At 64.0% G+C, this 113,864-nt stretch carries 103 protein-coding genes and 1 tRNA gene (1 of these 104 running past the window's edge); 65 read left to right on the forward strand and 39 right to left on the reverse strand.

Annotated elements, in window-relative coordinates:
• Positions 1–73: 73 nt before the first annotated feature.
• Together JJ959_RS01915 and JJ959_RS01920 are read right to left on the reverse strand one after the other, a co-directional pair.
• Positions 74–2,248, reverse strand: coding sequence for a PAS domain-containing sensor histidine kinase (locus JJ959_RS01915; RefSeq protein ID WP_292879577.1), 2,175 nt, complete (start codon positions 2,246–2,248; stop codon positions 74–76).
• Positions 2,249–2,611: 363 nt separating this feature from the next.
• Positions 2,612–4,048, reverse strand: coding sequence for a short-chain fatty acyl-CoA regulator family protein (locus tag JJ959_RS01920; protein ID WP_292879578.1), 1,437 nt, complete (start codon positions 4,046–4,048; stop codon positions 2,612–2,614).
• Between the two features lie 263 nt (positions 4,049–4,311).
• On the opposite strand from JJ959_RS01920, the gene aceA reads away from it, so the two are divergent.
• From aceA to JJ959_RS01935, 3 genes are all read left to right on the forward strand, one after another.
• Entirely contained in the window at positions 4,312–5,616 is a 1,305-nt protein-coding gene (gene aceA / locus JJ959_RS01925) for an isocitrate lyase (RefSeq protein WP_292879579.1), read from the forward strand.
• A gap of 108 nt (positions 5,617–5,724) precedes the next feature.
• Positions 5,725–5,922 carry a hypothetical protein gene (locus JJ959_RS01930; RefSeq protein WP_193183644.1) on the forward strand — a complete coding sequence of 66 codons (198 nt, stop codon included), beginning with the start codon at positions 5,725–5,727 and terminating at the stop codon, positions 5,920–5,922.
• Positions 5,923–6,134: 212 nt separating this feature from the next.
• A tRNA-Ile gene (locus JJ959_RS01935) sits at positions 6,135–6,210 on the forward strand.
• 21 nt (positions 6,211–6,231) lie between these two features.
• Here the strand turns inward: JJ959_RS01935 and JJ959_RS01940 are convergent.
• Positions 6,232–8,922, reverse strand: coding sequence for a 2-oxoglutarate dehydrogenase E1 component (locus tag JJ959_RS01940; protein WP_292879580.1), 2,691 nt, complete (start codon positions 8,920–8,922; stop codon positions 6,232–6,234).
• A 298-nt stretch (positions 8,923–9,220) separates the two neighbouring features.
• Between JJ959_RS01940 and JJ959_RS01945 the strand changes: the two genes are divergently transcribed.
• The 3 genes from JJ959_RS01945 to JJ959_RS01955 are packed head-to-tail and all read left to right on the forward strand — an operon-like array spanning position 9,221 to position 13,537.
• Entirely contained in the window at positions 9,221–10,396 is a 1,176-nt protein-coding gene (locus JJ959_RS01945; protein WP_292879581.1) for an HAD-IC family P-type ATPase, read from the forward strand.
• Positions 10,397–10,408: 12 nt separating this feature from the next.
• Positions 10,409–11,908 carry an HAD-IC family P-type ATPase gene (locus JJ959_RS01950; protein ID WP_292879816.1) on the forward strand — a complete coding sequence of 500 codons (1,500 nt, stop codon included), beginning with the start codon at positions 10,409–10,411 and terminating at the stop codon, positions 11,906–11,908.
• Between the two features lie 39 nt (positions 11,909–11,947).
• Complete coding sequence (locus JJ959_RS01955; protein ID WP_292879582.1) at positions 11,948–13,537, forward strand: MBL fold metallo-hydrolase; 1,590 nt, start codon at positions 11,948–11,950, stop codon at positions 13,535–13,537.
• A gap of 9 nt (positions 13,538–13,546) precedes the next feature.
• On the opposite strand, the gene JJ959_RS01960 is transcribed toward JJ959_RS01955, so the two are convergent.
• Together JJ959_RS01960 and JJ959_RS01965 are read right to left on the reverse strand one after the other, a co-directional pair.
• Complete coding sequence (locus JJ959_RS01960; RefSeq protein WP_292879583.1) at positions 13,547–14,392, reverse strand: hypothetical protein; 846 nt, start codon at positions 14,390–14,392, stop codon at positions 13,547–13,549.
• Positions 14,392–15,987 (reverse strand): acyl-CoA synthetase, encoded by a 1,596-nt coding sequence (locus JJ959_RS01965; protein WP_292879584.1) that lies wholly within the window; start codon positions 15,985–15,987, stop codon positions 14,392–14,394. Before JJ959_RS01965 ends, JJ959_RS01960 begins: the two co-directional genes overlap by 1 nt.
• A 345-nt stretch (positions 15,988–16,332) precedes the next feature.
• On the opposite strand from JJ959_RS01965, the gene JJ959_RS01970 reads away from it, so the two are divergent.
• From JJ959_RS01970 to JJ959_RS01980, 3 genes are read left to right on the forward strand one after another with little or no spacing between them, the layout of a single operon-like run.
• Positions 16,333–17,535: a DNA adenine methylase gene (locus tag JJ959_RS01970; RefSeq protein ID WP_292879585.1), complete on the forward strand. Its 1,203-nt coding sequence runs from the start codon at positions 16,333–16,335 to the stop codon at positions 17,533–17,535.
• Positions 17,532–18,515 (forward strand): ParB/RepB/Spo0J family partition protein, encoded by a 984-nt coding sequence (locus JJ959_RS01975; RefSeq protein ID WP_292879586.1) that lies wholly within the window; start codon positions 17,532–17,534, stop codon positions 18,513–18,515. The genes JJ959_RS01970 and JJ959_RS01975 overlap by 4 nt, the downstream gene beginning before the upstream one ends.
• Complete coding sequence (locus JJ959_RS01980) at positions 18,505–19,359, forward strand: hypothetical protein (RefSeq protein ID WP_292879587.1); 855 nt, start codon at positions 18,505–18,507, stop codon at positions 19,357–19,359. The genes JJ959_RS01975 and JJ959_RS01980 overlap by 11 nt, the downstream gene beginning before the upstream one ends.
• A 77-nt stretch (positions 19,360–19,436) precedes the next feature.
• On the opposite strand, the gene JJ959_RS01985 is transcribed toward JJ959_RS01980, so the two are convergent.
• The gene (locus JJ959_RS01985; RefSeq protein WP_292879588.1) at positions 19,437–20,990 is read right to left on the reverse strand and encodes an adenosine deaminase; all 1,554 of its coding nucleotides are present in this window, start codon (positions 20,988–20,990) and stop codon (positions 19,437–19,439) included.
• 89 nt (positions 20,991–21,079) lie between these two features.
• Entirely contained in the window at positions 21,080–21,904 is an 825-nt protein-coding gene (locus JJ959_RS01990; protein ID WP_292879589.1) for a sulfite exporter TauE/SafE family protein, read from the reverse strand.
• A gap of 244 nt (positions 21,905–22,148) precedes the next feature.
• On the opposite strand from JJ959_RS01990, the gene JJ959_RS01995 reads away from it, so the two are divergent.
• Together JJ959_RS01995 and JJ959_RS02000 are read left to right on the forward strand one after the other, a co-directional pair.
• Positions 22,149–22,733 carry a YitT family protein gene (locus JJ959_RS01995; RefSeq protein WP_292879590.1) on the forward strand — a complete coding sequence of 195 codons (585 nt, stop codon included), beginning with the start codon at positions 22,149–22,151 and terminating at the stop codon, positions 22,731–22,733.
• A 71-nt stretch (positions 22,734–22,804) separates the two neighbouring features.
• A complete protein-coding gene (locus JJ959_RS02000) occupies positions 22,805–24,016 on the forward strand; it encodes a M20/M25/M40 family metallo-hydrolase (protein ID WP_292879591.1) in 1,212 nt (403 codons plus the stop codon).
• Between the two features lie 9 nt (positions 24,017–24,025).
• Here the strand turns inward: JJ959_RS02000 and JJ959_RS02005 are convergent, their stop codons facing one another.
• Positions 24,026–24,733, reverse strand: a complete 708-nt coding sequence (locus JJ959_RS02005) for a response regulator transcription factor (RefSeq protein WP_292879592.1) — start codon at positions 24,731–24,733, stop codon at positions 24,026–24,028.
• Between the two features lie 125 nt (positions 24,734–24,858).
• On the opposite strand from JJ959_RS02005, the gene JJ959_RS02010 reads away from it, so the two are divergent.
• The gene (locus JJ959_RS02010; RefSeq protein WP_292879593.1) at positions 24,859–26,439 is read left to right on the forward strand and encodes an Ig-like domain-containing protein; all 1,581 of its coding nucleotides are present in this window, start codon (positions 24,859–24,861) and stop codon (positions 26,437–26,439) included.
• Positions 26,440–26,494: 55 nt separating this feature from the next.
• Here the strand turns inward: JJ959_RS02010 and JJ959_RS02015 are convergent, their stop codons facing one another.
• Together JJ959_RS02015 and JJ959_RS02020 are read right to left on the reverse strand one after the other, a co-directional pair.
• Positions 26,495–27,079 carry a GNAT family protein gene (locus tag JJ959_RS02015; protein WP_292879594.1) on the reverse strand — a complete coding sequence of 195 codons (585 nt, stop codon included), beginning with the start codon at positions 27,077–27,079 and terminating at the stop codon, positions 26,495–26,497.
• 61 nt (positions 27,080–27,140) lie between these two features.
• A complete protein-coding gene (locus tag JJ959_RS02020; protein ID WP_292879595.1) occupies positions 27,141–28,541 on the reverse strand; it encodes a PLP-dependent aminotransferase family protein in 1,401 nt (466 codons plus the stop codon).
• Between the two features lie 195 nt (positions 28,542–28,736).
• Here JJ959_RS02020 and JJ959_RS02025 point away from each other — a divergent pair, with 195 nt between their 5' ends.
• From JJ959_RS02025 to JJ959_RS02045, 5 genes are all read left to right on the forward strand, one after another.
• On the forward strand, positions 28,737–29,726 hold the full coding sequence (locus tag JJ959_RS02025; protein ID WP_292879596.1) for a threonine dehydratase: 990 nt from the start codon (positions 28,737–28,739) through the stop codon (positions 29,724–29,726).
• On the forward strand, positions 29,723–30,424 hold the full coding sequence (locus JJ959_RS02030; protein WP_292879597.1) for an alanyl-tRNA editing protein: 702 nt from the start codon (positions 29,723–29,725) through the stop codon (positions 30,422–30,424). The genes JJ959_RS02025 and JJ959_RS02030 overlap by 4 nt, the downstream gene beginning before the upstream one ends.
• A gap of 27 nt (positions 30,425–30,451) precedes the next feature.
• On the forward strand, positions 30,452–31,258 hold the full coding sequence (locus JJ959_RS02035) for a PhzF family phenazine biosynthesis protein (protein ID WP_292879598.1): 807 nt from the start codon (positions 30,452–30,454) through the stop codon (positions 31,256–31,258).
• 152 nt (positions 31,259–31,410) lie between these two features.
• A complete protein-coding gene (locus JJ959_RS02040) occupies positions 31,411–32,526 on the forward strand; it encodes a bifunctional transcriptional activator/DNA repair enzyme AdaA (protein WP_292879599.1) in 1,116 nt (371 codons plus the stop codon).
• Positions 32,480–33,247 carry an isocitrate lyase/phosphoenolpyruvate mutase family protein gene (locus JJ959_RS02045; protein ID WP_292879600.1) on the forward strand — a complete coding sequence of 256 codons (768 nt, stop codon included), beginning with the start codon at positions 32,480–32,482 and terminating at the stop codon, positions 33,245–33,247. Before JJ959_RS02040 ends, JJ959_RS02045 begins: the two co-directional genes overlap by 47 nt.
• A 25-nt stretch (positions 33,248–33,272) precedes the next feature.
• Here the strand turns inward: JJ959_RS02045 and JJ959_RS02050 are convergent, their stop codons facing one another.
• From JJ959_RS02050 to JJ959_RS02060, 3 genes are all read right to left on the reverse strand, one after another.
• Positions 33,273–34,442 (reverse strand): putative sulfate/molybdate transporter, encoded by a 1,170-nt coding sequence (locus JJ959_RS02050; protein WP_292879601.1) that lies wholly within the window; start codon positions 34,440–34,442, stop codon positions 33,273–33,275.
• Positions 34,443–34,529: 87 nt separating this feature from the next.
• On the reverse strand, positions 34,530–35,702 hold the full coding sequence (locus JJ959_RS02055) for an amidohydrolase (protein ID WP_292879602.1): 1,173 nt from the start codon (positions 35,700–35,702) through the stop codon (positions 34,530–34,532).
• Positions 35,703–35,706: 4 nt separating this feature from the next.
• Positions 35,707–35,997: a cupin domain-containing protein gene (locus tag JJ959_RS02060; protein WP_292879603.1), complete on the reverse strand. Its 291-nt coding sequence runs from the start codon at positions 35,995–35,997 to the stop codon at positions 35,707–35,709.
• A gap of 217 nt (positions 35,998–36,214) precedes the next feature.
• Between JJ959_RS02060 and JJ959_RS02065 the strand changes: the two genes are divergently transcribed.
• Positions 36,215–37,840: an acyl-CoA synthetase gene (locus JJ959_RS02065; RefSeq protein ID WP_292879604.1), complete on the forward strand. Its 1,626-nt coding sequence runs from the start codon at positions 36,215–36,217 to the stop codon at positions 37,838–37,840.
• 16 nt (positions 37,841–37,856) lie between these two features.
• On the opposite strand, the gene JJ959_RS02070 is transcribed toward JJ959_RS02065, so the two are convergent.
• The 4 genes from JJ959_RS02070 to fabI all read right to left on the reverse strand — a co-directional run bounded on the left by JJ959_RS02070 (position 37,857) and on the right by fabI (position 42,163).
• A complete protein-coding gene (locus JJ959_RS02070; protein ID WP_292879605.1) occupies positions 37,857–38,339 on the reverse strand; it encodes a hypothetical protein in 483 nt (160 codons plus the stop codon).
• An 11-nt stretch (positions 38,340–38,350) separates the two neighbouring features.
• A complete protein-coding gene (gene sppA, locus JJ959_RS02075; RefSeq protein ID WP_292879606.1) occupies positions 38,351–40,117 on the reverse strand; it encodes a signal peptide peptidase SppA in 1,767 nt (588 codons plus the stop codon).
• A 127-nt stretch (positions 40,118–40,244) separates the two neighbouring features.
• Complete coding sequence (gene aroC / locus JJ959_RS02080; protein ID WP_292879607.1) at positions 40,245–41,330, reverse strand: chorismate synthase; 1,086 nt, start codon at positions 41,328–41,330, stop codon at positions 40,245–40,247.
• A gap of 20 nt (positions 41,331–41,350) precedes the next feature.
• Positions 41,351–42,163 carry an enoyl-ACP reductase FabI gene (gene fabI, locus JJ959_RS02085; protein WP_292879608.1) on the reverse strand — a complete coding sequence of 271 codons (813 nt, stop codon included), beginning with the start codon at positions 42,161–42,163 and terminating at the stop codon, positions 41,351–41,353.
• A 170-nt stretch (positions 42,164–42,333) separates the two neighbouring features.
• On the opposite strand from fabI, the gene JJ959_RS02090 reads away from it, so the two are divergent.
• Positions 42,334–43,668: a YihY family inner membrane protein gene (locus tag JJ959_RS02090; RefSeq protein WP_292879609.1), complete on the forward strand. Its 1,335-nt coding sequence runs from the start codon at positions 42,334–42,336 to the stop codon at positions 43,666–43,668.
• A 14-nt stretch (positions 43,669–43,682) separates the two neighbouring features.
• Here JJ959_RS02090 and JJ959_RS02095 read toward each other — a convergent pair whose 3' ends face one another.
• On the reverse strand, positions 43,683–44,624 hold the full coding sequence (locus JJ959_RS02095; RefSeq protein ID WP_292879610.1) for a J domain-containing protein: 942 nt from the start codon (positions 44,622–44,624) through the stop codon (positions 43,683–43,685).
• A gap of 86 nt (positions 44,625–44,710) precedes the next feature.
• Positions 44,711–45,184: an RT0821/Lpp0805 family surface protein gene (locus tag JJ959_RS02100; protein WP_292879611.1), complete on the reverse strand. Its 474-nt coding sequence runs from the start codon at positions 45,182–45,184 to the stop codon at positions 44,711–44,713.
• 266 nt (positions 45,185–45,450) lie between these two features.
• Between JJ959_RS02100 and pdxH the strand changes: the two genes are divergently transcribed.
• From pdxH to JJ959_RS02125, 5 genes are all read left to right on the forward strand, one after another.
• A complete protein-coding gene (pdxH, locus tag JJ959_RS02105) occupies positions 45,451–46,047 on the forward strand; it encodes a pyridoxamine 5'-phosphate oxidase (RefSeq protein ID WP_193183588.1) in 597 nt (198 codons plus the stop codon).
• 113 nt (positions 46,048–46,160) lie between these two features.
• Positions 46,161–47,030, forward strand: a complete 870-nt coding sequence (locus tag JJ959_RS02110; protein ID WP_292879612.1) for a universal stress protein — start codon at positions 46,161–46,163, stop codon at positions 47,028–47,030.
• Between the two features lie 46 nt (positions 47,031–47,076).
• A complete protein-coding gene (locus tag JJ959_RS02115; RefSeq protein WP_292879817.1) occupies positions 47,077–47,430 on the forward strand; it encodes a hypothetical protein in 354 nt (117 codons plus the stop codon).
• A 79-nt stretch (positions 47,431–47,509) separates the two neighbouring features.
• Positions 47,510–48,250 carry an SDR family oxidoreductase gene (locus tag JJ959_RS02120; protein WP_292879613.1) on the forward strand — a complete coding sequence of 247 codons (741 nt, stop codon included), beginning with the start codon at positions 47,510–47,512 and terminating at the stop codon, positions 48,248–48,250.
• Positions 48,251–48,294: 44 nt separating this feature from the next.
• Positions 48,295–49,128, forward strand: a complete 834-nt coding sequence (locus tag JJ959_RS02125; protein WP_292879614.1) for a VOC family protein — start codon at positions 48,295–48,297, stop codon at positions 49,126–49,128.
• A gap of 28 nt (positions 49,129–49,156) precedes the next feature.
• Here the strand turns inward: JJ959_RS02125 and JJ959_RS02130 are convergent, their stop codons facing one another.
• The 5 genes from JJ959_RS02130 to JJ959_RS02150 form a co-directional block, all read right to left on the reverse strand.
• Complete coding sequence (locus JJ959_RS02130; RefSeq protein ID WP_292879615.1) at positions 49,157–49,696, reverse strand: hypothetical protein; 540 nt, start codon at positions 49,694–49,696, stop codon at positions 49,157–49,159.
• A gap of 77 nt (positions 49,697–49,773) precedes the next feature.
• Positions 49,774–50,952, reverse strand: coding sequence for an ABC transporter permease (locus tag JJ959_RS02135; protein WP_292879616.1), 1,179 nt, complete (start codon positions 50,950–50,952; stop codon positions 49,774–49,776).
• Between the two features lie 3 nt (positions 50,953–50,955).
• A complete protein-coding gene (locus JJ959_RS02140) occupies positions 50,956–52,641 on the reverse strand; it encodes an ABC transporter permease (RefSeq protein WP_292879617.1) in 1,686 nt (561 codons plus the stop codon).
• Positions 52,642–52,722: 81 nt separating this feature from the next.
• A complete protein-coding gene (locus JJ959_RS02145) occupies positions 52,723–53,829 on the reverse strand; it encodes an extracellular solute-binding protein (RefSeq protein ID WP_292879618.1) in 1,107 nt (368 codons plus the stop codon).
• A gap of 103 nt (positions 53,830–53,932) precedes the next feature.
• Entirely contained in the window at positions 53,933–55,027 is a 1,095-nt protein-coding gene (locus JJ959_RS02150; protein ID WP_292879619.1) for an ABC transporter ATP-binding protein, read from the reverse strand.
• 280 nt (positions 55,028–55,307) lie between these two features.
• Here JJ959_RS02150 and JJ959_RS02155 point away from each other — a divergent pair, with 280 nt between their 5' ends.
• The 10 genes from JJ959_RS02155 to purH all read left to right on the forward strand — a co-directional run bounded on the left by JJ959_RS02155 (position 55,308) and on the right by purH (position 70,067).
• Positions 55,308–57,749, forward strand: coding sequence for an FAD-dependent oxidoreductase (locus JJ959_RS02155; RefSeq protein WP_292879620.1), 2,442 nt, complete (start codon positions 55,308–55,310; stop codon positions 57,747–57,749).
• Positions 57,750–57,934: 185 nt separating this feature from the next.
• Positions 57,935–59,503, forward strand: a complete 1,569-nt coding sequence (locus tag JJ959_RS02160) for an ABC transporter substrate-binding protein (protein ID WP_292879621.1) — start codon at positions 57,935–57,937, stop codon at positions 59,501–59,503.
• 85 nt (positions 59,504–59,588) lie between these two features.
• Positions 59,589–60,563 (forward strand): ABC transporter permease, encoded by a 975-nt coding sequence (locus JJ959_RS02165; protein WP_292879622.1) that lies wholly within the window; start codon positions 59,589–59,591, stop codon positions 60,561–60,563.
• A 3-nt stretch (positions 60,564–60,566) separates the two neighbouring features.
• The gene (locus tag JJ959_RS02170; protein WP_292879623.1) at positions 60,567–61,505 is read left to right on the forward strand and encodes an ABC transporter permease; all 939 of its coding nucleotides are present in this window, start codon (positions 60,567–60,569) and stop codon (positions 61,503–61,505) included.
• A 7-nt stretch (positions 61,506–61,512) separates the two neighbouring features.
• On the forward strand, positions 61,513–63,246 hold the full coding sequence (locus JJ959_RS02175; RefSeq protein ID WP_292879624.1) for an ABC transporter ATP-binding protein: 1,734 nt from the start codon (positions 61,513–61,515) through the stop codon (positions 63,244–63,246).
• Positions 63,247–63,421: 175 nt separating this feature from the next.
• Positions 63,422–63,742: a hypothetical protein gene (locus tag JJ959_RS02180; RefSeq protein ID WP_193183561.1), complete on the forward strand. Its 321-nt coding sequence runs from the start codon at positions 63,422–63,424 to the stop codon at positions 63,740–63,742.
• 139 nt (positions 63,743–63,881) lie between these two features.
• Positions 63,882–66,383 carry an ATP-binding protein gene (locus JJ959_RS02185; protein ID WP_292879625.1) on the forward strand — a complete coding sequence of 834 codons (2,502 nt, stop codon included), beginning with the start codon at positions 63,882–63,884 and terminating at the stop codon, positions 66,381–66,383.
• A 116-nt stretch (positions 66,384–66,499) separates the two neighbouring features.
• Entirely contained in the window at positions 66,500–67,390 is an 891-nt protein-coding gene (locus tag JJ959_RS02190; protein WP_292879626.1) for a folate-binding protein, read from the forward strand.
• A gap of 101 nt (positions 67,391–67,491) precedes the next feature.
• A complete protein-coding gene (locus JJ959_RS02195; protein ID WP_292879627.1) occupies positions 67,492–68,394 on the forward strand; it encodes a DMT family transporter in 903 nt (300 codons plus the stop codon).
• Between the two features lie 86 nt (positions 68,395–68,480).
• Positions 68,481–70,067 carry a bifunctional phosphoribosylaminoimidazolecarboxamide formyltransferase/IMP cyclohydrolase gene (gene purH / locus JJ959_RS02200; RefSeq protein ID WP_292879628.1) on the forward strand — a complete coding sequence of 529 codons (1,587 nt, stop codon included), beginning with the start codon at positions 68,481–68,483 and terminating at the stop codon, positions 70,065–70,067.
• Positions 70,068–70,080: 13 nt separating this feature from the next.
• Here the strand turns inward: purH and mutY are convergent, their stop codons facing one another.
• Positions 70,081–71,133, reverse strand: a complete 1,053-nt coding sequence (mutY, locus tag JJ959_RS02205; RefSeq protein WP_292879629.1) for an A/G-specific adenine glycosylase — start codon at positions 71,131–71,133, stop codon at positions 70,081–70,083.
• 65 nt (positions 71,134–71,198) lie between these two features.
• On the opposite strand from mutY, the gene JJ959_RS02210 reads away from it, so the two are divergent.
• The 8 genes from JJ959_RS02210 (at position 71,199) to JJ959_RS02245 (ending at position 78,731) form a co-directional block, all read left to right on the forward strand.
• Positions 71,199–71,753: a DciA family protein gene (locus JJ959_RS02210; RefSeq protein WP_292879630.1), complete on the forward strand. Its 555-nt coding sequence runs from the start codon at positions 71,199–71,201 to the stop codon at positions 71,751–71,753.
• A 113-nt stretch (positions 71,754–71,866) separates the two neighbouring features.
• Positions 71,867–72,484: a DsbA family protein gene (locus JJ959_RS02215; RefSeq protein WP_292879631.1), complete on the forward strand. Its 618-nt coding sequence runs from the start codon at positions 71,867–71,869 to the stop codon at positions 72,482–72,484.
• A 38-nt stretch (positions 72,485–72,522) separates the two neighbouring features.
• Positions 72,523–75,996, forward strand: a complete 3,474-nt coding sequence (smc, locus tag JJ959_RS02220; RefSeq protein ID WP_292879632.1) for a chromosome segregation protein SMC — start codon at positions 72,523–72,525, stop codon at positions 75,994–75,996.
• A gap of 180 nt (positions 75,997–76,176) precedes the next feature.
• Entirely contained in the window at positions 76,177–76,548 is a 372-nt protein-coding gene (locus tag JJ959_RS02225) for an AtpZ/AtpI family protein (protein WP_292879633.1), read from the forward strand.
• A 12-nt stretch (positions 76,549–76,560) separates the two neighbouring features.
• A complete protein-coding gene (locus JJ959_RS02230; RefSeq protein WP_193183542.1) occupies positions 76,561–77,283 on the forward strand; it encodes a F0F1 ATP synthase subunit A in 723 nt (240 codons plus the stop codon).
• 77 nt (positions 77,284–77,360) lie between these two features.
• Positions 77,361–77,585 carry an ATP synthase subunit C family protein gene (locus tag JJ959_RS02235; protein ID WP_193183540.1) on the forward strand — a complete coding sequence of 75 codons (225 nt, stop codon included), beginning with the start codon at positions 77,361–77,363 and terminating at the stop codon, positions 77,583–77,585.
• Positions 77,586–77,661: 76 nt separating this feature from the next.
• Positions 77,662–78,249 (forward strand): F0F1 ATP synthase subunit B', encoded by a 588-nt coding sequence (locus tag JJ959_RS02240; protein ID WP_292879634.1) that lies wholly within the window; start codon positions 77,662–77,664, stop codon positions 78,247–78,249.
• The gene (locus tag JJ959_RS02245) at positions 78,249–78,731 is read left to right on the forward strand and encodes a F0F1 ATP synthase subunit B (protein WP_292879635.1); all 483 of its coding nucleotides are present in this window, start codon (positions 78,249–78,251) and stop codon (positions 78,729–78,731) included. Before JJ959_RS02240 ends, JJ959_RS02245 begins: the two co-directional genes overlap by 1 nt.
• Before the next feature lie 57 nt (positions 78,732–78,788).
• Here JJ959_RS02245 and JJ959_RS02250 read toward each other — a convergent pair whose 3' ends face one another.
• The 5 genes from JJ959_RS02250 to JJ959_RS02270 are packed head-to-tail and all read right to left on the reverse strand — an operon-like array spanning position 78,789 to position 85,890.
• A complete protein-coding gene (locus JJ959_RS02250; RefSeq protein ID WP_292879636.1) occupies positions 78,789–80,804 on the reverse strand; it encodes a CocE/NonD family hydrolase in 2,016 nt (671 codons plus the stop codon).
• 16 nt (positions 80,805–80,820) lie between these two features.
• Positions 80,821–82,485 carry an ABC transporter ATP-binding protein gene (locus tag JJ959_RS02255; RefSeq protein WP_292879637.1) on the reverse strand — a complete coding sequence of 555 codons (1,665 nt, stop codon included), beginning with the start codon at positions 82,483–82,485 and terminating at the stop codon, positions 80,821–80,823.
• On the reverse strand, positions 82,482–83,309 hold the full coding sequence (locus JJ959_RS02260) for an ABC transporter permease (protein WP_292879638.1): 828 nt from the start codon (positions 83,307–83,309) through the stop codon (positions 82,482–82,484). Before JJ959_RS02260 ends, JJ959_RS02255 begins: the two co-directional genes overlap by 4 nt.
• 13 nt (positions 83,310–83,322) lie before the next feature.
• Complete coding sequence (locus tag JJ959_RS02265) at positions 83,323–84,279, reverse strand: ABC transporter permease (protein WP_292879639.1); 957 nt, start codon at positions 84,277–84,279, stop codon at positions 83,323–83,325.
• A gap of 27 nt (positions 84,280–84,306) precedes the next feature.
• Entirely contained in the window at positions 84,307–85,890 is a 1,584-nt protein-coding gene (locus JJ959_RS02270) for an ABC transporter substrate-binding protein (RefSeq protein WP_292879640.1), read from the reverse strand.
• A 242-nt stretch (positions 85,891–86,132) separates the two neighbouring features.
• Between JJ959_RS02270 and JJ959_RS02275 the strand changes: the two genes are divergently transcribed.
• On the forward strand, positions 86,133–87,950 hold the full coding sequence (locus JJ959_RS02275; RefSeq protein ID WP_292879641.1) for an ABC transporter transmembrane domain-containing protein: 1,818 nt from the start codon (positions 86,133–86,135) through the stop codon (positions 87,948–87,950).
• Positions 87,951–87,960: 10 nt separating this feature from the next.
• Here the strand turns inward: JJ959_RS02275 and JJ959_RS02280 are convergent, their stop codons facing one another.
• The 4 genes from JJ959_RS02280 to JJ959_RS02295 all read right to left on the reverse strand — a co-directional run bounded on the left by JJ959_RS02280 (position 87,961) and on the right by JJ959_RS02295 (position 90,941).
• Positions 87,961–88,830: a lauroyl acyltransferase gene (locus JJ959_RS02280; protein ID WP_292879642.1), complete on the reverse strand. Its 870-nt coding sequence runs from the start codon at positions 88,828–88,830 to the stop codon at positions 87,961–87,963.
• 115 nt (positions 88,831–88,945) lie between these two features.
• Positions 88,946–89,512 (reverse strand): peroxiredoxin-like family protein, encoded by a 567-nt coding sequence (locus JJ959_RS02285; protein WP_292879643.1) that lies wholly within the window; start codon positions 89,510–89,512, stop codon positions 88,946–88,948.
• A gap of 136 nt (positions 89,513–89,648) precedes the next feature.
• Positions 89,649–90,263, reverse strand: coding sequence for a TetR/AcrR family transcriptional regulator (locus JJ959_RS02290; protein ID WP_292879644.1), 615 nt, complete (start codon positions 90,261–90,263; stop codon positions 89,649–89,651).
• Positions 90,264–90,479: 216 nt separating this feature from the next.
• A complete protein-coding gene (locus JJ959_RS02295; protein WP_292879645.1) occupies positions 90,480–90,941 on the reverse strand; it encodes a tRNA (cytidine(34)-2'-O)-methyltransferase in 462 nt (153 codons plus the stop codon).
• 197 nt (positions 90,942–91,138) lie between these two features.
• On the opposite strand from JJ959_RS02295, the gene petA reads away from it, so the two are divergent.
• From petA to JJ959_RS02320, 5 genes are all read left to right on the forward strand, one after another.
• Entirely contained in the window at positions 91,139–91,669 is a 531-nt protein-coding gene (petA, locus tag JJ959_RS02300) for a ubiquinol-cytochrome c reductase iron-sulfur subunit (RefSeq protein ID WP_292879646.1), read from the forward strand.
• 12 nt (positions 91,670–91,681) lie between these two features.
• Positions 91,682–92,938: a cytochrome b/b6 gene (locus tag JJ959_RS02305; RefSeq protein ID WP_292879647.1), complete on the forward strand. Its 1,257-nt coding sequence runs from the start codon at positions 91,682–91,684 to the stop codon at positions 92,936–92,938.
• Positions 92,938–93,711 carry a cytochrome c1 gene (locus JJ959_RS02310; protein ID WP_292879648.1) on the forward strand — a complete coding sequence of 258 codons (774 nt, stop codon included), beginning with the start codon at positions 92,938–92,940 and terminating at the stop codon, positions 93,709–93,711. The genes JJ959_RS02305 and JJ959_RS02310 overlap by 1 nt, the downstream gene beginning before the upstream one ends.
• 121 nt (positions 93,712–93,832) lie before the next feature.
• Positions 93,833–94,720 carry an S-methyl-5'-thioadenosine phosphorylase gene (locus tag JJ959_RS02315; protein WP_292879649.1) on the forward strand — a complete coding sequence of 296 codons (888 nt, stop codon included), beginning with the start codon at positions 93,833–93,835 and terminating at the stop codon, positions 94,718–94,720.
• A gap of 62 nt (positions 94,721–94,782) precedes the next feature.
• On the forward strand, positions 94,783–95,241 hold the full coding sequence (locus JJ959_RS02320; protein WP_292879650.1) for a tetratricopeptide repeat protein: 459 nt from the start codon (positions 94,783–94,785) through the stop codon (positions 95,239–95,241).
• A 65-nt stretch (positions 95,242–95,306) separates the two neighbouring features.
• On the opposite strand, the gene JJ959_RS02325 is transcribed toward JJ959_RS02320, so the two are convergent.
• Together JJ959_RS02325 and JJ959_RS02330 are read right to left on the reverse strand one after the other, a co-directional pair.
• Positions 95,307–95,969 (reverse strand): HAD family phosphatase, encoded by a 663-nt coding sequence (locus JJ959_RS02325; protein WP_292879651.1) that lies wholly within the window; start codon positions 95,967–95,969, stop codon positions 95,307–95,309.
• Between the two features lie 191 nt (positions 95,970–96,160).
• Complete coding sequence (locus JJ959_RS02330; RefSeq protein WP_292879652.1) at positions 96,161–97,591, reverse strand: amidase; 1,431 nt, start codon at positions 97,589–97,591, stop codon at positions 96,161–96,163.
• Between the two features lie 53 nt (positions 97,592–97,644).
• On the opposite strand from JJ959_RS02330, the gene JJ959_RS02335 reads away from it, so the two are divergent.
• Both JJ959_RS02335 and JJ959_RS02340 read left to right on the forward strand, forming a co-directional pair.
• Positions 97,645–97,866 carry a hypothetical protein gene (locus tag JJ959_RS02335; RefSeq protein ID WP_292879653.1) on the forward strand — a complete coding sequence of 74 codons (222 nt, stop codon included), beginning with the start codon at positions 97,645–97,647 and terminating at the stop codon, positions 97,864–97,866.
• 495 nt (positions 97,867–98,361) lie between these two features.
• Positions 98,362–98,802: a hypothetical protein gene (locus JJ959_RS02340; RefSeq protein WP_292879654.1), complete on the forward strand. Its 441-nt coding sequence runs from the start codon at positions 98,362–98,364 to the stop codon at positions 98,800–98,802.
• 63 nt (positions 98,803–98,865) lie between these two features.
• Here the strand turns inward: JJ959_RS02340 and JJ959_RS02345 are convergent, their stop codons facing one another.
• From JJ959_RS02345 to JJ959_RS02355, 3 genes are all read right to left on the reverse strand, one after another.
• Positions 98,866–99,723, reverse strand: a complete 858-nt coding sequence (locus JJ959_RS02345) for a sulfotransferase (RefSeq protein WP_292879655.1) — start codon at positions 99,721–99,723, stop codon at positions 98,866–98,868.
• An 86-nt stretch (positions 99,724–99,809) separates the two neighbouring features.
• Complete coding sequence (locus tag JJ959_RS02350) at positions 99,810–100,607, reverse strand: enoyl-CoA hydratase (protein WP_292879656.1); 798 nt, start codon at positions 100,605–100,607, stop codon at positions 99,810–99,812.
• Between the two features lie 22 nt (positions 100,608–100,629).
• The gene (locus JJ959_RS02355) at positions 100,630–101,823 is read right to left on the reverse strand and encodes a CaiB/BaiF CoA-transferase family protein (protein ID WP_292879657.1); all 1,194 of its coding nucleotides are present in this window, start codon (positions 101,821–101,823) and stop codon (positions 100,630–100,632) included.
• 395 nt (positions 101,824–102,218) lie between these two features.
• Here JJ959_RS02355 and ccmA point away from each other — a divergent pair, with 395 nt between their 5' ends.
• The 15 genes from ccmA to JJ959_RS02430 form a co-directional block, all read left to right on the forward strand.
• The gene (ccmA, locus tag JJ959_RS02360; RefSeq protein ID WP_292879658.1) at positions 102,219–102,905 is read left to right on the forward strand and encodes a heme ABC exporter ATP-binding protein CcmA; all 687 of its coding nucleotides are present in this window, start codon (positions 102,219–102,221) and stop codon (positions 102,903–102,905) included.
• A gap of 7 nt (positions 102,906–102,912) precedes the next feature.
• On the forward strand, positions 102,913–103,578 hold the full coding sequence (gene ccmB, locus JJ959_RS02365; RefSeq protein ID WP_292879659.1) for a heme exporter protein CcmB: 666 nt from the start codon (positions 102,913–102,915) through the stop codon (positions 103,576–103,578).
• A 70-nt stretch (positions 103,579–103,648) separates the two neighbouring features.
• Positions 103,649–104,374, forward strand: a complete 726-nt coding sequence (locus tag JJ959_RS02370) for a heme ABC transporter permease (protein WP_292879660.1) — start codon at positions 103,649–103,651, stop codon at positions 104,372–104,374.
• A gap of 76 nt (positions 104,375–104,450) precedes the next feature.
• A complete protein-coding gene (ccmD, locus tag JJ959_RS02375) occupies positions 104,451–104,663 on the forward strand; it encodes a heme exporter protein CcmD (RefSeq protein WP_292879661.1) in 213 nt (70 codons plus the stop codon).
• Positions 104,653–105,099: a cytochrome c maturation protein CcmE gene (ccmE, locus tag JJ959_RS02380; RefSeq protein ID WP_292879662.1), complete on the forward strand. Its 447-nt coding sequence runs from the start codon at positions 104,653–104,655 to the stop codon at positions 105,097–105,099. The genes ccmD and ccmE overlap by 11 nt, the downstream gene beginning before the upstream one ends.
• Entirely contained in the window at positions 105,096–107,090 is a 1,995-nt protein-coding gene (locus tag JJ959_RS02385; RefSeq protein WP_292879663.1) for a heme lyase CcmF/NrfE family subunit, read from the forward strand. Before ccmE ends, JJ959_RS02385 begins: the two co-directional genes overlap by 4 nt.
• Position 107,091: 1 nt before the next feature.
• Positions 107,092–107,637, forward strand: coding sequence for a DsbE family thiol:disulfide interchange protein (locus JJ959_RS02390; protein ID WP_292879664.1), 546 nt, complete (start codon positions 107,092–107,094; stop codon positions 107,635–107,637).
• Positions 107,634–108,116 carry a cytochrome c-type biogenesis protein gene (locus JJ959_RS02395; RefSeq protein WP_292879665.1) on the forward strand — a complete coding sequence of 161 codons (483 nt, stop codon included), beginning with the start codon at positions 107,634–107,636 and terminating at the stop codon, positions 108,114–108,116. Before JJ959_RS02390 ends, JJ959_RS02395 begins: the two co-directional genes overlap by 4 nt.
• Entirely contained in the window at positions 108,116–109,600 is a 1,485-nt protein-coding gene (ccmI, locus tag JJ959_RS02400) for a c-type cytochrome biogenesis protein CcmI (RefSeq protein WP_292879666.1), read from the forward strand. The genes JJ959_RS02395 and ccmI overlap by 1 nt, the downstream gene beginning before the upstream one ends.
• Before the next feature lie 114 nt (positions 109,601–109,714).
• The gene (locus JJ959_RS02405; RefSeq protein WP_292879667.1) at positions 109,715–110,506 is read left to right on the forward strand and encodes an ABC transporter ATP-binding protein; all 792 of its coding nucleotides are present in this window, start codon (positions 109,715–109,717) and stop codon (positions 110,504–110,506) included.
• Between the two features lie 46 nt (positions 110,507–110,552).
• Positions 110,553–111,404 carry a transporter substrate-binding domain-containing protein gene (locus JJ959_RS02410; protein ID WP_292879668.1) on the forward strand — a complete coding sequence of 284 codons (852 nt, stop codon included), beginning with the start codon at positions 110,553–110,555 and terminating at the stop codon, positions 111,402–111,404.
• An 81-nt stretch (positions 111,405–111,485) separates the two neighbouring features.
• Entirely contained in the window at positions 111,486–112,199 is a 714-nt protein-coding gene (locus tag JJ959_RS02415) for an ABC transporter permease (RefSeq protein ID WP_292879669.1), read from the forward strand.
• Positions 112,200–112,202: 3 nt separating this feature from the next.
• Entirely contained in the window at positions 112,203–112,949 is a 747-nt protein-coding gene (locus JJ959_RS02420) for an ABC transporter permease (RefSeq protein ID WP_292879670.1), read from the forward strand.
• On the forward strand, positions 112,939–113,460 hold the full coding sequence (locus JJ959_RS02425; protein WP_292879671.1) for a GNAT family N-acetyltransferase: 522 nt from the start codon (positions 112,939–112,941) through the stop codon (positions 113,458–113,460). Before JJ959_RS02420 ends, JJ959_RS02425 begins: the two co-directional genes overlap by 11 nt.
• An 83-nt stretch (positions 113,461–113,543) precedes the next feature.
• Positions 113,544–113,864, forward strand: partial view of a DMT family transporter gene (locus tag JJ959_RS02430; RefSeq protein WP_292879672.1) — the 5' portion only. The gene runs 615 nt beyond the window's last position; 321 of the gene's 936 nt are visible here — the first part of the coding sequence; its start codon is at positions 113,544–113,546; its stop codon lies off the right edge, out of view.

The following is a 113,864-nucleotide window of genomic DNA, read 5'->3' on the forward strand; positions in this document are numbered from 1 at the left end:
CGACTACTAGACCGGAAGGATCGGCCAGAAATCCGATTTTAGGGAAGGCGGCGCCGAATGGTGGCCGCCTTCTTCAATCTGCAGGAGTTTCCGCCTGGATATGGGGCGGGGCCGAGACCGATCGGGACGCGGGGAAGATGATCGTCATCGTGGTCCCTTTCCCGGGCGCGCTGGTGCACTGTAGCTCCGCGTTGTGCAGTTCCGTCAGGCGCTTGACGAGTGCGAGCCCGAGTCCGGCACCTTCCGCCTTGCGCACCATGCTCGAGTTCCCCTGCATGAAGGGCTCGAAAGCGTGGGCCTGCGTTGTCCGGTCCATGCCGATACCGTCATCCGTGACCGAGAGAAGAATGCGCCGGTCCTTTCCGACCTTACAGGTCAGGACAACGTGACCGCCGGCGGGCGTGAATTTCACTGCATTGGTCAGCAGATTGATCAGGATCTGCCGGATCCTGCGCGCGTCCGCCTTGAGCGCATGGCCGCGCATATCCATTTCCGCCCGCACCTCGACGCCGGCCTCCGCGGCCTGTTCGCGGATCATGCGCAGGCAATCTTCGCCGAGTTCTTCGACGTCGAGGGCTTCCTCGCGCACGGTCTCCTTGCGCGACTCGATGACCGACAGATCGAGCACATCGCCGATCAGGCTGAGCAGGTGGGTACCGCTCGACTGGATATGCCGGGCATAGTCGACATAGTTCCGGTTCTCGATCCTGCCGAGAACCTCACTCGCAATCATTTCGGAGAAGCCGATGATGGCGTTCAGAGGTGTGCGCAATTCGTGGCTCACGCCTGCGAGGAAGCTGGTTTTTGCGGAGTTTGCAAATTCCGCCTCTTCCTTGGCGTGAAGCAGCGCGATTTCCACTTTCTTGCGGTCGGTGATGTCCGAGAGAATTGTGCAGTGCGCATAGGTGTCGCCTGCCTCGGTCCTGAGCGGGAACGACGCCCCGAGAAAGACCCGTTCGCCCGAAGGCGTGGTCAGGGTTACTTCCCGGGCGGCACCTTCGCCTCTCTCGCTGGCGGCAGTCTCGAAGGCCCTCATTTCGAGGATGACGTCTTCCGTGAACAGGTCATTGTCGGCTTTTCCGATCACCTGGTCCCGGCTGAAGTCGAATGTCGTCAGGAACTGGCTGTTCGCAATCGTGTACCGGCCGTTCAGATCCTTTGCGAAAATAAGCGCGGGCGCACGGTCGATGACCGCTTCCGCCCGGTTCTCGCTCGTCCTCAAAACGTCGAAAACCTGCTCGATCGAGCTGCCGAGATTGTTGAAATCCTCGATCGGCCCGGGCTCGAAGGCGGGGATTTCGCTGTGCTCGCCGGCTGTCGTCGCGGCCATGGTGGCGTAGTTTGCAAGTTTCGAAAGGGATCGCTTGGTGATCGTTCTGACAAAGACGCTGAGAGCGAGCGAGAGCGCCAGGATCAATCCGGCAATCACGGGAAGCAGGCCGAAATAGGTCGCCCGCAACTGGTCGGCCGGGTTGGATCTCGTGGCGACTTTCAGGACGAGTGGCGGCCCGGCGGCGGCCGAGAACGGAATGGTTAGAGAGGTCTCGCTTCCAGGTTGACCATTCTGCTTCGCGCCAGGATCGATGCTCTCGTCACGGGCCGCGTGCGCAAGTTCTGTCTCTTCGACCGTCAAGGCAGCCGAGGCAAGCTCGGTCCGTTCCAGAAGTCCCTGCAGAATGCGCGAATTGTCGTTCAGCATTATCCCGGCGATAAGCCTTGCCACGGCATTTCCCGTGTCCGGATCGATGATGCGGGTGCCTTTCACGAAAGCATAGACGGTGACGCCATGTACGGGATCCGAGCGCAGCAAGCGGACGACCCCGGGCGCGGGATGGTTTGCCGCATGAGTGACGATTGGCCCCGTCCGGCTGGGGTTCGGGCTGACATCGAGGGGAGCCTCGCTGTCTCGTGGAACCAGAAAGAGAATATCGAGATTCAATCCCTCGGGAGAGTGGAACGCCTGCCGCAAGATCGCGTCCATGCGTGCGTTATCCTCGGCCCGGATCGCTTGCAGCAGGGCGGGATCGCGCGCCAGTCCTCTGACGTAGCTCTGGAGTTGCAGAAGCTGCTTCTGAAAATGGAGTTCTACGATCAGCCGCAAATGCTGTTTCTGGCGGTTAAGTTCCTGTTCCAGAACTTTCTGTGCGAACCAGTATCCGGACCAGACGGCGATGGCCGAAACCAGGAGAAGCGCGACGAACGTGGCGGCCGCGATGATTGTCGAATATCTGAAATCGCGCGTTGCCAAATCAGACCTGGCTCATGGTTCGGCGTGACGCGGCCTGGAACTTTGGAGAGACGAGAGAATCAGGACGAATTGCCGCGGCGTGCCGGACGGTCTCGAAAACGGAACATCTCGCTTCGATCAGCTCGCGAGTTGCTCCATATGCGTATGACTTGGCGATCCTATTGCGCGACTCCGCCTCGGGCGCAGTTACGGACGCCTTACCTGTCGGCTCTTTCAATTGCCACGTCACGCATTTCTCCCAACTGTTCCCCGGTCCCAGTTGGCTTGCATCTTTAGGTTAATCGATGGCGCCCTTAAGCAGCAATAGCGCGAGTCTCGCCATGTCCTTCTATAAGGGGTTCGGTTCTTGCGCTCCGCCGACGTTCATTCCTCGAAGGAAAACGCCGACGCCTTCTTCATATGCTGATCGGCGCGGATCGTCCGGTTGAGCGGCGGATGGGCGCGCTGGCTGCAGTCGAGCCGCTCGCAGAGCCGGCAGGAGACACCGACCGGCGTGGCGCCGCTTGCCTTCGGAAGGTCGAGTCCGTCGGCATAGACCAGATGCTTCGCATCCCTGATCTCGCAGCCGAGGCCCACGGCGAACTGGGGCTGCAGCTGCTGGTGCCAGCCGCCGGCATTGTCGAGGGTGCGGGCGATGGTGAAGAAGGTGGTGTCGTCGGGCATCCGGGCGACCTGGGTGTGGACCTGACCCGGGGTCCGGAAGGCCTCGTGCACCACCCAGCGCGGGCAGGTCCCGCCGTAGCGGGCGAACTGGAAGCCACCGCCGTTCAGGCGTTTGGAAACGTTTCCGGCCGCATCGACGCGGATGAAGAAGAAGGGAATCCCACGTGCGCCCGGGCGCTGCAGGGTGGTCAGCCGGTGGCTGACCTGCTCGAAACTCGCACCGAAGCGGCGGCGGAGCAGTTCGAGGTCGTGCCTGAGTTCCTGCGCCGAGCTCCGGAACGCCTCGTAGGGCATCAGCACGGCACCGGCGAAATAGTTGCTCAGCGCGACGAAAAGCATGTTCCGGGTCTCGATATCTGCCGGTTCCAGCCGGCCGACAACGCTCTCGATCAGCTCATGATGGACCAGCGCGGCGATCTGCGCGGCAACCTGGAAACAGCGCCCTGAGGGCAGCAGGGCCTCGGACAGCAGGATGCGGCGCCCATGCGGATCGTAGCGGCGCAGCGTGTCGGTCATGACATGCACCGGCATCACCTTCACCGCGATGCCCTTCTCGCGCTCGAGATAGGCGGTCAGCCCCCGGAAGAGATCGTTGCGCTCGAGCTTCGCATCCTTCCAGAGCGCCTCGGCCGCTTCCTCCAGTTCCGGAAAATGATTGGCCTCGCGCTGGTGCAGGTCCCGCACCGCCTCGACCGGGGAGAGCGGCTGGTCCGGGTCCGGCAGAGGATCGCGTCCGTCGCCGGCCGAGCCGTGCCGCGCATTTTCCCAGACCTGGCGGTAGGCATGATAGAGCCGCAGCATGGCCTGCGCGGCATTGGGCGAGCGGACGGCGAATTCCTGCAGCTCGACCGGGCGCACCGGCTGGTCCCGGAAAAGGGGATCGCTGAAGACTTCCGCCAGTTCGGCGACGATCTTGGCGTCGTCATCCTCGGCGAACTGCTTCAGGTCGAGATCGAATGCCTGGCCGAGCTTGAACAGCAGCGGCACCGTGACCGGCCGCTGGTTGTGTTCGATCAGGTTGAGGTAGCTCGGCGAGATGCCGATCTCGCCCGCCATTTCCGTCTGGCTCATGCCGAGGTCGGTCCGGAAACGCCGGATCTTCGGCCCCAGCATCGCTTTGCGGTCAAGCGCTTCCATCGCTCTGTCCTCCCGCATCCGCAAAGGATGTCCTGTCAGCTTATGGCGCTTTCGCTATTGCACAATGATTTTCACGATTTTCAAATCCATGCCATTTAATTTTACAAGTTTGACAGATTTACTTTTTTACTTTCAATGGCTTATGGACCGTTCGGATTTTCTCCCTCAGGCTCGTTTCAGTTTTGCGGCGCACACAGACAACGACAGGTGCCGCAGCGGAGACCGACAGCCACGCGACGCGGTCGCGAAACGAGGAGAGAGACATGTCTGGTGAGTTCGAGAAACTGACGTCCACCGCTTCCGGACGCTTCGACAACGTGAAGCGGGATTACACCACGGCGGATGTCGAGCGGCTGCGCGGCACGGTCCGGATCGAGCACAGCCTCGCCCGCCGTGGTGCGGAGCGGCTCTGGAAGTCGATCCATGAGGAGGATTTCGTGCATTCCCTCGGCGCCGTGACCGGTGGCCAGGCGGTGCAGATGGCCAAGGCCGGCCTCAAGGCGATCTATCTCTCCGGCTGGCAGGTCGCGGCCGACGCGAACGTCGCCGGCGCGATGTATCCGGACCAGAGCCTTTATCCGGCCAACAGCGGCCCGGAACTGGCCCGCAAGATCAACAATTCCCTGCTGCGGACCGACCAGATCCATCACCTGGAAGGCGACGACAGCACCGACTGGATGCTGCCGATCGTGGCCGATTGCGAGGCCGGTTTCGGAGGCGCGCTGAACGCCTACGAGCTGACCCGGGCCTATATCGATGCGGGCGCCGCCGCGGTCCATTTCGAGGACCAGCTGGCTTCCGAGAAGAAGTGCGGTCACATGGGTGGCAAGGTGCTGGTCCCGACCCAGCAGCACATCAACACCCTGAACGCCGCGCGCCTCGCCGCCGATGTCGAGGGCGTGCCGACCCTGGTGATCTGCCGCACCGACGCGGAGAGCGCCAAGCTGGTCACCAGCGACGTCGACGAGCGCGACCGTCCGTTCCTCACCGGCGAGCGCACCGCCGAGGGCTTCTTCCGCCTGAAGGACGGCACCAGCTTCGAGCGCTGTGTCGCCCGCTCGCTCGCCTACGCGCCCTATTCCGACCTCCTCTGGATGGAGACCTCGACGCCGGATCTCGAGCAGTGCAAGCGCTTTGCCGAAGCGATCCGCAAAGAGTTCCCGGACCAGATGCTGGCCTATAACTGCTCGCCCTCCTTCAACTGGTCGGCGAACCTCGACAAGGACGATATCGCCCGCTTCCAGCGCGAGATCGGCGCCATGGGCTACAAGTACCAGTTCGTCACCCTGGCCGGCTTCCATTCGCTGAACTACGGCATGTTCGAGCTCGCCTCGGGTTACCGCGATCGCGGCATGGCGGCCTATTCCGAACTGCAGAACGCCGAGTTCGCCGCCGAGGCGCGCGGCTACAGCGCGACCAAGCACCAGCGCGAGGTCGGCACCGGCTACTTCGACGCGGTCGCGACCGCGATCAAGGGCGATGCCTCCTCGACCACGGCGCTGACAGGCTCGACCGAGGAAGCCCAGTTCTACGGCGAAGAGGAAGCGGCCCGCACGGCTGCGGAATAAGCAGGGCCAAGGGAGGAAACGGGTCCGGGAGAGCCGGACCGGCGGGCGCCACCACACCATTCACGCCCGTCGGCTCCCGGACAATCGGTGAAGACAAGGAGACAGGACATGAGCAAGCGTTTTTGGGTCATCGGCGGGGAATACACCGACACCCGCTTCAGCCAGCTGATCGACGGCACCGAGCAACTGTTCGGCCCGTTCGGGAACCAGAGCGAGGCGCGGGCGGTCTGGGACAAGATCGCCAGCGAGACGCGCAGCATCTGCACGGCCCGCTACACCATCGTGCAGGAGGGCGCCGCCGGTTGAGCCGGAGCGCCGTGGCCCGGGAGACCGGGCGGGACTGACTTCAATCCCTGGCGGTTCGGGCCGTCTCTTGATCTCCGGCCCGACGTAAGCCTGACTCGCCCGGCCTTTCGGCCGGGCTCTTTTTTGTGCGAAGCCGCCCTGGGGCACGCAGCCCGGTTGACGGCACCGCCGCGGGTGCGCATAACAGCGGACCGGTGCTTTCCGCCGGATCAGGGCCTGTAGTTCAGCGGTTAGAACGCACCGCTCATAACGGTGTTGTCGGGGGTTCGAATCCCTCCGGGCCCACCATTCCTTTTCCGATCAGTCGTTTCAAAGAGACAGCGCGCGCCTCAGGATCGCATCCTGTTCGCGCTCGTGGCGCTCGATCGATCCGCCGGCCGCGACCGGCAGGGGCGGGCGGGCGATGACCGGCGCTGTCCGTGAAAGCTCGATTCCGCCGGCCGCGAGCGCGTCGCGGACGAAATGCCAGGCGCCCTGGTTTTCCGCTTCCTCCTGGAGCCAGACGAACTCGGCCTTTCCGAACGGGGCGAGGGCGCGCCGCACGGCCTCGAGCGGGAACGGGCAGATCTGCTCGACACGGATCGGAAGAACGGTTTCTTCCAGTCCGGCCTCTATTCGACGCCGGTCGAAATCGTAGAAGATCTTGCCGGAACAGAGCACGACGCGCCGGACGCGCTCAGGCCGGGGGCAGGGCGCGGCGATGACCGGTTCGAAGCCGGTCTTCTCGCCCATCTCTTCGAGCGTCGAGACCGCGTCGCGCGAGCGCAGCAGCGATTTCGGGGCGATGAGGAAGAGCGGCTTGCGCCAGGGCGCCCTGATCTGCCGCCGCAGCACATGGAAGAGATTGGCCGGCGTGCTCGGGTTGGCGAGGATCAGGTTGCCGCCGGCATAGAGCTGGGCGATCCGCTCGATCTTGGCCGAGGAATGATCCGGCCCCTGGCCTTCCAGCCCGTGAGGAAGAAGGATCGCCAGGCCCGAGCGGAGCCGCCATTTCGCCTCGGCGGAGACGATGTACTGGTCGACCGCGATCTGCGCGCCGTTCATGAAGTCGCCGAACTGCGCCTCCCAGAGCGTGAGCTGCATCGGATCGAGCAGGCTGTGCCCGTATTCGAAGCCGAGCACGCCATATTCCGTCAGCGGACTGTTGATCAGCTCCAGCATTCCGGGCTTGTCCACGGCTGCGGCGAGGGGAATGCAGGTCTCGCCGGTCGCCATGTCATGCACCCGGGAATGACGCTGGGTGAAGGTGCCGCGCACCGCGTCCTGGCCGGAGAGGCGGACCCGCGAGCCCTCCCCCAGCAGACTGGCGAAGGCGAGCGCCTCGGCGGTGGCGAAATTGATGTCCGTGCCCGACCGGATGGTCTCCGCGCGCGCCTCATAGAACCTCCGGACCTTCGGATGGGCGTCGATACCATCGGGGATCCGGCTTGCGGCCAGTCCGATCTCGCGAAGCCGTTCCACCGGGACCCCGGTTGTCACGGGCTGCAGTAGGGTTTCTTCGGTGGCCGCCGTCTGCGCGGTCCACGCACCGTTCTGGATGCTTTCCTCGTTCGGCATCACGTCCGCCGCCCGATCGAAGCCGTCCTGCAGGCGGATGCGGTAGGCCTCGGCGGCGGCGTCGGCGGCGGCCAGAAGATGCGGTGCCCTGTCCCGGAACCTCTCTGCGGCGATCTGCCGGAGAGTCGGGTGGCTGTCGATCCGCTGCCACATGCCGGGCTGGGTGAAGCGCGGTTCGTCAAGTTCGTTATGGCCGTTGCGGCGGTAGCAGACGAGGTCGATCACGATGTCCCTGCCGAACCGGGCCCGCCAGTCCATCGCGAGCCCGGCGACCCGCGCCACGGCCTCCGTATCGTCGCCGTTGACGTGCAGGACCGGCGCGCCGCCGAGTTTCGCGACGTCGGTGCAGTAATGCGCGCTCCGGCCTTCCGAGGGCATCGTGGTGAAGCCGATCTGGTTGTTGACGACCAGATGGATCGAGCCGCCAGCGCTGTAGCCGTCGAGGCCGCCGAGCTGGAGCAGTTCGGCACTCAGACCCTGCCCGGCGAAGGCGGCGTCGGTATGGGCGAGGATCGGGAGGGTCGCGCCCGTTCCGCCGTCGTCCCGGCGCGTCTTCGCGCGGGCATAGCCGAGGGCAACCGGCGCGACGACCAACAGGTGGGAGGGATGAGGAAGGATGGTCAGCGCCAGGTTTTGCCCGCCGCTTTCAGAGCGGCCCACATAACCGAGATGATAGGGAACGTCCCCGGTGAAGGCGGCGCCGTCCGAAAGGTCGCGGCCCATCAGTTCGGCGGCCAGGGTAGCGGGGTTCTTGCCGAAACCGACCGCGAGCGTCGCGAGGCGCCCCCGGTGCATGCCGCCCATCACGACCTCCTTCACGCCGTGGCCGGGGGCGGTGCGCAGCAGTTCCCGCAGCAGCACGATGGAGGCCTCCGCCCCCTCGCTGCCGAAGCGCTTCTTCGCCGTGAACTTCCTGTGCATGAAGGTCTCGAACGCGTCGACGAGCGCGATGGAGTCGAGGGTTGCCGCCAGCGCCGCTTCGGTGAGCGGCGTCGAGACCGCCTTCTCGAAGGCCTCGTGGAGCCAGGCCCTTTCCGCCTCGTCCTGCAAGTGGCTGGCCTCGAGCGCGGCGGGCCCGCAATAGACCGACCGCAGCAGGGTGTCGGCCTCGGCGAGGGGACGCTGACGCGTCTCGCCGGCGAGGCTCAGCCCGGCGCTCTGCCGGCCTGCCGCTGCGATCCGGTCCCTCAGCCGCGAAAGGACCGGGTCGCGGTGCTCGTTCGGCGCAAGCGGGTCCAGGTCCGCCTCCAAATGGCCGAAGCGCCGGTAGGCATCCTGAAGATCGTGTGCCAGGGCCGAAGCGCCGGATGCGGCATTGGAGCCGCCGCCGTCGAGGCTGTCGAAATGGATCGCCAGGTCGGCGGGGACCGAGTGGCGGTCGCGCCGGTAGCGGGCATAGAGATCGAGGAAATAGGCGTTGTCTTCCCCGGAAAGGGTGCTCATTCAATGCCTCTTATGTAGGCGTTGCAGGGCGGGAGAGCGACGGGAGAGAAGATCCCGGCCATCGACGCCTCCGACTTTAGAAATCCAAGGCCGCTCCTGGCAAGAACCGGGTGAGGGTCAGCTCTTTCCAGCCGACCGGCAATCCCCGGCGGTGCGTCCTGTTGCCACGCCGGGAGAGAGATCTATCCCGCGACCTGCTAGCCTTGGAACAATGGCCGGGGAATTATCGGCCGGTAGGGAAAGCGGAGTGCAACGGGTGCAACTTGCAGAGCATGATGAAGGATCCGGTGGGTCCTCCGTGAAACCGGCCGAGGTCGTCACGGACGCGCACGCTTTGCCGGTAGAGGAAACGCTCGCCCGTCTGGACGTCGCTTCGCAGGAAGGGCTGAGCGCAGACGAGGCCGGACGCCGCAGAAGACTGTACGGCCCGAACAGGCTGGAAGAGCGCCATTCCAGGAGTGCGCTCGGCATCCTGCGCGACCAGTTTGCCAGCCTGATTGTCGCGCTCCTCAGCGTGGCGACGGCTGTTTCCTTTGCCTTCGGGCATTGGGTGGAAGGGCTGGCGATCGTCGTCGTCATCCTGCTGAACACCGCGCTCGGATTCTTCACCGAACTGAGGGCCGTGCGCTCGATGGAAGCGCTGCGCCGCCTCGGAGTCGTGCTGACCAAGGTGCGCCGCGACGGGTCGGTGGCGGAGATCCCGGCCGGCGATCTGGTCCCGGGCGACATCGTGCTGCTGGAAGGCGGCGACATCGTCAGCGCGGATCTCCGGCTAATCGAAGCCTCGAAGCTGCGCTGCGACGAGTCGGTGCTGACCGGGGAGTCGCTGCCGGTCGAGAAGGGGGTGGGTCCGGTCGCCGGTGACGCCCCGCTGCCGGAACGCTCGAACATGGCGTTCCAGGGAACGGCGGTCACCAAGGGGACGGCGGAAGGTGTCGTCGTCGCCACCGGAATGGCGAGCGAACTCGGGCGCATCGCCGCGCTCGTCGATGAGGCGGAAGATACCGCAACGCCGCTCGAAAGACGCATCGACGGTCTCAGCCGGCAGCTCGTCTGGGCAACGGTGGTCCTGACCGCGATCATCGGTCTCGCCGGGATCCTCACCGGCAAGCCCACTTTCCTGATGATAGAGACCGCCATCGCGCTTGCCGTCTCGGCAGTGCCGGAGGGACTGCCGATGGTGGCGACCCTCGCGCTCGCTCGGGGCATGTGGCGCATGGCGCGGCGCAATGCGCTGATCGAGCGTCTTGCAGCGGTGGAGACTCTGGGTGCGACGACTGTCATCCTGACCGACAAGACCGGCACCCTGACCGAGAACCGGATGACGGTCACGGTCGTGGCGCTGCCGGATGGCGATCTCGCTGTCGGCGAGCGCCTGCCCGATGCCTCGGGCAATGCGCTGCTGCGCCGGCTGCTGGAGGTCTGCGTACTGTGCAACAACGCCTCCATAGGACCTTCTGGCGACAGCGGGTAGGAGGCGAAGGCGATCGGCGATCCGATGGAGGCGGCCCTGCTCTCGCTCGCCGCGAAAGCCGGACTTGAGCGCGACGAGTTGCTCGCTGCTATGCCGGAGATGAGCGAGGAGGCTTTCGATCCGGAACTGAAGATGATGGCGACGATCCACGAGGCGGCCGGAGGCCATTTCGTCGCAGTGAAAGGGGCGCCGGAAGCGGTTCTGGAACACATCGTGAGCGTCGCGTCTCCGGACGGTGCCGCCGGTCTGTCCGAAGTGGAGCGGGCTGCGTGGCGGGAGCGAAGTGCGGAGCTTGCCGGGAGGGGCCTCCGGGTGCTCGCGCTCGCGGCCAAAAGGGCTCGTGCGGCCGGTGAGCCGGTTTACGGAGAACTGACGCTACTTGGTCTTGTCGGCCTCCAGGATCCGCCACGCCGGGATGTCGCCGGTGCCATCGCCGCCTGTCGGCAGGCGGGCATCCGGGTCATCATGGCGACCGGCGACCACGCGGTGACGGCGCAGCAGGTCGCCGAGGCGGTCGGCCTCGGCGTTCAGGACAGGGAACTGGTCGTCGACGGCCGGGATCTCCCGCCGCTCGACGCCATGTCCGCTTCTGAGCGGGAGCGTTTCCTCTCGGCCGGAATCTTCGCCCGCGTCAGCCCGAAGCAGAAACTGGACCTGATCGCGCTGCATCAGGGCGCGGGCGACGTCGTTGCGATGACCGGCGACGGGGTGAATGATGCGCCGGCCCTCACCAAGGCCGATATCGGCGTTGCCATGGGGCAGCGCGGCTCTCAGGTGGCGCGGGAAGCGGCGGACATGGTGCTGCGCGACGACGCCTTCGCCTCCATCGTCGCCGCGATCGGCCAGGGCCGGGTCATCTTCGCCAATATCCGCAAGTTCATCGTCTATCTGCTGTCCTGTAATCTGAGCGAGATCATGGTCGTCGGGCTCGCATCGCTCTCCGGCATGCCGCTGCCGATCCTGCCGCTGCAGATCCTCTATCTGAACCTTGTGACCGACGTGTTCCCCGCTTTCGCGCTCGGCGCCGGGGAGGGCGAGGCCGACGTCATGGAGCGGCCGCCGCGGAACCCGAAGGAGCCGCTGCTCGCAAGGCGGCACTGGATCACCATCGTGAGCTTCGGGGCGGCGATCACGGCGTCAACGCTGGCCGCCTTCTACCTCGCGATGACGTTGCTCGAAATGGACCCGGAGCAGGCGGTCACCATCGCTTTTCTCACGCTGGCGCTGTCCCAGCTCTGGAATGTCTTCAACATGCGGGAGCGGGGGACCGGCTTCCTGCGGAACGAGATCACCCGGAACCTCTATGTCTGGGCGGCCATCGCCTGGTGCCTCGCCCTGACGGTTGGCGCGGTCTACATGCCGGGCCTCGCCGATATCCTGAGCCTCTCGCCGCCGGACATGGAGGGCTGGATGCTGGCCGTCGGTCTCAGCCTCGTGCCGTGGCTGCTCGGCCAGCTGGCGAAGCTCGGGCCGCGCAAAAAGAGAGCGACCGGAAATGTTGCCGAAGGCTAGTTTGCCGGAACCCCGGCTCGATCAATGGAGTGACATCGGATGATCCTGACTTTCTGCGGCGCCGCCGGAACCGTGACCGGGTCCTGCTACTGGATCAGGACGGACCGGTGTCAGTTCCTCGTCGATTGCGGCATGTTCCAGGGCTCGAAGACGCTGAAAGAGCTGAACTACGGAAGCTTCCCGTTCGACCCGGAGAAGATCGACTTCGTACTGCTGACGCATGCCCATATCGACCATTCGGGCCTGATCCCGAAGCTGGTGAAACAGGGCTTTTCCGGCCCGATCTTCGCGACAAGAGGCAGCATCGATCTCCTCACCTACATGCTGGCCGACAGCGGCTCCATTCAGGAGATGGAGGTGGAGCGGCTGAACCGCCGCAACGCCCAGCGCGGCCGCCCGCCTGTGACCCCGATCTACGGCAAGGAGGATGCACAGACGGCGATGGAGCACTTCTCCGCCGTCGAGTACGACAGCTGGCGCGAGGTCGGCGACGGCGTCCGCGCCCGGTTCTGGAATGCGGGGCATATTCTCGGCTCAGCCTCGATCGAGGTCGAGGTCTCGACCGGCGAGCGTGGCGGAAGACTCTCCCGGCTGCTTTTCTCCGGCGATATCGGCCCCGACCGCAAGCTGCTCCATCCCGATCCGGAGGCGCCGGAGAACTGGGACTGGATCTGCTGCGAGGCGACCTATGGCGGACGGCAGCGCGAGGACGTCGGTCCCGAACGCCGCCGGAAGGTGCTTGCCGAGGAGGTGAACACGGCACTCGCGCGGGGCGGCAACCTGCTGATCCCGGTATTTGCCGTCGAGCGGACGCAGGAGCTGCTGCTCGATCTCGGCACGCTCTTCGACCGGGGGACGATCCCGGAGGCGCCGGTCTTCCTCGACTCGCCTCTCGCGATCCGGGCGACGGAGGTGTTCGAGAAGAACGCGGCCATGCTCGAGGACATGCCGGCCAACGGGGACGGTTTCCGGCGGCCGAACATCCGTTTCACGGAGACGGTGGACGAGAGCAAGCGCATCGCCCGGGTGCATGGCGGGGCGATCATCCTCGCCGGCAGCGGCATGTGCGAGGCGGGCCGCATCCGCCATCACCTGAAGCAGAATCTCTGGCGTTCCGACGCGACGGTCCTGCTGGTCGGCTACCAGGCGCCGGGAACGCTCGGCGCCATCCTCGCGGACGGCGCCGAGGCGGTAACGATCTTCGGTGAGGAGCTTCGCGTGAAGGCGGCGATCCGGCAGATCGACGTCTATTCCGGCCATGCCGACGGCGAAGAGCTGGTGGACTGGCTCACCGACCGGCTGCCGGTGAAGTCCGGGATCTTTCTCACCCATGGCGAGGAAGAGGCGCTCGCGGCCATGCGCGACGCGCTGGAGGCGAAGGGCGTGGAGCCCGAACGCATCCTGATCCCGAAGCTGGACGATGTGGTCGATCTCTCCGGCGGCCGTGCGGTCTTCCGGCAGAAGCAGGCGGTCCGGCGGCTCACTCCGGAAGCGGTGCGCGGTCCGGACTGGCACAACGAGCTGGCGGAGTTCTCCCTCCGTCTCAGGGCCGAGCTGGAGGCCGCGGCGGACGAGAAGTCGCGCAAGAAAATCATGCGCCGGGTGATGCGGGCTCTCGAGGGGGATTGAGCCGCCGCCTCAACAGCGCTCCAGCAACAGTTCCGCCGTGATCAGCACCGCGTTCTCGCTCCGTTTCAGCGCGCCTTCGCGGATATCTCTGCCCTCGATGCCGACGATGGCGATCTCGGGGCCGCTCCCGCTCCCGCCCTCGGCACGTGCTTCGGCATCCAGTACCAGGAACTCGGTCGGCAGGCTGCCGAGCACGGAGCCGTCCTCGAACGTCGCGCCGATCAGGCTGCCGAGGCCGTGCACCTGCGCGCCCTCCCAGCCGAGCCGGGCGCAGGTCGTGTCGAGTGCGCCCGCGAAATCCTGGTTCGGGGCGAGGCGGACGAGGGCGTAGTCGGCATCGTCTCCGCCCCGTTCCTCTCCCGAGGGCCGGAACAGCGTGAAGTTGGTTTCCGGGTCCGGACGGCGCTCGAAGCGGGCGCCGGTCAGACCGATGCCGCGCGCGACTGCTGGCGCGGCGAGCATGGTCCGCGGCGCCAGGATGTGGCCCATCGCGATCTCGCCGCCGGCAGGCGCCCAGAGCCCGTGGCCGTGCAGGAAGGAGGCGCCGTTGTCGCGCCCGACCATCATGCCGAGCCGCTCGATCCGGCCAGGGCCGCCGAAGGAGCGAATATCCGAATACCAGGCGACATGGTCCTCGTCGGGAGAGAGCGCCGGGATCACGTAGTCGAGGCTGGAGACGATCGCCTCCTCGATCTCGAGCCAGGCGCCGTCCAGCCCCTCCGCCGCCATCGCCTCGGCCACCGCGTCCTCGAAGGGAAGGCCCGCATTCAGTGTCAGCGCGACAGGGCGGCCCTCCGCGGGCAGGATCTCCTCCCGTTCCTCCGCGACCGGGCCCGGATGGGTGACGGCGCGCATCAGGCGGCGCTCTCGCCGGCGGCGAGCCGCTCTTCCAGCTCGGCGCGGATCACCCGTTTCGAGAGCTTGCCGTAGCCGGTCTTCGGCAGGCTGTCCCAGAAGAAATACTGCCGCGGCAGCTTGTAGGAGGCGATCTTCTCGCGGAGATAGGCGTCGAGTGCGGCGGCATCGAGGGAATGGCCTTCCTCCAGCACGCAGACCGCGACGCCGATCTCGCCCCATTTCGGGTCCGGCATGCCGAAGACCGCGGTCTCGGTCACCGCCGGATGCAGCAGGATCTTCTCCTCGATCTCGCGCGGATAGATGTTGGAGCCGCCGGAGATGTACATGTCCGAGGCCCGGCCGGTGATGTAGACATAGCCCTCCGCGTCCATGTGGCCGATATCGCCGGTGCGGAACCAGCCGTCGCGGAAGCTCTTGGCGTTGGCCTCGGGGTTTTCCCAGTAGCCGGCGAAGACCGCGCCGCCGGTGACGCAGATCTCCCCGGTCTCGCCGGGGCCGAGCGCGGCGCCGTCATCGCCCTGGATCTCGACCTGCATGCCGGTGCGGGGATAGCCGCAGGTGCCGACCCGCATGTCGTCGCCGGCGGAATGGTCGCGCGGCGGCAGGTAGGTGATCGCGCCCGTGACCTCGCCGAGGCCGAAATACTGCACCAGCACCGGCCCCAGCACCTGCAGCGCCTTGATCTGGTCGGAGCGGTACATCGGCGCCCCCGCATAGATCACGTAGCGCAGGCTCGAATGGTCTGCCGTCATCGCCTCGGGCGCCTCGACCAGCATCTTGAGGATGGTCGGCACGGTGAACATGTTGCTGACCCGCCAGCGCTCGATGAGCGACCAGATCTCGGCGGTGTCGAAGCGCGTCGCGGCAGGCAGGATCGTCGGCGCCCCGCGCGCCGCCATCATCAACTGATGCATCCCCGCCCCGTGGGAGAGCGGCGCCACCACGATGGAGGCGTCTTTCTCGGTGACGCCGGGAACGAGGTCTGAGAGATGGTTGTTGATGACGAAGCCGAGCTGGCCGTGTGTCAGCACCGAGGCCTTCGGTCGTCCGGAGGTGCCGGAGGTGAAGAAGAGCCAGGCCGGATCGTCCCGGTCGACCGCGGCGAGCGGCGGCACCTCGTCGGCGTAGCAGTCCATCAACCCGTCGATGTCGGGTCCGAACTCCGCCTCGCCGATGGCGAAACGCGCGGTCAGCTCCGGTCCCCCGACAGCGGCATGATCCGGGAAGGCCGCGTTGCAGATCATCGCCTTCGCGCCGGAGAGCTCCGCCATCCAGGCGAGATCGTCCGGCATGCCGCGGAAGTTGGCCGGCACCCAGACGGCGCCGAGCCGGAAGCAGGCGAACATGCTCTCGAAGAGCTGGTTGCAGTTCTGCGACTGCACCAGCACCCGGTCACCCTTGCCGATCCCGCCCTCGTTCGCGAGCACGGCGGCCATTGCCTTCACCCGCCGGTCGAAGTCGCGCCAGCTCCAGATGCGCTCGCCCCAGACGAAGGCGGGAGCATCGGGCAGCCGCCGCGCCTGCTGCTCGACCAGATGCGCGAGGTTCATGGTGCGCGTGCTGAAGGGGGGAGATGGCGATATCGTGCTCATGGTGTCATTTCGCTCATTCGATATCTTGGTTGATGCCGCTGATTTCCGAGGAACAGATAAAGATTTCTGGAAGAAACTATAGTCGTGAGCATATGCGGGGCCGTGATCTTTTTTCTTTAGTGTGATGCATGACCGGCTGACGGCGTCGAGAAAATCACGGGTTGGACGTTGGAGAAAATGGCGCCATCGCGATCGAAAAATGGGGAATGCTGATTATTTCCCCACTTGGAAATCGTAACTTTATCGCTTTAAGTCGCAATAGTGGCTTGCGTCTGCGAACTGATTGCATATCGTGCGTGTTATGGTTGCGAGCTTTGTGGAGCTTGCACGAACTCAGAGTGAAATATGAGCGTAAATATTAGTTATATGGGCACCAAGCGCGAATTCGCCCCGGCTGTAGCTGACGTGATTAGCAATGCACAAGAAGGAACTGTCCTCGACGTTTTTGCTGGGATGTGTTCAGTGGGAGAAGCGTTACAGCCATTTCGTCAGGTATGGGCGAATGATGTTCAGAAATTTGCGTTCGAAGTAGCTACGGCTGTGTTTACTGATTGCGATTTTCCTCTTTGTAGAAATGTTGTTTCAGATATTCTTTTTGATGACTATCAAGATCACAAAAATTCTCTCGAGATGGAATATGTTTTATCGATAGATTTAGAAAATAATTTGTTGGAGTGCGGTTCGTTCGAAAAATTCGAGTTGTTATATCAAAAATTTAAAAGCAAGCTTTCTGAGGAAAAAGAAACATTTTCTAAGGAAGAGTTTTTTCTTTTTACATCGCGGTATGCGGACACTTATTTCGGATTGCAGCAAGTTATTCAGATAGACTCAATATTATCGGCAATTAGGAGGGCCTACCTACGTAACGATATTAGAAGTGACCATAGAAGATGGCTCACCATCGCTCTAGGGCGCGCAATGTTGCGCACAGCCAACTCGACTGGACATTTTGCTCAATATCTAAAACCAAAAGTTGGTTCTTTTAAAACATTCCTGCGTCAGCGTAGGCGTGATTTGTGGTTCGAGTGGTTAAGCTCATTAGAAGAGATGGCGCCGGTTGGGACTGTGGAGTGGCGCGCAGAAAATAGAACATTCAATATGGACTGTTCTGATCTCATGGACGACTTGTTGTGTTCGGATATCCGTCCATCTGTAATTTATGCGGATCCACCTTATACGGATGACCAATACTCAAGATACTATCATATATTAGAGACCCTAGTAATGTATGATTATCCAGATATTGTTGGCGCTGGCTTATATCGAACAGATAGATTTCGAACACCATATTCTCTTCGGTCTAGAGTTGCCGAGAGTTTCGAGAGGCTCGTAAAAAAAATTTCAATGACTGGCGCCGATATTGTTCTCAGCTATCCTACTAATGGCTTGATGTATGAGGTTGGATGCGATCCACTCAAAATTATGAAGAAACATTTTCGCGTAGTCGAGAGATGTTATGCAATTTCTCATGATCACTCTACGTTTGGGGCTTCGAAAGGATCCGCTAAGGCGGCTGTAACAGAACAGATTTTCTTGGGTCGAGCATGACAATCGAAAAACAGCCGCATGGTAAATTGAAAGATTTGTCGCCAGATCTGATCCGGCGAAATCCTGAGAACCCGCGATTATTCTTCCGGCCAGAGGAGATGGACACGCTGATGGCGTCAATACGGCGCTACGGCATTCAGGTTCCCATTACCGTCTACGAGGAAGGTGACGAATACGTTCTTATTGATGGAGAGAGACGATGGCGGTGTTCACTGAAGTTAAATATGAAGCGTGTTCCGGCTTTGGTGCAGCCGAAGCCTACTGAACTGAACAATCTACTTCTTATGTTCAATATCCATGCTCTTAGGGAGCAGTGGGATTACCTGACGATTGCAAATAAGCTTCCATCTGTAATTAGCCTATTTTCTGATGAAAACGAAGGCCGTATCCCAAATGAACAAGAGCTCAGTGAAATAACGGGACTGACAAGGGGGCAGATTAGACGTTGTCGATTGTTGTTTGATCTTCCCGAGTCTTATCGAAAGCAACTTGAAGAAGAATTATCTCTCCCGAAGCATTTACAAAGAATTTCTGAAGATTTTTTCATTGAGATGGAGCGCGCGTTAAAAACTGTGCAGAAACGTGTTCCGAGCGCAGTCGAGAATCTCAATGTAGCAAGGGATGCATTGATACAGAAATTTCGGGATGGCGTTATAAACAACATTGCAGATTTTAGAAAGCTTTCGAAAATTGCTACATCTATTGATAATGTTGGAGTTAAGGAAAGTAAGGCGAAAAGTGCTATCGATGATATTTTTAACATGAATTTGAAGGTTAGTATTCATGATGTTTGGGTCGAGCAATTTGAGATGCGCTATGATGAGCGCAAGATTAATCTCAGTGTGGATTCAATATATGAATATCTCGATGCGGCACTTGAAAGCGATGAAGTCCGGGGAATTGGTGATGATCTAATTTTACGACTGAATAAGCTCAAGAATATTATTGATAAAATTCTTGAGGAAAATAATGCCGTTTGAAACATTAAGTGATAGACTCAAAATGGTCGCTATGTGCTCGCTTAATCATTGTAAAGCGAGGTATGGTGGTAATGGTGTAAAAGTTGAGCAAGGTCTTTCTGAGGCAATTATGTGGAGGCCGTCTTATTATTTAAAGGCGGGAAAATATAAAATTATTGCAGTTGAAGTTGAGGATAATCTTTATCCGGAGAGCTTAAAAGGAGCAGCATACGAAATTAGTCACTACGAGATGCCGGTTTCTGTATATCAAGCGTGCTCTTTAGAGTCCTACCAAGGTGATCCTAAACATAAGAAGGTTAATTTATTAAGGTCTCATGGGTTTGGTATCATAACCGTTGACGACGACGGTAATGTAGTGATTCAACATAATTGCGTGCCTCTGGCGCAGCATATTTCTCCTGATGTCCTTGAACGTGAAATACGTAGTTTGAGTAAGCAGCTCAAAGTGGCATTTCGCTCGGCACATGATGTATATCATACTAATGAAGGGCAGGGCTTACAGGATGCCGGACAAATTATAGAAGCTATGATTTCGGAGCTTGCAAAGCAGGCTCACAAAAAAAATGTGGTTTCAAACGGGACTTTGTCAAAGCCCCTAGGATCCCAAATTGACGATCTTTATGCAGCCAATGCATTCAATAATCATCGCGCAGCTTTGGGTGGGGCTCGTGATTTTATAAAAGAATTTAGAAATACAGCCAGTCATCCTCCCAAAAGTGCAAAACAAGCTGCCGAAAAAATCCGTAAATGCCGAAAAGGGTTTTTGGACGCTATTGTGATCGCCTCTAAGTTAAAAGCTGTTTCCTCTGCTCTCGGATACCAAATGAGGATTCATACAACTTGAGCTGTCGTAGGCATTAAAACTTTGCCTGTTCATTTTAAAGATCATCCATGAGGCGTTTCTTTTCTTCTAAATTTTCCTTACCACCGCCCCTCGAACGCCGCGAAGCGCTTCTCCAGCTCCACCTGTGCCCGCGCCTTGTCGCTGCGGGCAACGAACGCCTTGCAGTCCGGCGTCTCGAAGCCGTGCGCGCAGGCGCCGATCGGCTGGAAGACGCGGAAGTCGTACCAGAGCGAGGCGCCGGTGAGGAAGCTCTGCTCCAGGCTCTGCCGCGAGAGCATCTTCAGTTCCTCGTAGCCGAGGCCGTAGCGTTCGCTCGCAAGCTGGTACTGGCTCGAGAGATCGATCCGCTCGACGCCCTCGTCGTCGGTCGAGAGCATCACCGGGACGCCGGCGCGGAGATAGGTCGGGAAGGGATGGTCCCGGCCCGCGACGCCGAGGATCTGCTCGTTGCTGGAGAGGTTGATCTCGACCGCGATGCCGTCCTTCGCCATGCGCCGGATCAAATCCTCGCTGCCCTGTTCGAAACCGATGGCGACGCCGTGGCCGATGCGGTCGACATGCGCGATCTCCACCGCTTCGCGGATATGGAAGGTCATGTCCCCGAGCTCGGTGACGCCGAGCCAGAGCTCGCCCGCATGGAGCGAGAGGCCGACGCGGTCGTACTTCCGCTTGAAGTAGCCGAAGATCTTCATGTGCAGGGAATAGTCCCGGAGCGCGACGTGATAGTCCTCCGGCGCGACGAAATTGACCCCGACGCTGAGCTTTTCCCGGTCGGCGATCATGTAGTGCAGCATGATCTGGGCGAAGGCGTTTTCCGGCGGCTGGGTGCGGATGCTCTGGCCGAGCTGGCGGAGGGTGACGGCGCAGCCGGGCTCCGGCGCGCTGCCGTCGCAGCCCATCTCGGCGCGGGCGCCCGCCATGGCATCGTTCAGCACCGTCGCGCCGGCATCGACCAGCTTCCCGAAGCCGTTGTCGAGCAGCGCCTTTTCGAAGGCGGCGAGTTCGGCATCGCTGCCGCCCCTTAGCTTCTGTTTCACGCCGAGTGCTGCCGGATCGACCCAGCCGAGCGTCATCATCGGTTCGACATAGACGATATTCTGCAGCGCCGCGTTGCGGGCGAGCCAGGCGAGGCTTTCCGCCTTGCGGTCGCCGGAGATCGCGCCGAAGCGAGCGAAGGTGGCGAAGAACTGGTCATGGCCGGAGCGCTCGCCCGAGAGCGGGTTCGGCTGGAAATTGCGCATCGAGAGATTGTCGGTGATGGCGGCCCGGCAGGCATCGCTCCTGGCGGCGTCGCTCATCCGTACCTGCACGGCCTCGCGGCAATCCGGCTTCGCCACCGGCGGTACATGGGCGGCGCAGGCGACGATGGAGCGCGCGGCCGGATCGAAGCAGAGATCGAGATCCGGATCGGCGGCCCAGTCGATATAGGCCTCGGCATAGACCGCGCCGGAGAGATGGGTGTGCAGGTCCGCGCCCTTCGGCATCGCCTGCAGGAAGGCGCGGGTGAGGGTGCGGTCGGAGCGTATCGCCTCGAAATGCGCGGCGGTGCGGGAGGCCGGATCGCCGTCCGGCAGGCCGGCGCAGGCGCCGAGCCCCAGAGTGAGCACCAGAATCCAGATGGAGATGCGCATGTTCCGCTCCCGCGCTCGTTCGTTACGGCGCCAAGCATATCTGCTTGTGCCGCTCGGCGCATCCGGGATCGTGCGGGCCGTCGCTTGCGCTAGAGCGTGGTGGCGAGCATCCGTGCGGCGGTCGCCAGCAGGAAGAGGGCGAAGCAGATCTTCAGGAGGCGCGGGCTGAGCCGGTGGGCGATGGCGGCGCCGAGAGGCGCGCAGATCGCGGAAACCGGCATCAGGATCGCCGCGCCGAGGACATTGACGAAACCGAAGCTCAGCTGCGGCAGGGCCTCGATCTGCCAGCCTGCAACGACATAGCCGATGAAGCCCGGGATCGACACCACGATGCCGAGCGCCGCCGAGGTGCCGACAGCCCGGTGCACCTTCGTGCCGAGCGCCGTGAAGAGGGGCACGAAGAAGGTGCCGCCGCCGATCCCCATCAGGGCGGAGACGGTGCCGATCAGCCCTGCGAGACCTCCCGCGCCGAGCCGTCCCGGCATCCGGTTCTTCTCGACGGGCCGCGATCCGGAGAAGAACATGTAGGCCGCCACCACGAGCGCGCCGGTAACAAAGATATAGATCAGAACCTCGCTCTTCGAGCGTCCGGCGATGAGCACGCCGAGGATGCAGCCGAGGAAGGCGGCGGGCGCCCAGAGTTTCAGCACCCCGAAATCGATCGCGCCCTTCCTGTAATGTCCGTAGGAGGAGAAGACCGAGGTCGGGATCATCGCCGCGAAGGAGGTGCCGACCGTCAGATGCATGATGATCTCGGGCGAGACGTCGAGGAAGGAAAAGACCGAGAAGAGCACCGGCACGACGATGATGCCGCCGCCGACCCCGAGCAGCCCGGAGAGCAGGCCGCCCGCCGCCCCGGCGAGAATCATCCCGGCGAGGAGCGGCCAGTTCGTCAGCAGAAGGTCGATATTCATTGCGTTTTCCGGTTCTTTCGCGCGTGCGGGTTCGGTCAGGGAGCGCGGAAGATAAGTCGCGCGACGGCAATTTCCAGCGCGATCTTGTCGCAGCCAATCTTGTGCGGCGGATGGCGACGCGCGGGTAGAAGTCCGGTCCTGCCCCGGAACCGCTATCCGCTGGCCATCCGGCGGTGGTTCGGCTAACCAGTCGCGCGGTTCCCGACGAACCCCTCGCCACACCGCCGACCCCTTCCGGAACCCGATGAAATCACCGATCTCCTTCTACGATGCGCAGGGCATCCTGTTCGGCGCCTTCATGATGTCGCTGAGCGTCATTTTCCTGGAGCAGGCCGGCCTCGTGACGGGGCAGACGGCGGGGCTCTCGATCCTGCTCTCGTATCTGCTGCCCTTCGGCTTCGGTACGGTCTTCTTCGTCGTCAGCCTGCCGTTTCTCGCGCTCTCCCTGATGCGGCGCGGCATCGCCTTCACCCTGCGCACCCTCTTCGTGGTCGCCTGCATTTCCCTCGGAACGCCGGTGCTCTCGGAGTTCATCGTGATCGAGCGCGTGCATCCGCTTTTCGGTGCCGCGCTTGCGGGTGCCTGTGCCGGCGTCGGCCTGATCGCGCTGTTCCGCCACAATGCGTCGGCGGGCGGGCTCGGCGTGCTGGCGCTGGTGGTGGAGGAGAAGACCGGCTTCAAGGCCGGATGGTTCCAGATGTGTTTCGACGCGGCGATTTTCCTTGGCGCCTGTTTCGTGCTGGAGCCGGAGCAGATCCTCTATTCCTTCGTCGGCGCGGCGATCCTCAACGCCCTAATCGCCTGGAACTTCAGGATCGGGCAAAGATGATGCGCGCCGTCCCGTCTTTCGGCTAGGCTGTCCGTTCCAATCCGTCTGTCCATCTGTCCGAGACCACGCCCATGACCAACGACACCGGCCTCATCCGGTCCCATCCCCGTTTCGAGAAAGCCGAAGCCGCGCTCCGCGCCGGGCATGACCGTTTCGTCGAGGAACTCATCACCCTGACCGAGATCCCGGCCCCGCCTTTCAAGGAGGAGAAGCGGGCCGCGGCCTATGAGGAGATGTTCCGCGCGCTCGGCCTGGAAGACGTGCAGCGCGACGGGATCGGCAACGTGACCGGACTGCGGCGCGGGCGCGGCAACGGGCCGATCGTGGTCGCCGCCTCCCATCTCGACACGGTCTTCCCCGAAGGCACCGACGTGAAGGTTCGGCGCGAGGGCACCAAGCTCTTCGCCCCCGGCGTCGGCGACGACACGCGCGGCCTTGCCACCCTGCTCGCCTTCGTCCGCGCGCTGGACGCGGCGGGGATCGAGACCGAGCAGGACATCCTCTTCGTCGGCGACGTCGGCGAGGAGGGCAAGGGCGACCTCCGCGGCATCCGCTATCTCTTCACCGAGAACCCCTATCGCGAGCGCATCGCCTCCTTCTTCACCTTCGACGGCATCGAGACCCAGGACCTGGTGACCGCAGGCGTCGGCTCCTACCGCTACAAGGTCGCCTTCAAGGGGCCGGGCGGGCACAGTCTCGGCGCCTTCGGCACGGTGAACCCGGCCTATGCGCTCGGCACGTTCCTCGTCGGCATGTCGAAAATCGAGGTGCCGGGCGATCCGCGCAGCTCCTATTGCGCCAGCACCTTCTCCGGCGGCACCTCCGTCAACGCCATCCCGGAAGAGGTCTGGACCGAGATCGACTTGCGCTCCGAGTCCGCGGAAGTGCTGGACCGGGTCGATGCCGAGGTGAAGGCGCTGATCGAGGAGGCTGTGAAGGGCGAGAACGCGCGCGGCGATACGAGCAACGGTGTGATCACGGTGGAGCTGACCCAGATCGGCAACCGCCCGGCGGGCAAGACGCCGCACAATACAACCATCGTCGAGGCGAGTATCGCGGCGATCAAGGCCTACGGTTTCGAGCCCGAATTCTCCGCCTCCTCGACCGACGCCAACATCCCGATGTCGCTCGGCGTGCCCGCGGTGAAGTTCTCCCACGGCGGTGCCGGCGGCCGCGCGCATTCGCTCGAGGAATGGATCGATGTCGAGCCGGAGCTCAGCCTCCGCGGCCAGAGTGCGGGACTGCTGGCGCTGGTCGCGACGGCGGGGTTCGTGGAGGGGTGAGCCACGGCCTCACCGCCGCAGTCGGTAGCCCATCCCCCGGACGGTGATGATCAGGCTCGGCGTCCTTGCGTCGTCGCCAAGCTTCTCGCGGAGATTGCGGATATAGATATCGACGGCGCGCGTGCCCGGCGCGTCGTCCCCGTCCGCGATCGCGTCGAGCAGGCTGTCGCGAGAGACCGTGCGGCCATTGGCATTGGCCAGCGCGGAGAGGATCAGGTACTCGTTCTTGGTGAGCGGAACCTGTTCGCCCGCGCTGTCGGCGAGATAGCGCCCGCCCGGACGCAGCACGAAATTTCCGAAGGCGATCTCCGGCCTGGTGCTCCGTGCCGTGCCGTCATTCCCCGGCCGTGCCGTGCGCCGGAGCATGTTGCGGACACGGAGCTGCAGTTCCTTGACGTCAAACGGCTTGGTGATGAAATCATCGACCCCGACCTCGAGCGCGCCGTGGCGCATCTCCATGCCGTTGGATGCCGTCACGACGATGATCGGGACGTCGGTCCGCGCCCTGAGCTGGCGGGCGACGGCGATGCCGTGCTCGTCCGGCAAGTCGAGGTCGAGCAGGATCAGGTCCAGGGGACCGCGCGTCAGGAGCCTGAACAGGTCACCGGCTGTTGTTGCCCGGGACAGCCTGAAGCTGCCAATCTGGCCGATCGCCAGGGCGATGAGGTCGGCCGTAGACGGGTCGTCTTCCGCGATTGCGATATGAGGGATGTACATTCACGGTTACTTCCAAACACTATTCAAACAAAATATATATAAAATTCTAACAAATAGTTATCAGAATGCTCCTCGCGGCCGTGAGAGTGGGAAACCGGACCGTCGTCGCTTTGCTGGAGCAAGAAATGCGCAGTCTGACTTTCACCCTCGATACCCAGACCGGTTCCGACGGCATGGCGCCCGCGATGGTCACGATCACCGAGACCGCCGTCGGCAGCCTCAACTTCACGATCAGCAACGAGAACGACGCCGACGGGATGATCGGCGACATCCGTGCGCTGTTCTTCGATGTCGCCGATAACGGCCTTCTCGGCACGCTTGCGGTGAACGGCGGCGACGTCACCGAATTCAACCAGAGCGGCAGCGTCAGCAATCTCGGCGGCGGTGCGACCTCTTCGGGCGTTCCGCACGGCGCCTATGAGGTCGGCATCGAGATCGGCACCTCCGGGGCTGCGACCGACGATATCCAGACGACGAGCTTCACCCTCTCCTCTTACTGGCGGGGCCTGACCCTGGACGATATCTCGCTCGAGAATTTCACCGTCCGGCAGACCTCCGTCGGCGAGGAAGGGGGCGCACGCGGCGACTCCGACAAGCTTTATGGTGATGCGCCCTATGCGGTGAACGCGATCAACGACGCCGTCGCTCTCGCGGAAGATGAGGTCTCCACCAGCAATCTGTTCGCCAACGATATTGACCTCGACGCGGGTGACGCAGACGGCAACGGCATCGCGGACGGTCTGACCGTCACCTCGGTGAACGGCGAGGCAGGCAGTGTCGGCCAGCAGATCGTGCTCGGCGACGGGATCACGGCGACAGTCCAGGCGGACGGGACCCTCGCCGTCGATGCCTCCGGTGCCGACTATCTCTCCGCCGGCGAGAGCGTCGAGTACAAGCTCGGCTACGGCGTAAATGACGGCAACGGCGGCTCCGATATCGCCGAGGTGACCGTCACCGTGACCGGCGAGAACGACGATCCGACCGCGCGCGACGATTTCGGCAGCACGGACGAGGCGACGGCGCTGCAGGGCAACGTGCTCCTGAACGACAGCGACATCGACCGGCTGGACACTTTCTTCGTCTCGGCCGTGGAAGGCGACGACGCGGGCGTCGGCAGCACCATCACGCTTGACTCGGGCGCGAAGGTCACGCTCTCGGCGGACGGCACCTACATCTACGATCCGAACCACACCTTCGACGGGTTGAAGAGCGGCCAGAGCGCGACGGATTCCTTCACCTACACGATTTCCGACGGTAACGGCGGCTATGCCGACGCGACGGTGCATATCTCGATCGACGGCATCGGCAGTGCGATCCCCGAAGGTGACCATTTCGGCGTCTTCACGAACAAGAAGGGCATCGCTCAGGATATCTCTAACGTGGTGTTCTACCTGCGCGAGGAAGACGGCGACCTGCTCAAGGTCAAGGTTGATGGCTGGAGCGGCGTGAGCGATCTCGACTCGGTCAATTACGGCGAGTTCCTGAGCGAGCGCTTCGGCAGCGCCGACCTGCTGGCGGTCTCGATCAAGGCCGGCAACAACCACAATGCCGATCTCGGCCCGGGCGAGGGCCAGCTCTTCCTGCTCGACGGCAACAACGACATCGACTACGTGCAGGGCGGCGCGCTGCCGCTCGACTTCACGCCCGAGGATCTCGCCGCGAAGGCCGACGTCACCATCGCCTTCTCCGACGCCTGGCTCGGCTGATCCCGACTTCTCCGGCCCGGATATCCACCGGGCCGGAGCTGGTTCCCGGCGGCGCCTAGCGCGCCGCCAGCTTCGCTTCCAGCATCTCCTTCACGCCGGCCCATTCCTTGTCGAGAATGGAGAAATAGACCGAGTCGCGAAGCGTGCCGTCGGTGTGGATCATGTGCTGGCGGAGCGTGCCCTCGTAGATCGCGCCGATGCGCTTCAGGGCGTTCTGGGACTGCTCGTTGCGGTGATGGGTCTTGAACTCGACCCGGATGCAGCCGAGCGTCTCGAAGGCATGGCGAAGCATCATGTATTTCGCTTCGGTATTGATCGGCGTGCGCTGGAAGCGCGGGTTGATCCAGGTGCTGCCGATCTCCACCCGCTTGTTCTTGGTGTCGATCGTCATGTAGCGCGTCGAGCCGGCGACCTCGCCGCTCGCCACGTCCACCGTCGCGAAGGGGCAGTCCATGCCCTTTTCCTGGTTCTCCAGCGCGAGGTGGATATAGGCCTCGACCGCCTTCGGGTCGGTGCCCGGCCAGGTCCATTTCCAGATCGCCGGATCTTCGGCGGCCTTCTGGAGAGCGGGAATATGAGACTCGCTCAGGGGCTCCAGGCGGACATGCTTGCCGGTGAGGGTGACGGGTTCGACCTTCATTCTCGTGATTTCCTTGGTATGCGGTTCGGGATACGCGGGTTGGGGAAGAGGCAGGAAAGGCTCAGACGATGGAGGCGGCCTGATGCGGCGCGCCGGCAAGGGTGTCGGCGACGAGGGTGAGGCCGTGGCGCACTGTCTTCAGGTCCTTCGGATTGCCGAGGGAGAGACGGAGCCTGTTGCGGCCGGCGCCGGGGGCGGTGGCGAAGACCTGGCCGGAGGAGACGGAAACGCCCTGCTCGCCCAGCACCGCGACCGCGTCCCGGTCGGTCCAGGGTGCGGGGACCATGAGCCAGAGATGCATGCTGGTCGGGTGCTGGGCAAACTCGAAGCCCTGGAGGATCTCGGCCGCCGCCTGCTGGCGCTTGCGCATTTCCTCCGCCTTTTCCCGGGCGAGCCTCAGCGCAATGCCGCGATCGACCCAGAGGGCGAAGATCTCCGCCATCGCCGGCGCCGCCATCCAGGTGGAGGCGCGCATCGCCCGCTCGAGGCGGGGGACCATGGCGCGCGGCGCGCTGACGCCGCCGATGCGGAGGCCGGGCGCGAGCTGCTTCGCCGCGGAGGTGATGAAGATCGACTGGTCTGGGAGGAGATTTGAGAGCGGTTCCGGCGCGTCCTCGACGAGGAAGCGGTAGATGTCGTCCTCGACCAGGATCAGGTTGTAGCGCGCGGCGATCTCCGCGACCTGTTCGCGGCGTTTCGCGCTCATGATCGTGTTGGTCGGGTTCTGCAGCGTCGGCATGAAATAGAGCGCGCGCGGCGCGAAGCTGCGGCAGGCCTCCTCCAGCGCATCGGGGCTGAGCCCTTCGCCGTCGAGTTCGACCGGCTGCACCTTGAGGCCGAGCATCTCGGCGAGGGGGACAATGCCGGGATAAGTCAGCTTCTCGACCAGGATTGTATCTCCCGCCTGCACCAGCGCGGAGAAGGCGGCGAGCATGCCGTTCTGGCCGCCCGTGGTGACAATCGCCCGGTCGGCATCGGTCTTCACCCCGAGGCTGACCATCCAGTCCGCCGCCGCCCTCCGGTGGCGCGGCGCGCCGCCGTGTGGCGCATAGGCGAGCAGGTTCATCAGGTCGCGCCCGTCCGCGATCTCGTGCATGGCGGCGGCAAAGGCCTCGCGTTCCGAGGCGCCGAGCGGGGGGTAGTTGAGGCCGAAATCGATCCCGCCGCGGTTTGCGCCGATGGGGATCTCGCCCATGTCGCGGCCGATCCGGCGGCGCACGAAGGTACCGCGCCCGACCTCGCCGTCGATCAGGCCGCGCCGCGTGGCTTCCGCATAGGCGCGCGAGACCGTGCCGACGGTGACGCCGAGCTGGTAGGCGAGTTCGCGGTGGGTCGGCAGTTGCGTGCCCGGCGCGAGCCGGCCGGTCGCGATGTCCTCCGCCATGGCGCGGGCGATGGCGAGATACTTCGGTCCGGCGCTCCCCGAGAGGTCGGGAAGCCATTCAAGCGCGGGGCGATGCATCTTTGTCTCTGTGACAATGTTCCGGTTGAATAAGAATTGAATCGATATTACGCGGTTAATGAAGGGGTTCAATCGTTCAATTGTATCGATTTGTATCCCTCTGGATGATGACAATGTGATCGTGTCATGGATGGATCGGGCTCGGGCGCTTTGCCATGATGCCGAACCCAAACGCGACATCGAAAGGAAAGACCCGTGGCAATCTCCTTTACGCGCCAGCAGCTCGAAGAGGCCGCAGACCTGGTTCACAGCGTCGTGCCGCCGACGCCGCAGCATCACTGGCCGCTGCTCTCCGCCCGCGCCGGTGCCGAGATCCGGGTCAAGCACGAGAATCACACGCCACTCGGCGCTTTCAAGGTGCGCGGCGGGCTGGTCTATATCGACGGCCTGAAGCGCCGAATGCCCGATTGCCCGGGTGTGATCACGGCGACCCGCGGCAATCACGGCCAGAGCGTCGCCTTCGCCGCCTCCCGCGCGGGGCTGCGTCCGGTGGTCGTGGTGCCGCACGGCAACTCGGTGGAGAAGAATGCCGCGATGCGCGCGCTCGGGGCCGAGTTGATCGAACACGGGTCGGACTTCCAGGACGCCTTCGAGCACGCCGTCGCGCTTTCGGAGAGCGAAGGCCTGCACCTGCTGCCGAGCTACCACGAGGACCTGATCCGCGGGGTCGCGAGCTACGGGCTCGAATTGCTCACCGCCTGTCCGGACCTGGAGCGGGTCTATGTTCCGATCGGGCTGGGCTCCGGCATCTCCGGCGTGATCTCGGCGCGCGATGCGCTCGGCCTGAAGACCGAGGTCATCGGCGTCGTGTCCGAGAACGCGCCCGCCTATGCGCTTTCCTTCGACCAGAAGAAGCCGGTCTCGACCAACAGCGCCAACACCTTCGCCGACGGCGTCGCCTGCCGGGTCCCGGTGCCGGCGGCTGTAGAGCTGATCTGCAAGGGTGCGGAGCGCATCGTCACGGTCTCCGAGGCGGAGATCCGCGCGGCCATGCGGCACTATTACACCGACACCCACAATATTGCCGAGGGTGCGGGCGCCGTGCCGCTGGCGGGTTGCCTGAAAGAGGCGGCCGCGAACAAAGGGAAAAAGATCGGTGTCATCTTGACGGGTGGCAATGTCGACCGGGAGGTCTATCAAGAGGTCCTGATGGAAGCCGACAAGCTCAAGGAGGCCGCACAGTGACCGAAGAACTCTTCCGCGAAGATTCCTACCTCAAATCCTGTAAAGCCAAGGTGCTGTCCGCCGGGCCCGAGGGCGTGGTGCTCGACCGCACCGTCTTCTACCCGACCGGCGGCGGCCAGCCCGGCGACAGCGGCACGATGAAGAGTGCCGCGGGCGACGTCGCGATCGCCGACACGGTGAAGGGCGAGGGTGGGATCCTGCATGTCCTGGAAGAGGGCGCGGCGCTGCCCGCTGCCGGGGACGAGGTCGAGGTCACCCTCGATTGGGACCGCCGTTACCTGCACATGCGCACCCACACGGCCCTGCATCTGCTCTGCTCCGTCGTCGACGGCGGCGTGACCGGCGGCCAGATCGGCGCGGGCAAGGGACGGCTCGATTTCGACATCCCGGGCGAACGGCCGGAGAAGGAGGCGCTGACCGAAGCGCTGAACGCGGTGATCGCGGGCGATCACCCGGTCTCGCTCTCCTGGATCACCGATGCCGAACTCGAGGCCAATCCGGATCTCGTGCGCACCATGTCGGTGAAGCCGCCGATGGGCAGCGGCAAGGTTCGGATGGTGAAGATCGGCGATGTCGACTACCAGCCCTGCGGCGGAACGCATGTGCGCTCCACGGCCGAGATCGGGCGGATCCAGGTCGGCAAGATCGAGAACAAGGGCAAGCAGAACCGGCGGATCAATATCTCGCTGGTGGATTAGCAATCGTCACCAAGAGGAAGAAGGACAATGCGGGTTCCGATTTATCAGATCGACGCTTTCACGGACAAGGTTTTCGCCGGCAATCCGGCGGCCATCTGTCCGCTCTATACTTGGCTGAGCGACCTCACCATGCAGTCGATCGCGGCAGAGAACAATCTGGCGGAAACCGCGTTCTTCGTTCCCGACGAGACCGGGGATGCCGATTTCCATCTCCGATGGTTCACGCCGGTTCACGAGGTCGATCTCTGCGGTCACGCGACGCTCGCCAGCGCCGCGTTGATCTTCGGCGACCTGATGCCGGACCGGGACGAGATCAGCTTCCGGACCCGCAGCGGGATCCTGAAGGTGCGGCGCGACGGCGAGTATTACGTCATGAACTTCCCGAGCTATCCGCCGGCCCCGCGCGAGGTACCGAAGGGGCTCTACGAAGCGCTCGGCGCCGAGCCCGTCGCCCTTCTCCACGCACCGCAGGAAAAGGAACGGGACCGGCTCATGGCGGTCTATGAGAACGAGGACCAGGTGCGGGCGCTCAGTCCCGACATGGGCCTGCTGAAGAAGCTGCCGACGGTCTCCGTCATGGCGACGGCGCCGGGCTGGAACGTCGATTTCGTGTCCCGCTATTTCGCCCCTAATGCCGGCATCGACGAGGATCCGGTGACCGGTTCGAACCATTGCCTGCTGATCCCCTACTGGGCGGAGCGGCTCGGCAAGAAGCAGCTGCTCGGCCGCCAGATCTCGGCCCGGGGTGGCGAGCTCAAATGCAGCCTCAAGGGCGACCGCGTCGAGATGGCCGGCAAGGCCGCTCGGTATCTCTCGGGGCATATCGAGATTTAGTTTACTTCGTCATCCCGGCCCCCGAGCCGGGACCTTCCGAAGAGCGCGCTCCGTGTTCGACAAGGTCCCGGATCAGGTCCGGGATGACGATTACGGATATACACGCCCGAAAATCGGCGTACCGGCTCCGGGCGATCTGTTAGGCGTTGGTCATGCTGTACGACACATACGACCATGACACTCTCTACGCCGCCCTCGAACGCCGCGACCCGGCCTTCGAGGGGCGGGCCTATGTCGCCGTAACCTCGACCGGGATCTTCTGCCGGCTCTCCTGCCCGGCGCGGAACCCGAAATCGGAGAACTGCCGCTTCTTCGCCACGGTCGGCGAATGCATCGAGGCCGGTTTCCGGCCGTGCAAGCGGTGCCGTCCGCTGGCGAAGGCGGCCGAGGGCGATCCGGCGGTGACGAAACTGATGGCGGCTTTCGAGGCGGAGCCTGAGCGGCGCTGGACCGAAGGCGACATTATCGCCCTAGGGCTCGATCCCTCGACCGTGCGGCGCGGCTTCAAGCGCCAGTTTGGCATGACCTTCCTCGAAATGGCGCGGCTCAGCCGGCTGCGCGACGGGTTCGTCACGCTCTCCGGCGGCGGCAGGGTGATCGACGCGCAGCTCGATGCCGGTTTCGACTCGCCGAGCGGCTTCCGCGCCGCTTTCGCCCGCCTGCTCGGCCAGTCGCCGCAAAGCTTCACCGGCGGCGAGCTGTTGAAGGCGGACTGGATCGACAGCCCGATCGGCGCGCTGGTCGCGGTCGGCGACCGGACCCACCTGCATCTGCTCGAATTCGTCGACCGCAAGGCCCTGCCGCGCGAGCTGAAGAAGCTGCGCGCAGCGGCACCGGGCGGGATCGGCATCGGACGGCTGCCGCCGACCGAACAGATCGCGGCGGAACTCGAAGCCTATTTCGCTGGCAAGAGCGCGCGGTTCGAGACGCCGCTCGCCTATCACGGTTCGGTCTTCACCCGCGAGGTCTGGCTGGAGCTGCGTCGTATCCCGGCAGGCGAGACAAGGAGCTACGGCGATCTCGCAAAGGCTATCGGCCGTCCGAGTGCCACCCGCGCCGTTGCCCGCGCCAACGGGGCGAACCAGATCGCCATCGCAATCCCCTGCCACAGGGTGATCGGCGCGGACGGGTCTCTCACCGGCTATGGCGGCGGGCTCTGGCGCAAGCGCAAGCTGATCGATCTGGAAGAAAGTTATGCAAGACAAGTTGGGGGAGAAACGCATGTCGCGAGCGGACAAGGCCAGGGCCTTCGCGGATCTGCACCGTAAGGGCGATCCGGTCGTTCTTTTCAATATCTGGGACGCGGGCAGCGCCAAAGCGGTCGCCGATGCAGGCGCGAAGGCGCTGGCAACCGGAAGCTGGTCGGTCGCCGGCGCGCAGGGCTATGGCGACGGGGAGGCGCTGCCGCTCGATCTCCTGGAGACGATCGTGAAGCGGATCGCGGCAACCGTCGATCTGCCGGTCAGCGTCGATTTCGAGGGTGCCTACGCGACCGGTCCCACCGGTGTGGGCAAGAACATCGCGCGGATGATCGCCGCCGGTGCCGTCGGGGTGAATTTCGAGGACCAGAAAGTCGGCGGATCGGGGCTCTACCCGGTCGCCGAGCAGGCGGCGCGGATCCGTGCTGCGCGGGATGCCGCCGAGGATGCCGGCTTGCCGTTCTTCATCAATGCCCGCACGGACCTTTTCCTGAAGGACCGGGAGCCCGCCAACCATCCGGCTCTGATCGGCGAAGCGCTCGCCCGCGCCCGGGCCTATAACGAAGCCGGTGCCAGCGGGATCTTCATGCCGGGGCTGAAGACGCCGGAGCTGATCGAGCGCGTCGCCGGGGAAATCTCCCTGCCGCTCAACATCCTGATCATGCCGGGCGTGCCCGAGCCGAACGAACTCGCCGCGCTCGGCGTCGCCCGCATCAGCTACGGCCCCGGCCCGTGGCGCGAGATGATGGCCTGGGTGACGGAACAGGCGGGGAAAGTTTACGGCGTCTGACGCTTCGCCGCTCTGCTCGCTCGCGTCAGATCTTCGCCTTCCGGTGCATGAGCAGGCGCACGATCGCCATGCGTATCAATTCCGCGACGGAGCCCGCCAGCAGAGCCCAGAAAGGGTCCGCCCAGACGGTGACGCCGGCGGTCACGGCAATCACAGGCCAGCAGGACGGCTTGCTGTCGAACAGGCGTTTGGAGAACGCGAGCTCCCCCGAGGCCATCAGCAGGAGCGCGCCGAGCCCGGCGGCGGGAATGGCGGCAAGTGCCGCCACGCCCAGTCCGTCCGGTAGCAGCGCGAAGAGGAGGAGTGCAGCGCCAAGCACCAGCGGTGCAGTGCCGCTGCGGGCACCGAAACGATAATGCGCCGCGAGTCCGCCTGCGCCGTGACACATGGGCAGTGCACCAAACGGTGTCAGGGCGAGGTTGGCAAGACCGCTCGTCACCGACAGTCGGGCCGGGGTGACATGGGATGCACGCTCACCGAAATAATCGCCCGCGACAAGCGCGGTCAGCAGAATGGCATTGGTGAAGGTCAGGGCCAGTTGCGGCAACACATACAGCGATATTGCGCGCTCCAGTTCCGCGAATGTCGGCAATGGCGGGATCGGGAAGGCGACCGCTTCAACCGTTCCGAACGGCATCCCGGGAACGTCCAGCAACTGCGCCAGTGCGATCGCGGCGGCAAGCCCTATCAGGGCGGAGGGAAAGCGCGGGGCGAAGAGAAATCCGACGAGCAGGCCAAGCGTTGCCAGCGCGATTGGCGGTGAGGTGGCCATCATGTCCAGGCTCACCAGTGCGAGCGTCAGGCCGAGGCCGGCTTGCAGTCCGGCCAGCACCGACTGGGGAACCACCCGGGCGATCCGCGTGATCCATCCTGTCGTCCCCAGAACCAGGAGAACGGCGCCAATCATGACACCGCTCACGGCAAGGCCAGCGGGCATGATGCCGGATGTGAGCAGCACCGCCGCGACGGCCTTCATCGGCTGAACGGGGATCGGCAGGCGGTAATAGAGTGCCGTCGAGATGTAGAATACGGCGAAGCCGATCATGACCGGGGCCGGCGCCAGACCGACAAGGGCGATCGCGCCGAGCATTAAAGGCAGGAGCGTGCCGAGGTCTCCCAGCGCGCCGCCGAGTTCGCGCAGGTTGAAGAGGAACTTTTCACCCCTTGTTCCGGCCGTGGCCTCCACTCGGGTCACCCTTTATAGCGCTTGTTCCAGCGTCTCAGGATACGCGTGACCAGGTTGTATTTTCAAAGGCGGATTTCATCCTCTGGCCGTGAGGCCTCAACCGAGATATCTCCGGATCGCATGCATGAAGATGCCGGAGCCGGCGGCGATCATCTCGTCCGGGAAGACATAGTCCGGATTGTGCAGGTGGGGGCAGTTCTCGCCGGCGCCAAGGAAGACCATCGCGCCTTTCGCGCCCTGTCCGAAGCGGCCGAAATCCTCCGAACCGCGGAACGGCAAATCGCCCGCGTCGTGGCTGACGCCGCGCGCGTTCAGTGCCTCTTCCAGTAGACGCACCGCATCCGGATGGTTCACCGAGGCATCGAAGACGTCGTCATAGGAGATCTCGAACGTCAGCCCGGCCTCATTGGCGGCTTTCTCCACCAGTCCCTCGGCGGCGGCGACCAGCGCCGCCATCTCTCCGTCGGACTTGGTACGCAGCGTCGCCATCAGCCGGCCCGCGCCGGGGGCGACGCCGTAGGCGGGCTCGCCCATCGAGACATGGGTCACCGTTACCATGGAGAAATGCTCATCCTTGACGTCGCCGGCGCCGAGCGCGGTCAGGGCCGGCATCAGGGCGGAGAGCGCGGTCATCGGCGAGGTGCCGGTCTCTGGCTGGGAGGCATGGGCGGTCTTGCCCGTCAGGCGCACCTCCATGCCGCGCGAGGCGCAGCAGACGATGCCGGGAGCGATCGTCGCATGGCCGGTCGGGATGCCGGGCATGTTGTGCAGGGAGATCGCCATGTCCGGGCGGATATCGCCGTAGCGCGGATCGGCGATCACCGCGGCCGAGCCGGCGCCGGTCTCCTCCGCCGGCTGGAACATCAGCACGACGCGGCCCTTCGCCGGGCGCTGCCGCTCCAGCCCGTAAGCGAGCGCGGCGACCGTCGTGGTGTGCCCGTCATGGCCGCAGAGATGGGCCTTGCCAGGGGTTTCGGAGCTGTAGTCGAGGCCGGACAGTTCCTGGATCGGCAGGGCGTCGAGCTCGGAGCGCACCAGCAATGTCGGGCCCGGTTCGGCACCCTCGAAGATCGCGGCGACGCCGTGTCCGCCGAGTCCGGTCAACACCTTGTCGGGGCCGCGTCTGCCGACGAACTCGACCACACGCGCGGCGGTCTTCTCCTCCTCGCCGGACAGCTCCGGATGGCGATGCAGCTCGCGGCGGAAGGCGATAAGCGCTTCTTCCTCGTCGGGCGTCAGGAAATGATCGTAGTTCCGGTTCTCGGGCATGGTCTTACTTGTATTCGATCTCGATGAAGGACATCGGCGTCTCGCCGCCGTTGATTACATTGTGCTCGACCCCGGCATCGCGGCGGTAGGCGGCACCGGCCGGTGTCTTGACCGTGCGCGTACCAGCCGGCTCCTCCAGCAGCAGGGTGAGGTCGGTCATCGGCACGACGACATAATCCATCCCGTGGACATGATGCCCGGTCTCGGCGCCAGGGGCAAAATCCCAGCGGGTGATGCGGACCTTCTCGTCGTCGAGAAGCTGGGTCGGAACGGCGGCGGGGCGCTTGGCGGTCATGGCGGGTATCCGGTTCAGGTGCGCAATGGACTGAAGGCCGATGGGGTGTCGACCCGGCTTCGTCCTTGTAAGGAGAGAGACCAAGCATGCCGTCCCGGCCGTCGCTCCGCAATCGCTCACTTCCACGCGCGCACGGATTGCAGCCGTGCCGCAGGGGCGCTAGCCTCCTCGAAACGTGGCCGCGGAGCCGGCAAAATAAATCGAGAGGAAACAGGGAATGAGCGGAAATCCGTTCGAGGAAAATCTGGACCGGAACGCGGCGAACTACGTGCCCATGTCGCCGATCTCCTTCCTGGCCCGGACCGCCGCCGTGTTTCCGACGCGTCCCTCGGTGATCGACGGCGCGCGCCGCTTCACCTGGGCGGAGACTCGGGAACGCTGCCACCGTTTCGCGTCCGCCCTCTCGAAACGCGGGATCGGTAAGGGAAATACAGTCGCCGTCATGGCGCCGAACATCACCGCCGCCTTCGAGGCCAGCCTCGCGGTGCCGATGACCGGCGGCGTGCTGAACGCCATGAATATCCGCCTCGACGCCCCGACCATCGGTTTCATTCTCGAGCATGGCGAGGCGGATGTCCTCGTGACCGATACCGAATTCGCGCCGGTCATCCGCGAGGCGCTGAAGGAGGTGAAGCGCAAGATCCTGGTGATCGACATCGCCGACCCGGCCGCTCCTGACGGAGAGCGGCTCGGCGAGATGGAATACGAGGATTTCCTGGCGACCGGCGATCCGGAGTTTATCGCGATTCCGCCGAAGGACGAGTGGGACGCGATCGCGCTCAACTACACGTCCGGAACCACGGGCAATCCGAAGGGCGTCGTCTATCACCATCGCGGTGCCTACCTGAACGCGCTCGGCAATGCGTTGGTCTGGGGCATGGCGCATCACCCGGTCTATCTCTGGACCCTGCCGATGTTCCACTGCAACGGCTGGTGCTTCCCCTGGACCATCACCATGCTCGCCGGGACCCATGTCTGTCTCCGCCGCGTGGTGGCGAAGGACATCAATGACGCCATCGCCGATCACGGCGTCACGCATCTCTGCGGCGCGCCGATCGTCATGTCGATGCTGCTGAACGCGCCGGACGACCAGAAGCGGAGCTGGGACCATCAGGTGCAGATGATGACGGCGGCCTCGGCGCCGCCCGCCTCGGTGATCGAGGGCATGGAAGCGATGGGCATCAAGGTGACCCATGTCTACGGCCTGACCGAGGTCTACGGGCCCGCCGTGGTCTGCGAATGGCACGAGGAATGGAACGGCCTGCCGATCGACGAGCAGGCGCGCCTCAAGTCACGCCAGGGCGTGCGCTATCCGGTCCAGGAAGGCCTGATGGTGGCCGATGCGGAGACCCTGGAACCGGTCCCGATGGACGGCGAGACCATGGGTGAGGTCTTCATGCGCGGCAATATCGTGATGAAGGGCTATCTGAAGAACCCGAAGGCGACCGAGGAGTCCTTCCGCGGCGGCTGGTTCCATACAGGCGATCTCGGGGTCTGCCACGAGGACGGTTACATCGAGCTGAAGGACCGTTCGAAGGACATTATCATCTCGGGCGGCGAGAATATTTCCACCATCGAGGTCGAGGGCGTGCTCTACCGCCACCCGGCGGTGATGGATGCGGCGGTGGTGGCGCGGCCGGACGAGAAATGGGGCGAAACGCCCTGCGCCTTCGTGACCCTGAAGAACGGCGCAAAGGTCACCGAGGCCGAACTGATCGCCTTTTGCCGCGAGCGCATGGCGCATTACAAGGCGCCGAAGACGGTGGTGTTCGGCGAACTACCGAAGACCTCGACCGGCAAGATCCAGAAATTCGTGCTGCGGGACCAGGCGAAGGCGCTCTAGCGGGCGCTGCCGGACCTCAGAGAACCGACTCGATGAAGACGCCCTTCAGGCTGTCCTTGAAGCGGTTGGACACATGCTTCTCGACATCGGCCTTGAAGAGCAGAATGTCGGAAGCGGAAGGGCGCCCCTTCTCGAACAGCCGAAGACAGAGCGGATAGACGATACCGTTGAGCTGGGTCTTCGCGTTTTCCAACTCGGCTTTTTTCGTCACGTCCACCGCTTGGAGCGCTACCCTAACCCGATGCTCGGTCAACTGACCGCCGACATAGAGCGAGACGGTGAAGGGGCCGAGCGGAAGCACGTCGGGGCCGATGACATGCCGGTAGCTGATGTCGCGGTTGAATTCCTTGTCCTTCTTGCGCTGGGCCTTCTCCTGCTGCTGGCGTTCGGCCTCGGCCTTGGCGTTCGCCTTGTCGCCGGCACTCTGGGCGAAGGCGATTGAAGCATGTCCACCCGCAACGAGCAGGCTCAGAACCAGGATCGTCAGGAGACGCGGCATTGATTTTCTCCTCAGCGGACCGTGAGCGGCGGCGCGGTGGCGTTGATGCGGTCGCCGCCGGTACCGCCCAGCATGGTCACCAGAACGTCACTGTAGCGCAAAATCGTTAAGAGAGCTTCAAGGCGCATGGCGGCTTCGCTCAGCTCGCCCGCCTCAAGCGCGCCGAGAAAATCCTTGAGGCTGTCCCGATCGGTCGGATAGGCGACGAGTTCGGTCGGTTTCCCCGGCGCGATCCCGGCGGCGTCACGGGAGAGCCCCTCCGCCTCGGCATAGCCGCCGAGCACATCGACGAGGCCGATGCGTTTCGCGTCCTCGCCGCTCCAGACCCGGCCGCGCGCGGCGGCGTCAATCTCCGCCGGCCCGAGACGCCGGGCGGCCGCGACCTTGCCGGTGAAGTCGGCATAGATGGCGTCGAGCACCTCGTCGAGCCGTCTGCCTTCGTTATAGCTGAACGGCCGTGCAGGGCTGAACATGCCCGCATTCCGGCCGGCGCTGACGCTGTCCGCCCGGATGCCGTGCTCTGCGAGGAAGCCGGAAAAATCGACCTTGCCGGAAACCACGCCGATCGAGCCGGTGATGGTCGTCGGATGGGCAACGACGTGATCCGCATCGAGGGCGACGAAATATCCGCCGGACGCGGCGACGTCGCTCATGGATACCACCACCGGAAGGCCGTCTGCCCGGGCTTTCGAGAGGGCGTGCAGGATGGTGTCGGAGGCGGTGTAGCTCCCGCCCGGGCTGTTGACCCTGAGAATGATCGCCTTGACCCTCTTGTCCTCGCGCGCCTGCTCGATCGCGTCCGCGATGTTCTCGGCGGCGGCCTGGCGGCTGCGGGAGAACGGCTCCGCCCGGCCGCGCACGATCGGTCCCTCGACGGCGATGACGGCGATGCGGGCGGTGTCCTCGCCGTTGATGAAATCCAGATCGTCGCGCAGGTAGCGTGCCGCGCCGACGAGTTCGGCTCCCTGCACTTTCGCCCGCGCGGCATCCGCCGCTTCATCGCGGTAGCGCGTCTCGTCGATCAGGCCGTTGCTCTTTGCCTCGGCGGCGGTGAGCGGCGCGGTGTCGATCAGGGCGTTGACGGAGGAGGGGGAGAGCCGGCGTGCGGTCGCGATGTCCGCCGCGATCCCGGCATAGAGCGAGTCCACCAGACGCCGGTAATTCTCCCGCACCGGTGCGGGCATCGCGTCGTCCGTCAGCGGTGTCATCGCGCCTTTGTATTCGTGCCGGGCACGGAAATCGGCGTTGATCTTCAGACTCTCGAGCGCCTCGCCCAGATAGGGCGTGGTCAGCTCGATGCCGCGAATGTCGAGCAGGCCGGAGGGCTGCAGGCTGATCGTCTCGGCGCCGGTGGCGAGATGGTAGAGCGCTATGCCGCCATTGCCTTCGAGGCTGTCGGCATAGGCATGGACGAAGCGGCCGCTCGCCCGGAAGCGCGACAGCGCCGCGCGCAATTCCTGCGCTTCCGCCGGACCGACGCTGGCCGCCGAAAGATCAAGGAAAAGGCCCTGCACCCGTTCGTCCTCGCCGGCCGTCCGGAGCAGGTTGATGACGTCGAGCAGAGACGGCGAAGGCCCGCCGATATAGGCGGCGAAAGGAAAGGGCTCGCTGGTTTCGTCGAGGCCCGGCTTCAGGGAGAGCGACAGCACGAAACGGTCGGGAAGCGGCTCCTCCTCCCATTGCTCGGAGAGGAAGCGCAGGCCGACGATCCCGCCGACCACCAGCGCGATGAACAGAATCCCGAACGTGATCAGGAGTCCTTTCAGGAATCTCATCATGGCGGCCATATTCCTCTCGTGCTCTCCATAGCCATATGGGGAGCGGCCTAAAACATTTCGATGGCAGTTCTGTGGCGTGACCGTTCAGCGCCCGCGGCTGATGTCCGGTTGGCTCATGCCCCGCGGCTTATTTCCCGCATTGGGCCGCGTGGCGCATCAGATGGTCGGCGAGCACGCAGGCCATCATCGCTTCGCCGACCGGGACCGCACGGATGCCGACGCAGGGGTCGTGCCGTCCCTTGGTCACGACCTCGACCTCGTTGCCGTCCCTGTCGATCGAGCGGCGCGGGGTGAGGATCGAGCTGGTCGGCTTCACCGCGAAACGCACGACGACCGGCTGTCCGGAGGAAATCCCGCCGAGCACGCCGCCCGCATGGTTCGAGAGGAAAACCGGCTTGTCGCCGTCCATCCGCATCTCGTCGGCGGCTTCGTGGCCGGGGATTTCCGCCGCGGCGAAGCCGTCGCCGATTTCCACGCCCTTGACCGCGTTGATCGTCATCATCGCCGCCGCGAGGTCGCTGTCGAGCTTGCCGTAGACCGGTTCGCCGAGCCCCGCCGGCACGCCTTCGGCGACGATCTCCACGACCGCGCCGGCGGAAGAGCCTGACTTCCGCACGCCGTCGAGGAATTCCGTCCAGGTTTCGGCCGCCTGCTTGTCCGGGCTCCAGAACGGGTTGCGTTCGACCTCGTCCCAGTCCCAGTTGTCCCGGTTCACCTTGTGCGGACCCACCTGCACCAGAGCGCCGCGGATGTGGAAGGCGTTGCCGAGGCGGGCAGCGAGGATCTTGCGCGCGATGGCGCCGGCGGCGACCCGCATCGCGGTTTCGCGCGCCGAGGAGCGCCCGCCGCCGCGATAGTCGCGGATGCCGTATTTCGCTTCGTAGGTATAGTCAGCATGGCCCGGCCGGAACCGGCTCATGATGTCGCCGTAATCCTTCGAGCGCTGGTCGGTATTCTCGATCACCAGCCCGATTGGCGTACCGGTGGTCTGGCCCTCGAAGACGCCGGAGAGGATCTTCACCTGATCCGGTTCCTGGCGCTGCGTGGTGAAGCGGGACTGCCCGGGCTTGCGGCGGTCGAGAAAGAACTGGATGTCGCTCTCGCTCACCGGCAGGCGCGGCGGCACGCCATCGACAACGCAGCCGATGGCGGGGCCGTGACTCTCGCCCCACGTGGTGAAGCGGAAGGCTTCACCGAAGGAATTTCCAGCCATTTGCTAAGCGCTTTCCCGGCTCAGACCGTGGAAATGTCGGGCGCGTCCACCGCCTTCATGCCGACGATGTTGTAACCGCAATCGACATGGTGGACTTCGCCGGAGACGCCGCTCGAAAGGTCGCTCAGCAGGTACATGCCGGCGCCGCCGACATCTTCCAGCGTCACGTTCCGGCGCAGCGGCGAGTTGTACTGGTTCCATTTCAGGATGTAGCGGAAGTCGCCGATGCCGGAGGCGGCGAGCGTCTTCATCGGACCCGCGGAGAGACCGTTGACGCGGATATTGTCGCCTCCGAGATCGGCCGCCAGATAGCGGATGCTGGCTTCGAGCGCGGCCTTCGCGACACCCATGACGTTGTAATGCGGCATGACCCGCTCGGCGCCGTAATAGCTGAGCGTCAGCAGCGCGCCACCGTCGGTCATCAGCGGGGCGGCTTCGCGCGCGATCCGGGTGAAGGAATAGCAGGAAATATCCAGCGTCTTGAGGAAGTTGCTGCGCGTCGTGTTGACGTACTTGCCTTTCAGCTCTTCCTTGTCCGAATAGGCGATGGCATGGACGAGGAAGTCCAGCTTGCCCCATTTCTCGCGGATCGCATCGAAGGTGCGGGTGACATCGGCATCGTCCGTCACATCGCACGGCAGGACCATGTCCGAGCCCACTTCGGCGGCCAGCGGGGCGACCCGTTTCTGCAATGCCTCGCCCTGGAAGGTGAAGGCGAGTTCCGCGCCCTGCGCCGCCACCGCCTTCGCGATACCCCAAGCGATGGAGCGGTCGTTCGCGACCCCCATGACAAGCCCCTTTTTGCCACTCATGATCGGGCTTGGTTGACTCATTCGATGCCTCTCGACGCAGGTTGCCGGAAAAGTAAAAGCGTGATTCGCGCGATCCTACACCAAAGGCCGCGTTCGGCAAACCGGCACGGGGCCTGTTGGAAAGCAATGAAACGGGGGCTCTGCGCGCTGGTATCGCATTTGCGAATCGCTTTCGTGCTAGGGTTGCCGGGATGAGCAACCAGACGAACCGCCTAGAACGCTGGAAGGGGCTTGCCGCCGCCGCCGTGCTACGGGAAGTGGCGGAGTATGTCGGTTTTGCGTTGCTCCGGTTTTATCGTGGCGGCGGTATGCAGTCCGCCGCCGCGCTGACCTACACGACGCTGCTTGCGCTGGTACCGTTGCTGGCGATCGGTTTTGCCATTTTCAGCGCCTTCCCGTCCTTCGAGGCCGCACGGGTTGCGATCGAGGAACTGATCTTCGAGAATCTCGTCCCGGAACTTGCCGGGCCGGTGCGGACGCATATCGACAATTTCATGCACAACGCGTCCAACCTCGGCGCGGCGGGAACCATCGGTCTTTCGATCTCCGCGATCCTGCTGCTGGCAACCATCGAATCGACCTTCAACAAGATCTGGCGGGTCGAGCGCCAGCGACACATCCTGATCCGCTTCATGACGTTCTGGGCGGTGCTGACTCTCGGCCCGATCCTGGCGGGTCTCACCATCACAAGCACAAGCGACGTTTTCTCGCTCCTGAGAGAGACCTGGACCGATGCGGGGCTCGATGCCGAAACGCTCGATCTCGGCGGCGGGCTGCGTGAGCGCGCGATCGCGGTCGTGATGCAGAGCCTCGGCTTCACGCTGCTGTTCATGGTGGTCCCCAACCGTTCCGTCAGCTGGCGGGCCGCGCTGATCGGCGGCGTTCTCTCGGGGGCCGCTTTCGAAGCTCTGAAGCAGGGGTTCGGCTGGTATCTCACCGCCTTTCCGACCTACCAGAACATCTACGGCGCGATGGCGGCGATCCCGATCTTCCTGATCTGGGTCTATGCCTCTTGGACGGTGATCCTGCTCGGCGCGGTCTTTGCCGCCTCCTTCCCGGACTGGTGGCGGTCGCGGCACCTCGAAACGCAGCAGGAGCTCGGATCGGACCGAGTGCTCTCCGTCGCGCTCTCCATTCTCGCGGTGCTCTGGAGGGAGTCTAAGAGTAGCGGTCCCGTGCGGGAAATCGAGCTGGAAGACGTGGCGCATGCCGAGGCCATTTCTCAGGTGCTGGGACGCCTGCAGAGTGCGGGTTTTGTCGCCCGGACGGAGGATGGCCGTCTTGCCCTTGCGCGGGATCTCGGCAGCGCCACGGTCTACGACCTCTACCTCGGGCTCGGATGCGCCTCCGTTTCGGTCCACACTTCGGGGGACGACATCGCGCCAGCTATCGCCGCGTTGCTCGACGAGCTATCCGCCGCCGAGCGCGGCGCGCTCGGGCAACCGGTCTCGCAGCTACTCGAGAAACTTGAAACGGGAGAAGGCGGGGCGACGCCGCTGATCCGTCTGCCCGCAGTCGCCGAGTAGAAAGCCGCCCAGGCTCAGTTGAACCGCATCTTGTGGCGCGGGTTGTAGCCTTTTTCCTCGGCCCATTTCTGCATCAGCTTGATGAGCTCCGGGTCCTCGCTGTCGGGCAGCACGATCTTCAGGGTGACGAGCTGATCGCCCGCCGCCTTGCCGCCGACCGCGGGAATCCCCTTGCCCTTGAGGCGCAGGGTCGAGCCGGTGTTGGATTTCGGCGGGATCTTCAGCGCGACGTTGCCATGCACGGTCGGCACCGTGATCGAGCCGCCGAGCACCGCCTCGTAGAGCGTCACCGGGATCTCGACCTTGACGTTCTGTCCGTCGCGCTCGAAGAAGCTGTGCGGCTCGACCGTGATCTCGACGAAGGCGTCGCCGGCCGGGCCGTTGTTGCTGCCCTTGCGGCCCTGGCCCTTGAGGCGCAGCGTCTTGCCGGTCTCGGTCGCCGGCGGAATCTTCAGGTCCAGGGTCTTGCCGTCCGAGAGCGTGACGCGCTTGGTCGCGCCCGCCGCGGCCTCGACGAAACCGACCTTCAGCTTGTAGTTGACATCCGGCCCGACCGTGTAGGCGCCGCCGCCGCGCCCGGAACCGCCGCCCTGATCCTGACGGCGCAGGATGTCGTCGAACACGTCCGCGTCGTCATCGTCGAAGATGTCGGAAAAGCCGAAGCCGCTACCCTGGCGCTTGCGGGCCGAAGTCCAGGCCTTCCAGAAACCGCTCGCGGTCTTGCCGGAAGCGCCGCCGCCCGGTTGCTGCATGCCGCCGCGATCGTATTGCGCCCGTTTCTTGGCGTCGGACAGCAGGTCGTAGGCGGCGGTCACCTCCTTGAATTCCTGCTCGACCTTCTTGTCGCCGGGATTGAGATCCGGGTGCAGCTTCTTCGCAAGCGTGCGGTACGCCTTCTTGATCTCGTCCTGCGAGGCGTCGGACTTCACACCCAGTATCTTGTATGGATCGCTCATGGCACGGGATTATATGGAAAAAACAATCGGACCGGCGGCAAAAAATCACCGACCGGTCCGATCTTCGCAGAGCCTGGGCGCGATGCCTAGTTCTGGATTTTCCAGGTGCCGTCCGGCTGCCGGCAGGCCGTGCCGTAGGCTTCCTGGGTCTGGCCGCCGACCTGAACGGTCTGCGTGTATTCGCGGCAATACTGGCCGCTGGAAGCCTGGTAGGTTTTGGTCGGAGTGACCGTCCCGGAATTGCCGCTGTCGGGATTGTTCCAGGTGGTGGTGACGCCGACCGGGGTGCTTTCGAGGGTGCGCTGGGTGGTCTGCGCCATGGCCGCCTTGTCGGCGTTGTCGAGCGACTTGCCGATTTCGCTGCCGATGATCGCGCCAAGCAGGGTGCCGACCGCGACCGCCGCGACGGTGCCCTTGCCGCTGCCGACGGTCGAGCCCGCGAGCGCACCGCCGACCGCGCCGAGAATGCCGCCGCCCATCTGCTTCTGACCCATCTGGTTGCCTTCGCAGGCACCGAGAGCGAGCGCTGCGACAACGACGAATGCGGCTGTTTTCTTCATGATACGATTACCTCAAGATTGCATCGGCCCGGAGATATAACGTTTGGCTCCGGGAATTCCGTCGCACCATTTCCGTGCGAATGTTGCGGCTCCGCTCTGGCCGCGCACCCAACTCCTTGTCCGTGCGACGATACAACGCTGGACAGGGCGCGCAGGTGCTCGCTAGTGATACGGCATATAGCCTTAAATGTGGCGATCTTTGAGGCACAATAAAGGCCGCCCGGCCCGTCGAGTGTGTTTCGCCACTTCCGCAAAGAGGAACGGCCATGTTCGAGCCCGATACCGACAATCCTTTTCAGCTCTTCGACCGGTGGTACCGGGAAGCGTCCGAGACCGAGGTCAACGACCCGAACGCGATGACCGTCGCGACGGCGGATGCGGACGGCCGCCCTTCCGCGCGGATTCTTCTGCTGAAGGACTTCGACGAGCACGGTTTCGTCTTCTATTCCAATTTCGAGAGCCAGAAAGGCCGGGAGCTGACGGTGAACCCGTTCGCAGCGCTCTGTTTCCATTGGAAGTCGGTGCGGCGGCAGGTGCGTGTGACCGGACCCGTCGTCCGGGTCAGCGACGAAGAGGCCGACGCATACTTCAATTCGCGGCCACGCGGCAGCCGTGTCGGGGCCTGGGCGTCGCAGCAGTCCCGTCCGCTCGCCGATCGCCCGGCGCTCATGGCGGCGGTCGAGAAGGCCGACAAGGCCCATCCGGGCGAAAATGTGCCGCGTCCGCCCTATTGGTCGGGTTGGCGGCTGACCCCGCTGGCGATCGAGTTCTGGCAGGACGGGGAGTTCCGGCTGCACGACCGGTTCCGGTTCAGCCGGGCGATGGAGGATGCCCCCTGGGGCGTCGAACGTCTTTTCCCCTGAGCCTTCCGGGGAAATTTCAGGCGCCGCGGATTTCTTGATCTAGGTCAATGAGGGCGTTGCCATGCGGGGCATAGGGTTAATTTATCAAAGGCATTTATCCCTGAGGTGCTCTCATGTCCCTGAAGACGGTTCTAGCCCCGGTGCTCGGCAATGAAGCCGACGCGGCCATCCTGAATGCGGCGCTCGCCGTGGCCACGCCGCACGGTGCCCACATTTTTGTCGCCCATATCCATCGCGACCCGCGTGACGTCCTGGTGCCGCAGGTCGGCATGGGTATGAGCGCCTCGATGATCGAGTCCCTGGTTCAGCAGGCTGAGAATTTCGCCAACGAGGCCCGCGCCACGTCGCTTGCCGCTTTCGACAAATGGCGGGAGGCGAACAAGCTGGTCCAGATCGAGAAGCCGGCCGGCGCGGACGGCGTAACCGTTTCGTTCGAAACGCTGGTCGGCGAACCTTCGCTGCAGGTGGCCGAGCGGTCGCGCATGGTGGATGTGGTCTGTGTGATTTCCCCGACCGACGAAGAGAGCAGCGACGCCATGGCGGTTGCCGAGGCGGCCCTGTTGCAGAGCGGCAAGGCGACGATGGTGGTGCCGCACGATGTCGAGGTTCCGGTCGTCAAGACGATCGCGGTCGGCTGGAACGCGTCGAAGGAGGCCGCTGCCGCGGTTGCCCATGCGATGCCCCTGCTGGAGACGGCCGACAAGGTCCTCGTCATGTCCGGCGTCGACAGCGACCTGACGAAGGAGAAACTCGACGTTTTCGTCGATTCCCTGCGCTGGCACGGCGTCAAGGCGGAAGCGAAGACCTTCGATGCCTCCAGCGGCAGCATTTCGGGCCGGTTGCAGGCCGAAGCGCGCGAAGCCGGGGCGCAGCTCCTGGTGCTCGGCGCTTACAGCCACAGCCGCTTCCGCGAGTCGATTTTCGGCGGTGTGACCGACGATATTTTGACGGAGACGCGGATTCCGGTTCTGATGGCCCACTAGAGACATTCACATCATCTGTTCGATGGAAGGAGCAAGTCCCTTGAGCGTGCGTACCATTCGCCTCGAACTTGCGCGTAATCCGGATTTTCCGGAAGGAAGCATCAATCACGGCTACGAGTTCAAGGCCCCGCTTACCGGTGACGGCAGTCTGGATCTTGACGCGTGGCAGAAGGTCAAGGGTGACTGCACCGTTCACCGTTTCTGGCAGGGTGAGCCGGACGAGGAGGGGCAGCTGATCCACACCCGGGGACGCAAATGGGTCTTCAGCTACGAAGAAGGCGAGGAAGACGACGAGCCGATCTTCAAGTTCGACCGTCATCATTTCGTCGAGGGCGAATATGTTTCCATCACGGAACATGACGGCGTTCAGCGGACGTTCCGGGTCGCCTCGGTGAAATAATGACGGCACGATGATTTCGTGACCAAAGCCTTGCGGCGGCCCTTTTTCGGGCCGCCGCAATTGCTTACACTCCGGCGCCATGAGCACCTCGCAAAAAACCATGCTGCTGACCGGCGCCAGCCGGGGCATCGGCCACGCCACCGTCGGGTTCTTCAGTGAACGCGGCTGGGAAATCATCACCTGCTCCAGAGACGCGCCGCCGGCCGAGTGCCGCCGCGATCCGAACTGGAGCCACCACATCACGGCCGACCTGACCGACTCCGGCAGCCTCGATCATTTCATCGACGAGGCGAACGAGCTGCTCGGCGATCGTCCGCTGCACGCACTGGTGAACAACGCGGGCTGGTCGCCGAAGACGCCGTTCAAGGAACGGCTCGGCTGCCTGAACGGCGATCTCGACGAATGGCGGCGGGTGTTCGAACTGAATTTCTTCGCGCCCCTGCGCCTCGCGCGCGGCTTTGCCGCCGCTCTGCACCGGGGAAACGGAGCGATCGTCAACATCACCTCGATCGCGGGGCATTTCATCCATCCATTCGCCGGTTCCGCCTACAGCACCTCGAAGGCGGCGCTTTCCTCGCTGACGCGGGAAATGGCGAACGAGTTCGCCGAACTCGGCGTCCGGGTGAACGCGGTCGCGCCGGGGGAAATCGAAACCGCGATGCTGTCGCCCGAATACGAAATGCTGATCCCGCGGATTCCGCTCAACCGTTTGGGAACGCCGCGGGACGTCGCCTCGACGATCCACTATCTCTGCTCGGACGACTCGGCCTATGTGACGGGCACGGAAATCTTCGTCACCGGCGGCCAGCACATGTTCTGAGCCGCTCCCCGCGGCCTGCGACTTCATAGGAGAGGGAGAGCTCGATGAACGGACGCCCCATAGATCACGTCGTGCATCGCGTCGACGACCTCGACCGCGCCGCCGCGACCTTCGAGAAGCTCGGTTTCACATTGACCCCGACGGCCTATCACGAGGACCGGATGGGGACGCGGAACAGGCTCGCGCAGTTTCGCGGCCGGAATTTCATCGAACTGCTGGAAGTCGACCGGCCGGAGACGCTGCAGCCGCACGATTTCGCGGCAACGCCGCCCTTTTTCGGCTTCGGGGCGCACAACAAGGCAATGGCCGGGTTCGGCGAGGGCATGACGATGCTGGTCTTCCGGACCGAAGATGCGCGGGCGGACATCGCGAGTTTCGCCGAGGAGGGTATTGCGACCTATGCGCCGTTCGATTTCGAGCGTCAGGCAAGGCTTCCGGACGGCAAGGAGGTCACGGTTTCCTTCTCGCTCGGATTCGCCACCAGCCCGGACATGCCGCGTTTAGCCTTCTTCGTCTGCGAGAACCGGGCGCAGGACTATTTCTGGAAGCCGGACTTCCAGACGCACCGGAACGGGGCGGAGTCGATCTCGGCCGTCTATTTCCGCTCGGAGATGCCGGAGCGCGACGCGGCGTTCCTCGCGCAACTGTTCGGTGGCCGGGTGTCGCTCCGCGATGGCGGCTTCGCCGTCGCCGCAGGAGAGGAGCAGGAACTCCGGGTCTTCTCGCCGGATGCGATCGCGGCGCTGGATCCGTCCTTTGTGGGTCCGGACGACGGAAGTACCGTCATGGCCGGACTTGAGCTCGCGGGAAGCACAGCTGCTCCCACGGTGCCTTCCAGCGAAGCGCATGGCGTCTTTCTCGCCTGGCGGGCCCGATAGCCCGGCCGAGTGGTCCTGTTTCAGGTAATCAGAGGGAAGCGGCCAGCCGGTCGCACCAGGCGATCCGGTCCTCGACCTGCGCGATTTCCATCTCGATCCATGCCCGGAGATGGCCCTGCTGCCATTCCTCGTGCGAGAGAAGGTCGTTCAGGCGCGCCCGTTCGCCCTCATAGAGACCACGCAGGGCATCGATCTGCTCGATCTGCTCTTGCTTCTCGAGCAAGTGCAGGAAGCGCAGCTTCAGGGCGACGACGAGCTTGTTCAGATCGTTGACGCCGGGACGGACCGCGGCTGTCAGGTAATCCTTCAGCGCCTCCCAGCCATCGTCGGTGAGACGCAGCTGGGCATTGTCCTCAAAACCTTCCCCCGCGACCGGAGCGATCAGGCCTTCGAACTTCAGAAGCTCGATGGAGCTGCCAAGAAGGTCTAGGGACGGTCCGACGATCCGTGCGGCGAACTGACGGACCTCGCTTGCGATATCCGCATAAGCGCGCGGGCCGTCCGAGAGCGCGCCGAGCGCCGCCATCCGGATGGCTTCCTTCGGGATGAGGGAATTGTCGCGATACATGTCCTGCCTCGCAGCGTTTTGCGAATCGTTCTTAAAATGGGGTCATTCGCCGCAGAAGTAAAGGGGGACGCGAAAAATTAACCCGGGCTCATGCCCCGCAACCGCTCGGAGCGGCGTCGCAGCAGCTCGATCGTCGTCAGCAGCAGGATAGATATGGAGACCAGGATCGTTGCCACGGCGAGGATTGTCGGGCTGATCTGCTCACGCAGTCCGGTGAACATCTGCCAGGGCAGAGTCTTCTGTCCGGCGGATCCGACGAACAGCACCACGACAACCTCGTCGAAGGAGGTGATGAAGGCAAACAGGCCACCGGAAATCACCCCGGGCAGGATCAGCGGCATCTGCACCTTGAAGAAGGTCCGGATCGGACCGGCTCCCATATTCGCCGAGGCGCGTGTCAGGGAACGGTCAAATCCGACCAGCGTTGCCGTCACCGTGATGATCACGAACGGAATGCCGAGGGCTGCATGGGCCAGCACCACGCCGAAATAGGTCCCCTGCAGCCCGATGCGGCTGTAGAAGAAGAACATTCCGGCCGCCGAGATGATCAACGGCACGATCATCGGAGAGATCAGGATCGCCATGATCGAGCGCCGGAAAGGCACATGTTCGGAACTGAGGCCGATGGCCGCCAGAGTTCCGAAACTGACCGAAAGCAGCGTTGCCGCCGGCGCGATGCTCAGGGAATTCCAGAGCGAGTGCTGCCAGTCGGAACTTGTGAAGAAATCTTTGTAGTGCTTGAGCGAGTAGCCGGCGGGGTCGAAGCGCAGCATTTCCGGCGTGAAGGTGAAGAAATCCTCCGCGTTGAAGCTGAGCGGCATCACCACGACGATCGGCGCGATCAGGAAAAAGAAGATCAGTCCGCAGATGACGCGGAAGCCGTGATGCCAAAGCACCTGCCCCGGAGTGAGATAGGGCGGGATCTTCTTCCGGTAGCGCGACTCGTAGAGCCAATAGATAAACCAGCCGAAGAACCAGCCGAAGGCAGTGCCGACGACGAGTCCCGCCACTCCGCCAAGAAGGATACCGGCGAGCGCCATGGCGCCGAGAATGGCCCAGCGGGCGATACGTTCCTGGGGAACGAAGTGTGTCACCGCGTAAGCCGTGACCGCCATTATCGCGGCTCCCAGGATCAGCCCGATAAGAGAGTTGCCCTGGGCCGTGCCGACGAGGAGGCCGGCGATACCGCCGGCGGCGGCCGTCGTCGAGACATAGAAAGCCGGTGACGTCCGGGAGACTGAAGTCAGCTGTGCCATGGATTAGCCTCCCAGCTTCACGTTATCGATGCCGACGATCTTGTCGTAGGTCCAGTAGAGCGCGAGCACCGCTGCCAGGAGGATCGTTCCGAGCGCCGCGCCCAGCCCCCAGTTCAGCGAACTGGAGATGTGGAAGGCGATCCGGTTCGAAATGAAGGTACCGGTAGTGCCGCCGACGATCTCAGGCGTGATGTAGTAGCCGATGGCCAGGATGAAGACGAGGATCGAGCCCGCTCCGATACCTGGGATCGATTGCGGGAAATAGACCCGCCAGAAGGCCGTCCAATTCGTCGCGCCGAGCGATTTCGCGGCTCTCAGATAGGAGGGCGGGATCGTCTGCATCACCGAATAGAGCGGCAGGATCATGAAGGGCAGCAGAATATGCGTCATCGCGACGATGGTGCCGAACTGGTTGTTGATCATGATCAGCCTGCTCGCATCATCCAGCAAACCCAGCCAGACCAGGGTGTCGTTGATGACGCCCTGCTGCTGCAGCATGACCTTCCAGGCGGAGGTCCGGACCAGAAGCGAGGTCCAGAAAGGCAGCAGAACGAGGATCATAAGCAGGTTGGAGGTGCGCAGCGGCAGGTTTGCAAGGATCCACGCGACCGGGTAACCGAGGAGAATGCAGGAAAAGGTGATCAGGAGCGACATGAACAGCGTACGGCCGAACAGCATCATGTAGATCTGCTGGTTCTCGGGACGCTCCGATACGCCGTCGAGGGTCTTCTGCATGTCGATCGCATTCAGGTAATACCCGGCGGTGTATTTCCCCGAATAGATCTTGATCGCCTGGATGTTCTCCGGTTTCGCCCAGTCTTTGTCCACCTTGATCATCGCGGCGGTGAAGTCGCGCGGGGGCGCCGTATCGATTGCTGCCGCGGCGGCTCTCAGTTCGTCACTGCCTGGGCCCTGATAGCCAGAGATGGCGCGCTGGACCTCAGGGTCGCCGAGGTCGACGGCAAGGGCGGTGTAGACGGCTTCCCAGGGACCCCTCTTGCTGATGTCACGGTTCTTGTCGATGGCGATGAAAAGCGCGTTGGCCGTGTACTCGCGTGCCGTAAGGGGGAGGATCCTCGCGATCTCCGATCCCGGCACAAAGCCGATGTCTTGCTGCATCGGGTCGTCTGTAAGGGCGGTCAGCCGGGCGCGCTGTTCGGCAAGAAGGTCGGTATCGGGTGCGGCGGACGCAGCTCCCCGCATCAGTTCGTTCCAGAACTCTCCGCTCTTCCAGGCGGGGTTCAGCCCGATGAGCCATTTCTCGTAGACTTTTCCGATGTCGTCCAGCTTGCGGCCCGAGGTTCTGAACAAGGAGGAAATGCCGACCTGTTCGTAGTTGAGCCGCGTACCGAGTTTGGTGTGCTCTTTCGCTTCGGCTGCGAGGAAAAGGTCGAAATAGAGCGCCTGATAGACCGGCTCGGACGGAAGCTCCTGAGCCTTCGGGTCCCAGTCGGAAACTGCGGCGACGGTGTCCGGAAGTGTATTGGAGACAATCTCGTTCTCAACCGACCGGAACAGCATGTCCGCGATCGGGGCGATGAATGTCACAAGGACGAAAATCAGCAAGGGCGCGATCAGCGCCAGCGCGCGGAGCTTCTGCATGCGGAGGGAGCGTGCAAGCCGCTTTTTCAGCGGTGTACCGTCAGAGGCCAGTATTGGGCCGGTTTCCGGTTCGGCGTGCCCTGACATGGTTGTTGCTCCGTCACTCATTAGCTGTCTCCGCCAAGGGGACCGGGGCCGCCGTGGCGGCCCCGGTGCATTACGCCTCGATTACTTGGCCAGCCAGGCCTGGAACTTGGCGTCGATGTCGTCCCGATAGTCAGCCCAGAACTCGTAGTTGTAGAGGAACGTGTTCTTGGCGTTGTTCGGGTCCGTCGGCATGTGCGGCGCCATTTCGATACCGAGGTCGGCATGTTTGCCAACCAGCGGCGCGGAAGAGGCGCGGGCCGGGCCATAGGAGATGTACTTCGCCTGGTCCGCGAGCCGCTGCGTGTCGGTCGCGAACTTCACGAAGTCCTTGACGCGGGCAAGGCGATCCGCCGGCAGGCCGGCCGGGATGATCCAGCCGTCCAGATCGAACACCTGGGCGTCCCAGAGCATGGCGACCGGCTGCTTCTGCTCTTCAATCACGGAGAACAGGCGGCCGTTGTAGGTGGAACCCATGACGATTTCGCCATCGGCAAGGAGCTGCGGGGTGTCAGCGCCAGCGGACCACCAGATCACCTGATCCTTGATGGTGTCGAGCTTCTTCAGCGCCTGTTCCTGACCGGCCGGGGTGGCGAGGACGTCATAGACCTTGTCCTTCGCAACGCCGTCGCAGAGCAGCGCCCATTCCATGTTGTTGATCGGCCGCTTCTCAAGCGCCCGCTTGCCCGGATATTTCTTGAGATCGAACACGGCGCAGACATCGGTCGGCGGCGTGTCGCCTACCATGTCCGTGCGGTAGCCGAAGGTGGTCGAATAGACGATCTGCGGAATGAAGCAGTCGCTGACCAGCAGGTCGCCGAAGTCTTCCGAGGCCGGCTTGCCGTCCGGGGCCGCGGCCAGATCGCTATCCGGATCGATTTCCATGGCCAGGCCTTCGTCGCAAAGGCGAATGGCGTCGGACGCGACGACGTCCACGAGGTCCCAGGTGACGTTGCCAGCTTCGTTCATGGCCCGCAGCTTGGCGACAGCCTCGGCCGAGCTCTCGTCCCAGACCACCTTCACGCCCGAATTGTTGGCGATGTAAGGCTCGACATAGGCGCGCTGCTGGGAGGACTGGTAGGCACCGCCCCAGCTAACGAGGGTCATGTCGGTGGCCATATCTGCGGCATGGGCGGCTCCGGCCGCCATGCCGAACGCCGCTGTGGCGACCATTAATTTGGCGAATTTCATAGCTTCTCCTGTTCTTCGCCCGTTGTAGTGAACTAGCGGGTCTGAGCCACGGGCTTTGGCCCCACCCACTGTTATTCCCGAAATGTGCTTGCAGTCCGATCGATCACGCATCAAGCGCCCGGCAGTCCGCCGGAAGCCATCCGATCTCGATCTCTTCGCCGGGTTTCAAGCGAACCGCATCCGGCGCGTTGCGCGCCTTGACGATAAATTCGTCATTGCCTGCCACGGACAGGCGAAACCTGAAGATGTCACCCATGTAGAAGAATTCTTTGACCTTCGCCTTCAGCGTATGGGCGTCGGCGTGCAACCGGTCCTTGTTGAATTCCACGCGCTCCGGCCGGATCGAAACCAGTGTCCGGTCGCCGGGCTTGCTGACATTGACCGGCTTGGCGTCGATCTCGCTGCCGTCATCGAGGGTGACGACGCATGTCTCGCCGTCGATCGACTTGACCACGCCTTCGAGCGTGTTGTTCTCGCCGATAAACTGGGCGACGAACGCATTCTCGGGGCGTTCGTAAAGATCGGCCGGTTTTGCCAGTTGCTGGATCTTGCCGTCGTTGAAGACCGCGATCTGATCCGACATGGTCAGCGCTTCCGTCTGATCATGCGTCACATAGACCGTCGTGATGCCCAGATCGTGCGCAAGATTGGTGATTTCGAACTGCATATGCTCACGCAGCTGCTTGTCCAGCGCGCCCAGCGGTTCGTCCATCAGCACCAGTTCCGGTTCGAAGACCAGGGCCCTTGCGAGGGCGATGCGCTGCTGCTGACCGCCTGAGAGCTGCGCCGGACGTCGGCCGCCGAACTCGGACATCTTCACCATGTCGAGCGCCCGGGCGACCTTCGCTTCCCGGTCGGCCTTGTTCATCTTCCGGACTTCCAGAGGGAAGCTCAGATTCTCGGCGACCGTCATGTGCGGGAAGAGGGCGTAGTTCTGGAAAACCATTCCAATTCCGCGCTTGTGCGGCGGAATGCGGTTGATCGGCTTGCTGTCGAGCAGGATTTCGCCGTGTGTCGCCGTTTCGAATCCTGCGAGCATCATCAGGCAGGTTGTCTTGCCTGAGCCGGACGGTCCCAGCATGGTCAGGAATTCGCCATTCGCGATGTCGAGATTAAGATTTTTGACGACGAGAATCTCACCGTCATAAGTCTTCTGAACGTTCTTGAATTGAACGAACGGCTGATTGCCGTCTGCCATGTGATTTATTGCCCCTGTTCTGCCCCTGCGGTGGCGCGTTCCTCTCGCTCACCAGCAATGTGTCGTGTTTTTCACGATCTGGCATTTAGCCTAAACACGCTCATTCCATAATGTCAAAGCGCCGGTACTTCATCGCGTCTATTCCGCAGAAAACCAGCATTCCCCAACATTCCGAATCCGACACAACCGGGTCGCTTTTCGTGAATTATGACGGAAGAAAAGGTGCAAGCTCTCCCCCTGAACGAAATCGACCGGCAAACCGGTACTGGGGAATGGGCAAATGAAGACGCAGGCACGGGCAGTGGTGATCGGCGGCGGTGTGGTCGGGGTCAGCGCCCTCTATCACCTTGCCAAAAAGGGATGGACCGACGTCGTCCTCCTGGAACGGACGGAACTGACGGCGGGGTCGACCTGGCACGCGGCCGGCCTGCTGCCGCTCTTCAACATGAGCTACAGCGTCGGTCAGTTGCACCAGTATTCGGTCGAGCTCTACAAGACGCTCGAAGAGGAAACCGGGCAGGCGGTCAGTTTCCACAATACCGGCAACCTGCGTCTGGCCACCAACCGGGACCGGATGGACGAGTACCGGAACTACCAGTGCACGGCCGAGACGATCGGCGTCGAGGCGCACCTGATCGGCGTCGACGAGATCAAGAAGCTCTGGCCGCTCGCCTCCATGGACGGGCTGGTCGGCGCGCTCTGGCATCCGACCGACGGGCATATCGCACCGGTGGACCTCACGATGGCACTCGCCAAGGGCGCGCGGATGCGCGGGGCCGAGATCTACCAGCAGACCCAGGTCAACGGGATCGAGCGCGAGAACAGCGAGTGGATCGTCAAGACCGACAAGGGCGACATCCGCTGCGAGCACGTGATCTGCGCGACCGGCAATTATGCCCGCACCACGGCGAAGATGGTCGGGCTCGAGATTCCGGCGATCCCGGTCGAGCACCAGTACATCGTCACCGACGTCGATCCGACGCTGAAGGAATATCGCGAGGCCGGGAACAAGGAACTGCCGGTGCTGCGCGAGTCCGATTCCCAGTACTATTTCCGAGAGGAACGTCACGGCTGGATCCTCGGCCCGTACGAACGCCACGCGCCGGCCTGCTTCGTCGACGGCGTGCCCTCGACCTTCGAGAAGGACCTTTTCCCGGGCGACCTCGAGCGCCTGATGCCCCATGTCGAGGCCTGCATGGCCCGTGTGCCCTCCTTCGAGAATGCCGGCATCAAGGACATCGTGAACGGTCCGATTTCCTATACGCCGGACGGAAACCCGATGGTCGGCCCGGCTTTCGGTCTCGAGAATTTCTGGATCTCCGAGGGTCACAGCTTCGGCGTGACCGCGGCCGGCGGCGCCGGATGGCAGCTCGCCAACTGGATTGTCGACGGCGAACCCTCGGTCGACATGATCGGCGTCGATCCGCGCCGGTTCGGCGTGGTTTCCAAGAACTTCGCCAAGATCAAGAATGAGGAAGCCTACGAGCATGTCTTCTTCAATCACTATCCGATGGAAGAGCGCGAGGCGGGCCGTCCGGCCAAGACGACGCCGGCCTATCCCCGGCTTGACGCGGCGGGTGCGGTCTGGGGCGCGCGCTTCGGCTGGGAACGTCCGAACTGGTTCGCGCCGGAAGGCGTCGAGCGGAAAGACGAATATTCCTATCGCCGCTCCAACTGGTTCGGGCATGTCGGCAACGAGGTCCGCGCCATGCGGGAGCGTGTCGGCCTCCTGGAACTCTCATCCTTCGCCAAATACGAGGTCGAGGGGCCGGGCGCCCGTGCGTGGCTTGACCGAATGGTTGCCAACGCCATCCCGAAAGGCATCGGCCGCATCAATCTCTGCCACGCGCTGAACCCGTCAGGCTCGATCCGCTCGGAGTTCACCATCACCCGCATGGCCGACGGTCTCTACGGCGAACGCTTCTTCGTCATCGGCCCGGGCGCCGGTCACGATTACGATCTCGACTTCCTGCAGAAGACGCTGCCCCGCGACGGATCGGTTTTCTTGACGGATATCACGACCCAGTACGGCGTCTTCGTGCTGGCCGGGCCCGATGCCCGCAAGGTGCTGCAGAAGCTGGCCGACGCGGACGTGTCGAACGAGGCGTTCCCCTGGCTCACCATGCAGGAGATCCCTGTCGGCTATTGCCCGAAGGTGCGTGCCTTGCGTGTGAATTTCGTGGGGTCGCTCGGATGGGAGCTGCATCATCCGATCGAGTATCAGTTGCATCTGTTCGACGCTCTGATGGAGGCCGGCAAGGAATATGATATCGGCCTCGTCGGCATGCGTGCGATGGATTCGATGCGCCTTGAGAAGACCTACCGCCTCTGGGGTACGGACCTGAATGCCGAGAACTCGATCCTCGAGGCCGGACTGAAGCGCTTCGTGCGCCTCAACAAGGGAGAGTTCACCGGCCGCGAGGCCTTGGTGCGGCAGCAGGAAGAGGGTATCCCGAACACCTACTGTACGATCGAGATCGACGCGGACGACGCCGATCCCTTCGGCAACGAACCGGTTTTCATGGACGGCGAGGTGGTCGGCCGCGGAACCGCCGGCGGCTACGGTCACTATGTCGGCAAGTCGCTGATGCTCGGCTATATCCGCACCGACAAGGCGGTGATCGGCGCCGAGTGCCAGGTCCGCGTGCTCGACCAGCTCCGCCCGGCCCGCATTGTGGCGGAAAGCCCCTACGATCCGGAGAACCTGGCGCTCAAGGCCTGAGGCTTCACAATTCCGATACCGGGCCCCGGGCGGGGCCCGGTATCTTATTTGGACTTTTCATTCTGCTTTCTCCTGCATAGATTTTTGTCAGTGATCCGGTTGGCGTCGGAAGATGCCGATGTATTTCAACAATTAATAATCGGACACACAGGGTCGCTTCACATTTAGGACAGGAGACAATCCTCATGAAAATTCGTGCGATCGCCTTGGCCGCGATCATGTCGACGACCTCGTTCGTCGGCATCGCGCAGGCCGAGAACGTGCTGCGTTGGACCAGCCAGGGCGATGCCCTCACGCTGGATCCGATGAGCCAGAACGAAGGGCCGACCAACAGCATGAACGGCCAGATCTACGAGCCGCTGGTCACCCGCGACCGCGAGATGGTGCTCGAGGCCGCCCTCGCCGAATCCTGGGCGCCGGTCGGTGCCACCGGTTGGGAGTTCAAGCTCCGCAAGGGCGTGAAGTTCCATGACGGTGCCGACTTCACGGCCGAGGACGTGGCTTTCAGCATCACGCGTGCGCAGTCCAAGAGCTCCGACTTCAAGGAGCAGGTGAAGTCGATCAAAGAGGTCAAGATCATCGACGACCACACGGTCCAGTTCGTGACTGACGGTCCGAACCCGATCCTGCCGAACGAGATCACCAACCTCTATATGATGGACAAGGGCTGGGCGGAGAAGAACAAGGTCCTCACGCCGCAGGACTATGCCGCCGGCGAGGAAACCTTCGCGGTCCGCAACGCCAACGGCACCGGTCCCTTCATCGTCGAGCAGCGCCTGCCGGACGAGCTGACGGTTCTGGTAAAGAACCCGAACTGGTGGGGCGCGGCCTCTGCGGAGCACAATCTCGACAAGGTCGAATACCGGCCGATCAAAAACGCCGCGACGCGCGTTGCGGCCCTGCTTTCCGGCGAAGTCGATTTCGTGCTCGACCCGCCGCTGCAGGACCTGCAGCGGATCGCGGCCCAGGACGGCCTGAAGACGCAGACCATCAACCAGATCCGCACCATCTTCTTCGGCATGGACCAGGGCGTCGACGAGCTGCGCAGCTCCGACGTCAAGGGCAAGAACCCGTTCAAGGACGTCAGGGTGCGCCAGGCGCTCTACCAGGCGATCGACATCGAGGCGATCAAGCGCGTCGTCATGGAAGGCCTGTCCTTCCCGGCCGGCATGATCACATCGCCGGGCGTGCACGGCTTCACCAAGGAGCTTGATGCGCGGCCGCCGTTCGATCCGGAGGCGTCGAAGAAGCTGCTTGCCGAAGCGGGATATCCGGACGGCTTCTCGGTTCAGCTCGACTGCCCGAACGACCGTTACAACAACGACGAAAAGATCTGCCAGGCGACCGTCGCGATGCTTGCCAAGATCGGCGTGAAGGTGAAGCTCGACGCCATCCCGAAGAGCCAGCACTTCCCGAAGATCAAGAACCGGGTGAGCGACTTCTACATGCTCGGCTGGGGCGTGCCGACGCTGGATTCCCACTATGTCTTCGCCTACCTGCTGCACAGCAAGGGCGGCTGGAACGGCACCGGCTACGCGAACGCGAAGGTCGACGAGCTGACCGACGCCTTTGCCGTCGAGACCGACCTCGCGAAGCGCGATCAGATGATCGCCGAGGCCTGGAAGATCGTGAAGGACGACGTGGTCTATCTGCCGCTGCACCATCAGGTCATCGGCTGGGGCATGTCGACCAAGCTCGATCTGCCGATCCTGCCGAACGACTCGCCGCAGTTCCGCTGGGCGAAGATGCAATAAGGGCTTGCTTCGTTTCGGGGGCGGCGGTCTGACCGCCGCCCCCGGGCCTTAGGCACTTTCCTCACACGAGACGAGCCGACCGCGCATGATCACCTACATCGCGCGCCGCATGCTCCAGGCCCTTGTGGTCATGGCCGCGGTGTCCTTCATTTCCTTCTCGCTGTTCAACTATGTGGGCGATCCCGTCGACAACATGGTCGGGCAGGAGGCGACGCTCGAGGACCGGGCCTATATCCGCCAGGTCCTCGGTCTCGAGGATCCGTTCTACGTCCAGTACGGCCGCTTCCTTCAGAACGCGGTGCAGGGCAAGTTCGGGATTTCCTACCGCACCAAGCGCTCGGTGACCGAGATGATCGTCGAGCGGCTGCCGGCGACGCTGGAGCTGGTCTTCGTCTCCGCCCTGATCGCGCTCGGTCTCGGCATTCCGCTCGGGGTCTATACCGGGATCAACCGATCGAGCTGGATCAGCAAGGCGGTGCTCACGGTCTCGCTTGTCGGGGTCAGCCTGCCGACCTTCATCATCGGTATCGGGCTGATCTATATCTTCGCGGTTCATCTCGGCGTGCTGCCGTCCTCGGGACGGAGCGGCACGGTCGATCTCGGCGGCTGGCGGACGAGTTTCCTGACCGTCGACGGCTGGCGCAGCATCATTCTGCCTGCGCTCACTCTCAGTCTGTTTCAGGTCACCATGATCCTGCGCCTGGTCCGCGCCGAGATGCTGGAGATCATGCGCACCGACTTCATCAAGTTCGCCCGCGCCCGTGGTTTGCCGGAGCGCAAGGTGAACTACAGCCACGCTTTGAAGAACACGCTGGTCCCGGTGATCACCATCATCGGCCTCAATATCGGCGGCCTGATCGCCTTCTCGCTGATCACCGAGACGGTGTTCCAGTGGCCGGGGACCGGGCTGATGTTCATCCAGGCGGTGGATTTCGTCGATGTGCCGATCATGGCGGCCTATCTCTGCTTCGTGGCGCTGATCTTCGTCACCATCAATCTCGTGGTCGACATCCTCTATTTCGTCATCGATCCGCGCCTGCGCGCGGAGGGGGGGCACTGAGCCATGGCCGTTCCGCAGGACGACAAGAAACCCTCGCTCTGGGCGCGTCTGAACGACAACGACGTCGTCTATTCCTTCTTCCACTCGCCCCTTGCCATGGCGGCGGCGTTCGTGACCGCGCTCATGGTGCTGAGTTCGTTCGGCGCGCCGCTGGTCGCGCCGTTCGATCCGTTCGATCCGGCGCAGATCTCGCTCTGGGACGGCAAGAAGCCGCCGGCCTGGGAAGCCGGCGGGGATCCCGCCTATCTGCTCGGGACCGACAACCAGGGCCGGGATATGCTCTCCACCATTCTCTACGGCGGCCGGATCTCGCTGCTGGTCGGGTTCGCCTCGGTCTTTCTCGGTATGTTTCTCGGTGTCATGCTGGGGGTGATCAGCGGCTATGTCGGCGGCTGGTTCGAGACGATCATCATGCGCCTCGCGGATGTGCAGCTCACCATCCCGGGCATCCTGACCGCGATCCTGATCAACGGCATCCTGCGCTCCGTGCTGCCGCCGGAGCTCCGCGACGAGATGGCGATCTATGTCGTGATCCTCGCCATCGGGCTCAGCGACTGGCCGCAATTCGCCCGCGTCGCCCGTGGCGCGACGCTGGTCGAGGCGAAGAAGGAATATATCCAGGCCGCGCGCGTCATCGGCCTGCGCCCGTTCCTGATCATGGCCCGCCATATCGTACCGAACGTGATGCGCCCGGTGCTGGTGCTGGCGACGATCGGCCTCGCGCTGGCGATCATCGCCGAGGCCACGCTCAGCTTCCTCGGCCAGGGCGTGCCGCCGACGACGCCGTCGCTCGGCACCCTGATCCGGGTCGGGAACGAGTATCTCTTCTCCGGCCTCTGGTGGATCACCTTCTTCCCGGCCGTCGCGCTGGTCGTCCTGGTTCTCGCGGTGAACCTGCTCGGCGACTGGCTGCGCGACACGCTGAACCCGAAACTGCGGTGACCGTCCGATGAGTCTGCTCGATATCAAGAACATGACGGTGGAGTTCCCGACGCGGCGCGGCGTCTTCACCGCGGTGCGCGACGTCAGCCTCTCGGTCAATCCGGGCGAGATCCTCGGCGTGGTCGGGGAATCCGGCGCCGGAAAATCGACCATCGGCAACGCCGTCATCGGCCTTCTCGAGCCGCCGGGACGCCTCGCTGGCGGAGAGATCTATCTCAAGGGCAAGCGGATCGACGACCTCGACGAGGACGAGCTCCGCTCCATCCGCGGCAACCGGATCGGCATGATCTTCCAGGATCCGCTGACCTCGCTCGATCCGCTGCAGACCATCGAGCAGCAGCTCATGGAAACGATCCAGCTGCATCTGAAGCTGGACGACGACGCGGCGCGGGCGAACGCGGTGGGGCTGCTCGACCGGGTCGGCATTCCCGATCCGGAGGTCCGGATCAAGCAGTATCCGCACCAGTTCTCCGGCGGCATGCGCCAGCGCGTGGTGATCGCGCTCGCGCTCTGCGCCAACCCGGAAGTGGTGATCGCGGACGAACCGACCACGGCGCTCGACGTCTCGATCCAGGCGCAGATCCTCGAGCTGATGCGCGAGCTCTGCCGGGAGCGCTCCGTCGGCATGATCCTGATCACCCATGACATGGGGGTGATCGCGGACGTGACCGACCGGGTCGCGGTGATGTACCGCTCCCGCCTCGTCGAGGAGGGGCCGACGGAAAAGATCCTCGGTAATCCGGACCATCCCTATACCAAGAGCCTGATCAGCGCCGTGCCGCGCCCGGACGTGCGGCTCGCGCGCTTCCCGGTGGTGGAATATATCGAGAGCGCGGGCGACCGGCGGGACAGCATCGACATCGCCACCCACTGGCTCGGCGCCGGAAGGGGCGAGAAAGCCCCTGACGGCACCATGCTCCGGATCGAGGACCTCCAGGTCCGCTTCCTCACCCGCTTCAGCTTCTTCAAGAAGCATCGGCTCTATGTCGACGCGGTGGACCATGTTTCCTTCGACATCCGCCAGGGCGAGGTCTTCGGCCTGGTCGGTGAGAGCGGCAGCGGCAAGTCGACCATCGCGCGGGCCATTGCCGGGCTCTACAAGCCGAAGGGCGGGCACATCCATTTCGCCGGCGCGGATCTCACCGCGGTGAAGAGCGAGGCGGAGATGGACCGCTATCGCCGGCAGCTGCAGATGATCTTCCAGGATCCCTATTCCTCGCTGAACCCGCGCATGAAGGTGATGGACATCGTCGCCGAGCCGATCCGCTTCCACGGCCTCGCCGCGGGCGGCGCCGAGACGCGGCGGATCGTGCTGGATCTGCTCGAACATGTCGGGCTCGGGGCCGAGGCCGCGCGGAAATATCCGCACGAGTTTTCCGGCGGCCAGCGCCAGCGCATCTCCATCGCCCGCGCGCTCGCCACCCGGCCGCGCTTCCTGATCTGCGACGAGCCGACTTCGGCGCTCGATGTCTCGATCCAGGCGCAGATCCTGAACCTGCTGAAGGACCTGCAGGCCGAGCTGGGGCTCACCATGCTGTTCATCAGCCACGATCTGCCGGTGATCCGGCAGATGTGCGACCGGGTCGGCGTGATGCGGCACGGCAAGCTGGTGGAAGTGGCGGAGACCGAGACGCTGTTCCAGTCGCCGCAGCATCCCTATACGCGCCATCTGCTGGACCTGATGCCGAAACTCGAGGTGCTCTCGCACGAGGCCATCGCCGGACTTGAGGTGGCGGACTGAGCGCGATGGCGTATAGCAATCGGCTTGCCCTTTGGCGCCCGCTCGTCCTTGGCATCAATCAAGAGGCATCTGATCGGTTTGCGGGAAATCTACCTCAATATACACGGTAAATTTGTTTGACCTCTTTCTCCGTCGGGCTCTAGTAGAATCAGCTCAATAACGTTGGGGAAATGAGATGGCTGTTAAATTTCACGAGACCGCCAAAGGCGACGGTGTCGAGGTCGGGTCTCCCGACCGGCCGGGAAACATCATCGTGCTTCCGGAAGCCGGGGACGCGACGGACTGGCACAAATATGGCGCCGGTGAGACCTATTCCATCAGAGCAATGACGCCGTTCAAGTTCCGGCGCGAGGTTCGCCGCGAAGACGGCAGCACTGACGTGGAAGAGTATGATCTTCAGCCGGAATCGATCATAACCCGGTCGGGGCCGTTCGAGCACCGGGTGATCAACCTGTCCGAGCGCGGCGCCGTTTTCTGCAAGAGAAAACATCAGTAATCCTAACTGATTATGCAGTGAGTCGGGCCTTGCTTTAGGTCCGACTTCCTGCTCTCATATCAACTTACGACTCATTTGAGAGCGCGCGCGATCTCTAGGGTTTCCTACGGTCTACTGCCTGGATTCGAGAGTTTTTCGAATGACAGAACCGAACTCCAGGCCATCGTCCGGCGGTTCCGGACGGCAATTCAGCCTCCTTGCGGATCTCTCGAATGATCTGGTGGCGTCGACGAACCTCTCGGAGGTTCGAGACCTCATCGCCTCGCGGTTACCCGAGATCCTGGATTGCGATCGCGCCCTGCTCGTGGTCAGGGGCGACGACGGTCGGGCGCAGGTTGTCGAGCCGAAGCGGCCGGAGGAGGTCGCGGACCTTTCCTCTCTCAGCGCGTTTGTGGACGCCTGCTTTCAGACCCGCGATGCGATAGCGAAGCCCCGGCTCCCGGCGGAAGACCCTGACCGTCTGTCGGCGATCGCGGCGCCGCTCATCGTCGCAGGAGAAATCCTGGGCGCGGTCGTCGCCATATCCGAAAACGCGGATGCGTTCTCCGGCACCGACCGGGACATCGTTCGCTCCGTCGCCGCACCGACGGCGGCAATGCTGTTTGCGTTCCGGAACGGAGCCGGCGATCTCGCCGCGGAACGGGATCGTTCGCGTCAGTTGCATGAAGATCTGGAAGCCGCGCTCCAGGCCATTCCGCACCCCATCGTGATCTACGACAAGGACTTCAATTTCCGCGCCTGGAACGACGCTTTCGTCGAGATTCAGGGATACACGAACGAGCTCATGAGGAAGATGGGGGGCATGGCCGGCCTGTTGCGGTACGAGCTCGAGACGAAAAAGACGGTCCCGAACATGACATTCGACGAGGTCTGGGAGCAGTACCAGCGGTACTACAAGACGCCGGATCTCGATTATTCGTACCAGTATTGGCCGAAGCGCGGAAAACACATCGAACGCAGAACGCGACAGACGGCATCCGGAGGCTGGGTTTCCGTTCTGGTCGACGTTACCGACTGGATGAACGATCAGGAGGAGATCCAGAGAGCGAAAGAGGATGCCGAAGCCGCCGCGCGCGCGAAGGCGACCTTCCTCGCGAATATGAGCCACGAGATCCGCACGCCGCTGAACGCGATCATCGGGTTCACGCAACTGGTGCTGCGGGGAGATCTCAGCGACAAGCATCGCGACCAGCTCACTCAGGTCGAGGGCTCCAGTCAGCTGCTGTTGAGGATTATCGACGACATTCTCGATTTTTCCCGGATCGATGCGGGGATGCTCGAACTGGAGCAGGTTTGCTTCGGCCGCGACGAGATCCTCAACAACGTCCTCACGCTGGCAGGCAACCAGATACGGTCTCCCGAGGTCGACCTGTACCTGTCTGTCGGCGACGGTGTGCCGGAAAGCTTTGTCGGCGATCCGCTCCGGCTTGCGCAGGTTCTTCTCAATCTCACCAGCAATGCCGTCAAGTTCACCCGCCGCGGTGCGATCACGCTGAGCCTTTCCCTTGTCGAACGGGAAGCAGAAGCTGCCACCGTGCGCTTCGATGTTATCGACTCAGGCATCGGAATGACGCCGGATCAGGTCGCGAAGCTGTTCAAGGCCTTCAGTCAGGCCGATTCATCCACGACGCGGCAATATGGCGGAACAGGTCTCGGGCTGGCGATCTCGCGCGCGCTCGTGGAACTGATGGGAGGGGAGATCGGCGTCGAAAGCGAGATCGATCGGGGCAGCACCTTTCATGTCACATTGAAGCTCGCGGTGGCGGAGGAATTGGAAGCCTCCCTCGCCAGCCATCGGGATGAGGGGGCCGAATGGCTGCGGGCCCTGGTTGTGGACGGGACCGAGATAGGGCGGGGCCTGATCTCTGCCGCTTTTGCGCGCGCCGGTGTCATCGTCGACGCCGTCGCGGACTGCGACGAAGCCGCAAGAGCGATTGGAGCGGCGACGCCGCCGTTCGATCTGGTCGTGCTCGACCGGACGTTGGCCAGCCCGGAGAATGCCGCGCGGCTGCGGTCCGCTCTCGATGAAAGACCCGCCGCCGAGGGATCCCGGACCGGCCGCAGGCTCCTGGTCGCCGCGAGCGGTCTCCAGGCTGACGAGGACAGTTTGCTGGAGGGCATGGACGGTCTGATGGCAAAGGCCGTTCCACCGGCGCAGTTGCGCGACCTGTTGCTCAAACAGTTCGGGCTGCAGCCGTCCGCCATCGGTCCCGACTCGGATCTCGAACAACGGCTCTCCGCCGACTTGAGCGGGATTTCCGTGCTCGTCGTCGAGGACAATGCGGTGAATCAGAAGGTCGCCCGGGAGATGCTGGAACGGATCGGAATCCATGTGACAGTCGCGGCGAACGGGCGCGAGGCGGTCGAGAAAGTCCTGTCGCAGCCGGCGTCCGCGTTCTCGGCCATTCTGATGGACCTTCAACTGCCGGAGATGGACGGCATCACCGCCGCACGCAAGATACTCGGCGACCCGGCCTATCGGTCGGTTCCGATCATTGCCATGACCGCAAATGCCTTTGGCGAGGACCGGATTCGGACGCGCGAGGCCGGCATGGTCGATCACATCGCGAAACCGATCGACCCGGTCAGGCTCTACGAAACGCTTGGCCGGCATAGAACCCGGGCCCCGGTTTCCTGCTGATCCGGGACGTTCTGCCAGAAGACCGTTGAAGTTCGCCCGGCGAATGGCAAGTTAGGGACGTAATGCGCGCCTCGATGCCGGGGTGCTGTCGCCCGCCATCCAGCCTCGGATGAAAGATGCCTGACTACATCGATCTCGTATCCCGCGCCGTCCTCTCCGTCTCCGGCCCGGATGCGCGCAAGTTCCTCCAGGGCCTTGTCTCCAACGACGTGGAGAAGGTGGCGCCGGAACGGGCGATCCATGCCGCCTTCCTGACGGCGCAGGGCAAGTATCTCTTCGATTTCTTCATTGCCGAGGTCGCGGGAGTGCTGCTGCTCGACTGCGAGGCCGACAGGCTGGCCGATTTCCAGAAGCGCCTCCGGCTCTACAAGCTGCGTTCCAAGGTCGAGATCGCGGATGCGTCCGACCGCTATGCCGTGCTCGCGGTGACCGGCGAGGACGCGGCGGACACGCTCGGGCTTGAAGGCGAGGCGGGCGCGGCGAAGGAGATCGAGGGCGGCGCGGTCTTCGTCGATCCGCGCCACGCCGGTCTCGGCGCGCGGGTGATCGTGGAGAAGGGCAGGCGGGACGCGTTCCTCGCCGGGGCCGGGCTTTCAGAAGGCACCTCTGAAGCCTACGACCGCACGCGCATCCGTCTCGGCGTGCCGGACGGCACCCGCGACATGCAGGTCGAGAAGACCGTGCTGCTCGAGGCCGGGTTCGACGAGCTGAACGGCGTCGACTGGCAGAAGGGCTGCTACATGGGCCAGGAACTGACCGCCCGCACCAAGTATCGCGGCCTGGTGAAGCGCCGCCTGATGCCGGTGAAGATCCTCGACGGCGAGATGCCCGCCCCCGGCACCCCGATCCTGCGCGACGAGCGCGAGGTCGGCGAGATCCGCTCCGGCAGCGGCGACATGGCGCTGGCGATGCTGCGCCTCAACGCGCTGGAGGATCTGGAGCATGCGGTGCTCAGTGCAGGCGGCAGTACAGTGCTGCCGGTGAAGCCGGACTGGGCGCGCTTCTAGGCTTCGGATTCACGGCCTTCCGGCACCATTGATATGCCGGCTCTTCGCTTGTGCGAAATGATGGCGGCCCATACCCTGCCATTGTGTCCTATATCCATTCGTTGAAGCTCTATTCCGCCCGTCTGCCGGCCCCGGTCCGCGGCGTGCTGCTCATGGCCCTTGCCGCGGCCATGTTCGTCTGCATGCACGCCATCATCCGCGACCTCGGCAAGAACGAGGGGCTGCATCCGTTCGAGATCGCCTTCTTCCGCAGCTTCCTCGGCCTGTTCGTTCTGGCCCCGCTGCTGATCCGCCAGCGCTTCCGGCCGCTCCACACCAATAATCTGAAGCTGCTCTTTCTGCGCGGCGCGGTGAATTCGGCGGCGATGCTGATGTTTTTCTACGGCCTTTCCATCACCCCGCTGGCGGAGGCGACGGCGCTCGGCTTCACCGCGCCGCTCTTCGCCACGTTGCTTGCGATGCTGTTCCTCGGCGAGGTGGTGCGGCTCCGGCGCTGGGTCGCCATCCTGATCGGTTTCGCCGGAACGCTGGTGATCATCCGGCCGGGGATGGTGGATGTCGGGCTCGGGCCGCTGCTCATCCTCGCCGCGACGGTGGTCTGGTCCTTCGCGCTCATCATCATCAAGTTCCTGACCCGGACGGAATCCAGCGTCACCATCACCGTCTATGCCTCGATCTTCCTCTCGCCCTTCACGCTCGCCGCCGCCGCCTTCTTCTGGCGCTGGCCCACGCCGGAGGAGGCGGGCTGGCTCTGCCTGATCGCGCTGCTCGGCACCGTCGCGCAGACCGCGATGAACCAGTCGCTGAAGCTGGCCGACGCCTCGGTCGTGCTGCCGGTCGATTTCAGCAAGCTGATCTGGGCCGCCTTTATCGGCTTCGTGATCTTCGAGGAACTGCCGGACATCTACACCTGGATCGGCGGGGCGATGATCTTCGTCTCCACCACCTATATCGCGGTGCGTGAATCCCGCCTGAAGAAGCAGGCGGCGAAAGCTGCGGCATAAAGCGCGGCCCGGTTGACCCGGAGCCGCTTCCCGCGCATAAGCAGGCCCGGTTTCCGCAACTCCATTTTCAGAACGGGTCCTGACCAATGGCTGCCGATCTCGTCCGCGTTTCCCGCGCCCTCATCTCCGTTTCCGACAAGACTGGGCTGATCGAGCTCGGCAAGGCGCTCGCCGCGCACGGCGTCGAGATCCTCTCGACCGGCGGCACCGCCAAGGCGCTGGCCGCGGCCGGCGTGCCGGTGAAGGAGGTCGCGGACCATACCGGCTTCCCCGAGATCATGGACGGACGGGTGAAGACCCTGCACCCGGCGATCCATGGCGGCCTGCTGGCGCTGCGCGACAATGCGGAGCACGTCGCGGCGATGGAGAAGCACCAGATCGCGCCGATCGATCTGCTGGTGGTGAACCTCTATCCCTTCGAGAGCACGCTCGCCTCCGGTGCCGGCTACGACGATTGCGTCGAGAATATCGATATCGGCGGCCCGGCGATGATCCGCGCCGCCTCCAAGAACCACGGCCATGTCGCGACCGTGGTCGATCCGGAAGACTATGCCGAGCTGATCGGCGAGCTCGACGCCAACAAGGGCGCGACCAGCTACGCGCTCCGCCGCAAGCTGGCCTCCATCGCCTATGCCCGGACAGCGGCCTATGACAGCGCCATCTCCACCTGGCTCGCGGCCGAGATCGGCGACAAATACCCGCGCCGCATCACCTTCTCCGGCGCGGCCCCGCAGATCATGCGCTACGGCGAGAACCCGCATCAGTCCGCCGCCTATTACAGCAGCGGCGATCCGCGTCCGGGCGTCGGCAATGCCGAGCAGATCCAGGGCAAGGAACTCAGCTTCAACAACCTGAACGACACCGACGCCGCCTTCGAGCTGGTCGCCGAGTTCGACGACAAGCCGGCCATCGCCATCATCAAGCACGCCAATCCGTGCGGCGTCGCCGTGGCGGACGATCTCGTCACCGCCTACAAGCGCGCCTTCGCCTGCGACACGGTCAGCGCCTTCGGCGGCATCATCGCCGCCAACCGCAAGCTCGACGGCGCGACGGCCGAGGAGATCTCGAAGATCTTTACCGAGGTCATCATCGCTCCGGAGGCGGACGAGGATGCGCTGAAGGTGCTCGCCGCGAAGAAGAATCTCCGCCTGCTGCTGACCCACGGGATGCCGGACCCCAATGCCGCCGCCCGCACCGTGCGCAATGTCGCCGGCGGTTATCTGGTGCAGGACAAGGACAACGGACGCGTCACGGCCGCCGACCTCAAGGTCGTCACGAAGCGCCAGCCGACCGCCCAAGAGCTCGCCGACATGCTGATGGCCTTCCGGGTTTGCAAGCATGTGAAGTCGAACGCGATCATCTATGTGAAGGACGGCGCCACCGTCGGCATCGGCGCCGGGCAGATGAGCCGGGTCGACAGCGCCCGCATCGCCGCCTCCAAGTCCCGCGACATGGCGGAGGCCGCCGGCGCGAGCCAGCCGGGCACGATCGGCTCGGTCGTCGCCTCCGACGCTTTCTTCCCCTTCGCCGACGGGTTGCTCTCGGCCGCCGAAGCCGGCGCCACGGCGGTGATCCAGCCGGGCGGCTCCATGCGCGACGACGAGGTGATCGCCGCGGCCGACGAGAAAGGCCTCGCGATGGTCATGACGGGGATGCGCCACTTCCGGCATTAAGCCGGAAGAACGATCAGGTGTGGCGGAGAACGTGCTTCGCGATCTTCGCCATGACCGACGGTAGCCCCACTTCTCCGACCTTCTCGACCGGATGCCAGAAACAGTCCGCCGGCTTCGAGCCTGTCGCGCGGCCGCGATAGACCTCCAGCTCGAGATGGAAATGCGTGAAGGTGTGGCGCACCAGTCCCGGCAGCTTCACCCATTCCGTCCGGACCGGGGCCTCGGCGAGGGCGCGGTTCAGCGGCTGCTCCTCCTCCCGCCACTCGCTTGACGGGATCTCGACCATTCCCCCCAGAAGCCCGCTCGGCGGTCGGCGGCGGAGCAGGATCTCGCCGCGGCCGTTGGCGATCCAGAAGGCGACGCCCTTGCGGGTCGGTTTCGGAGCCTTCTTTTTCTTCTTCGGCAGCTCCTCCGCGATGCCCGCGATCCGTCCGGCGCAAGGGGCGCTCCAGGGGCAGGTGAGGCATTTCGGCTTGCGCGGGGTGCAGATCGTGGCGCCGAGATCCATCACCGCCTGGGCGTAGTCACCGGGCCGATGCTCGGGCGTGAGCGCGGCGGCGAGCTGCTTCAGTTCCGGCTTGGCGTCGGGCAGCGGGGTCTCGACCGCGTGCATCCGCGCCATCACCCGCTCGAAATTGCCGTCGACCGGGGTCGCGGGAATGTCGAAGGCGATGGCGGCAATGGCGGCGGCGGTATAGGGGCCGATTCCCGGCAGGGTCAGCAGGCCCTCCTCGGTCTCGGGAAAGCGGCCCTTGTGTTCGTCGCGCACGACGCCAGCGCATTTGTGCAGGTTGCGGGCGCGGGCGTAATAGCCGAGCCCCGCCCATTCGGCGAGCACGTCCTCGACCGGCGCGTCGGCGAGCGCGGTGACGTTCGGCCAGCGGGCGAGGAAGCGGGTGAAATAGGGGCCGACGGCGGCGACCGTGGTCTGCTGCAGCATGATCTCGCTGAGCCACACATGGTAGGGATCCGCCGTTCCGCCGGGGGCGCTGCGCCAGGGCAGGCGGCGGTGGTGGCGGTCGTACCAGTCGAGCAGCAGGGCGGGCAGGGACGCGGGCGCGGGCACTTCAGCGAATTTCCATTGGGTCTCGGGCCGGAGCCCTTACATTAGGGCAGGAGGAGTGGGCGGCAATGGCTGACGACGGTACCAAGGAGCAAACGGCGCGCGCAAAGCGGCATTACAGCGGCCTGACGCGGGTCGCCGCCGTCGCGCCGGGGCTCGGCGACAAGGCGATGCGGCAGCGCGGTTTCACCGAATCGCGCATCGTCAGCGACTGGCCCGCCATCGTCGGAGAGGTGCTGGCGCTCGACACGGCGCCGGAAAAGCTGGTCTTCGCCCGCGGCTCGACCGGCGGGGGCACCCTGCATCTGAGGGTCGCCGGGGCCGCGGCGCTCGAGGTGCAGCATCAGATTCCCCAGATCATCGAACGTATCAACACCGTCTTCGGCTACGGCGCCATCGGACGAATCGCGCTGAAGCAGGGCCCGCTGCCGAAACGGCGGGAGAGCACGCGGCCGAAGCTGCGTCCGCTCGCGCCGCAGGAGGAAAGCCGGATCCACGAGAGTGTCTCCGGCGTCGGGCGCAGTGACCTCCGGCAGGCGCTGGAGGATCTCGGCAAGGCCGTCACCGCCCGCTCGAAGGCAAAGGGCGCTGACGGCACCGTGAAAAAACGGACCAATTCCTGACATGATTGCGGGGCAGTCTGTCCGGTGTCGCGGTCCGAGGCCGTGTTTTCAGACGGTTGCGGGCGGGAAAAAGCCGCACTAGAATTTCAACATCTTGTAACAGGAGGCAATAAGTGCGCCGTAGAACACTAAATCTTGTGTTGGGTCTTGGTCTGATCGCGCCCGTGGCGGGGATGCTGCCGCTGCCGGCTCTGGCCGAAGGCGTGGATATGGAGGTCGCGACCGCACCCCGGATTCTCGGCAATCCGGACGCGAAGCTGCTGATCACGGAATATTTCTCCATGACCTGCCCGCACTGCGCACGCTTCCACAACGAGGTCCTGCCGAAGCTGAAGGAAGCCTATATCGATACCGGCAAGATCCGCTTTGAATTCAAGGACTTCCCGCTCGACCAGTGGGCGCTTCGCGCCTCCGCCATGGCGCGCTGCCTCGACGGCAAGCGCTACTTCGCGATGGTCGAGATCCTGATGAAGAAGCAGGAAGCCTGGTCGCGGGCGAACGATCCCTATGGCGCGCTGGTCAAGCTCGGCAAGCTCGCGGGGCTGTCGGAAGCCCAGATCGACGCCTGCATGAACGACGAGAAGCTGATCGACTACATCCTGAACGAGCGCCTGACGGCGAGCCGGGATCTCGGCATCACCGCGACGCCCTCCTTCATGATGAATGGACGCAAGCTCGACGGTGTGTTCACCTTCGAGTCCTTCGAGGAGGCGATCTCGGCCGCGCTCTGAGGCGCGGCGCGGGGCCGGCATTGAGGAGCGTCTAACGGGTGCATCTCTCCAAACTCCGTCTTTCGGGCTTCAAGTCCTTCGTCGATCCGACCGAGCTCGTGATCGAGGAGGGCATGACCGGGGTTGTCGGGCCGAACGGCTGCGGCAAGTCGAATCTGGTCGAGGCCCTCAGATGGGTGATGGGAGAGACCTCCGCCAAGCAGATGCGCGGCGGGGAGATGGACGACGTTATCTTTGGCGGTACCTCCAACCGGCCGGCCCGCAACCTCGCCGAGGTCGCCCTCCTGGTGAACAACGAGGACCGGACGGCCCCGGCGGCGCTGAACGATTCGCCCGAACTTGAGGTGACCCGGCGGATCGAGCGCAGCAAGGGCTCTGCCTACCGGGTGAACGGCCGCGAGGTCCGGGCCCGCGATGTGCAACTGCTCTTCGCCGATGCCGGGACCGGCGCCCGTTCCGCCGGGCTCGTCAGCCAGGGCCGGATCGGCGCCATCATCAACGCGAAACCGTCCGAGCGCCGCATCCTGCTGGAAGAGGCCGCCAATATCCGCGGCCTCTACACGCGGCGGCGCGAGGCGGAGATCCGGCTCCGGGCGGCGGAAACCAATCTCGAACGGCTGGAAGACGTGCTGAAGGCGCTCGAAGGCCAGCTCCACGGTCTCCGCCAGCAGGCCAAGCAGGCGCAGCGCTACCGCACCGTCGCCGAGCAGATCCGCTCCGCCGAATCGGTGCTGCTGCACCGGCGCTGGGGAGCCACCAAGGAGGAGCGGGCCGCCGCCGGCAAGGTGCTGGCCGAGGCCTCGGACGCGGTCGCGGCGGCGACTCAGAAGGCCGCCGAGGCGAGTACTGTGCAGACCGAGACCGCAGCGACGCTGCCGTCGCTCCGCGAGGCCGAGGCGGCGGCTGCGGCGGAACTGCAGCGCCTGACCCTGGCGCGGGCCGAACTGGACAACGAGGAACGCCGGATCGTCACGGCGAAGAGCGAGGCAGAAACCCGTCTCCGCCAGATCGCCGCCGACCTCGAGCGCGAGCTATCGCTGTCGGTGGACGCGGCCGAGGCGCTGGAGCGGCTGCAGGCGGAGCATGCCGCGATCGCCGCCGCCCGCGAGGGCGAGGCCGAGGCGCAGGCGGAGGCGAGCGCGGCGCTAGCCGAGATCAACCGGGCGGCCGACGCGCTGGAGACCCGGCTCTCCGAGATGACCGAGCATATCGCCACCACCGAGGCACGGCGGGCCAGCCTGCAGCGTCAGGCGCGAATGGCGCGCGAGCAGGTCGAGCGGCTGACGCGGCAGATCGAGAAGCTGGAGGAGGATCGCCAGCGGCTCAAGGACTCGGCGGCGGGACCGGGCGAGGTCGAAGCGGCGGAAAAGGCGGTGACCGATTCGGAAGCGGCGCTGGAAGCCGCCCGCGAGGCCTCCGAGACGTCCGAGACCGCACGCAACGAGGCCTCCGAGGCCGAAAGCGCGGCCCGCACGGCCCTGCAGGAGGTCGAATCGGGGCTGGCGCGGCTGACCGCCGAGGCTTCGGCGCTGGAACAGATCCTCGCCGGCGACGGAGAGGAGGGCGATGCCGCCCCGATCCTGGATGCTCTCTCGGCGGAACCGGGATACGAAACCGCGCTCGGCGCGGCGCTCGGCGACGACCTGACCGCGCCGCTGGTCGAGGGCGAGGCGGCGCAGAAACGTTACTGGAGCGGGGCGTCCGGCACGCCCTCCGGCGCCGCGCTGCCCGACAGTGTCGAGCCGCTTTCCGCACGCGTGAAAGCCCCGGCCGCCCTCGCGCGCCGTCTGGCGGCGACCGGCGTGGTCGAGGATTTCGAGACCGCGCGGAAACTGCAGCCGGCCCTGAAGGACGGCCAGCGTCTGGTCAGCCGCGACGGGGGGCTCTGCCGCTGGGACGGGTTCGTCACCGCGCCGGGCGCTCCGAGCAGCGCCGCCGTCCGCCTGCAGCAGCGCAACCGTCTGGCGGCGCTGAAGGGCGAGATTGCCAGTGTCGAGACGACCCGCGCGGCGGCGGCGGAGAAACTGGAGGCGGCGCGGGTCTCCCAGCGCGAGGCCGTCGAAGCCGAGAAGGCCGCGCGCGAGGCGATGCGGACCGCGCTGCAGGAGAACGAGACCGCCCGCACCCGGCGCGCGAAGCTGGCGGCGCTGCTCGCCGAGATCGAGTCCAAGCTCTCCGCACTCGACGACACGAAAGTGCGGTACGAGGGGGAAATCGAGGAGGCGGAGCGTCAGCGCACGCAGGCGGAAGCCGCCGAGGTCGAACTCGACGACGTCGCCAAGCTCAGGGCGGAGAGCGCCGGCTACCGTCAGGAGCTCGCCGACAAGCGCAACGCGCTGGCCGAGGCCCGCAGCGCCCACGACCGGCTGATGCGCGAGGCGGAGGCGCGGCGCACCCGCCTCTCCGCCATCGAGGGCGAGATCAAGAGCTGGTCGGACCGTAACGAGCGGGCGGCAGCGCGTAAGGAGGAGCTGACCCAGCGCCAGGTCTCCGAGACGGCTGAGATCGAACGGCTGGACGCGCGCCCGGCGGAGATCGAGAAGCAGCGCACTGCCCTGATCTCTTCCATTTCGGCGTCCGAGGCGAAGCGCAAGGAGGCTGCCGACGTGCTGGCGGAGGCCGAAGCGCGGCAGCGCGCGGCGGACGAGACGGCTCGGCAGGCGGACCGCGAACTGGCCGAGGCCCGCGAGGCGCATATCCGCGCCGAAGGCGTGCTGGAGCAGATCAACCAGGCCATCGCCGCCCTGCGCGAGCGCATCCTTGAACGGCTCGAATGCCGCCCGGATGAGATCCTCGAGAAGGCCGGGATCGATCCGGCAGCGCCGCTGCCCGATGCCGAGGAAGTCAGCCGCCGGCTGGAACGCCTGACCCAGGAGCGCGAGCGCATCGGCGCCGTCAACCTGCGCGCCGAGCAGGAGGTCTCCGAGCTGGAGGAGAGAATCGCCGGCATGGAGAGCGAGCGCGACGACCTGATCCAGGCGATCGCCCGGCTGCGCGGCGCGATTCAGACCCTGAACCGCGAGGGCCGCCAGCGCCTGCTCGATTCCTTCGACAAGGTGAACGCGCACTTCCAGGATCTCTTCACCCGGCTCTTCGGCGGCGGGCAGGCGCATCTGAAGATGGTCGAGGACGACGATCCGCTGGATGCCGGGCTCGAGATCATGGCCAGCCCCCCGGGCAAGAAGATGCAGGTCATGTCGCTGCTCTCCGGCGGCGAGCAGGCGCTGACCGCGGTGGCGCTGGTCTTCGCCGCCTTCCTGACGAACCCCTCGCCGATCTGCGTGCTCGACGAGGTCGACGCGCCGCTCGACGACACCAACGTCGACCGTTTCTGCACCCTGCTGCAGGAGATCAGCAAGCAGACGGGGACCCGTTTTCTCGTTATCACTCACCACCGGCTGACCATGGCCCGCATGGACCGGCTGTTCGGCGTGACCATGGCAGAACGCGGCGTCAGCCAGCTCGTTTCCGTCGATTTGGCGGGCGCCGTCGAGCTCCGCGACGCGAGTTAGTCGGCGGCGGTCTTCTGCGTCTTCTTTAAACCTATTCAAAATCAATAAGTTACGAGCTTTTTCGCGCTGCGGCTTCCGCCTTGACAGGGGAGGGGTGCCTCCGTATGTTTGCGGCGCTTTTGCGGGTCAGGCCTGCGGAAGCGGGGTACTTCACCGGCTTCGGCCGTTCGGGATCGCTCCATGTCAGGTGAAAAACCTAGCGATCCTCCCTCGCTGGACGATCTGGATGCCAGATTGCGCCGGGCCCGGGGAGAGGATCAGGGAGAGAGCGGACCGAAGGGGACGCGTGGTTCGGTTGCCGCCGAGGGTTTCGGAATGGCGATGCGGATCGGCGTGGAGCTGGTCGCCGGCGTCGGCGTCGGGGCCGGTATCGGGTACCTCCTGGACAGTTGGCTTGGGACCGCACCCTGGCTGCTCATACTGTTCTTCTTCCTGGGCGCTGCCGGCGGCATGATGAATGTCTACCGCGCCGCGACGGGAGAAGGGTTGCAGGTGGGATACAAGCGGTCCTCGACGAACAAACGGTCTGACGGACAGACCGGGGACGAGTAAGGGGAACGAGGCGTGGCATCACCGGTCGCACAGTTTGAGCTGAAAACGCTGATCCCGATCGAGGTCGGCGGTGTCGATCTCTCCTTCACCAATTCCGCCGCCTGGATGGTTCTGGCGATCGCCGGCGTGACCGCGTTCCTGACGCTGTCCATGAGCGGCCGCCGCCTGGTTCCGGGCCGCTGGCAGCTGATGGCCGAGCTCTCCTACGAGTTCATCGCCAACATGGTGAAGGACAATGTCGGCAGCGAGGGCCGCAAGTACTTCCCGTTCGTGTTCTCCCTCTTCATGTTCATCCTGGCCTGCAACCTCTTCGGCATGCTGCCCTACAGCTACACGCCGACGAGCCAGATCATCGTCACCTTCGCCATGGCCTTCGTGGTCTTCATCGGCGTGACGATCATCGCGCTTGCACGGCACGGCCTGCACTTCTTCACCTTCTTCTTCCCGTCCGGCGCGCCGGTCTACATGGCGCCGCTGTTGATCCCGATCGAGGTGATTTCCTACTTCGTGCGTCCGGTCAGCCTCTCGGTTCGTCTCTTCGCGAACATGATGGCCGGCCACACCATGCTGAAGGTGTTCGGCGGCTTCGTCATCGCCCTCGGCGTCTTTGGGGTTGCACCCCTTGCCCTGATTGTGGCACTGACCGCCTTCGAAATCCTGGTGGCGGTGCTTCAGGCATACGTTTTCACCATTCTCACCTGCCTCTACCTGCACGATGCGATCCATCTGCACTGAGGCCTGAGACGAACTGAACGCGGGCCGGGTCACCGGCCCGTTTTGTGAACTACGTGATCCAAAGGAAGGATTAGATCATGGACGTTGAAGCCGCGAAGATGATTGGCGCCGGTATCGCTGTTATCGCCCTCATGGGTGTTGGCGTTGGTATCGGAAACATCTTTTCCACGCTCGTTGCCTCCATCGCCCGCAACCCGGCGGCCCGCGGTGAAGTCTTCGGCATCGGCATCCTGGGCTTCGCCCTGACGGAAGCCGTCGCGCTGTTCGCGCTGCTGATCGCGTTCCTCATCCTGTTCTCCTAAGACCGGTTTTCCGGGAGCCGGCTCCGGCCGGCTTCCGCGGTTTCAAGTGAGTACTGGAACGGAATTGGACGGCGGCATGACACGCTATCTCAAGAATTCGGCTGCGTTCGGCATCACCGGAGCGATTGCTCTGGCGGCCGAAGGTGCGCTGGCTGCCAGCGACGGCGGCGGGACCCTGCCGCAGCTCGATATCGGTACGTTCCCGACCCAGGTCTTCTGGCTCTTCGTCACGTTCATCGTGCTCTATATCGCGATGACGAAGATCGCGATCCCGCGCATCGAGTTCGTGCTTGAAGAACGGCACAGCAAGCTCGCGGAAGATCTCGACAAGGCCGGCAAGCTGAAGGCGGACGCCGAAGAGGTTCAGGCCAACTACGAGAAGGCGCTGGCGGATGCCCGCGGCTCGGCCCATGAACTGGTCGGCGCGGCCAAGGACGAAGCTTCCAAGGCGAACGCCAAGGCCGAGGCCGAAGCGGATGCCGCTGCTGTGAAGAAGGTCAAGGAAGCCGAGGCCAGCATCGAGGCCGCGCGCACCGAAGCCCTCTCCAACGTCAAGGACGTGGTGAGCGAGGTTGCCGGTGAAGCGGTCCAGAAGCTGATCGGCGTCAAGGTCACCAAGACCGAGCTCAACAAGGCCGTGGCCGCAGCGATGGAGGCAAAATAATGCTCCAGGATCCGACTTTCTGGGTCGCGATTGCCTTCGTCATCTTCGTCGTCCTGGCGATCAAGCCGGTGGTCTCGAAGGTTGGCGGCATGCTGGACGAGAAGTCCGCTGCGATCGCGGCTCAACTGCAGGAAGCAGAGTCCCTGCGCGAAGACGCTCAGGCGGCGCTCGCCAATTACCAGCGCCTGCAGCGCGACGCTCTCAAGGAAGCCGAAGAGATCGTTTCGCATGCAAAGGAAGAGGCCGCCCGCATCCGCAAGGAAGCGAAAGAGCACCTCGCCGAGACCCTGAAGCGCCGGGAAGAGCAGGCGGCCGAGAAAATCGCCCGCGCCGAGGCCCAGGCCCTGCAGGACGTGCGCAATCAGGCAGTCGAACTTGCCATGGCCGCGACCGGCAAGCTGCTGGCGGACAAGGTGACCCCCGAGGTCAATGCCAAGATCCTGAAAAGCGCGGTAGACGAGCTTCCGAACCGTCTCCAGTAAATTGCTTAGACGAGCACTGAAAGAGCCCCGCTTCGGCGGGGCTTTTTTGTATTGCGGTCAGAGGAAATTGCGGGGAATGGCTTCCTCGAAATCCTTCTCGAAGATAAGCGCGCCGCTCTCGTAGGCCTCGATCCGCCCTGTGACGTGGAAATGCGTCGCATCGCCGGTGAGCGTGCAATAGGTCTCCGTGCTCACCTGCCAGTCCTCGCGCGAGAGGTCCTGGCTCCAGTGCGTCTCCATGCGGGCGCTGAGCGGATCACCGGGCCGGATCGTGTAGCTCTCGCGGGCGATATGTCCGGTCGTCAGGTCCAGTTCGACGATCCTGTCGCGGCCGAAATCGTCGAAGATCTCGATCCGCTGCAGGCCGCTTTCCACGTCGGTGATCACCGTCCGTGTGTTCGTCGCGGGGCGCAGGATCTCCTTCTCCAGCGGCGGCGCGGCTTCGGCCTCTTCGAAGGGTTCATAAGGCTTGGCCAGGTGCTCGGCGCGCCGTTCGGGCAGGTTGAGCGTGCTCGTGCCCGTCGAGAGAGTGAGCGTGACCGGTTCGGGCGCCGGCCAGATCATCGGCCAGTAGTTGGTCGAAAGCGCGAGGCGGATTCGGTGTCCCTCCGGCACCGCGTAGGCGACGTCGTCGAGCTTGAGGCTGATGCGGTACGCCTGACCCGGCTTGAGCGCTTCGGGCGTCTCGTGGCTGTTCCTGTGTGTCAGGTTCAGCACGCCGTAGGTGATCCGGGTGGAGGTCCCGTCCGGCGCGATGTCGTTCAGTCGTGCGATAAGGTGCGCGACCGGTCTGTCGCTCGAGAGTTCGAGGTCGAGTTCCGCCGCGCCGAGGATTTCGAAGTCGGTCTCCAGCGGAGCCGTGTCGAAGCAGAGCGAGCCCGCATCGTCGACCCGCTGGTCGGTCGGACCCTCGGGGCCGAGCCAGATCATGCAGTACTCCCCGCCCGCCTGACCGACGGTTTCGGGCGAGCGGATGATCGCTTTCCCGGTCGTGCCCGGGGTCTCCGACAGAGTCCCGTCCGTCAGGTGATAGCGTTTCGGTGTCACGTTCGGCGAGGGCCAGGCGGGTTCGGCGCACCAGCGGCCGTCGCGAACCCTGTAGGCGGCCTTCGGCGGGGCCGAGGCCTGCATATAGACCCGGAGCATCGGGTCGGCCTCGACGCTCCGGTCGAGGCCCTTCAGCCACTGGTCCCACCAGCGCAACGCTTCCTGCAGGAAGCCGATGGCGGGACCGGGCACGGCAAAATGCGGATATTTGTGCAGCCAGGGTCCAATGATGCCGCGGCGGAAGCCGGGAAGCTTCTCCAGCATCCGCGGGACGGCGTTGCTGTAGGCATCCGACCAGCCGCCGACCGCGAGCACCGGAATATCGACCTTGCTGTAATCCTCGCAGATCGAGCCGTGCTTCCAGAACGCGTCCCGGGTCTGGTGTTTCAGCCAGTTGGCGATCAGCAGCGGTTCCGCCTCCAGCCGTTTCAGCCAGGTCTCACGCCAGCTCTCGCCGACGAGGGCGGGATCCGGCGGGCGGGACGAGTAGGAGAGCATGGTCGAGGACCAGCCCATATTCTCGTTCAGCATCGCCCCGCCCTTGTAGTGGATGTCGTCCGCGTAGCGATCGTCGGTCGAGCAGAGCGTGATGACGGCCTTCAGGGCGTCCGGTTGGCGGAAGGCAACCTGCAATCCGTTGAAGCCGCCCCAGGAGATGCCGATGATGCCGACCGCGCCGGAGCACCAGGGCTGCGCGACCAGCCAGTCGATCACCTCCAGGCAGTCGTCCTGTTCCTGGGCGAGGTACTCGTCCTCCATGATCCCCTCGGACTCGCCGTTGCCGCGCATGTCGACGCGGATCGCGGCATAGCCGTGACCGGCGAAATAGGGATGGGTCAGGGCGTCGCGCACCGAGGTGCCGTCGCGCTTGCGGTAGGGGAGATATTCGAGGATCGCCGGAACCGGCGCCTTCTCCGCGCCCTCAGGCAGCCAAATCCGGGCGGCGACGCGGCAGCCGTCGGAAAGTGTGATCCACGTGTTCTCGATTTCCCGCACCTGGTGCGGAAACTGGCCGACAATCTTCATCGGGACGTCCTCGGTCTTAGTGGTCGGCGGCTTTCAGCACCCGGCCCTGCTTTGCCTGTTCGGCCCGGTCTGCCAGCAGCTTGTCGAGCCAGTCCGGATCCATTTCCGGCACGGAGGAGAGCAGCAGGTCGGTGTAGTCGTGGTGCGGCGGCTTGAACATTTCCGTCTTCGGCCCGTGCTCGACAACCTTGCCCTGATACATGACCACCACCTCGTCGGCGATCGCCCGCACCGTGGCGAGGTCGTGGGTGATGAACATGTAGGAGAGGCCGAGATCGTCCTGCAGGCGCTGCAGCAGCTTCAGGATGTCTTCCGCGACCAACTGGTCGAGCGCGGAGGTCACCTCGTCGCAGATGATGAGCTGCGGCTCGGCGGCGAGCGCCCGGGCGATGCAGATGCGCTGCTTCTGCCCGCCCGAGAGTTCCGTCGTCAAACGGTCGATATAGTCATCGGGATCGAGCTCGATCATGGTCAGAAGTTCGCGCACCCGGTCCTCGAGCTGTTTGCCCGTGAGGCCGAGATAGAAACTGACCGGGCGGCCGATCACGTCGCGGATGCGCTGGCGCGGGTTCAGTGCCGTGTCGGGCATCTGGTAGATCATCTGCATGCGGCGGAGCTGGTCCTTGCCGCGCTGCTTGTAGCTGAGCGGCATCTCCTCGCCGTCGTAGCTCACGGCCCCGCTCTTCGCGGGCAGCAGTCCGGTGATGACCCGGGCGAGCGTGCTCTTGCCCGAGCCGGACTCGCCGACGATCGCAACGGTGCGCTTGCGATGGATATCGACCGAGACACCATGCAACACCGGCACGTCGCCATAGGCGGCGGTCACGTTGTCGACCTTGAGCAGCGGGGCCTCCCCGGCCGGTATGGGATGTTCCGGGCGCCGGAAGCTGCGCACCGAGAGCAGGTCGCGCGTGTAGTCTTCCTTGGGCGCCGCCAGCATGGCGCGGGTCTCGCCTTCCTCGACCAGGTTGCCGTGGCGCAGAACCATGATCCGGTCGGCCATCTGGGCCACCACGGCAAGGTCGTGGGTAATATAGATCGCCGCCGTGTCGAAGGCCTCGACCGCGTCGCGGATCGCCGCCAGAACCTCGATCTGGGTGGTGACGTCGAGCGCCGTGGTCGGCTCGTCGAAGATGATCAGGTCCGGCTTGCAGGACATCGCCATCGCGGTCATTGCGCGTTGCAGCTGACCGCCGGAAACCTGGTGCGGGTAGCGCAGGCCGATGCCGTCCGGATCCGGGAGCTGCAGGCGGGCGAAGAGGGCCTTCGCCTCCTCCTCGGACTGCGCCCTGCTGCTGAGCCCGTGCTGGACCGGCGCTTCGGTGAACTGGTCGATCAGCCGGTGCGCCGGGTTGAAGGCCGCCGCCGCGCTCTGCGCCACATAGGCGATGCGAGCGCCCCAGATCTTGCGCTTCTCGTCCTCTCCGGCTTTGGCGAGATCGGTGCCGTCGAACAGGATCTCTCCACCGGTGATGCGGCAGCCGTCGCGGGCGAAGCCCATGGCAGCGAGGCCGATGGTGGATTTGCCGGCCCCGGACTCGCCGATCAGGCCGAGCACCTCTCCCTTGTGGAGGTCGAGATCGACGCCGTGCACGATCTCGGTCCAGTGGTCGCCGCTCTGGCCCTCGATGCGCAGCCCGCGGATGCGGACGAGGATGTCCTTGTCGTTGTGCTCGCTCATTCCTTCAATCCGCTTGCCTTGTGGAGGAACCAGTCGACGACGAAATTGACCGCGACCGTCAGCAGCGCGATGGCGGCTGCCGGCATCAGCGGCGTGATGTCTCCGAAGGTGATCAGGGTCGCGTTGTCACGGACCATGGAGCCCCAGTCGGCGGTCGGCGGCTGGATGCCGAGGCCGAGGAAGCTGAGGGCGCTGATGAAGAGGAAGACGAAGCAGAAGCGCAGGCCGAATTCCGCCACAAGCGGCGGCAGGGCGTTCGGCAGCACCTCGCGCGTCATGATCCACCAGAGGCCCTCGCCGCGGAGGCGCGCGGCCTCGACATAATCCATCACCACGATCCCCATGGCGACGGCGCGGGCGAGCCGGAAGACCCGGGTCGATTCCAGCACCGCGATGACCAGCACCATGTTGGTGATCGAGGTGCCGACGATGGTCAGGACCAGAAGGCCGAAGATCAGCGCCGGGATCGCCATCAGAACGTCGACGATGCGGGAGAGCAACTGGTCGACCCAGCCCGAGATCGTCGCCGCGAGGAAGCCGGTGACGGAGCCGAGAAGGAAGGCGAGCGCGGTCGTGAGGAACGCGATGCCGATCGTGTTCCGCGCGCCGTAAATCAGCCGGGTGAGCATGTCCCGGCCGAGGCTGTCCGTGCCGAGCACGAAGCCTTCGCCCCAAGGTTCGAACTCCGCCCCGACGATTTCGGTTTCGCCGTACGGCGTGAGGACCGGGGCGAAGATCGCGATGAAGCTGTAGGCGAAGATGATAAAGAGCCCGAACAGCGCCGTCGGCGGCGCGCTCCGAAGCAGTCTGAGAGTGGCGTCCATGGTCTCCCCTCCCTCAGCGCGGATGCAGCAGACGCGGGTTTGTCAGGATCGACAGGATATCCGCGAGCAGGTTGAGAAGGACGTAGGTCCCGGCGAAGATCATGGCCGAGGCCTGCACCACGGGAAGATCCCGCTTCGAGACGCTGTCGACCATGAGCTGGCCGAGCCCCGGATAGACGAACACCACCTCGACGACGACCACACCGACGATCAGGTAGGCGAGGTTGATCACCACCACGTTGATGATCGGCGCCAGCGCATTCGGCAAGGCGTGCTTCACGATGATCCGGGCGCGCGAGAGGCCTTTCAGGTTGGCCATCTCGATATAGGGGCTGGCCAGCAGGTTGATGATCGCGGCGCGTGTCATCCGCATCATGTGCGCGACCACGACGAGGGTCAGCGTCAGCGCGGGCAGCAGCACCTTGTAGACCTTGTCCCAGAACGGCGTCGCGTCGCTGATATTGGCGATCGACGGGAATACGGGATAGGTCACCGCGAGGAAGAAGATCAGGATGTAGGCGACGAAGAACTCGGGAAAGGAGATCGAGCTCAGGGTCACCACGTTCACCGCGCGATCGTAGAAGGAATAGCGGTAGAGCGCCGCGAGCACCCCGAGCGTCAGCGCCAGCGGCACCGAGATCGCGGCGGCGGTCACGGCGAGGAACAGCGTGTTGCCGAAGCGCAGGCCGATCAGCTCGGAAATCTCGCGCTTGTTGGCGAGCGAGCGGCCCATGTCGCCCTGGAGCATGTTCCAGAGCCATTCGACATAGCGGATGTGCGCCGGCACATCGAGGCCGAGCTCGCGCCGGAAGGCGGCCACGGTTTCGGGAGTCGCGCCCTGGCCGAGGATTTCCTCGGCGATGTCGCCCGGCAGCAATTCGATGCCGAGGAAGATGATGAGCGAGACGACGAACAGCGTCAGGAAGCCCAGCGCAAAGCGCTGGGCGACCATTTTCATGATTTGTGCCATGGAACTCTGTTCCGGAACGTCGCGGGTTTACGCGAAGGACCAGCGTTCCGCGAACTTGGCGCCGTCGAGCTCCCAGTTCCCCGCCATCTGCTCCGACGGCAGGATCTTGTCCGAGGCCGCGAACACGTAGTTCGCGAACATCGGGACGACGACACCGCCCTCGTTGCTGACGATTTCCTGCATCTCGTAATACATCGTCCGGCGCTTGTCGCTGTCGAGCTCGGCGCGGGCCGCGAGAAGCAGCTCGTTAAACCGGTCGTGCTTCCAGAACGTGTCGTTCCAGTCCGCACCGGCGGCATAGGCGGTCGTGAACATCCAGTCCTCGGTCGGACGGCCGCCCCAATAGCAGGCGCCCCAGCCCTTCTTCATCCAGACGTTCGACCAATAGCCGTCGTTCGGCTCGCGCACGACCTCGATATTGATACCGGCCTTGGCCGCGTGTTCCTTGTAGAGCACCGCCGCGTCGACCGCGCCCGGGAAGGCCGCGTCGGCAGCCGAGAGCTGGATCACGGTGCCGTCCATGCCGGCCTTCTTGAAGTGGAACTTCGCCTTGTCCGGATCGTAGCTGCGCTGCGCCAGACCGTCGGCATGATACTGGTTGGTCGGGCTGATCGGATGGTCGTTGCCGACCACACCGTGGCCGCGCAGGATCTTCTTCACCAGCTCGTCACGGTCGAGCGCGTATTTCAGCGCGAGACGCAGCTCGTTGTTGTCGAACGGCGCCGTGTCCGTGCGCATCGGGAAGGTGTAGTGCTTGTAGCCCACCGTCTCCATGACGTTGATGCCGGGCTTGCGCTTCAGCAGATGCACGGTCTTCAGGTCTGCACGGTCCATCATGTCGATCTCGCCGGTGGTCAGCGCGTTCTGGCGCGCCGCAAGGTCGATGATGGTGATCATTTCGACCTGATCGAAATGGCCCCGGTCGGACTTGAAGTAGTTCTTGTTCTTGTTCGCCATGAAGCGGACGCCCGGCTCGTAGTTCTCAAGCACGTAGCCGCCGGTGCCGATGCCTTCGGTCGGATCGATCTTGCCGTCCTTCGAGGGCTTGATGGCGATGTGGTAGTCGCTGATGACATACGGGAAATCGGCATTGCCGGATTCCAGCTCGATCACGACCTCATGCTTGCCGTCGGCCTTGATGGAGGTCACCTGCTTCAGCAGGGACTTGGCCGGCGATTTCGTGTCTTCGCCCATGTGGTACTGGATGGAGGCGATGACGTCTTCCGCCTCGAGGCTCTTGCCGTTGTGGAACTCGACGCCCTTGCGCAGCTTGAAGCTCCAGGTCTTGGCGTCCGGGGAGGCTTCCCAGCTCTCGGCCAGTTCAGGCTTCACGCCGCCCGTGTGGTCGACTTCGCCGAGATGGTTGAAAAGCGTGTAGTCCATCGAGAGGGAAAAGCCGTTCTCCCAGGTCGCGGGGTCGAGGGAGTCGGTGGTCGAACCGTGGCCGATGCCGGCGCGCAGGTGACCGCCCTTCTTGGCGGCGTAGGCTTTCCGGCCCATCAGGGCAGACGTGGACGCAGCCGTGATGCCGAGCGCGGCCGTGCCGCCGAGAAAACCACGGCGGGAAACGTCGCCGGACAGCGGCGCTGTCAGCTTTTTGTTGGATGTCATGAGAGCCTCCTGTTTGCTCACTTTTTGAGGCGCCATGCATTTTTGATTGCTTTGTTTGGCGCCGATTGGGTCGCGAACCGACCGCATATTCGACGGCTCAATAGTACGGGAAGTCGGATTTAAATCAACAATGTCGCTTGTGGTTTCGCGCGTGGCGCGAGAAAGGCCGGAAGTTCAATTCGATGGCGGCCCGGCCCCGGCCTGTTGTAAGGAAGGGCCCGGAATCGCTCGGAAGGGATCGCATGTCGCGCAAATCGGACCGCACGAAAGTCAGCCTGACGGACGAGGCCTCGCTCTCGCTTATGAAGCGAGTGGTGCGGGAGCTGGTCCGGCCTTATATGGGCCGGCTATTCCTCGCGCTGATCTGCATGGTCCTCGTCGCCGGGGCGACCGCGGCCTCCGCCTGGCTGATGGATCCGATGGTGAACAAGATCTTCATCGAGAAGGATCTGTCGGTGCTGTGGCTGGTCGCCGGGGCGGTGATCGCCACCTTCTTCGTGAAGAGCGTGGCGACCTATGCCCAGGAAGTGCTGGTCGGCTATGTCGGCCAGCGGGTCGTTGCCGATACCCAGGCGCGTCTCTACCGGCACCTGATCAATCTCGATCTCGGGCTCTTCCAGGACCGGCACAGCGGTACGCTGATCTCGCACTTCACCTTTGATATCAACACCATGCGCAACGCCGTGGCGAACGCGCTGGTCGGCCTCGGGCGGGACAGTCTCTCGGTGATCTTCTTGGTCGGGGTGATGTTCTATCAGGAGTGGCTGCTTGCCTGCATAACCTTCGTCGTGGCGCCGCTCTCGGCCTATCCGATCCGCCAGCTCGGCAAGCGCATGCGCCGGGTCTCGGCGGAGACGCAGGAGGAGATGGGTTCGATGACCACCCTGCTGACGCAGGGTTTCCAGGGCATCCGGATGATCAAGTCCTACGGTCTCGAGACCCATCAGGCCGGCCGGATCCAGCAGCTCGTCGAGCGCCTCTTCAAGCTGAACTACCGGGGTATACGGGTGAAGGCGGCGCCGCAGCCGATCATCGACTTTCTCGGTGGCGTCGCGGTCGCCGCGGTCATTCTCTATGGCGGCGCGCGGGTGATCGAGGGACACACCTCACCGGGCGCATTCTTCTCCTTCATCGCCGCGACGCTGATGGCCTATCAGCCGCTGCGCGCCCTCGGCAAGATCAACACCAACCTGCAGGAAGGCCTCGCGGCGGCACAGCGCGTCTTTGCGCTGCTCGACCGTGAGTCCTCGATCCGCAACGCGCCGGACGCGAAGCCGTTGCCGCGCATGGCGGGTTCGGTCGTGTTCGACGATGTCCGGTTTTCCTATGAGGTCGGCGTGGATGCGGAGCGGGACATTGCGCTGAGGGGCGTAAGCTTCGAGGCGCCGTCGGGCAAGGTCACCGCTTTGGTCGGGCCGTCCGGCGCCGGCAAGAGCACGGTGTTCTCGATGATCCCGCGGTTCTACGATCCGGCGGGCGGAACGGTGCGCGTGAACGGCGAGGATATTCGGACCGTCACCCTGGAGAGCCTCCGGGAGTCGCTGGCGATCGTCAGCCAGGACGTGGTCCTCTTCGACGACAGCGTGATCAATAACATCCGGTTCGGCCGGCTCGACGCCAGCGACGAGGAAGTCCGTGCGGCCGCACGGGCGGCGGCGGCGGATGAGTTCATCTCGGCGATGCCGAACGGCTACGAGACGGTGATCGGCGAGCAGGGCACGAAGCTCTCCGGCGGTCAGCGCCAGCGCCTCGCGATCGCCCGGGCGATCCTTAAGGACGCGCCGATCCTGCTGCTCGACGAGGCGACCAGCGCGCTCGACACAGAGTCCGAGCGGCAGATCCAGACGGCGCTGAACGAGCTGATGAAGGGCCGTACGACGCTGGTCATCGCGCACCGTCTCTCGACGATCCAGCATGCCGACGTCATTCACGTCTTTGACGCTGGCAAGGTGGTCGAAAGCGGCGACCATGCGGCCCTGCTCGCCAGGGGCGGGCTCTATGCCCATCTGCACGGTTTGCAGTTCGGCCCGGCGGACCAGGCGGCAAGGGCCGGGGAATAGAAGGAACGTGTCAGTCCGGCCAGCGCTTGTGGACCCAGAACCATTCCGACGGACGTTCGCGCACCCAGTCCTCGATCAGTGACGTCGCGGCCTGCGTCAGGCTCCTGACGTCTTCCGCATGGTCTCCGCTGTCGGGTTTCTCCATCGGCGGCAGCACGGTCAGCCGGAAATGCGCGCCGCCGAGCCGTTCGATCCGGGTCGGGACGACGTCGCAGCCGAGCTTGAGGGCGAATTCGGCGAAAGCGCTGGGTGTCATCGCCTCGCGGCCGAAAAAAGAAACAGGGATCCCCTCGCGCAGTTTCTGGTCGATCAGCATTGCGACCGGCCGGTCCTGTCTCAGAACCCGAAGCAGCTCGCGTCCGGCGGAAGGCCCCTTGGCGATCAGGCTCATTTGCGGATGCGTCAGCCGGTCCTCGAACACGGAAGCGAGATAGGGATTGTTCGGGCGGCGATAGACGGAACTCAGATAGACGCCATGAAGGGCGCCGACGATCGGCATGATTTCCCAATTGGCGAGATGCGCGGAGACGAAGATCGCCGGCCGCGGTTTGGCGGCAAGTGCCTCGATGAAGCCGGTGCCGAGCAGTTCGACGCGCCGGCCGGCCTCGCGCCCGATCCTTTCGTGATGAGGATATTCGCCGGCCGTCCGTCCGAGATTGTCCCACATGCCCGAGAGGATCCGGCCGATCCCGGCGCTGTCTTTCTCCGGGAAGGCAAGTTCGAGATTGCGGCGCGCAACCTTGTGTGCGGGCAGCATGGGGCCGACACAGCGCATGACGGCGCCTCCGAGCCAGGACGAAAAGTCGAGAGGCAGTTGGCGCAGCAGGACGAGCAGGCCGCGAACGAGCCAGGCTTCGAGCCGGAACCTCAGTTTTTTCAAAGGATGAACGGTCACGCAGCCCTAGTAGCGCATGGCCGGGCGCCGTGCCAGTGGATTTGACCACGTTCCCTGCCGGAACCGGAGGCCGCCGGGCAGCCTCCGGTCGAGGCGGAGGTTATTCGGCGGCTTCGGCCGGAATGTCGACGATCTCGCCGCGGCCCGGGTAGTCCTTCGCGATCACGAAATCGAGGGCTTTCAGGATCGCGCCGAAATCCGGCCGTGCGAACGGCATGGTCTGCACCGTGGCGAAATAGAGCTCGCCATTCGGCCGGACCAGGAACAGGCCGGGTTCGACGAACAGGCTCGGTTCCTCGATGCCGACCGAGGTCTTGCCGCGGCCGGAGGAGATATAGAGCCCCCATTCGCGCGCCTTCCGGAGCGTCAGGCCGTAGCCCATGGTCAGGTTTTCGAGCTTCCAGTCTTCCCTGGCCTGCTTGGCGCGCGCCTCGTCGTCGCTCGAGAGAACGATCACCTCGACGCCGCGTTCCCTGAAGTCGGCGAGCTTGCGGTCGAGATCCTTCAGGTAATTGCCGCAGATCGGGCAATGCAGGCCGCGATAGACGACGACCATGGTGAAATTCTCAGGCTTGGAATCGGAGAGGCTCCAGGTCCCGCCGTCGAGTGTCGGGATCGACAATGCGGGAACCAGCTTGCGGGGAAAGAGGGGGGTGAGCTGCGACATGGGATGTTCCTTGGGGATGGGGCGTTCGGATAATTATGGAACATTCATTCCAAAACACAACAAGGAGATAGCTGCGAAATCGGAACGGGTCTCGTCGGCGCGAAGGAGGTGAGGGGCTGGGCGTTCGAGGGAAGGCTTATTCGGCCGCTGCCGGCAGGTCCGGTTTGCGGTCTTCGAGCACGGACATGGCGCTGTCCACCACGTCGCGCAGAGTCGCGACATCGGCATCCGCGCGGGCGAGCACGCGCAATCCGTTCGTCGTCGCCGTCAGGAAGCGGGCGAGCGCCCGGATGTCCTGACCGCGGGCGATGTCGCCGGCCTGCTGCGCCCTCAGGAGGGCGCGGTAGAAGGTATCCTCGACCCGGGCGAAGCTCTTGCGCAGGGTCTCGCCGATGACGGCATCGTGCGGCGCGAGTTCGACCACGGAATTCGTGATCAGGCATCCGAGTTCGCGTCCGTCGCCGACGGAAAACTCGACCAGTCCTTCGAAATAGTCCCTGATCCCGGTCACCGGGTGCTCGGCTTCGCTGACTTTCCTCAGCCGTTCTGTGCTGACGCTGGAAATGTAGTGCTGAACGGCGGCCTGAAAGAGGCCGCGCTTGTCGCCGAAGGTGTCGTACATCGAGCCCCGGTTGATCCCGGTCGCCTCGACCAGATCCTGCACGGACGTCGCCTCGTATCCGCGGCGCCAGAATGCCCGCATCGCGTTTTCCAGGACTTCTGCCCGGTCGAACTCTTTCTGTCTTGCCATGAGGTTAGGATGATCTCTGAGCGGGGATTGTCAAGAATGGGCGGAACACACGTTCTTTCATGCGTCAGGTGTCACTAAAAACTCATTAATAGTCCAAACAATATCGCGTGAGACGGCCGTGGCGCCCGACGGGATCGAGTATAGCCCATGGCTGGGCAATGATTATGCCTATCGCTGAAAGAGGTCTGGTGCGGATGTGTCACCGCTCGCGGAAATCTAGCCCTCGTCTGTTTGGCACAGCCCGGTCTGCCGAAGCGCTTCCCAGAGCGCGATCGAGGCGCTGACCGCGATGTTGAGGGAGCGCAGGCCGCGCCGCATGGGAATCAGCACCCGCGCGTCGGCGGCGGCGTGAACCTCGTCCGGAACGCCGGCCGATTCCCGTCCGAAGAGCAGAGTATCGCTTTCGGAAAAACTGAATTCCTGCAACGGGACCGACGCCTTGGTGGTCAGCAGCACGAGGCGCCCCGGCCCCGTTTTCTCCCGGAAACGCTCCCAGGAAACATGCCGGTTCCAGTCGACGTGATCGACGTAATCCATACCGGCTCTGCGCATCCGTGCATCGCTCAGGGCGAAGCCGCAGGGCTCTATGATATCGACCCCGACGCCGAAGCAGGCCGCGAGGCGGAGGATGGTTCCGGTATTCTGTGGGATATCCGGTTGATAGAGCGCAATTCGCACGGTTTGACGCCTATTGCTCGCGAGAGGTTAGGGAGACTTTGCAATTGGGTTCAGGGGGTAGTATAGGACGGAGCAATGACGTCGGAGCAGGCTAGAATTCCTGCCGGTCGCGCGCGACCTTGTGTCGCACTCACCGCGGTGGGGGACGGGATAAGTTCCCTGTCGAATTAAAAGTGGGCGAGAGGTGCTGAATTACAATGGCTGAGATGGAAGAAGGCGCGACACGGCGCGACTTTATCAACGTCGCCAGCGGTGCCGTCGGTGCAGTTGGCGCCGCGGCCGCAGTATGGCCGTTCATCAATCAGATGAACCCTGCTGCCGATACGCTGGCCCTCGCGAGCACGGAGGTTGATCTCTCCGCGATCGAAGTGGGCATGTCGATCACCGTGGTCTGGCGCGGCAAACCGGTTTTCATCCGTCACCGCACGGAAGAGGAAATCAAGGAAGCGGAAGCGGTCGATCTCGGCGATCTGCCCGATCCGACCCCGGATGCGCAGCGGGTCGAGAAGCCGGAATGGCTGATCCTCGTCGGCATCTGCACCCACCTCGGCTGCGTGCCGCTCGGCCAGAAGACGACCGAGCCGCGCGGCGATTACGGCGGGTGGTTCTGCCCCTGTCACGGCTCTCACTACGACACCTCCGGTCGTATCCGTAAAGGCCCGGCGCCGGCCAACCTTCCCGTGCCGCCCTATGCCTTTACCGGCGACGCCGCGATTAGAATCGGTTGAGGAGGCTGATCGATGAGCACTGCTAACTTCTCCAATCCGGTTGTCCGGTGGATCGACCACCGCCTGCCGATCTTCAGCTTCCTGCATCACGAAGCGCACGAATACCCGACCCCGAAGAACCTCAGCTACTGGTGGAACTTCGGCTCGCTCGCCGGGATCATGCTCGTCATCATGCTGGTGACCGGCATCACGCTCGCGATGCACTACACGCCGCATGTGGACTACGCCTTCGACTCCGTCGAGCGCATCATGCGCGACGTCAATTCGGGCTGGCTGATCCGCTACATCCACATGAACGGCGCCAGCTTCTTCTTCATCGCCGTCTACATCCACATCTTCCGCGGCCTCTATTACGGCTCCTACAAGGCGCCGCGCGAGCTGCTCTGGATGCTGGGCGTCGTGATCATGCTGCTGATGATGGCCACCGCCTTCATGGGCTACGTGCTTCCCTGGGGCCAGATGAGCTTCTGGGGCGCCACCGTCATCACCAACCTGTTCTCCGCGATCCCGGTCGTCGGCGACAGCATCGTGACCTGGCTGTGGGGCGGTTTCTCGGTCGACAACCCGACCCTCAACCGGTTCTTCGCCCTGCATTACCTGCTGCCGTTCGTGATCTTCGCGGTCGTCGTGCTGCATATCGTGGCGCTGCACCGTTTCGGCTCGAACAACCCGCTCGGGATCGACGTGAAGGGCCCGCAGGACACCATTCCGTTCCACCCGTACTACACGATCAAGGACATGTTCGGCCTCGCCGTCTTCCTGATCCCGTTCTGCGGTTTCGTGTTCTTCGCGCCGAACTTCCTCGGGCATCCGGACAACTACATTCCGGCCAACCCGCTGGTGACCCCGGCGTACATCGTTCCGGAGTGGTACTTCCTGCCGTTCTACGCGATCCTGCGCGCCGTTCCGGACAAGCTGCTCGGCGTTCTGGCCATGTTCGGCGCCATCGCGGTGCTGTTCATCCTGCCGTGGCTCGACCGTTCGCCGGTCCGCAGCGGCAAGTTCCGCCCGGTCTTCAAGATCTTCTTCTGGCTGCTGTTCCTCGACTGCATCCTGCTGACCTGGCTCGGCGGCAAGCCGGCGGAAGGCGTCTATGTCATCGCGGCCCGCTTCGCGACCGCATACTACTTCTTCTACTTCCTGATCGCGCTGCCGCTGCTCTCGATCTTCGAGACACCGAAGCCGCTCCCCAAGAGCATCAGTGAGTCCGTTCTCGGCGGTGCCGGAGGACCAGCCGCAGCACCGGCTGCCGCGAAGGAGAAAGCATAATGGGTATCAAGTCTCTGATCGCGGCCACCGCTACCGTCGCCGTTCTCGCCCTGGGCGGCACCCAGCCGGCGAATGCCGCCGGTGAAGCCGTTGCCCTGCCGAAGCAGGACTGGTCGTTCAATGGCATCTTCGGCACGGTCGACCGGGCAGCGGCCCAGCGCGGTCTGCAGGTCTACCGGGAAGTCTGCGCGACCTGCCACTCGCTCGACTATATCGCCTTCCGCAACCTGACCGATCTCGGGTATTCGGAAGACGAGGTGAAGGCGATCGCGGCCGAGTACGAGGTCCAGGACGGCCCGAATGACGAAGGTGAGATGTTCACCCGTCCGGGCACGCCCGCCGACCGTTTCCCGGCACCGTTCCCGAACGAGAAGGCGGCGCGTGCCTCCAATGGCGGCGCCTATCCGCCGGACCTCTCGCTCATCGTAGATGCGCGGGCCGGTTTCGAGGATTACGTCTACGGCGTGCTGATCGGCTACGAGGAAGCGCCGGCCGGTGTCACGATGATGGCCGGGATGAACTACAACAAGTACTTCCCGGGTCACCAGATCGCCATGGCGCAGCCGCTCTATGAAGACGGCGTGACCTATGCGGACGGTACCAAGGCCTCCATCGACCAGATGGCGAAGGATGTGACCACCTTCCTCGCCTGGGCGGCCGAGCCGAACATGGAAACCCGCAAGCGGACCGGCATCGCGGTGATCCTGTTCCTGATCGTGCTCTCCGGCCTGTTCTATGCTTCCAAGCGGAAGATCTGGGCCGACGTGCACTGATCCAGCCGACATCTCTTAGAAAGTAGGCCGCGTCCCCGGACGCGGCCTTTTCTTTTGCGATTGGCAAGTCTGTGTCCTTCGGCTACCCAGAAACCGGACAGCAATCTGGATGGGCGATATCATGACGGACCTGACACGCGACGCGGTGCTCGGCTTTATCGGCGGCAGTGGGATCTACGAGATTGACGGGCTGGCCAACACGCGCTGGGAGACGGTCACGTCGCCATTCGGCACGCCGTCCGACCAGCTCCTGTTCGGTGAGCTCGACGGCCAGAAGCTGGTCTTCCTGCCGCGCCACGGCCGGGGCCACAAGCTGAACCCGTCCGGGATCAACTACCGCGCCAATATTGACGCGATGAAGCGGGCCGGCGTCACGGACATCGTCTCTCTCAGTGCCGTCGGCTCCCTCAAGGAAGAATACGCGCCGGGCCATTTCGTGCTGATCGACCAGTTCATCGACCGCACCTTCGCGCGCGAGAAGACCTTCTTCACCAACGGCTGCGCAGCGCATGTCTCCTTCAGCCATCCGGTCTCGGCGCGGATCCAGGCGGCGCTGGCGGCGGCCTGCGAGCAGCTCGGCCTGCCCTATAGCGTGAACGGGACCTATATCTGCATGGAAGGTCCGCAATTCTCCACCTATGCCGAAAGCACGCTCTACCGTTCCTGGGGCTGCGACGTGATCGGGATGACCAACATGCCGGAGGCCAAGCTGGCCCGCGAGGCGGAGATTCCCTACGCCACCGTCGCCATGATCACGGATTACGACTGCTGGCATCCGGACCACGACAGCGTGACGGTCGAGCAGGTCATCAAGGTGCTGACCGGGAATGCGCAAAAGGCACGGGATCTGGTGCGCACCGTCGCCCCCATGCTGGCGAAGCGCCCGGAGGTGGACGAGCAGGGCGGCGACAACGCGCTGCAATTCGCCCTGATCACCCATCCGGACGCGCGCGATCCGGAAGTCGTCGCCAAGCTGGATGCGGTTGCGGGACGGGTTCTGAAAGGCTGATTGCGGACCGGCATGCAGGGCGGGTGGTGCTCCCGTCGATCGCGGGCTAAGATACCCGCGTCATGGCACGGACCTCACATCCATCCCCGTCGCGCCTCGGCGGGGTGGTGAATATCGGCACGGCACGGCTGGAGAACCTCTACCGCAAGGTCACGAAGGGGCAGCCGGAGAGCCCGCGTTCGCTCCATGTCAAAAGCATCCTCGCCATGCAGAATGGCCGTCATGCCGAAGCGGCGCAGCTGATCGGCATGGCCGCGGTACTCGACCCGTCGGATGCGGATCATCAGCGCCAGCTCGGCACGACCTGCTTCGAGGCCGGATGGCTGGAGCCCGCCGCGACCGCGCTCAACCGCTCGATCTATCTGAAACCGGACGATCCGGAGCCCTGGTTCACCCTCGGCCAGGTGTTCGACGCCGCCGGCAACCGCGACCATGCCCGCACCTGCTACGAGCAGTGCCTCGCCCTCAATCCGCGCTTCCACGATGCCCGCATCGCGATGGCAGAGCAGGATCTGGGGTAGGGGTTTTTCGCTCCGATACAATTCAGTCGTCACCCCGGCGCAGGCCGGGATGACGGTCGAGGATATTACCCCAACCGTTCCCGGATCTCGTCGTGGTGGGAAAAGATCTCGCTGGCGCCGGCGTCACGGAGCATTTCCGGCAGGTCCGCGTCGCCGCCGCTTTCCCCGACATAGCCCCAGGAGGTCATGCCGGCCTTGGTGGCCGCTGTGATGCCCGTGGTGCTGTCCTCGATGACCAGGCATTCGGAGGGTGCGGCGCCAAGACGTTCTGCGGCCAGGAGGAACATGTCCGGCGCCGGTTTGCCGCGCGCGACATGGTCGAGGGAGACCAGATGCGGGTCGAAATGCCTCAGCAGGCCGGTGTGGCGCAGCTTGCGTTCCAGCGAGGCAGCGCCGCTGTTTGATGCGACGGCCTTGGGCAGCGTCAGGGTGGAGAGCAGAGCGGCAATGCCCTCTGTCGGGGTCAGAGCGCGTTTGTATTCGGCCCAGGTCTCGTCCTTGATTCTGTCGAAGCAGCCGTCCGGCAGCGGCTTGCCGAACTTTTCCCGGTGCTCCTCTTCGACCAGCGCCAGGAACTGCGGCCAGGCTGCGCCCTTGAAGCGCTTGCTGTAGGCGTCCGGTTCGTAATTCAGGCCGAGCTCTCCGAGACGCCGGATATAGAACGCGCGGAGGATCGACTCGGAATTGATGAGGACGCCGTCGCAGTCGAAGATGATGGCCGAGAACATGACAGTCCGGTGCAGCAAGAGGCGGGAGACATGATTTAGGAGGTTAATCCGGAAATGTCACCGGTGCTGGCACGTTTTCACGAAACGACAACAACCGTCACCCCTGGCTGAGGCCGGGCCCAGAGGATTACAGAGACCGCTCTATGATCCCTGGATCCCGGCCTGCGACGGGATGACGGTGTATCGATGGCTCACATCGTGACTGGTTTTACGTTCTCCCGCACCCAGGCGGCGAGGCCGGTGAGGTCCTGGTCCCGGTGCAGCTGGCCGACGATCTGAACGCCGACCGGCATGCCCGAGATGCCCATCAGCGGCAGGGTGATCGCGGGCGCGCCGAGGGCCGAGGTCGCCGCGTTGAAGGCGGGCAGACCGGTCTGGTGCGTGATCCCCGGCTCGCCGGTGCTGCCCGTGCCGTCGAACGGCGGGGCGATTCCGACAGAGGAGAGGGTGATGCAGCCGTCCGCGAAGGGTGCCAGCGCCTTGAAGCGGGTACGCATCCGCTCGCGCTGGTCGAGCGCGGCCCGATAGTCCGCGAGGCTCATGTCCTCGGCGAGCGCGAGGCGCTGCTGCAGGCTCTCGCTCATCAGGCTGCGGTCCTTCTCGGCGAGATTGCGCAGGGACCAGCGCAGTTCCCAGCAGCAGATGTCGCGGGCGAGCTTCAGGCTTTCCGCCATCGCCACCTCGCAGGCGTCGATCGTCGGGCTGTCGGCCCGGGTGAGGATCTGGATATCCTGCCTGCGGAGCTGGTCCAGGATCTTTTCGAAGGCGGCGCGGGTGGTGCCGTCAAGCATCTCCCAGCCCTCGGTCTGCAGCAGGATAAGATGGGTCGGCTTCTTCGGTCCCGCCGGCGCTTCCTCGCCGTAGAGGCCGGGATAGCCCGCATCGCCGCCTGCCGTGGCCGCGATCTGGTAGGCGACCGCCCACATGTCCTCGAGCGAGCCCGCATGGACGCCGATATGGCTCTGGCTGAGCGTGCCGGCCCGCTCGCCCCGGTTCAGCGCGCCGAGCGTCGGCTTGATCGCGTAATTGCCGCAGAAGCTCGCCGGACGGATCACCGAGCCGACGACCTGCGAGCCGATGGTGGCGGGCACCATGCCGGCACCGATCGCCGCGGCCGAGCCGCTGGAGGAGCCGCCGGGCGTGCGGTCCGGATCGAACGGGTTGCGGGTCGGGCCGGGATGCGAGAATCCTAGCTCCGTCGTCACCGTCTTGCCGAGGATCACCGCGCCGGACATCCTCAGACCGTAGACGAGAGCGCTGTCGGCATGGGTCTCGTTGCCCTTGAAGAGCGGACTGCCCATTTCGGTCGGCATGTCCTTCGTCATGAAGAGGTCCTTGATGCCGACCGGCATGCCGTCGATGGGGGAAAGCTGTTTGCCGGCCTTGTAACGGGCACTCGCCTCGTCGGCCGCCTTGCGGGCGCCGTCGCGATTGATCGTGACCCAGGCCTGCACCTCCGGCTCGCGCGCCTCGATCACCTCGAGACAGCGCTCCAGATAGGCGCGCGGACTGTCGCTTCCGTCACGGAAGGCGGGAACCGCATCGTGGAAGGTGAGCAGTTTCTGGCTGGCCGGATCGTAGCTGCCGCTGGTCGCGGTCTGCTGGCGGTTGGCAACACTCATGCTTATGTTTCCCCCTGTCGTTTTTTATCGTTGGGTTCTTCTGAATCACTTAGGTGCGCATGGACCTCCTGACCACTTTGATCGCGCTTGCCGCCGCAATCCTGATCTTCGCGTTCGCGCGTCTTCAGGACCGCAAGGAACGGCTTCCAGGGAATGTTACCCTGATCCCCTATACGATGATCCAGATTTTTGCCGTCGTCACCTGCCTCGTGCTCGCGGCGCATCTGGTGACGCTGCTCTCGGGGGTGCCGTTCAAGGGGCGGTTCGCGGGGTAATGCGCCGCAATAAGTTCATGGTAATATTCTGAAAGACTATTGCTCTCTAAAACTTGGGTAATTGCGAATGGACAGCACAAAAGATTCTATGAGTATAAAGACTTTTTTCTTTTATCGAGGGTGGCTTTTTGGTTATGAGTCGCCAAAAATGGAAAATGGATTTGGATTGTTTTCTGGATTGATGGTATTTTTCTTTGTAATGCATTTGATAAATTTTTCATATTATCAAAAAATTGGTGAGAATTTTGGAGTTTTAATTTTTTTAATTCTAATTTTTTATTTTATATTGCATTTTCATTATTTTAAAATTTTGAGTTCGGGTTCGAAAATTGGTGAGTTTTTTGTTTTGTCGGAAAGGTACTGTCGCATATTAAATGACTCTTTGATTTCATTTGCCATCACAATTGTTATGGTTTGGGTAGGTTTGTCGATTTGTTTCTTGTTTATTGATCCGATCTGCAAAAATTTTACTCTTTTCAAGAGTGAATTGGGGGGGTGTGCGCCGATTTTGACCGCGGCGACATTCCTGCGCAGCTTATGTACCATGGTGACGTGCTGCTCTTGTCAGGAATTCTCTACGCGTTTTCTGCCGTGGTGGTGAGTGTTTTGGCAGTCGTTTCTGTGATTAGAAATAGAAAATTTATTAATTATAATTATTTTGATCTTCTGTCTAATTTGCGGTGTGTTGGATTTTGCGGATTTTATTTTTTGTATGTTTTGAGTTTCGTTTTGATTCCAGAGTTTGTGGGTATCAAGCATGGTAATTTTAATTATCCATTTGTATCGCAAGTGAAGCGGGAATTATTTTTGAATATATTTTTACTTATTCCAACCGGAATCATTTTATTTGTTTTCTTTTTAACGAGTATCTCGGTAGCAGTTTTGATTTCGATAAAGTTCCTTGATGAAAGGCCGTCAAATGCCGACTCCGCCTAGTGTGACGCCGGTGAGTTCGTCTTGAAAGGATAGTCGTGCGGACGGAAAATTGCGGTCGACGGCCTACTGATACCCGAGTTCCGACAGCATCGGTTCCGCCGCTTCGATCGCCGCCGCCTGTTCTTTTTCCGTGAGCTCCGCGCGCCAGCCACCGACGACGCCCTGGCGGTAATGCGAGCTGGCATCCGTCTCGCCGCGCTTGCGGCCGCCGGAGAGGCTCTCGAAGCTGGCTTTCTGGACCGCGGCCGCGACCAATTTCGGATCGTCCGGTGCGCCGAGGAAGCGGAACAGCTTTGCCGCCGTATTCTCAGCGTCCGCATGCAGGTCCTCGTACCGCACCTCCAAGAAGGCATGGCCCGCTGCGAGCTTGCGCGCCTCCAGAATCCGGTTGCGCCACTGTTCGCAATAGGAGGGGATGTAGTCCTCGCGCGAAATGTGCCCGACCAGTTTCGAATTGAAGCGGATATAGCCCGAGACCGCGCCGTCGCGCGGATCGCGGATGACATGGATGACGCGCGCTTCCGGATAGATCTGCCAGATGCGGCGGAGACTGGTTATGTTGTCCGGCGTCTTCTCGCCGACCGTGACCAGATCGGCGACATCCTTGTCCCCGAGATTGGCGCCGGCGAGGGAGGCGAAGGAGGCCTTGAAGATCGGTCCCATATGGACGCCCCGGAGCCCGTTGACGCCCGGCCCCCAAGTGTCGACCAGGTCGTGACGGCGCCGGCTGTAGCTCTTAAGCATCTCATAGAGATTCGGGATCATGTCCTCGAAGAAGCGCGACTCGCCCATGCAGAGCACGTTCGGATGAGCGTTCAGCAATTGCTGCATCCAGGTCGTCCCGGACCGCGGCATGCCGCCGACAAAGAAGACCGGGAGTTCCAGCAGACGGGCATGGACCGCGTCGAACGGATCGGGCATTCAGTCGTCCTCGAAGGAGTCGGATCCGAAGCCTTCCGGACCCGGTCCCGCTCATATGTGTTTCGCGGGCCGCAATCTAGACCAGGTCAGCGTCCCCGGAAAACCGGCTTTCGCTTTTCCATGAAGGCAGTCCGTCCCTCGACATAGTCCTCGCTCTCCATGCATTTCAGGACCAGCGCGTCGCAGGCTGCCGCGTCCTGATCCTCTTCCGGTTTCTCCAGCTCGATCAGCGCCCGTTTCGCGGTGTGAATGGCGAGCGGTGCGTTCTCGGAGATGCGGGACAGCAGGTCCTCGACATGGGCGTCGAGTTCGGCTTCTGGCAGGACCCGGTTGACCAGCCCCATCATCACCGCCTCGTCGGCGGTGAACTGCCGGGCGGTGTAGAAAATCTCGGCGGCGAAGGCGGGGCCGACGAGCGTGCGCAGGCGCCGGATGCCGTCCATCGCATAGCCGATGCCGAGCTTGGCCGCCGGCACCGAAAAGCGCGATTTCTCCGAGCAGACCCGGATGTCGCACTCGATCGCGACGGCGAGGCCGCCGCCGATGCAGAAGCCGTTGATCCGCGCGATGGTCGGTTTCTCCAGTGCCCGCATCACCTGCTGGAAGCGGGCGACGGCGCGGTCGTAGGTCTCCACCGCCTCCCGACTTGCCCGCTCGTCCCCGAACTTGGAGATGTCCGCGCCGGCGACGAACGCCTCGCTGCCCGCGCCGGTCAAGAGGATGGCGCGGACATTCTCGTCCCGCCCGAACGCCTCCAGCAGCTCGGCGCCGTGGGTCCACATTTCCAGCGACATGGCGTTGTGGCGGGCCGGATTGTTGAAGATCAGGCGGGCGATGCCGTTCTTGAACTCGGTCAGGATCGGCTGCGGGGCACTAGCGGGCATTGGGTCTGCTTTCTGCTTCGGCTTAGATGACCTGCTTGTCGCGCAGGGCCTTGATCTCCTCGGCGCTCATGCCGAGTTCGCCCAGGATCTCGTCGGTATGCTCGCCGTAAGACGGGGGCGCGGCGACGAATTTGCTCGGCGTGCGGGAGAGAGTGATCGGCTGGGCAACGAGATCGATATCGCCGAGCTCCTCGGAGTGCACGGTCTGCTGCATGCCGAGATGCTTCACCTGCGGGTCGGCAAAGGTCTGGTCGATATTGTAGATCGGCCCGGCCGGCACGCCCTCCTTGTTGAAGAGATCGACCCAGTGCTTGGTGGTCTCGGTCAGAATCACGTCCTGGATGATGGCATTCAGCGTGTCGCGGTTCTCGGAACGCTTCGGCGCGGTGTCGTAGTCCTCGTTCTTCGGCAGGTCCGGACGGCCGATGGCTTCGCAGAACCGGGTCCAGATCTTCTCGCCCGAGACCGCGATGTTCATGTAGCCGTCGCTGGTCTTGAAGACGCCGGTCGGGATGCTGGTCGGGTGGTTGTTGCCCGCCTGCTTCGCGACCTCGCCGCTCATGGTCCAGCGCGAGGCCTGGAAGTCGAGCATGAAGATCTGCGCCTGCAGCAGCGACGTGTGGACCCACTGGCCCTTGCCGGACTGCTCGCGCTCGAGCAGCGCCAGCATGATACCCTGGGAGGCGAAGATGCCCGCGGTCAGGTCGGCGATCGGGATGCCGACCCGCATCGGGCCTTCGCCGGGCGCGCCGGTGATCGACATCAGACCGCCCATGCCCTGCGCGATCTGATCGAAGCCGGGCCGCTTGGCATAGGGACCGTCCTGGCCGAAGCCGGAGATCGAGGCATAGACCAGGCCCGGATTGTCCTTGGCCAGGGTCTCGTAATCGATCCCGAGGCGCTGTTTCACGTCGGGACGGAAGTTTTCGACGATGACGTCGGCGGTCTTCGCCATCTTCTTCAGGATGGCGAGGCCTTCGGGATCCTTCAGGTTCAGCGTCATCGCCCGCTTGTTGCGGTGCAGGTTCTGGAAGTCCGAACCTTCGCGCGCGCCGCCGAGCTGGTTGCCGGCCTCCATCGCCTCGGGGAGCTCGATCTTGATCACGTTGGCGCCCCAGTCGGCGAGCTGGCGCACGCAGGTCGGACCGGAACGGACCCGCGTCAGGTCCAGGACCGTGAAGCGGGAGAGGGCGGCGGAAGCGTGGATCGCGGGCAATTCATTTCTCCCTTGAAGCTGATTTTTTATATCTGAACCATGCGCCGGCGAAAGGAAACGCCCATTGGCGACGGTGTTTCGTGATTGGCCGGAAAAAATACACCGACAGATCTCGAAATCGCCATATTGGATTCCTATATTTTTCATATACCGGCAGTCCCCGGTAAACCGGCTTGGCGGAGGTTCCGTCAAGAACTGGTCCCCTTCTCCGACTCTTTGAAGGGTCGGAAACTTGAAAAAGCGGCGCCGCATTCCCCCCTCCCCCAGACCGGCGCCGCTTTCTTTGCGTGTAATCCGGAAATCGATCGCGGCGCCCTGACGCGTTGAGGCGCGGCGCGACCTCCCCTATTGTGAGCCCGCCCCACCGGCGGGGCAGGGATGAGGGCACTGCTTCAATGCATGATTTCGGCGACCACCGCTTCGAGGGTAAGGCCGTGCGCTGCCGCAGGGGCGGACGCCTCGTCTTCGATCGGCTCGATTTCGAACTGGCCTCGGGCGGTGTGCTTATACTCCGCGGACCGAACGGGAGCGGCAAGTCGAGCCTGCTCCGCGTTATGGCCTCGCTCGTGCGCCCGGAAGCGGGAAACATGCTCTGGGACGGCGCGCCGGTCCGCGACGATCCGGCGGCACACGCCGCGCGGCTGCACTATGTCGGGCACTCCGACGCCGCCAAGCCCGCCATGACAGCCGAGGAACTCCTCACCTTCTGGCGCGGGATGCGCGGCGGTACGGGCTGTCCCGTCGGCGAGGCGCTGGAGCGGTTCGGGATCGCGCACCGGGCCGACTTTCCGGCACGTTATCTCTCCTCCGGACAGAAACGCCGCCTGGCGCTTGCCCGCCTGCTGGTCAGCGAGGCGCCGCTCTGGATCCTCGACGAACCGACGGTCGGGCTTGACGCTGACGGTGTCGGGTCGCTCGAGCAGGCGATCGCGGCGCACCGCGCGCGGGGCGGCATGATCGTCGCCGCCACGCATATCCGCTTCGAAACCGGCGACGCGGTCGCCGAACTCGACCTCTCCGCATTCGCGCCCGGGCCAGCGGATCTGGACGCGGCCGGCGACCTGTTCGCCGCCGCGGTCTGAAGCTGTCATGAACGCTTTCCTCGCAATCGTCCGCCGCGATCTCTCGCTCGCCCTCCGCCAGGGCAGCGACGCCACCATGGCGCTGATGTTCTTCGTCATTGTCGTCACTCTGTTCCCGCTCGGCGTCGGCCCCGAACCCGGCGTGCTGGAGCGGATCTCTGCCGGCATCGTCTGGGTGGCGGCGCTGCTGGCCGCCATGCTCTCGCTCGACCGGATGTTCCAGTCCGACTACGACGACGGCACGCTGGAGCTGATGCTGCTGGCGCCGGCACCGCTGGAATTGCTGGTGCTCGGCAAGTGTCTCGCGCACTGGCTGACCACGGGGCTGCCGATGCTGCTGATCGCGCCGCTGCTCGGGCTGTTCATGAACATGCAGGCGGACGCCTTCCCGGTGCTGCTCGCCACCATGGCGCTTGGCACGCCGGTCCTGAGCCTGCTGGGCGGCATCGGCGCGGCCCTCGTGCTTGGCGCGCGAAGGGCAGGGGCGCTGGTCGCGCTGCTGGTGCTTCCGCTCACCATCCCGCTGCTCATCTTTGGCGTTTCAGCGATCGAGGCGGCGGTGACCGGGCAGTCGTCGAAGGCGCAATTGCTGATCATCGGTGCCATGCTGCTCGCCACCCTGCCGCTCGCGCCCTGGGCGACCGCGGCGGCCTTGCGACAGGCTGTCAGTTGAAGTTTCGCGCCCTTTGGTGTTCAACGGACGAAACGGTCGGACAAGACCGGCAACGGGAGATCATGCGCGGATGAACTGGTTCCACTGGTTTGCCAACCCGGCGCGCTTCATGCGGCTCGCGGCGCGCCTGCAGCCCTGGATCATGGTGCTCGGCCTCGCGACCGGGGCCGCCGGGCTATACTACGGCCTTTTCGACTCGCCGCCCGACTACCAGCAGGGCGAGACGGTGCGGATCATGTATGTCCATGTCCCGTCGGCCTGGATGGCGATGTTCGTCTACACGATGATGGCGGTGGCGGCGGCCAGCTTCCTGATCTGGAAACACCCGCTGGCCGACGTCGCGGCGCAGGCTGCAGCGCCGATCGGTGCCGGATTCACGCTGATGGCGCTGGTCACCGGCTCGCTCTGGGGCCAGCCGATGTGGGGCACCTGGTGGGTCTGGGACGCGCGCCTGACCTCGGTGCTGATCCTGTTCTTCCTCTATCTCGGCTACATCGCGCTGGTGAACGCGTTCGACGATCCGGAGCGCGGCTCGAAGGCCGGGGCGATCCTGTTGCTGGTCGGTGCGGTGAATATTCCGATCATAAAATTTTCCGTCGACTGGTGGAACACGCTGCACCAGCCGGCGAGCGTGGCGCGCATGGATGGACCGGCGATCGATCCCTCGATGCTGCTGCCGCTCATGCTGATGGCGGCCGCCTTCAAGCTCTATTTCCTCTATCTGCTGATCGTGCGGATGCGGGGCGAGCTGACGGCGCGCCGGATCCGGCTGCTGCGGCTCTCGGATGCGGCTTGAGGCGCGACGCAAAGTCGCCTTGAACCGGCGGCGTTCAGACTAAATGATCTATGTCAGCGAATGAGTGCGGAGCGGGATGCTGAGGGACTTTCTCGAAATGGGCGGATACGCGACCTATGTCTGGTCGTCCTATGCCGTCGTTCTTGTCGTACTCGCCGGCATGCTGATCGCTTCGTTGAATGCACTACGGGCGCGAGACAGCGAACTGAAGGCGCTCGAGGAACGGGTCGGCGGACGCCGGCAGCGCCGGAACCAGGGGCGCGTGGAGGAAATGGCCAATGACGCCTAAGAGACGCCGTCTCTCGATCGTCCTGATCGGACTGACCATGCTGGGTGCCGCCGCGGCGCTGGTGCTGACAGCGTTCGAGGAAAATCTCGTCTTCTTCTTCAGCCCGACCGAGCTGCAGGCGAAGGAGATCGCTCCGGATCGGCGTATCCGGGTCGGCGGCCTCGTTCAGGAGAACAGCGTCGCCAGCTTCGAGAACGGTCTGCGCACAGAGTTTACCGTCACCGATCTCGAGCATTCGGTGAAAGTGGTCTATCGCGGCCAGTTGCCGGATCTGTTCCGCGAGGGGCAGGGCGTGGTCGCCGAGGGCAAGTTCGAGGGCGGGGTCTTCAATGCGAGCGAAGTGCTCGCCAAGCACGATGAGAACTACATGCCGCGCGAGGTCGCGGATGCGCTTAAAAAATCCGGTCGCTGGCAGCACGCAACGGAAAAACAATGATCGCTGAAATCGGGCATTACGCCCTGACGCTCGCCTTTTTCGTCGCGCTCGCCCAGACCGCGGTGCCGCTCTATGGCGCGGCGCGGCGGGACCGGGCCCTGATGGCCTTCGCCGGACCGGCCGCGTCAGCGCAGTTCCTTCTGATCGCGATCTCCTTCGGGGCGCTGACCCACGCCTATCTCACCTCCGATTTCTCCGTCGCCAACGTGGCCGAGAACTCCCACAGCCTGAAGCCGCTGCTCTACAAGATCTCCGGTGTCTGGGGGAACCACGAGGGCTCCATGCTGTTCTGGGTCCTCATTCTCGCCCTGTTCGGCTTCGCCGTCGCCGCCTTCGGGAGCCAGCTTCCCGACAGCCTGAAGGCGCGGGTGATCTCCATCCAGGGGATGATCGGCCTCGCCTTCCTCGCCTTCATCCTGCTGACCTCGAACCCGTTCGAGCGGCTCGATCCTGCGCCGCTCGACGGCCGCGACCTCAATCCTCTGCTGCAGGACCCGGGGCTCGCCTTCCATCCGCCCATGCTCTATGTCGGCTATGTCGGCTTCTCGCTCGCCTTCTCCTTCGCCATGGCGGCGCTGATCGAAGGCAAGGTCGACCCGGCCTGGGCGCGCTGGGTCCGGCCCTGGACGCTGGGCGCCTGGACCTTCCTGACCGCCGGCATCACGCTCGGCAGCTGGTGGGCCTATTACGAGCTCGGCTGGGGCGGCTGGTGGTTCTGGGATCCGGTCGAGAACGCGAGCTTCATGCCCTGGCTCGCCGGCACCGCCTTGCTGCACTCCGCCATCGTGGTGGAGAAGCGTGACGCGCTGAAGGCCTGGACCATCCTGCTCGCCATTGTGACCTTCTCGCTCAGCCTGATGGGCACCTTCCTGGTTCGCTCCGGGATCCTGACCTCGGTCCATGCCTTCGCCGTCGATCCGGAGCGAGGGCTCTTCATTCTCGGCATCCTGATCGTCGCGGTCGGAGGCTCTCTGACCCTGTTCGCGGTGCGTGCTCCGGCGCTGAAGGCGAGCGGCCTGTTCGCGCCCGTCAGCCGCGAGGGTGGGCTGGTGCTGAACAACCTGATCCTCAGCGTGGCGACGGCGACGGTCTTCATCGGCACGCTCTATCCGCTTTTCCTGGACGCCATGACCGGCGACAAGGTTTCGGTCGGCGCGCCGTTCTTCAATGCCACCTTCGTGCCGGTCATGATCCCGCTGCTGGTCCTGCTGGCACTCGGCCCGCTGCTTCCGTGGAAGCGGGGCAACCTGCGGGTCGCGGTCGAGAAGCTCTGGGTCAGCGCGCTCTTCACCGTCGTGGTGGCGGGCGGCATTCTGGTGCTCTCCGACGAGGCGCCGCTGGCGCCGGTTCTCGGCTTCGGTTTCGCCGCCTGGGTCGCGGGCGGTGTGGTCACCGAATTGGCCGAGCGCATCCGCCTGTTCCGCATCCCCGTCGGCGAGAGCCTGCGCCGGCTGGTGAAGCTTCCGGGCGCGGCCTACGGCATGAGCCTCGCCCATATCGGCATCGCGATCTTCATCTGCGGCGCTACCGGCGAGACCAACTGGACCCGCGAACTGGTTGTGGTCGCCAAGCCGGGCGACAGCATGACTCTCGGCCAGTACGAGCTGGTGCTGGACGATCTGAGCCGCATTCAGGGCCCGAACTATTACAGCGACACCGCGACGCTGAGCGTGACAAAGAACGGCGAACCGTTCGCCGTGCTGGATCCCGAGCGGCGGCTCTATCCGGTGCAGCAGATGCCGACGACCGAGGCCGCCATTCGCTCCGGTATCGCGGGCGACCTCTATGTCGCGATCGGGGAGGGCAATGCGGCCGACGGCATCATCGTCCGGGTCTGGGTGAAGCCGCTGGTGCCCTGGATCTGGGCCGGAGCAATGATCATGGTGCTCGGCGGCCTGTTCTCGCTCTCCGACCGCCGCCTTCGGGTCGGTGCGCCGAAGCGATCGGCGAAAAGGCCGGGCGGCCCGGCCGTTGCGGAAGGTGCGGACTGAGATGTCGCGCGTGCTCTATCTGCTGCCGCTGCTGATCTTCGCGGTCATTGCGGGCTATTTCACCATTCCGATCCTGACCAAGAAGGATCCGCGCCTGTTGCCGTCGGTGCTGATCGACAAGCCGGCGCCGGGGCATGACCTGCCGGCCCTGCTGCAGGACAAGCCCGGTCTCGGGCCCGAGGATCTGAAAGGCGAGGTCAAGCTGGTCAACTTCTTCGCCTCCTGGTGCGGCCCTTGTAGGGCGGAACATCCGATCCTGATGCGGCTCGCCGCCGAGGGAGCGGTGCCGCTGGTCGGGATCAACTACAAGGACCGTCCGGAAGCCGCCATCGGCTGGCTCCGGGAACTCGGAGACCCGTTCGGGCGCATAGGCGTCGATGCCGACGGCCGCGCGGCCATCGACTGGGGTGTCTATGGCGTCCCGGAGACCTATCTGGTGGATGCCGCGGGGCATATCCGCCACCGCCATGTCGGGCCGCTGACGGGTAAGGCCCTGAACGACACGATCCTTCCGATGGTCGAACAGCTCCGGGCGGGCAAAGGATGATCCGACACTCGATTCTTGGCCTCGTGCTGATTTGCCTCACGCTGCCCGTCCTCGCGGTGGAGCCGGCGGAAATGCTGAAGGATCCGGCCCTCGAGGCCCGGGCGCGGGAACTCAGCAAGGAGGTTCGTTGTCTGGTCTGCCAGAACCAGTCGATCGACGACAGCAATGCGGGGCTCGCCAAGGATCTCCGTGTGCTGTTGCGCGAACGGCTGGTCGCCGGTGACAGCGATGCGGAAATCAAGGAATTCCTGGTCGAGCGCTACGGCGATTTCGTGCTGCTTAAACCTCCGGTAAAGGCCTCGACCTATGTGCTCTGGTACGGGCCGCTCGCGGTCGGTGTGCTCGGCGCCATCGGCGTCGCGGTCTTCCTGCTCCGCAGACGCGGCGGCAAGGCCGAAGATGTGGCGCCGGCCCCCTTGAGCGATGAGGAACAGCGCCGTATCGCGGCGCTTCTGGACGAGCAGGATCGGAAAGCCTGATGGTGTTTTGGGTCGTCGCCGGGGTTCTGACCTTCGGAACAATTCTCCTGCTGCTCTGGCCAGTGCTGTCCGCCGGGGGCGAGGACGCCGCGGAGCGCGAAGCAGGCGACGAGGCGCTGGCGGTCTATCGCGACCAGCTGAGCGAGCTCGAGCGGGATCTGGAAGCCGGACGGCTCGGTGAAGAGGAATTCGAGGCGGCGAGGGTCGAGGTGCAGCGCCGGATGCTGGCGGCTTCGGCGGAACAGGGCCGCGGAGACGGTGCGTCTCCCGCCACGATCCGCAAGCGCCGTCTCGCGGCGGCCGTGCTGGTGATCTTCCTTCTGCCCGCCGGTGCCCTGCTGACTTACGTCGGCGTCGGGCGTCCCGGTTTGCCGGATTTGCCACTCGCCAAGAGGACGGACGGCGCCGGCACGACCCGCATGGCGCAACAGTCACAACCCTCCGCTCAGCCTCAGCAGCCCGCTGGCGCCGCAGCGCAGCCGGGTGTCGCCGAGATGGTTGCCGGTCTCGAAGAGAAACTGAAGGCCAATCCGGAGGATGCGGACGGCTGGGCTCTGCTTGCCCGCTCCTACATGGTGACCGAGCGATACCGGGAAGCCGTCACGGCCTATGGGCGGGCTCTGGCTATGGTGCCGGACAATATCCAGCTCGTTGCGGCGCGCGGCGAGGCGCTGGTGCTGGCTGCGGACGGCATGGTCCCGCCGGCAGCGGTGGAGGACTTCCGCAAGGTCAACATGGCACAGCCGCAGGAGCCGCGCTCGCGCTACTATCTCGGGCTCGCGCGCAGCCAGGCGGCGGATCCGGTCGGGGCGCTGAAATGGTGGATTGCGCTGGAAGCTGATTCGCCTGCGGATGCGCCGTGGCGGGCCCTCGTCACCCAGCGGATCGAAGAGGTTGGCGCCGAAGCTGGCATCGACGTCGCGGCGCTGCGGGCGGCGGAGCGTGCAAACCGTCCGGCATCTGCTGCGCCGCAAATCTCCCGCGCGCCCGTGCCGGGACCGACCGAGGAAGACGTCAAGGCTGCCGGCGAAATGAGCGCTGAGGACCGCTCGGCGATGATCCAGTCCATGGTCGACCGGCTCGCCACCCGGCTCGAGCAGGAGCCTGACGATCTCGACGGTTGGGTTCGGCTCGCGAGGGCCTACGGCGTGCTTGGCCGGACGGGTGAAGCGCTGAAGGCGCATGCCAACGCGGCCAGGCTGGCGCCTGACGATCTCCAGATCCAGCTCGACTATGCGCGCGCCCTGTTCCCGCCAGGTACGCCGGAGAGCGGGATCACTGACGAGTTCGCGGCGCTGGTGGACCATATCCGCCAGATCGCGCCGGACAGTCCGGACGGTCTCTTTTATGGCGGACTCGTCGCCGCGACCCGGGGCGATGCCGCAACCGCGAAAGAGCTCTGGGGCGCGTTGCTCGAGAGGATGGGGCCGAACGCTCCCGCTCGCGGCATGCTCGAACGCCGTATCGAGGCTCTCGGGGGTTAGGCGAAAGAGCGTCCGGCCGGCGCTATTTTCATGTCGATTCCGTGACATAAATCTTGCCGGTTCTGGAATGGCCATTATGCTGCGCCTGACTGTCACCGTTGGGATAGCGATAACATGGCTTTAGCGCACGCGCCGGACTCAGCATCGGCTGCGTTGGTCGTCAAGGACCTGCACAAGAGCTTCGCCGGCCTCGAAGTGCTCAAGGGTGTTTCCCTTGAGGCCCGCCAGGGCGACGTCATCTCCATGATCGGTTCCTCCGGCAGCGGCAAGAGTACCTTTTTGCGCTGCATCAACCTGCTCGAGATCCCCGACCGCGGCGTCGTCTCGGTGAACGGCGAGACCATCGCCATGAAGCCGGGGCCGAACGGCACCCAGCAACCGGCCGACATGCGCCAGGTCGACCGCATCCGCTCGCGGCTCGCCATGGTGTTCCAGAATTTCAATCTCTGGACCCACATGACGGTTCTGGAGAACGTCATCGAGGCGCCGGTCCACGTGCTTGGCGTGCCGCGCGAAGAGGCCATTGCCCGTGCCGAGGCCCTGCTGGACAAGGTTGGCATCCGCGACAAGCGGGACCAGTATCCGAGCCATCTTTCCGGCGGCCAGCAGCAGCGCTGCGCGATCGCGCGCGCGCTCGCGATGGAGCCGCAGGTCATGCTGTTCGACGAACCGACCTCCGCGCTCGATCCGGAACTCGTCGGCGAGGTGCTTCTGGTGATGCGCCAGCTGGCCGATGAGGGGCGCACCATGATCATCGTCACCCACGAAATCGATTTCGCTCGCGACGTCTCGAGCGAGGTTGTCTTCCTGCACGAGGGGCGTGTGGAAGAACAGGGGCCGCCCGAACAGGTGTTCGACGACCCACGATCGGAACGCTGCCGCCAGTTCGTCAAACGCAAGAACTGACGGCCGCGCCGATTACCGACAGGGAAAAAAAACGGGAGCTTACAAAATGAAGCGTTTTCTGACTGCAGTGGCGCTCGCGTCCATCGCCTTCAGCGGTGCCGCCTACGCCAAGGATTTCAAGGAAGGCAGCACGGTCCGCATCGCGACCGAAGGCGCCTACGCACCGTGGAACTTCACCAACAGCTCCGGCAAGCTGGAAGGCTTCGAAGTCGATCTCTATGCCGATCTCTGCGAGCGCATGAAGGTTCAGTGCGAACTGATGCAGACCGCCTGGGAAGGCATCATTCCGGCGCTGCAGGCCGGCAAGTTCGACGCGATCATGGCCGGCATGTCGATCACCGACAAGCGCAAGGAAGTCATCACCTTCTCGCGCAACTACATGGGCTCCCCGGCCTCCTTCGTGGTGCTGAAATCCAGCCCGCTGAGCGATCTGGGCGTCAAGCTCGAGACCGTCTCGCTGGCCGATATCGATGCGGGTGAGAAGGCCGCCATCGACACCATGAAGGCTGCGCTCAAGGGCAAGACCGTCGGCGTTCAGATCTCCACCACCCACGAGAATTTTCTGAACGAGTTCATGGGCGACACGGTCACCGTGAAGACCTACGACACCCAGGAGAACCTCGACCTCGATCTCGCGGCCGGCCGCATCGACGCGGCGCTGGCCTCGCTTTCCTACTGGGTGCCTTTGCTCGAAGGCGACAAGGGCAAGCAAATGACCATGACCGGTCCGAAGATGGACGGTGGTCCGTTCGGCAACGGCGTCGGCGCGGGCATCCGCAAGGACGATCAGGAACTGGCCGACATGTTCACCAAGGCCATCGACGCGGCGATCGCCGACGGCACAATCTCGAAGCTCTCCACCAAGTGGTTCGGCTTCGACGGCACGCCGAAGGACTGATCGTCCGAGTGACCTGAAAGACGCACGGCCGCCTCTCGGGGCGGCCGTGTGCATGAGAAACGAGGCGAAGAGGCGCGATGCATGCCTGACTGGATGCTGCTGCTGCAATGGGGCGACGACGGCTGGGGCGACGAGATGGTCCGCGGCATGCTGATGACGCTTGCCGTCGCCTGTGCCGCCTTTCTGCTCGGCATCGTGATCGGCATGTTCGGTGCCGCGCTCAAGCTCTCCCGCTATCTCGTTCTCCGCTTCGTCGGGGAGGCCTACACCACTTTGATCCGGGGCGTTCCGGACCTGCTGATCATCTACCTGCTGTTCTTCGGCGGCAGCATGGCGGTAATGGCGGTCGCCCGAGTGTTCGGCTACGGCGAATACATCGAGCTAGACGCCTTCGCCATTGGCACCATCGCGCTCGGCACCATTTCGGGCGCCTATGCGACCGAGGTGATCCGCGGTGCCGTGCTCTCCGTCCCGAAGGGGCAGATCGAGGCGGCCAAGGCCTGCGGCATGAGCCGCTTCCTGCTGTTCCGCCGGATCATGATCCCGCAGGTCGCCCGCTACGCCTTGCCGGGGCTCGGCAATGTCTGGCAGCTCACCCTGAAGGACACCTCGCTGATTTCCGTCGTCGGCCTTGTCGAGATCATGCGGCAGGCATCCGTCGCCAGCGGCTCGACGCAGAAGCCTTTTACCTTCTACCTGACCGCCGGCGTGCTCTATCTCGTGCTGACCGCCTTTTCGAACAAGGGCTTCGGGCTTGCCGAGCTCTGGGCCAACCGCGGCGTGCGGAGGGCCTGAGCGATGGATTTCGATCTCATGGCGGAAGCCCTGCCGAAGATCCTCGACGGATTGCCGGTCACCATGGCCCTCGCGGCGACTTCGCTGTTCGCCGGCTTCTTCCTCGCCGTTGGCATCGCGCTGATGCGGCTGTCCTCCTTCAGGCCGGTCTCGGCCTTCGCCTATGGCTTCGTCTATGTCTTCCGCGGCACGCCGCTGCTGGTGCAGATCTTCCTGATCTATTACGGCACCGGGCAGTTCGAGGTCGTGCGGGAAAGCTTTCTCTGGCCGGTGCTGCGCGAGGCCTGGTGGTGCGCGATCCTGGCGCTGACGCTGAATACCGGTGCCTATACCAGCGAGATCATCCGCGGCGGCATCCTCTCGGTGCCGTTCGGCCAGGTCGAGGCGGCCAAGGCTTGCGGCATGAACGCGCTGATGCGTTTCCGCCGCATCGTGTTCCCGCAGGCGATCCGTCAGGCCCTGCCGGCCTACGGCAACGAAATCATCCTGATGATCAAGTCGACCTCGCTCGCCAGCACCATCACCTTGCTGGAAATGACCGGGATCGCGCGGAAGATGATCTCGCAGACCTACAAGCCGCTCGAGATCTTCCTCGTTGCCGCGGTCTTCTACCTGACGCTGGTCTTCGTCGTGACCCGGCTCGTCGCCTTTATCGAGCACAGGCTCAATCCGGATCGCCGCGATGCGGTCCGCAGTGCCAAGGGCAAGGACATGACCACCGTGGCAGCGGTCGGTTCCGATGTCCGCTGAGACCGCCGAGATCGTTCTCCGCCGGGCCGGACCAGCCGATGAGGGCACCATCCGCCGCTGGCTCGTCGCGCCGCATGTCGCCCGCCGGACCTATAGGCTGTTCTCGGATATCGTCGAGACCCTGGAAGATGTTCTGAGGGACCCGCTGGCGGGCCTCTTTATCGCCGAACTGGATGACCGCCCGATCGGTCTCGTTCATGTCTACAAGGCCCAAGGCGATCAGCGCTGGGCCGGGGTTGCCGACGTGACCGAGCGGACGCGCGCGATCGACTTTCTGATCGGCGCGACTGACATGGTCAACAAGAAGCTCGGCCGCCGCATGCTGAATGCGCTGGCGGCTCAGGTGTTCCGCGATCCCGGGATCGACCGCATCGTCGTCTGCCCGCATGCCGACAACTGGCCGGCGATCATTGCTCTCAAGCGCGCCGGCTTCCGGGAAAAGGGACGGCATCCGGATGCCGCCCTCAACGCGATGTACCTGACGGTGACCCCAGCCACGCTGAAGAAATAGCGGGTAACTCGTGCCTCTTCGGCGCGCACTGTGCTGACGCATTGGAATTTGCCCGGGAAACCGCGCGCGCCTAGGCTTCCAGCATGACATCAGACCACGCTGCGGCGGCACCTGCGCCGCTCGCCAAGCCTTTCACCGCCGCCGTTCTCTTCATGCTCGCCGCGATCACCGTGCTGCCCTGCATGAACGTGCTCGTGCGCTATCTCTCGACGGACTATTCGACCACGCAGATCGTCTGGGCCCGCTATGCCGGGCACCTGCTCTTCGCCCTCGTGATCTTCCTGCCGAGCCACGGTCTCGGGCTGCTGAGGGCGCAGAAGCCGGGCGTGCATATCATCCGCTCGGTACTGATGTTCGTCTGCACCTGCCTGTTTTTCCTCGCCGTGCGCTATATCGAGGTGCCG

This window comes from Nisaea sp. (assembly GCF_017640745.1).
In the GTDB taxonomy this organism is placed as follows: domain Bacteria; phylum Pseudomonadota; class Alphaproteobacteria; order Thalassobaculales; family Thalassobaculaceae; genus Nisaea.

Coding starts and splice junctions, on each gene's coding strand:
- JJ959_RS02120 (WP_292879613.1), top strand. CDS start 47,510: ATGAGCACCTCGCAAAAAACCATGCTGCTGACCGGCGCCAGCCGGGGC.
- JJ959_RS02190 (WP_292879626.1), top strand. CDS start 66,500: ATGCCTGACTACATCGATCTCGTATCCCGCGCCGTCCTCTCCGTCTCC.
- JJ959_RS02415 (WP_292879669.1), top strand. CDS start 111,486: ATGCCTGACTGGATGCTGCTGCTGCAATGGGGCGACGACGGCTGGGGC.
- JJ959_RS02165 (WP_292879622.1), top strand. CDS start 59,589: ATGATCACCTACATCGCGCGCCGCATGCTCCAGGCCCTTGTGGTCATG.
- JJ959_RS02125 (WP_292879614.1), top strand. CDS start 48,295: ATGAACGGACGCCCCATAGATCACGTCGTGCATCGCGTCGACGACCTC.
- JJ959_RS02270 (WP_292879640.1), bottom strand. CDS start 85,890: ATGACATCCAACAAAAAGCTGACAGCGCCGCTGTCCGGCGACGTTTCC.
- JJ959_RS02045 (WP_292879600.1), top strand. CDS start 32,480: ATGTCGCGAGCGGACAAGGCCAGGGCCTTCGCGGATCTGCACCGTAAG.
- JJ959_RS02005 (WP_292879592.1), bottom strand. CDS start 24,733: ATGTACATCCCTCATATCGCAATCGCGGAAGACGACCCGTCTACGGCC.
- JJ959_RS02035 (WP_292879598.1), top strand. CDS start 30,452: ATGCGGGTTCCGATTTATCAGATCGACGCTTTCACGGACAAGGTTTTC.
- JJ959_RS02095 (WP_292879610.1), bottom strand. CDS start 44,624: ATGAGCGATCCATACAAGATACTGGGTGTGAAGTCCGACGCCTCGCAG.
- JJ959_RS02155 (WP_292879620.1), top strand. CDS start 55,308: ATGAAGACGCAGGCACGGGCAGTGGTGATCGGCGGCGGTGTGGTCGGG.
- petA (WP_292879646.1), top strand. CDS start 91,139: ATGGCTGAGATGGAAGAAGGCGCGACACGGCGCGACTTTATCAACGTC.
- JJ959_RS02260 (WP_292879638.1), bottom strand. CDS start 83,309: ATGGACGCCACTCTCAGACTGCTTCGGAGCGCGCCGCCGACGGCGCTG.
- JJ959_RS02305 (WP_292879647.1), top strand. CDS start 91,682: ATGAGCACTGCTAACTTCTCCAATCCGGTTGTCCGGTGGATCGACCAC.
- JJ959_RS01920 (WP_292879578.1), bottom strand. CDS start 4,048: ATGGAAGCGCTTGACCGCAAAGCGATGCTGGGGCCGAAGATCCGGCGT.
- JJ959_RS02090 (WP_292879609.1), top strand. CDS start 42,334: ATGAGCAACCAGACGAACCGCCTAGAACGCTGGAAGGGGCTTGCCGCC.
- JJ959_RS01975 (WP_292879586.1), top strand. CDS start 17,532: ATGACAATCGAAAAACAGCCGCATGGTAAATTGAAAGATTTGTCGCCA.
- JJ959_RS02255 (WP_292879637.1), bottom strand. CDS start 82,485: ATGAGCGAGCACAACGACAAGGACATCCTCGTCCGCATCCGCGGGCTG.
- JJ959_RS02325 (WP_292879651.1), bottom strand. CDS start 95,969: ATGTTCTCGGCCATCATCTTCGACTGCGACGGCGTCCTCATCAATTCC.
- JJ959_RS02170 (WP_292879623.1), top strand. CDS start 60,567: ATGGCCGTTCCGCAGGACGACAAGAAACCCTCGCTCTGGGCGCGTCTG.
- ccmE (WP_292879662.1), top strand. CDS start 104,653: ATGACGCCTAAGAGACGCCGTCTCTCGATCGTCCTGATCGGACTGACC.
- JJ959_RS02370 (WP_292879660.1), top strand. CDS start 103,649: ATGAACTGGTTCCACTGGTTTGCCAACCCGGCGCGCTTCATGCGGCTC.
- JJ959_RS01985 (WP_292879588.1), bottom strand. CDS start 20,990: ATGCGCATCTCCATCTGGATTCTGGTGCTCACTCTGGGGCTCGGCGCC.
- JJ959_RS02330 (WP_292879652.1), bottom strand. CDS start 97,591: ATGAGTGTTGCCAACCGCCAGCAGACCGCGACCAGCGGCAGCTACGAT.
- JJ959_RS02385 (WP_292879663.1), top strand. CDS start 105,096: ATGATCGCTGAAATCGGGCATTACGCCCTGACGCTCGCCTTTTTCGTC.
- JJ959_RS01995 (WP_292879590.1), top strand. CDS start 22,149: ATGAAATCACCGATCTCCTTCTACGATGCGCAGGGCATCCTGTTCGGC.
- JJ959_RS02245 (WP_292879635.1), top strand. CDS start 78,249: ATGCTCCAGGATCCGACTTTCTGGGTCGCGATTGCCTTCGTCATCTTC.
- JJ959_RS02135 (WP_292879616.1), bottom strand. CDS start 50,952: ATGGCACAGCTGACTTCAGTCTCCCGGACGTCACCGGCTTTCTATGTC.
- fabI (WP_292879608.1), bottom strand. CDS start 42,163: ATGAGTCAACCAAGCCCGATCATGAGTGGCAAAAAGGGGCTTGTCATG.
- JJ959_RS02405 (WP_292879667.1), top strand. CDS start 109,715: ATGGCTTTAGCGCACGCGCCGGACTCAGCATCGGCTGCGTTGGTCGTC.
- JJ959_RS01980 (WP_292879587.1), top strand. CDS start 18,505: ATGCCGTTTGAAACATTAAGTGATAGACTCAAAATGGTCGCTATGTGC.
- JJ959_RS02175 (WP_292879624.1), top strand. CDS start 61,513: ATGAGTCTGCTCGATATCAAGAACATGACGGTGGAGTTCCCGACGCGG.
- JJ959_RS01990 (WP_292879589.1), bottom strand. CDS start 21,904: ATGAATATCGACCTTCTGCTGACGAACTGGCCGCTCCTCGCCGGGATG.
- JJ959_RS01955 (WP_292879582.1), top strand. CDS start 11,948: ATGATCCTGACTTTCTGCGGCGCCGCCGGAACCGTGACCGGGTCCTGC.
- JJ959_RS02275 (WP_292879641.1), top strand. CDS start 86,133: ATGTCGCGCAAATCGGACCGCACGAAAGTCAGCCTGACGGACGAGGCC.
- JJ959_RS02240 (WP_292879634.1), top strand. CDS start 77,662: ATGACACGCTATCTCAAGAATTCGGCTGCGTTCGGCATCACCGGAGCG.
- JJ959_RS01930 (WP_193183644.1), top strand. CDS start 5,725: ATGAGCAAGCGTTTTTGGGTCATCGGCGGGGAATACACCGACACCCGC.
- JJ959_RS02100 (WP_292879611.1), bottom strand. CDS start 45,184: ATGAAGAAAACAGCCGCATTCGTCGTTGTCGCAGCGCTCGCTCTCGGT.
- purH (WP_292879628.1), top strand. CDS start 68,481: ATGGCTGCCGATCTCGTCCGCGTTTCCCGCGCCCTCATCTCCGTTTCC.
- JJ959_RS02250 (WP_292879636.1), bottom strand. CDS start 80,804: ATGAAGATTGTCGGCCAGTTTCCGCACCAGGTGCGGGAAATCGAGAAC.
- JJ959_RS02180 (WP_193183561.1), top strand. CDS start 63,422: ATGGCTGTTAAATTTCACGAGACCGCCAAAGGCGACGGTGTCGAGGTC.
- JJ959_RS02070 (WP_292879605.1), bottom strand. CDS start 38,339: ATGCCGCGTCTCCTGACGATCCTGGTTCTGAGCCTGCTCGTTGCGGGT.
- JJ959_RS02345 (WP_292879655.1), bottom strand. CDS start 99,723: ATGCCCGATCCGTTCGACGCGGTCCATGCCCGTCTGCTGGAACTCCCG.
- JJ959_RS02140 (WP_292879617.1), bottom strand. CDS start 52,641: ATGTCAGGGCACGCCGAACCGGAAACCGGCCCAATACTGGCCTCTGAC.
- JJ959_RS02310 (WP_292879648.1), top strand. CDS start 92,938: ATGGGTATCAAGTCTCTGATCGCGGCCACCGCTACCGTCGCCGTTCTC.
- JJ959_RS02410 (WP_292879668.1), top strand. CDS start 110,553: ATGAAGCGTTTTCTGACTGCAGTGGCGCTCGCGTCCATCGCCTTCAGC.
- JJ959_RS02390 (WP_292879664.1), top strand. CDS start 107,092: ATGTCGCGCGTGCTCTATCTGCTGCCGCTGCTGATCTTCGCGGTCATT.
- JJ959_RS01970 (WP_292879585.1), top strand. CDS start 16,333: ATGAGCGTAAATATTAGTTATATGGGCACCAAGCGCGAATTCGCCCCG.
- JJ959_RS01965 (WP_292879584.1), bottom strand. CDS start 15,987: ATGAGCACGATATCGCCATCTCCCCCCTTCAGCACGCGCACCATGAAC.
- JJ959_RS02320 (WP_292879650.1), top strand. CDS start 94,783: ATGGCACGGACCTCACATCCATCCCCGTCGCGCCTCGGCGGGGTGGTG.
- JJ959_RS02315 (WP_292879649.1), top strand. CDS start 93,833: ATGACGGACCTGACACGCGACGCGGTGCTCGGCTTTATCGGCGGCAGT.
- JJ959_RS02015 (WP_292879594.1), bottom strand. CDS start 27,079: ATGAAGGTCGAACCCGTCACCCTCACCGGCAAGCATGTCCGCCTGGAG.
- JJ959_RS02425 (WP_292879671.1), top strand. CDS start 112,939: ATGTCCGCTGAGACCGCCGAGATCGTTCTCCGCCGGGCCGGACCAGCC.
- aroC (WP_292879607.1), bottom strand. CDS start 41,330: ATGGCTGGAAATTCCTTCGGTGAAGCCTTCCGCTTCACCACGTGGGGC.
- JJ959_RS02065 (WP_292879604.1), top strand. CDS start 36,215: ATGAGCGGAAATCCGTTCGAGGAAAATCTGGACCGGAACGCGGCGAAC.
- JJ959_RS02395 (WP_292879665.1), top strand. CDS start 107,634: ATGATCCGACACTCGATTCTTGGCCTCGTGCTGATTTGCCTCACGCTG.
- JJ959_RS02265 (WP_292879639.1), bottom strand. CDS start 84,279: ATGGCACAAATCATGAAAATGGTCGCCCAGCGCTTTGCGCTGGGCTTC.
- ccmB (WP_292879659.1), top strand. CDS start 102,913: ATGAACGCTTTCCTCGCAATCGTCCGCCGCGATCTCTCGCTCGCCCTC.
- aceA (WP_292879579.1), top strand. CDS start 4,312: ATGTCTGGTGAGTTCGAGAAACTGACGTCCACCGCTTCCGGACGCTTC.
- JJ959_RS02420 (WP_292879670.1), top strand. CDS start 112,203: ATGGATTTCGATCTCATGGCGGAAGCCCTGCCGAAGATCCTCGACGGA.
- JJ959_RS02145 (WP_292879618.1), bottom strand. CDS start 53,829: ATGAAATTCGCCAAATTAATGGTCGCCACAGCGGCGTTCGGCATGGCG.
- JJ959_RS02235 (WP_193183540.1), top strand. CDS start 77,361: ATGGACGTTGAAGCCGCGAAGATGATTGGCGCCGGTATCGCTGTTATC.
- JJ959_RS02040 (WP_292879599.1), top strand. CDS start 31,411: ATGCTGTACGACACATACGACCATGACACTCTCTACGCCGCCCTCGAA.
- ccmA (WP_292879658.1), top strand. CDS start 102,219: ATGCATGATTTCGGCGACCACCGCTTCGAGGGTAAGGCCGTGCGCTGC.
- JJ959_RS02350 (WP_292879656.1), bottom strand. CDS start 100,607: ATGCCCGCTAGTGCCCCGCAGCCGATCCTGACCGAGTTCAAGAACGGC.
- JJ959_RS02150 (WP_292879619.1), bottom strand. CDS start 55,027: ATGGCAGACGGCAATCAGCCGTTCGTTCAATTCAAGAACGTTCAGAAG.
- sppA (WP_292879606.1), bottom strand. CDS start 40,117: ATGATGAGATTCCTGAAAGGACTCCTGATCACGTTCGGGATTCTGTTC.
- JJ959_RS02000 (WP_292879591.1), top strand. CDS start 22,805: ATGACCAACGACACCGGCCTCATCCGGTCCCATCCCCGTTTCGAGAAA.
- JJ959_RS02185 (WP_292879625.1), top strand. CDS start 63,882: ATGACAGAACCGAACTCCAGGCCATCGTCCGGCGGTTCCGGACGGCAA.
- ccmD (WP_292879661.1), top strand. CDS start 104,451: ATGCTGAGGGACTTTCTCGAAATGGGCGGATACGCGACCTATGTCTGG.
- JJ959_RS01960 (WP_292879583.1), bottom strand. CDS start 14,392: ATGCGCGCCGTCACCCATCCGGGCCCGGTCGCGGAGGAACGGGAGGAG.
- JJ959_RS02060 (WP_292879603.1), bottom strand. CDS start 35,997: ATGACCGCCAAGCGCCCCGCCGCCGTTCCGACCCAGCTTCTCGACGAC.
- JJ959_RS01940 (WP_292879580.1), bottom strand. CDS start 8,922: ATGAGCACCCTTTCCGGGGAAGACAACGCCTATTTCCTCGATCTCTAT.
- JJ959_RS02010 (WP_292879593.1), top strand. CDS start 24,859: ATGCGCAGTCTGACTTTCACCCTCGATACCCAGACCGGTTCCGACGGC.
- JJ959_RS02055 (WP_292879602.1), bottom strand. CDS start 35,702: ATGCCCGAGAACCGGAACTACGATCATTTCCTGACGCCCGACGAGGAA.
- ccmI (WP_292879666.1), top strand. CDS start 108,116: ATGGTGTTTTGGGTCGTCGCCGGGGTTCTGACCTTCGGAACAATTCTC.
- JJ959_RS02290 (WP_292879644.1), bottom strand. CDS start 90,263: ATGGCAAGACAGAAAGAGTTCGACCGGGCAGAAGTCCTGGAAAACGCG.
- JJ959_RS02020 (WP_292879595.1), bottom strand. CDS start 28,541: ATGCATCGCCCCGCGCTTGAATGGCTTCCCGACCTCTCGGGGAGCGCC.
- JJ959_RS02225 (WP_292879633.1), top strand. CDS start 76,177: ATGTCAGGTGAAAAACCTAGCGATCCTCCCTCGCTGGACGATCTGGAT.
- JJ959_RS02110 (WP_292879612.1), top strand. CDS start 46,161: ATGTCCCTGAAGACGGTTCTAGCCCCGGTGCTCGGCAATGAAGCCGAC.
- JJ959_RS02130 (WP_292879615.1), bottom strand. CDS start 49,696: ATGTATCGCGACAATTCCCTCATCCCGAAGGAAGCCATCCGGATGGCG.
- pdxH (WP_193183588.1), top strand. CDS start 45,451: ATGTTCGAGCCCGATACCGACAATCCTTTTCAGCTCTTCGACCGGTGG.
- JJ959_RS02160 (WP_292879621.1), top strand. CDS start 57,935: ATGAAAATTCGTGCGATCGCCTTGGCCGCGATCATGTCGACGACCTCG.
- JJ959_RS02210 (WP_292879630.1), top strand. CDS start 71,199: ATGGCTGACGACGGTACCAAGGAGCAAACGGCGCGCGCAAAGCGGCAT.
- JJ959_RS02285 (WP_292879643.1), bottom strand. CDS start 89,512: ATGTCGCAGCTCACCCCCCTCTTTCCCCGCAAGCTGGTTCCCGCATTG.